94 protein-coding genes and 1 pseudogene (1 of these 95 running past the window's edge) are annotated in these 115,343 nt (G+C 70.3%); 45 read left to right on the top strand and 50 right to left on the bottom strand.

Annotated elements, in window-relative coordinates; all coding sequences use genetic code 11:
- The 5 genes in view from ACR3IO_RS08050 to ACR3IO_RS08030 are tightly spaced (at most 45 nt apart) and all read right to left on the bottom strand, a layout consistent with a single transcriptional unit that may run on beyond the window.
- On the bottom strand, positions 1–117 hold the start of the coding sequence (locus ACR3IO_RS08050) for a uracil-DNA glycosylase (protein ID WP_434070676.1). The gene continues 573 nt to the left of window position 1, outside the view; the window shows 117 of its 690 coding nt (coding positions 1–117); the start codon lies at positions 115–117; its stop codon lies beyond the left edge, outside the window.
- A 1-nt stretch (position 118) separates the two neighbouring features.
- Positions 119–835 (bottom strand): Type 1 glutamine amidotransferase-like domain-containing protein, encoded by a 717-nt coding sequence (locus tag ACR3IO_RS08045; protein ID WP_434070675.1) that lies wholly within the window; start codon positions 833–835, stop codon positions 119–121.
- A complete protein-coding gene (locus ACR3IO_RS08040) occupies positions 832–1,356 on the bottom strand; it encodes a phosphoribosyltransferase (RefSeq protein ID WP_434070674.1) in 525 nt (174 codons plus the stop codon). Before ACR3IO_RS08040 ends, ACR3IO_RS08045 begins: the two co-directional genes overlap by 4 nt.
- A 45-nt stretch (positions 1,357–1,401) precedes the next feature.
- Entirely contained in the window at positions 1,402–2,217 is an 816-nt protein-coding gene (locus ACR3IO_RS08035) for a potassium channel family protein (RefSeq protein WP_434070673.1), read from the bottom strand.
- A complete protein-coding gene (locus ACR3IO_RS08030) occupies positions 2,217–2,999 on the bottom strand; it encodes an SDR family NAD(P)-dependent oxidoreductase (protein ID WP_434070672.1) in 783 nt (260 codons plus the stop codon). Before ACR3IO_RS08030 ends, ACR3IO_RS08035 begins: the two co-directional genes overlap by 1 nt.
- A 95-nt stretch (positions 3,000–3,094) precedes the next feature.
- On the opposite strand from ACR3IO_RS08030, the gene ACR3IO_RS08025 reads away from it, so the two are divergent.
- From ACR3IO_RS08025 to ACR3IO_RS08000, 6 genes are all read left to right on the top strand, one after another.
- The gene (locus ACR3IO_RS08025) at positions 3,095–4,234 is read left to right on the top strand and encodes an acyltransferase family protein (protein ID WP_434070671.1); all 1,140 of its coding nucleotides are present in this window, start codon (positions 3,095–3,097) and stop codon (positions 4,232–4,234) included.
- Between the two features lie 150 nt (positions 4,235–4,384).
- The gene (locus ACR3IO_RS08020) at positions 4,385–5,710 is read left to right on the top strand and encodes a bifunctional o-acetylhomoserine/o-acetylserine sulfhydrylase (protein WP_434070670.1); all 1,326 of its coding nucleotides are present in this window, start codon (positions 4,385–4,387) and stop codon (positions 5,708–5,710) included.
- 112 nt (positions 5,711–5,822) lie between these two features.
- Positions 5,823–7,028, top strand: coding sequence for a homoserine O-acetyltransferase MetX (metX, locus tag ACR3IO_RS08015; RefSeq protein WP_434070669.1), 1,206 nt, complete (start codon positions 5,823–5,825; stop codon positions 7,026–7,028).
- Between the two features lie 115 nt (positions 7,029–7,143).
- On the top strand, positions 7,144–8,304 hold the full coding sequence (locus ACR3IO_RS08010) for a sensor histidine kinase (protein ID WP_434070668.1): 1,161 nt from the start codon (positions 7,144–7,146) through the stop codon (positions 8,302–8,304).
- Complete coding sequence (locus ACR3IO_RS08005) at positions 8,301–9,608, top strand: hypothetical protein (protein ID WP_434070667.1); 1,308 nt, start codon at positions 8,301–8,303, stop codon at positions 9,606–9,608. The genes ACR3IO_RS08010 and ACR3IO_RS08005 overlap by 4 nt, the downstream gene beginning before the upstream one ends.
- A complete protein-coding gene (locus tag ACR3IO_RS08000; RefSeq protein WP_434070666.1) occupies positions 9,601–10,251 on the top strand; it encodes a response regulator in 651 nt (216 codons plus the stop codon). The genes ACR3IO_RS08005 and ACR3IO_RS08000 overlap by 8 nt, the downstream gene beginning before the upstream one ends.
- Positions 10,252–10,290: 39 nt before the next feature.
- On the opposite strand, the gene ACR3IO_RS07995 is transcribed toward ACR3IO_RS08000, so the two are convergent.
- The 3 genes from ACR3IO_RS07995 to ACR3IO_RS07985 all read right to left on the bottom strand — a co-directional run bounded on the left by ACR3IO_RS07995 (position 10,291) and on the right by ACR3IO_RS07985 (position 13,276).
- Positions 10,291–11,565 carry an MFS transporter gene (locus ACR3IO_RS07995; protein WP_434070665.1) on the bottom strand — a complete coding sequence of 425 codons (1,275 nt, stop codon included), beginning with the start codon at positions 11,563–11,565 and terminating at the stop codon, positions 10,291–10,293.
- Positions 11,566–11,687: 122 nt separating this feature from the next.
- Entirely contained in the window at positions 11,688–11,993 is a 306-nt protein-coding gene (locus ACR3IO_RS07990; RefSeq protein WP_434070664.1) for a thiamine-binding protein, read from the bottom strand.
- Between the two features lie 23 nt (positions 11,994–12,016).
- Positions 12,017–13,276 (bottom strand): glycosyltransferase 87 family protein, encoded by a 1,260-nt coding sequence (locus ACR3IO_RS07985; protein ID WP_434070663.1) that lies wholly within the window; start codon positions 13,274–13,276, stop codon positions 12,017–12,019.
- A gap of 96 nt (positions 13,277–13,372) precedes the next feature.
- Here ACR3IO_RS07985 and ACR3IO_RS07980 point away from each other — a divergent pair, with 96 nt between their 5' ends.
- The 3 genes from ACR3IO_RS07980 to ACR3IO_RS07970 are packed head-to-tail and all read left to right on the top strand — an operon-like array spanning position 13,373 to position 15,924.
- Positions 13,373–14,212, top strand: coding sequence for an ABC transporter substrate-binding protein (locus ACR3IO_RS07980; RefSeq protein ID WP_434070662.1), 840 nt, complete (start codon positions 13,373–13,375; stop codon positions 14,210–14,212).
- A gap of 51 nt (positions 14,213–14,263) precedes the next feature.
- A complete protein-coding gene (locus ACR3IO_RS07975) occupies positions 14,264–15,172 on the top strand; it encodes an amino acid ABC transporter permease (protein ID WP_434070661.1) in 909 nt (302 codons plus the stop codon).
- Positions 15,169–15,924, top strand: coding sequence for an amino acid ABC transporter ATP-binding protein (locus ACR3IO_RS07970; protein WP_434070660.1), 756 nt, complete (start codon positions 15,169–15,171; stop codon positions 15,922–15,924). Before ACR3IO_RS07975 ends, ACR3IO_RS07970 begins: the two co-directional genes overlap by 4 nt.
- Before the next feature lie 43 nt (positions 15,925–15,967).
- On the opposite strand, the gene ACR3IO_RS07965 is transcribed toward ACR3IO_RS07970, so the two are convergent.
- Positions 15,968–16,816 (bottom strand): ADP-dependent NAD(P)H-hydrate dehydratase, encoded by an 849-nt coding sequence (locus ACR3IO_RS07965; protein ID WP_434070659.1) that lies wholly within the window; start codon positions 16,814–16,816, stop codon positions 15,968–15,970.
- 23 nt (positions 16,817–16,839) lie between these two features.
- Here ACR3IO_RS07965 and ACR3IO_RS07960 point away from each other — a divergent pair, with 23 nt between their 5' ends.
- Positions 16,840–17,487 (top strand): HAD-IA family hydrolase, encoded by a 648-nt coding sequence (locus ACR3IO_RS07960; RefSeq protein WP_434070658.1) that lies wholly within the window; start codon positions 16,840–16,842, stop codon positions 17,485–17,487.
- 29 nt (positions 17,488–17,516) lie between these two features.
- The gene (locus ACR3IO_RS07955; protein ID WP_434071162.1) at positions 17,517–18,611 is read left to right on the top strand and encodes an NADH:flavin oxidoreductase/NADH oxidase; all 1,095 of its coding nucleotides are present in this window, start codon (positions 17,517–17,519) and stop codon (positions 18,609–18,611) included.
- Between the two features lie 51 nt (positions 18,612–18,662).
- On the opposite strand, the gene ACR3IO_RS07950 is transcribed toward ACR3IO_RS07955, so the two are convergent.
- From ACR3IO_RS07950 to ACR3IO_RS07935, 4 genes are all read right to left on the bottom strand, one after another.
- Positions 18,663–19,097, bottom strand: a complete 435-nt coding sequence (locus tag ACR3IO_RS07950; RefSeq protein WP_434070657.1) for a VOC family protein — start codon at positions 19,095–19,097, stop codon at positions 18,663–18,665.
- A gap of 90 nt (positions 19,098–19,187) precedes the next feature.
- Complete coding sequence (locus tag ACR3IO_RS07945; protein ID WP_434070656.1) at positions 19,188–20,225, bottom strand: hemolysin family protein; 1,038 nt, start codon at positions 20,223–20,225, stop codon at positions 19,188–19,190.
- Positions 20,222–21,550 (bottom strand): hemolysin family protein, encoded by a 1,329-nt coding sequence (locus ACR3IO_RS07940; RefSeq protein ID WP_434070655.1) that lies wholly within the window; start codon positions 21,548–21,550, stop codon positions 20,222–20,224. The genes ACR3IO_RS07945 and ACR3IO_RS07940 overlap by 4 nt, the downstream gene beginning before the upstream one ends.
- A gap of 112 nt (positions 21,551–21,662) precedes the next feature.
- On the bottom strand, positions 21,663–23,102 hold the full coding sequence (locus tag ACR3IO_RS07935) for a GuaB1 family IMP dehydrogenase-related protein (RefSeq protein WP_434070654.1): 1,440 nt from the start codon (positions 23,100–23,102) through the stop codon (positions 21,663–21,665).
- Positions 23,103–23,246: 144 nt separating this feature from the next.
- Here ACR3IO_RS07935 and ACR3IO_RS07930 point away from each other — a divergent pair, with 144 nt between their 5' ends.
- Entirely contained in the window at positions 23,247–27,044 is a 3,798-nt protein-coding gene (locus ACR3IO_RS07930) for a multifunctional oxoglutarate decarboxylase/oxoglutarate dehydrogenase thiamine pyrophosphate-binding subunit/dihydrolipoyllysine-residue succinyltransferase subunit (RefSeq protein WP_434070653.1), read from the top strand.
- A gap of 72 nt (positions 27,045–27,116) precedes the next feature.
- Here the strand turns inward: ACR3IO_RS07930 and ACR3IO_RS07925 are convergent, their stop codons facing one another.
- The 3 genes from ACR3IO_RS07925 to ACR3IO_RS07915 all read right to left on the bottom strand — a co-directional run bounded on the left by ACR3IO_RS07925 (position 27,117) and on the right by ACR3IO_RS07915 (position 30,385).
- Positions 27,117–29,393 (bottom strand): MMPL family transporter, encoded by a 2,277-nt coding sequence (locus tag ACR3IO_RS07925; protein ID WP_434070652.1) that lies wholly within the window; start codon positions 29,391–29,393, stop codon positions 27,117–27,119.
- 93 nt (positions 29,394–29,486) lie between these two features.
- On the bottom strand, positions 29,487–29,744 hold the full coding sequence (locus tag ACR3IO_RS07920) for a zf-HC2 domain-containing protein (RefSeq protein WP_434070651.1): 258 nt from the start codon (positions 29,742–29,744) through the stop codon (positions 29,487–29,489).
- Positions 29,741–30,385 carry a sigma-70 family RNA polymerase sigma factor gene (locus ACR3IO_RS07915; protein ID WP_434070650.1) on the bottom strand — a complete coding sequence of 215 codons (645 nt, stop codon included), beginning with the start codon at positions 30,383–30,385 and terminating at the stop codon, positions 29,741–29,743. The genes ACR3IO_RS07920 and ACR3IO_RS07915 overlap by 4 nt, the downstream gene beginning before the upstream one ends.
- Positions 30,386–30,527: 142 nt before the next feature.
- Here ACR3IO_RS07915 and aroA point away from each other — a divergent pair, with 142 nt between their 5' ends.
- The 3 genes from aroA (at position 30,528) to bcp (ending at position 33,512) form a co-directional block, all read left to right on the top strand.
- Positions 30,528–31,898 (top strand): 3-phosphoshikimate 1-carboxyvinyltransferase, encoded by a 1,371-nt coding sequence (gene aroA, locus ACR3IO_RS07910; RefSeq protein ID WP_434070649.1) that lies wholly within the window; start codon positions 30,528–30,530, stop codon positions 31,896–31,898.
- On the top strand, positions 31,895–32,932 hold the full coding sequence (rsgA, locus tag ACR3IO_RS07905; RefSeq protein WP_434070648.1) for a ribosome small subunit-dependent GTPase A: 1,038 nt from the start codon (positions 31,895–31,897) through the stop codon (positions 32,930–32,932). Before aroA ends, rsgA begins: the two co-directional genes overlap by 4 nt.
- 103 nt (positions 32,933–33,035) lie before the next feature.
- Complete coding sequence (gene bcp / locus ACR3IO_RS07900) at positions 33,036–33,512, top strand: thioredoxin-dependent thiol peroxidase (protein WP_434070647.1); 477 nt, start codon at positions 33,036–33,038, stop codon at positions 33,510–33,512.
- An 81-nt stretch (positions 33,513–33,593) separates the two neighbouring features.
- Here bcp and ACR3IO_RS07895 read toward each other — a convergent pair whose 3' ends face one another.
- The gene (locus ACR3IO_RS07895) at positions 33,594–34,052 is read right to left on the bottom strand and encodes a hypothetical protein (protein ID WP_434070646.1); all 459 of its coding nucleotides are present in this window, start codon (positions 34,050–34,052) and stop codon (positions 33,594–33,596) included.
- Positions 34,053–34,253: 201 nt separating this feature from the next.
- Between ACR3IO_RS07895 and ACR3IO_RS07890 the strand changes: the two genes are divergently transcribed.
- Complete coding sequence (locus tag ACR3IO_RS07890; RefSeq protein WP_122937656.1) at positions 34,254–34,502, top strand: WhiB family transcriptional regulator; 249 nt, start codon at positions 34,254–34,256, stop codon at positions 34,500–34,502.
- Positions 34,503–34,734: 232 nt separating this feature from the next.
- On the opposite strand, the gene ACR3IO_RS07885 is transcribed toward ACR3IO_RS07890, so the two are convergent.
- The 3 genes from ACR3IO_RS07885 to ACR3IO_RS07875 form a co-directional block, all read right to left on the bottom strand.
- The gene (locus ACR3IO_RS07885) at positions 34,735–36,228 is read right to left on the bottom strand and encodes a sensor histidine kinase (RefSeq protein WP_434070645.1); all 1,494 of its coding nucleotides are present in this window, start codon (positions 36,226–36,228) and stop codon (positions 34,735–34,737) included.
- 72 nt (positions 36,229–36,300) lie between these two features.
- A complete protein-coding gene (locus ACR3IO_RS07880; RefSeq protein WP_434070644.1) occupies positions 36,301–37,557 on the bottom strand; it encodes an AAA family ATPase in 1,257 nt (418 codons plus the stop codon).
- Complete coding sequence (locus tag ACR3IO_RS07875) at positions 37,557–38,177, bottom strand: SAF domain-containing protein (RefSeq protein WP_434070643.1); 621 nt, start codon at positions 38,175–38,177, stop codon at positions 37,557–37,559. The genes ACR3IO_RS07880 and ACR3IO_RS07875 overlap by 1 nt, the downstream gene beginning before the upstream one ends.
- A gap of 120 nt (positions 38,178–38,297) precedes the next feature.
- On the opposite strand from ACR3IO_RS07875, the gene ACR3IO_RS07870 reads away from it, so the two are divergent.
- Positions 38,298–38,591, top strand: coding sequence for a helix-turn-helix domain-containing protein (locus tag ACR3IO_RS07870; protein ID WP_434070642.1), 294 nt, complete (start codon positions 38,298–38,300; stop codon positions 38,589–38,591).
- A gap of 49 nt (positions 38,592–38,640) precedes the next feature.
- On the opposite strand, the gene ACR3IO_RS07865 is transcribed toward ACR3IO_RS07870, so the two are convergent.
- Positions 38,641–39,246, bottom strand: coding sequence for a hypothetical protein (locus ACR3IO_RS07865; protein ID WP_434070641.1), 606 nt, complete (start codon positions 39,244–39,246; stop codon positions 38,641–38,643).
- 175 nt (positions 39,247–39,421) lie between these two features.
- On the opposite strand from ACR3IO_RS07865, the gene ACR3IO_RS07860 reads away from it, so the two are divergent.
- Positions 39,422–39,859, top strand: coding sequence for an Rv3235 family protein (locus ACR3IO_RS07860; protein WP_434070640.1), 438 nt, complete (start codon positions 39,422–39,424; stop codon positions 39,857–39,859).
- A gap of 322 nt (positions 39,860–40,181) precedes the next feature.
- On the opposite strand, the gene secA is transcribed toward ACR3IO_RS07860, so the two are convergent.
- From secA to mtrA, 6 genes are all read right to left on the bottom strand, one after another.
- The gene (gene secA, locus ACR3IO_RS07855; RefSeq protein WP_434070639.1) at positions 40,182–42,977 is read right to left on the bottom strand and encodes a preprotein translocase subunit SecA; all 2,796 of its coding nucleotides are present in this window, start codon (positions 42,975–42,977) and stop codon (positions 40,182–40,184) included.
- A 269-nt stretch (positions 42,978–43,246) separates the two neighbouring features.
- Entirely contained in the window at positions 43,247–43,945 is a 699-nt protein-coding gene (hpf, locus tag ACR3IO_RS07850) for a ribosome hibernation-promoting factor, HPF/YfiA family (RefSeq protein WP_434070638.1), read from the bottom strand.
- A 101-nt stretch (positions 43,946–44,046) separates the two neighbouring features.
- Entirely contained in the window at positions 44,047–44,808 is a 762-nt protein-coding gene (locus ACR3IO_RS07845) for a ComF family protein (RefSeq protein WP_434070637.1), read from the bottom strand.
- A 110-nt stretch (positions 44,809–44,918) separates the two neighbouring features.
- Positions 44,919–46,604: a GerMN domain-containing protein gene (locus ACR3IO_RS07840; protein WP_434070636.1), complete on the bottom strand. Its 1,686-nt coding sequence runs from the start codon at positions 46,602–46,604 to the stop codon at positions 44,919–44,921.
- A complete protein-coding gene (mtrB, locus tag ACR3IO_RS07835; RefSeq protein WP_434070635.1) occupies positions 46,597–48,267 on the bottom strand; it encodes an MtrAB system histidine kinase MtrB in 1,671 nt (556 codons plus the stop codon). The genes ACR3IO_RS07840 and mtrB overlap by 8 nt, the downstream gene beginning before the upstream one ends.
- 7 nt (positions 48,268–48,274) lie before the next feature.
- The gene (mtrA, locus tag ACR3IO_RS07830) at positions 48,275–48,955 is read right to left on the bottom strand and encodes an MtrAB system response regulator MtrA (protein ID WP_434070634.1); all 681 of its coding nucleotides are present in this window, start codon (positions 48,953–48,955) and stop codon (positions 48,275–48,277) included.
- A gap of 161 nt (positions 48,956–49,116) precedes the next feature.
- Between mtrA and ACR3IO_RS07825 the strand changes: the two genes are divergently transcribed.
- The 6 genes from ACR3IO_RS07825 to ACR3IO_RS07800 all read left to right on the top strand — a co-directional run bounded on the left by ACR3IO_RS07825 (position 49,117) and on the right by ACR3IO_RS07800 (position 55,703).
- The gene (locus tag ACR3IO_RS07825; RefSeq protein WP_434070633.1) at positions 49,117–50,310 is read left to right on the top strand and encodes a hypothetical protein; all 1,194 of its coding nucleotides are present in this window, start codon (positions 49,117–49,119) and stop codon (positions 50,308–50,310) included.
- Positions 50,311–50,318: 8 nt separating this feature from the next.
- Complete coding sequence (locus ACR3IO_RS07820) at positions 50,319–51,059, top strand: DUF4129 domain-containing protein (protein WP_434070632.1); 741 nt, start codon at positions 50,319–50,321, stop codon at positions 51,057–51,059.
- Complete coding sequence (locus ACR3IO_RS07815) at positions 51,056–52,408, top strand: DUF4350 domain-containing protein (protein ID WP_434070631.1); 1,353 nt, start codon at positions 51,056–51,058, stop codon at positions 52,406–52,408. Before ACR3IO_RS07820 ends, ACR3IO_RS07815 begins: the two co-directional genes overlap by 4 nt.
- Complete coding sequence (locus ACR3IO_RS07810; RefSeq protein WP_434070630.1) at positions 52,405–53,397, top strand: AAA family ATPase; 993 nt, start codon at positions 52,405–52,407, stop codon at positions 53,395–53,397. The genes ACR3IO_RS07815 and ACR3IO_RS07810 overlap by 4 nt, the downstream gene beginning before the upstream one ends.
- Position 53,398: 1 nt before the next feature.
- Positions 53,399–54,736, top strand: a complete 1,338-nt coding sequence (locus tag ACR3IO_RS07805; RefSeq protein WP_434070629.1) for a DUF58 domain-containing protein — start codon at positions 53,399–53,401, stop codon at positions 54,734–54,736.
- A 235-nt stretch (positions 54,737–54,971) separates the two neighbouring features.
- A complete protein-coding gene (locus ACR3IO_RS07800) occupies positions 54,972–55,703 on the top strand; it encodes an aquaporin (protein ID WP_434070628.1) in 732 nt (243 codons plus the stop codon).
- Between the two features lie 177 nt (positions 55,704–55,880).
- On the opposite strand, the gene ACR3IO_RS07795 is transcribed toward ACR3IO_RS07800, so the two are convergent.
- Positions 55,881–56,876, bottom strand: coding sequence for a stage II sporulation protein M (locus ACR3IO_RS07795; RefSeq protein ID WP_434070627.1), 996 nt, complete (start codon positions 56,874–56,876; stop codon positions 55,881–55,883).
- Positions 56,877–56,893: 17 nt separating this feature from the next.
- Between ACR3IO_RS07795 and ACR3IO_RS07790 the strand changes: the two genes are divergently transcribed.
- Positions 56,894–57,742, top strand: coding sequence for an RDD family protein (locus ACR3IO_RS07790; protein WP_434070626.1), 849 nt, complete (start codon positions 56,894–56,896; stop codon positions 57,740–57,742).
- Between the two features lie 56 nt (positions 57,743–57,798).
- On the opposite strand, the gene ahcY is transcribed toward ACR3IO_RS07790, so the two are convergent.
- Genes ahcY through ACR3IO_RS07775 form a run of 3 tightly spaced genes read right to left on the bottom strand, consistent with a single transcriptional unit; the run spans position 57,799 to position 60,972 of the window.
- Positions 57,799–59,277: an adenosylhomocysteinase gene (gene ahcY / locus ACR3IO_RS07785; RefSeq protein WP_434070625.1), complete on the bottom strand. Its 1,479-nt coding sequence runs from the start codon at positions 59,275–59,277 to the stop codon at positions 57,799–57,801.
- 49 nt (positions 59,278–59,326) lie between these two features.
- Positions 59,327–60,757 carry a phosphomannomutase/phosphoglucomutase gene (locus ACR3IO_RS07780; protein WP_434070624.1) on the bottom strand — a complete coding sequence of 477 codons (1,431 nt, stop codon included), beginning with the start codon at positions 60,755–60,757 and terminating at the stop codon, positions 59,327–59,329.
- Positions 60,754–60,972 carry a DUF3499 family protein gene (locus ACR3IO_RS07775; protein ID WP_434070623.1) on the bottom strand — a complete coding sequence of 73 codons (219 nt, stop codon included), beginning with the start codon at positions 60,970–60,972 and terminating at the stop codon, positions 60,754–60,756. The genes ACR3IO_RS07780 and ACR3IO_RS07775 overlap by 4 nt, the downstream gene beginning before the upstream one ends.
- Before the next feature lie 44 nt (positions 60,973–61,016).
- Between ACR3IO_RS07775 and ACR3IO_RS07770 the strand changes: the two genes are divergently transcribed.
- Positions 61,017–61,457 (top strand): hypothetical protein, encoded by a 441-nt coding sequence (locus ACR3IO_RS07770; RefSeq protein WP_434070622.1) that lies wholly within the window; start codon positions 61,017–61,019, stop codon positions 61,455–61,457.
- A gap of 12 nt (positions 61,458–61,469) precedes the next feature.
- Here the strand turns inward: ACR3IO_RS07770 and ACR3IO_RS07765 are convergent, their stop codons facing one another.
- The 5 genes from ACR3IO_RS07765 to ACR3IO_RS07745 form a co-directional block, all read right to left on the bottom strand.
- Positions 61,470–62,918 (bottom strand): DUF5719 family protein, encoded by a 1,449-nt coding sequence (locus tag ACR3IO_RS07765; RefSeq protein WP_434070621.1) that lies wholly within the window; start codon positions 62,916–62,918, stop codon positions 61,470–61,472.
- Entirely contained in the window at positions 62,908–66,147 is a 3,240-nt protein-coding gene (locus ACR3IO_RS07760; protein ID WP_434070620.1) for a glycosyltransferase, read from the bottom strand. Before ACR3IO_RS07760 ends, ACR3IO_RS07765 begins: the two co-directional genes overlap by 11 nt.
- A 141-nt stretch (positions 66,148–66,288) precedes the next feature.
- Positions 66,289–66,609 (bottom strand): WhiB family transcriptional regulator, encoded by a 321-nt coding sequence (locus tag ACR3IO_RS07755; protein WP_434070619.1) that lies wholly within the window; start codon positions 66,607–66,609, stop codon positions 66,289–66,291.
- 193 nt (positions 66,610–66,802) lie between these two features.
- Entirely contained in the window at positions 66,803–67,771 is a 969-nt protein-coding gene (gene galE / locus ACR3IO_RS07750) for a UDP-glucose 4-epimerase GalE (RefSeq protein ID WP_434070618.1), read from the bottom strand.
- Between the two features lie 35 nt (positions 67,772–67,806).
- Positions 67,807–67,947 (bottom strand): hypothetical protein, encoded by a 141-nt coding sequence (locus tag ACR3IO_RS07745; protein ID WP_434070617.1) that lies wholly within the window; start codon positions 67,945–67,947, stop codon positions 67,807–67,809.
- An 82-nt stretch (positions 67,948–68,029) separates the two neighbouring features.
- Here ACR3IO_RS07745 and ACR3IO_RS07740 point away from each other — a divergent pair, with 82 nt between their 5' ends.
- Positions 68,030–69,013: a GlxA family transcriptional regulator gene (locus ACR3IO_RS07740; RefSeq protein WP_434070616.1), complete on the top strand. Its 984-nt coding sequence runs from the start codon at positions 68,030–68,032 to the stop codon at positions 69,011–69,013.
- A gap of 681 nt (positions 69,014–69,694) precedes the next feature.
- Here the strand turns inward: ACR3IO_RS07740 and ACR3IO_RS07735 are convergent.
- Positions 69,695–70,258, bottom strand: a pseudogene (locus tag ACR3IO_RS07735) (glycosyltransferase family 2 protein); the annotation flags it as partial.
- 217 nt (positions 70,259–70,475) lie between these two features.
- Between ACR3IO_RS07735 and ACR3IO_RS07730 the strand changes: the two are divergent.
- On the top strand, positions 70,476–73,223 hold the full coding sequence (locus ACR3IO_RS07730) for a glycosyltransferase (RefSeq protein WP_434070615.1): 2,748 nt from the start codon (positions 70,476–70,478) through the stop codon (positions 73,221–73,223).
- On the opposite strand, the gene ACR3IO_RS07725 is transcribed toward ACR3IO_RS07730, so the two are convergent.
- Together ACR3IO_RS07725 and manA are read right to left on the bottom strand one after the other, a co-directional pair.
- Positions 73,125–74,276 (bottom strand): glycosyltransferase, encoded by a 1,152-nt coding sequence (locus ACR3IO_RS07725; RefSeq protein ID WP_434070614.1) that lies wholly within the window; start codon positions 74,274–74,276, stop codon positions 73,125–73,127. The two genes, ACR3IO_RS07730 and ACR3IO_RS07725, sit on opposite strands and share 99 nt — an antisense overlap.
- A 73-nt stretch (positions 74,277–74,349) precedes the next feature.
- The gene (gene manA, locus ACR3IO_RS07720) at positions 74,350–75,621 is read right to left on the bottom strand and encodes a mannose-6-phosphate isomerase, class I (RefSeq protein WP_434070613.1); all 1,272 of its coding nucleotides are present in this window, start codon (positions 75,619–75,621) and stop codon (positions 74,350–74,352) included.
- Between the two features lie 104 nt (positions 75,622–75,725).
- Between manA and ACR3IO_RS07715 the strand changes: the two genes are divergently transcribed.
- The 5 genes from ACR3IO_RS07715 to ACR3IO_RS07695 all read left to right on the top strand — a co-directional run bounded on the left by ACR3IO_RS07715 (position 75,726) and on the right by ACR3IO_RS07695 (position 84,425).
- A complete protein-coding gene (locus ACR3IO_RS07715; protein WP_434070612.1) occupies positions 75,726–76,904 on the top strand; it encodes an acyl-CoA dehydrogenase family protein in 1,179 nt (392 codons plus the stop codon).
- A 116-nt stretch (positions 76,905–77,020) separates the two neighbouring features.
- Complete coding sequence (locus ACR3IO_RS07710) at positions 77,021–79,156, top strand: acyltransferase family protein (protein ID WP_434070611.1); 2,136 nt, start codon at positions 77,021–77,023, stop codon at positions 79,154–79,156.
- Between the two features lie 299 nt (positions 79,157–79,455).
- A complete protein-coding gene (locus ACR3IO_RS07705) occupies positions 79,456–80,550 on the top strand; it encodes an acyltransferase family protein (protein WP_434070610.1) in 1,095 nt (364 codons plus the stop codon).
- Between the two features lie 153 nt (positions 80,551–80,703).
- A complete protein-coding gene (locus ACR3IO_RS07700) occupies positions 80,704–82,335 on the top strand; it encodes a polysaccharide pyruvyl transferase family protein (RefSeq protein WP_434070609.1) in 1,632 nt (543 codons plus the stop codon).
- A 20-nt stretch (positions 82,336–82,355) separates the two neighbouring features.
- A complete protein-coding gene (locus ACR3IO_RS07695) occupies positions 82,356–84,425 on the top strand; it encodes an acyltransferase family protein (RefSeq protein WP_434070608.1) in 2,070 nt (689 codons plus the stop codon).
- Between the two features lie 147 nt (positions 84,426–84,572).
- Here ACR3IO_RS07695 and ACR3IO_RS07690 read toward each other — a convergent pair whose 3' ends face one another.
- Positions 84,573–87,167: a bifunctional glycosyltransferase/CDP-glycerol:glycerophosphate glycerophosphotransferase gene (locus tag ACR3IO_RS07690; RefSeq protein ID WP_434070607.1), complete on the bottom strand. Its 2,595-nt coding sequence runs from the start codon at positions 87,165–87,167 to the stop codon at positions 84,573–84,575.
- A gap of 258 nt (positions 87,168–87,425) precedes the next feature.
- Between ACR3IO_RS07690 and ACR3IO_RS07685 the strand changes: the two genes are divergently transcribed.
- Positions 87,426–88,886: a glycosyltransferase family 2 protein gene (locus ACR3IO_RS07685; RefSeq protein WP_434070606.1), complete on the top strand. Its 1,461-nt coding sequence runs from the start codon at positions 87,426–87,428 to the stop codon at positions 88,884–88,886.
- A 32-nt stretch (positions 88,887–88,918) separates the two neighbouring features.
- On the top strand, positions 88,919–90,295 hold the full coding sequence (locus tag ACR3IO_RS07680; protein ID WP_434070605.1) for an SDR family NAD(P)-dependent oxidoreductase: 1,377 nt from the start codon (positions 88,919–88,921) through the stop codon (positions 90,293–90,295).
- 40 nt (positions 90,296–90,335) lie between these two features.
- On the opposite strand, the gene ACR3IO_RS07675 is transcribed toward ACR3IO_RS07680, so the two are convergent.
- Positions 90,336–92,138 carry a class I SAM-dependent methyltransferase gene (locus tag ACR3IO_RS07675; protein WP_434070604.1) on the bottom strand — a complete coding sequence of 601 codons (1,803 nt, stop codon included), beginning with the start codon at positions 92,136–92,138 and terminating at the stop codon, positions 90,336–90,338.
- Positions 92,139–92,328: 190 nt separating this feature from the next.
- Here ACR3IO_RS07675 and ACR3IO_RS07670 point away from each other — a divergent pair, with 190 nt between their 5' ends.
- Genes ACR3IO_RS07670 through ACR3IO_RS07640 form a run of 7 tightly spaced genes read left to right on the top strand, consistent with a single transcriptional unit; the run spans position 92,329 to position 102,059 of the window.
- Complete coding sequence (locus ACR3IO_RS07670) at positions 92,329–93,723, top strand: O-antigen ligase family protein (RefSeq protein ID WP_434070603.1); 1,395 nt, start codon at positions 92,329–92,331, stop codon at positions 93,721–93,723.
- On the top strand, positions 93,720–95,021 hold the full coding sequence (locus tag ACR3IO_RS07665) for an O-antigen ligase family protein (RefSeq protein WP_434070602.1): 1,302 nt from the start codon (positions 93,720–93,722) through the stop codon (positions 95,019–95,021). Before ACR3IO_RS07670 ends, ACR3IO_RS07665 begins: the two co-directional genes overlap by 4 nt.
- 45 nt (positions 95,022–95,066) lie before the next feature.
- Positions 95,067–96,992, top strand: a complete 1,926-nt coding sequence (locus tag ACR3IO_RS07660; protein ID WP_434070601.1) for a glycosyltransferase family 2 protein — start codon at positions 95,067–95,069, stop codon at positions 96,990–96,992.
- Between the two features lie 58 nt (positions 96,993–97,050).
- Positions 97,051–97,833, top strand: a complete 783-nt coding sequence (locus ACR3IO_RS07655; protein WP_434070600.1) for an NAD-dependent epimerase/dehydratase family protein — start codon at positions 97,051–97,053, stop codon at positions 97,831–97,833.
- Entirely contained in the window at positions 97,833–98,528 is a 696-nt protein-coding gene (locus ACR3IO_RS07650; RefSeq protein WP_434070599.1) for an IspD/TarI family cytidylyltransferase, read from the top strand. The genes ACR3IO_RS07655 and ACR3IO_RS07650 overlap by 1 nt, the downstream gene beginning before the upstream one ends.
- A 56-nt stretch (positions 98,529–98,584) precedes the next feature.
- The gene (locus ACR3IO_RS07645) at positions 98,585–100,528 is read left to right on the top strand and encodes a glycosyltransferase (RefSeq protein WP_434070598.1); all 1,944 of its coding nucleotides are present in this window, start codon (positions 98,585–98,587) and stop codon (positions 100,526–100,528) included.
- Positions 100,521–102,059, top strand: coding sequence for a glycosyltransferase family 2 protein (locus tag ACR3IO_RS07640; RefSeq protein ID WP_434070597.1), 1,539 nt, complete (start codon positions 100,521–100,523; stop codon positions 102,057–102,059). Before ACR3IO_RS07645 ends, ACR3IO_RS07640 begins: the two co-directional genes overlap by 8 nt.
- A gap of 44 nt (positions 102,060–102,103) precedes the next feature.
- Here the strand turns inward: ACR3IO_RS07640 and ACR3IO_RS07635 are convergent, their stop codons facing one another.
- The 5 genes from ACR3IO_RS07635 to ACR3IO_RS07615 all read right to left on the bottom strand — a co-directional run bounded on the left by ACR3IO_RS07635 (position 102,104) and on the right by ACR3IO_RS07615 (position 108,465).
- On the bottom strand, positions 102,104–102,403 hold the full coding sequence (locus tag ACR3IO_RS07635) for a hypothetical protein (protein ID WP_434070596.1): 300 nt from the start codon (positions 102,401–102,403) through the stop codon (positions 102,104–102,106).
- A complete protein-coding gene (locus ACR3IO_RS07630; protein ID WP_434070595.1) occupies positions 102,400–103,956 on the bottom strand; it encodes a methyltransferase domain-containing protein in 1,557 nt (518 codons plus the stop codon). The genes ACR3IO_RS07635 and ACR3IO_RS07630 overlap by 4 nt, the downstream gene beginning before the upstream one ends.
- Positions 103,953–104,699, bottom strand: a complete 747-nt coding sequence (locus ACR3IO_RS07625; RefSeq protein WP_434070594.1) for an ABC transporter ATP-binding protein — start codon at positions 104,697–104,699, stop codon at positions 103,953–103,955. Before ACR3IO_RS07625 ends, ACR3IO_RS07630 begins: the two co-directional genes overlap by 4 nt.
- Positions 104,696–105,559: an ABC transporter permease gene (locus ACR3IO_RS07620; protein ID WP_434070593.1), complete on the bottom strand. Its 864-nt coding sequence runs from the start codon at positions 105,557–105,559 to the stop codon at positions 104,696–104,698. The genes ACR3IO_RS07625 and ACR3IO_RS07620 overlap by 4 nt, the downstream gene beginning before the upstream one ends.
- 125 nt (positions 105,560–105,684) lie before the next feature.
- Positions 105,685–108,465 (bottom strand): hypothetical protein, encoded by a 2,781-nt coding sequence (locus tag ACR3IO_RS07615; protein WP_434070592.1) that lies wholly within the window; start codon positions 108,463–108,465, stop codon positions 105,685–105,687.
- Between the two features lie 217 nt (positions 108,466–108,682).
- Between ACR3IO_RS07615 and ACR3IO_RS07610 the strand changes: the two genes are divergently transcribed.
- Positions 108,683–109,822: an NAD-dependent epimerase/dehydratase family protein gene (locus ACR3IO_RS07610; protein WP_434070591.1), complete on the top strand. Its 1,140-nt coding sequence runs from the start codon at positions 108,683–108,685 to the stop codon at positions 109,820–109,822.
- The gene (locus ACR3IO_RS07605) at positions 109,819–110,910 is read left to right on the top strand and encodes an acyltransferase family protein (protein ID WP_434070590.1); all 1,092 of its coding nucleotides are present in this window, start codon (positions 109,819–109,821) and stop codon (positions 110,908–110,910) included. Before ACR3IO_RS07610 ends, ACR3IO_RS07605 begins: the two co-directional genes overlap by 4 nt.
- Position 110,911: 1 nt before the next feature.
- On the opposite strand, the gene ACR3IO_RS07600 is transcribed toward ACR3IO_RS07605, so the two are convergent.
- Positions 110,912–111,712 carry a glycosyltransferase gene (locus ACR3IO_RS07600; RefSeq protein WP_434070589.1) on the bottom strand — a complete coding sequence of 267 codons (801 nt, stop codon included), beginning with the start codon at positions 111,710–111,712 and terminating at the stop codon, positions 110,912–110,914.
- A 13-nt stretch (positions 111,713–111,725) separates the two neighbouring features.
- Between ACR3IO_RS07600 and ACR3IO_RS07595 the strand changes: the two genes are divergently transcribed.
- Complete coding sequence (locus tag ACR3IO_RS07595; protein WP_434070588.1) at positions 111,726–112,994, top strand: lipopolysaccharide biosynthesis protein; 1,269 nt, start codon at positions 111,726–111,728, stop codon at positions 112,992–112,994.
- Positions 112,995–113,033: 39 nt separating this feature from the next.
- On the opposite strand, the gene ACR3IO_RS07590 is transcribed toward ACR3IO_RS07595, so the two are convergent.
- From ACR3IO_RS07590 to ACR3IO_RS07580, 3 genes are read right to left on the bottom strand one after another with little or no spacing between them, the layout of a single operon-like run.
- Positions 113,034–114,014 (bottom strand): glycosyltransferase, encoded by a 981-nt coding sequence (locus ACR3IO_RS07590; RefSeq protein WP_434070587.1) that lies wholly within the window; start codon positions 114,012–114,014, stop codon positions 113,034–113,036.
- Positions 114,011–114,445: a DUF2304 domain-containing protein gene (locus tag ACR3IO_RS07585; protein WP_434070586.1), complete on the bottom strand. Its 435-nt coding sequence runs from the start codon at positions 114,443–114,445 to the stop codon at positions 114,011–114,013. The genes ACR3IO_RS07590 and ACR3IO_RS07585 overlap by 4 nt, the downstream gene beginning before the upstream one ends.
- Positions 114,442–115,173, bottom strand: a complete 732-nt coding sequence (locus ACR3IO_RS07580) for a glycosyltransferase family 2 protein (protein ID WP_434070585.1) — start codon at positions 115,171–115,173, stop codon at positions 114,442–114,444. The genes ACR3IO_RS07585 and ACR3IO_RS07580 overlap by 4 nt, the downstream gene beginning before the upstream one ends.
- Positions 115,174–115,343 lie beyond the last annotated feature (170 nt).

Here is a 115,343-nt window from a genome sequence, read left to right as displayed (position 1 = left end):
CTCGGCACGGAGGAATTCGCCGAGCTCCGCGATGACCGGGGCGACCGGCTGCAGGGCGCGCGCCCAGTCGGGATCGAGCTGCCCGGCAGCGGCGAGCTCGTCGACGCCCGCGGGCATCTCAGGCGCCGAGCGTCGAGACCAGCACGCCGCCGTCCGCGGGGAGCACGCGCCAGACGCTCCCCGAGCCCACGACGCGGAGTCCGCCCTCGCCGACGATCAGCGCCGTGCCCTCGTCGATGCCGAGCGCGCTCTCGATGAGCCTCGACTCGACGGCCGCGACGAGGCGCGAGAGGTTTCCGCGCTGGGCGACGTGCGCGTCGACGGCGACGTCGATGAGTCCGATGCCGGCCTCGGCCACGAACTCCTCGCCGGGCTCCGACGGATCCTCGGGCGAGACGACGACGCCGTCGATGCGCGTGCCGCCACCGAGCGAGGCCTCCGCGGCGATCATCGCCCCGGCGGAGATGCCCAGGTACGGGACACCCGACGCGACCTGCCGTCGGAGTTCGACGAAGATCGGCTCGACGCCGACCCTGACCTCCTCGACGATGCCGCCGCCCACGACGATGCCGTCGACGTCGGCGATCGCCGTCGGCGCGACGTGGCCGCCCCCCTGGACGGCGGTCACCTGCGGATCGAACGCGCCGGCGGCCGAGAGCACCTCGACCAACGTCTCGGCCGGTCCCGCCCCGGCCGGATGCACCGAGACCACGGCGATCCGGGGCCGGTCCCGGCCGACGGCCCGGCCGCGAGCGGCGGCCTCGGCGAGGAACGGCGCATACAGCGGCGCGTGCGCGGCGCTCAGCGCGCCGCCGCCGACGAGGTGCACGCTCATGCGGCCGACCCCGCGACCTCGACGGGCGGCAGCGCCGACCACGGGAAGACGATCCAGTCGTCGGTGCGGCGGTAGTCGAAGTCGGGCTCGAGCACCGTGTGCGACTTCGTGTACAGCGTCGCGCTGCGCACGTCGGCGCCCGCGTCGCCGAGGATGCCGACCACCTTCGCGAGCGTGCGCCCCGAATCCGACACGTCGTCCACGAGCAGCACGCGCTTGCCGTCGAGCGCCGGCGCGTCGAGCATCGGCGGGTGCAGGATCGGCTCGGGGAGGCGCTCGTCGATGCCCGAGTAGAACTCGACGTTGATCGAGCCGCAGGCCTTCGTGCCGAGCGCGTAGGCGATCGCCCCGGCGAACAGCAGGCCGCCGCGGGCGATCGCGATCACCACGTCGGGCCGGAACCCGGAGGCGAGCACGTCGGTCGCGACGCTCCGCGCGGCATCCGAGAAGTCGTCCCAGGTCAGGATCTCGCGACGGATCCCGTCGTCGGCGCTGCCGCCGTCATTCGCATCGAAGGTCATTCCCCAAGGGTAGTCGCCGCCGCCGGAGTGCACCCGACGCGGGCGTCACCGAACGGGGCCGCCCTCGCCCGGTTCGCCCCGTTCGCCCAGATCGCCCGGGTCGCCCTCGCCGTCGGCGAGTTCGAGGTCCGCGGCATCCGCAAGGAACCCGCCGGCGACGTCGGGCCTCGGCAGGCCGGTCGCGGGGTCGACCTGGCCCCGCTGCTGGCGCACCTGGCTCACGCGCTCGTTGATGTAGGAGATGATCGTCGCCGACGCCGTGCCGACGATGACGACGCCGCCGGCCATCAGGAACACCGCGTAGAAGCGGCCCGCGGTGGTGACCGGGTACATGTCGCCGTAGCCGACGGTCGCGATGGTCACGATCGCCCACCAGATCGCGTCACCGAAGGTCGTGATGGTCGCGCCCTCGGCGTACCGCTCGACCTGGAGGGTCGCGAGGGCGATGAAGTACACGAACACGATCGCGTAGCTGGCCGCGTAGATGACGATGTTCGCGCGCACCGCGGCGCCGCTCCGACGCTGCAGGTAGGGCACCGCGTGGAGCAGCGTGAGCACCCGGAACGCCCGGAAGACCGGGATGACGGCCGACAGCACGTCGATGGGGTGCGAGCGGGCGAACGCCCACCGCCCGCCCCGCGGCGTGAGCACGATGCGCACCGTCACGTCGACGACGAAGACGAGCCACGCCAGGATGAGGATCCAGAAGAGCACGGTGTCGGGGCCCCGCGGAATCGACGGCGTCAGCACGTACACCGAGTACGCGATGATGAACGCGACGCCGAGCACCACGAGCGGCATGGCCGTGCGACGCTCCCAGGCGATGCGCCTCGGAGCGTGCAGCGGCCGATCGACGGCCATCAGCCCTCGGCCCGCACGGCCAGCGGCCCCTTGGCGACCAGGTGCGGCGCCGACTGCGCGACCGGCTTCACCACGATCAGGTCGAGGTCGACGTGGCGGGGCTTGGTCACCGCGTCGACGACGACCTCGGCGATGTCCTCGGCCACGAGCGGCTCGGGCACGCTGGCGTAGACCGAGTCGGCCCGCTCCCGGTCGCCGCCGAAGCGCACGAGCGCGAACTCCTCGGTCTTCACCATGCCCGGCGCGACCTCGATGACGCGGAGGGGTTCGCCGTTCAGTTCGAGGCGCAGCACCGCGGTGAGCGCGTGGGCCGCGAACTTCGCGGCGTTGTACCCGCCGCCGCCGACGTAGGCGGTGTGGCCCGCGATCGAGGTGATGTTCACGATGTCGCCGACGCCGCGCTCGATCGCACCGCGTCGCAGCAACGGCAGGAGGGCGGAGGTGACCCGCTTCAGTGCGAGCACGTTGACCTCGAACATCCACGCCCAGTCCTCGACAGAGGACGCCTCGACGCTGTCGAGGCCCTTCGCGCCGCCGGCGTTGTTCACGAGGGCGTGCACGGCGCCGGTCGCCTCCACGTGGTCGCGGAGCGCGTCGACGTCGGCCTGCACCGTGAGGTCGGCGACGAAGACGGATGCCCCGGTCTCCTCGGCGAGCTCCCGCAACCGGTCCTCGCGGCGCGCCACACCCAGCACGTCCCAGCCGGCCGCGCGGAACGCGCGTACCGTGGCGGCGCCGATCCCCGAGCTCGCACCGGTCACGACCACGCGAAGTTCACTCATGCGGCCCATTCTGCCGTGCCACGGCCGGTTGGCGCTCACCGCCGCACGAGTGCGCCCGCGCTGCGGCATCCGCCCGACTGCGCTTGAATGGAGCGATGCACCAGAGCGGGACGACCAGGCACGCGACGCGGCGACGGGTGCCGCTCTGGGACAACGCGCGCTGGATCGCGATCACGCTCGTGGTGATCGGCCACGGCATCCTGCCGCTCATCGCGGAATCCGACGGCGCGTACAGCCTGTACCTGTTCATCTACTCGTTCCACGTCGCGGTGTTCGTGATCGTGAGCGGGTACTTCGCGAAGTCGGGGCCGCCGAGCGCGAAGGCGCTGCGCCAGATCCTCACCGACGTCGTCTTCCCGTTCTTCATCTTCGAGACGATCTGGGCGGTGCTGAAGTGGCTCCTCGGCGGCCCGTTCAGCCTCGACTACACCACCGCGTCGTGGACCCTCTGGTTCCTCATCGCCCTCGCCGCCTGGCGGATCGTGCTCCCCTACCTCGTGCTGCTGCGCTACCCGCTCGTCATCGCGATCCTCATCTCGCTGGGCGCCGGCTACACCGAGACCATCGACTCGACGCTCGCCCTCTCGCGCACGCTCGGCATGCTCCCGTTCTTCGTGTTCGGCTGGAAGCTCCGCCAGTGGCAGATCACCGACCGGTGGCTCGCACTGCGTCCCGCGGTCGCGTGGCGCTGGCGGGCGGGCGCCATCGCGCTGCTCGGCGCCGTGCTCGCGATCATGCCGATGACGATCGAGACCCTGCGCGACCTGAAGCTCCGGCGATTCATGCTCTACGACGAGTCCTACCAGGCCATCGGCTACGACGAGCCGTGGTCCGGCGGCATCCGGCTCGTGCTGCTCGGCTCGGCGATGGTGCTCGCCGTCGCGTTCCTGACGCTCATGCCCCGCGGCGCCCACTGGTTCACGCCGTTCGGCCAGGCGACGATGTACCTCTACCTGCTGCATCCGTTCGTGCTCTACCCCTTCCGCGAGAGCGGCGTGCTCGAAGGCGACCAGCCGTTCTGGGTGCTGCCGGCGATGATGGCGTTCTGCATCGGCATCTCGATCGTCCTCTCCACCAAGCCCGTGCGGCGCCTGTTCCGCCCGCTCGTCGAACCCCGGGCCAGATGGCTGTTCCGCCCCGAGCCGGCGACCGCGACCGGGACCATCGTGCTGCCGCCCCTGCCCGGCGAGCCGACGGCAGGGCCCGCCCCCGACGACGCACCGCGCAGACCGTGACCCGCCGACCGTGACTCCGCGCGTCGCGGTCTGACGCCGTGCGTCCCGGCCGTGACGCCGTGTGTCGGGTGCCGTTGCCGCACCCGCGCGGCGAACGTAGCGTGGCCTGATCGCGGCGAGCCCGCGCCACGATCCGACTGAGGAGACCACATGAGCGAGAACACCGCCGACTGGCGCTTCGAGACGAAGCAGGTGCACTCCGGGGCGGCACCCGACCCCGTCACCCACGCGCGTGCCACGCCGATCTACCAGACCACGTCGTACGTCTTCGACAACGCCCAGCACGCGCAGAACCTCTTCGCGCTCGCCGAGTTCGGCAACATCTACACGCGCATCCAGAACCCGACGCAGGCCGTCGTCGAGGAGCGCCTCGCCGCGCTCGAAGGGGGCACCGGCGCCCTCCTCGTCGCCTCGGGCCAGTCGGCGTCGACCTTCGCCGTGCTGAACATCGCGCAGGCGGGCGACCACATCGTCTCCTCCTCCTCGATCTACGGCGGCACGTACAACCTCTTCAAGTACACGCTCGCCAAGCTCGGCATCGAGACCACGTTCGTCGAGAACCAGGACGACGCCGAGGAGTGGCGCCGCGCCGTGCGCCCGAACACCAAGCTCTTCTTCGCCGAGACCATCGGCAACCCGAAGATCAACGTCCTCGACATCCGCCTGGTCGCCGACGTCGCGCACGAGGCCGGCATCCCGCTCATCGTCGACAACACGATCGCGACGCCGTACCTCATCCGCCCGTTCGAGCACGGCGCCGACGTCATCGTGCACTCGGCGACGAAGTTCCTCGGCGGCCACGGCACGGTCATCGGCGGCGTCATCGTCGACGGCGGCACGTTCGAGTGGTCGAAGAACATCGAGAAGTTCCCCGGCCTGACCGAGCCCGACCCCTCGTACCACGGCGCGAGCTACACGGCGGCGGTCGGCGACGGCCTGGCCTACATCATCAAGGCCCGCGTGCAGCTGCTGCGCGACCTCGGCTCCTCGATCGCCCCGGCGAGCGCATGGCAGCTCATCCAGGGCATCGAGACCCTCTCGCTCCGCGTCGAGCGCCACGTGTCGAACGCGCAGGAGATCGCCGAGTGGCTCGACCGCCACCCCGACGTCGCGAGCGTGAACTACTCGGGCCTCCCGTCCAGCCCGTGGTACGCCGCCGCCAACACGTACGCCCCGAAGGGCGTCGGCGCGGTGCTCTCCTTCGAGCTCAAGGGCGGCGTCGGCGCCGGCCGTGCGTTGGTCGACAACCTGTCGCTGTTCAGCCACCTCGCGAACATCGGCGACGTCCGCTCGCTCGTCATCCACCCCGCGTCGACGACGCACGCGCAGCTCACGCCCGAGCAGCAGCTCACGACGGGCGTCACGCCCGGCCTCGTGCGCCTCTCGGTGGGCATCGAGAACATCGACGACCTCAAGGCCGACCTCGAGGCCGGCTTCGCCGCGGCTCGCGCGGCGACCGAGGCGGCGCGGGTCTGACCCGACCCCCGAGTTCACGCACGGCGGATGCCGCGGGCCGGTCCGGTCCGCGGCATCCGCCGTCTCCGTAACAATCACTCGGGCGCATCCGAAGTTCGGGAGAATCGAAGGCATGGACTGGCAGACGACGACCGATGCGGTGCCTGCCGCGATCGTGCCCGAGGCGCGCGCCCTCGCCCTCGCCGCGCGCGCCCCGGTGACCGGGGCCTGGCGCGAGGGCGACCCCGTCGGCGATCGTCGGTTCGCCGCCATCGGCGACGTCCCGCTCGAGTCCGGGCGCACACTGCCCGGCGTGCGCATCGCCTACGAGTCGTGGGGCGAACTCTCCCCCGCACGCGACAACGCGGTGCTCGTGCTGCACGCGCTCACGGGCGACAGCCACGTCGTCGGCCCCGCGGGCCCCGCCCACGCGAGCGCCGGCTGGTGGCCGGGCGTCGTGGGGCCGGGCCTCGCGATCGACACCGACCGCTGGTTCGTCCTCGCCCCGAACGTGCTGGGCGGATGCCAGGGCTCGACCGGCCCATCCTCGTTCGCGCCCGACGGCTCGGAGTGGGGCGCCAGGTTCCCGTTCCTCACGATCCGCGACCAGGTGCGGGCGCAGATCGCCTTCGCGCGCGAACTCGGCATCGAGCGCTTCGCCGCCGTCGTCGGCGGATCGATGGGCGCCATGCACGTGCTCGAGTGGGCGATCATGGCGCCCGATGCGGTCGAGCGCATCGCCGTGCTCGCGGCCCCGCCCGCGACGACCGCTGACCAGATCGCGCTCAACTCGGTGCAGCTCGAGGCCGTGCGCTCCGACCCCGCGTTCCGCGACGGCGACTTCTACGATGCGCCCGACGGCGACGGCCCCACCCGCGGGCTCGCGCTCGCACGTCGCATGGCCATGCTGAACTACCGCACGGCCGCAGAGCTGAATGCGCGGTTCGAACGCGGCTGGCAGAGCGAGATCGATCCGCTCGGCGGCGGCGGGCGCTTCGCCGTCGAGTCCTACCTCGACTTCCACGGCAACAAGTTCACGCGCCGCTTCGACGCGAACAGCTACGTCGTGCTCACCGAGGCGATGAACTCGCACGACCTCGCACGCGGCCGCGGCGACGTGGCGGCGGCGCTCGCCCGGGTGGGTGCGAAGAGCCTCGTGCTCGGCATCGACAGCGACCGCTACTTCCCGCTCGCGGGCCAGGTCGAGCTGGCCGCGGGACTCCCGAACAGCATCCACGGCACCGACCCCGTCGTCGTGCACTCCGAGTCCGGGCACGACGCCTTCCTCATCGAGCACGAGGCCGTCGGAGGGGCGCTCGCGAACCTCCTCGCCTCGTGAGCCCCGCCCTCGGGTAGTGTTCGGACTGTACGGCGTCGTCGCCGCCCGCGACGGCGGCGTCCACGACGCCGCGGAACGACCCGCGGCCCGGCCCGCACGACGACGAGGGGGTGACGTGAAGCGCATCCACAAGGAGCGTGATCGCCTCCTGCGGCGCCTCGCGCGAACCACCGCGATCGTCGGCTCGGTCGGCGCCTTCGCGTGCCTGCTCGTACCGGGCACGGCCGCCGGTTCCGAGCTGGCGGTGGCGACGGCCCTCTCGATCGGCATCGCGGCCCTCGCGATCGTGCACACGCTGCGCGGGTCCCTCGCGGCCGCGCTCGCGCTCGTCGCGGCATCCGTGGTGCTCGTCTTCCTGCTCGGCGCGACGAGCGTGCTCGATCCCGGTGCGGCCACCGCGCTCGCGATCACCGGGGGCGTGACCTCCGCCTCGGTCGCGCCGACGCTCGTGGTCCGGCGGCGCGGAACCCTGCTCGTCGGCGCGCTCGCGGCCCTCGTCCTCATCGCGGAGTGGATCGCGGCCGTCCTCTTCGGTCACTCGCTGGTCGCGGTCGCCGTCGTGACGGCCGTCGGGTGGGCGGTGCTCGGCGTGCTCGGGGCATGGCTCGACAACGGCGTCGGCGTCGCCGCGGCCCGCATCGCCGAGGTCGGACGCGCCCACGAGGCCGAGCGGCTCGCGAGCGAGCTCGAGGCGCAGCAGCGGCAGGATGCGCGCGTGCTGCACGACACCGTGCTCGCCACGCTGTCGCTCCTCGCCCACTCGGGCGTGGGGGTCGGCGCGAGCGCGCTTCGCGACCAGGCCGGCGACGACGCCCGGCTGCTTCGACAGCTCCGCCTCGGCGTCCCCCTCGACGCGGGGTCGAACGCCATCTTCTCGCCCGGCTCCGACGACGACCTGCTGAGCACGACGTTCGAATCCGTCCGCCAGCGCTTCGCCCGCATGGGCCTCGACGTGAGCTGGCACGGCGCCGGACAGCTCTCCCTCCCGCGCGAGCGCCTCGACGCGCTCGTCGGCGCGCTGGGCGAATGCCTCGAGAACGTGCGCCGCCACTCCGGTGTGCTCGAGGCCGACGTGACCATCACCGACGACGACCTGACCGTGCGCGCGATGGTGACCGATGCCGGCGACGGGTTCGAGCCCGACACCGTCGGTCCTGCGCGCCTCGGCTTCGCGGAGTCGGTGGTCGGCCGGCTGAACGCGGTCGGCGGGCGCGCACGTGTCTTCTCCTCGCCGGGTTCCGGCACGACGGTGATGCTCGAGGTGCCGAAGGGATGACGAAGGGCACACGCGGCGGCGACACGACGACGCCCATCATCGAGCACTCCTTCCTGCGGCCGGTGCGCTCCGCGAGGGCCGCCAGCGACATCCGCTCGAGCCACGGCGGCCGTCGACCGGCCATCGGGGTGACCATCGCCGCGGGCCTGATCGTGCTCGCGCACCTGGTGCACGCGTTCACCATGGCGCCGTACTTCCCGCCCGGCCTCGGGCCCTGGCCCGCGTGGATCGCGCTCGTCGCGATCATCGCCGCGGGCGTCGCGGCACGCCTGTTCGTGGGCGGGCTGCCCGACTGGCTCTACCTGGCCCTGATGTTCGCCCTCATTGTGCCCGTCGCCCTCGACGTGCAGGCCACGATCGGCACGCTCGCCCTCGGGCTCACGCCGTCGGCGGCCCCCGCGATCGGCGCGGTCCTCATGCCCGTGGCCACGATCAGGCCCGTGCGCGTGTCGCTCGTCGTGGCGAGTGCGATCGGCGTCGTGCTGGCCGTCGAGGCACTGAGCCAGATCGCCTCCGCCGGCGCGCAGGTCGTCCCCGCGCTCGCGATCGCGGCGTCGGCCGTGCTGCCGATGGTGCTCGCCAAGGTGCTCCTCGACGGGTTCAGCCGGCTCGTGCGCCATGAACTCGACCTCTCGCTCGTGCAGAGCACGGTCGGCACGGCGCGGTCCGCGGTCGGGATGCGGGCGTCGGAAGAGCTCGCCCAGCTCGACTTCGACGCCGAGACGCTCCTCGAGCACGTGAGCTCCGGACGCATCGCCATCCCACTGCCCCCCGACGATGCCGAACGCGCCGGCGCGCTCGCGGCCCGGCTGCGCGTGCGACTCATCGAGGGGCGCAACGACACGTGGCTCCGGCACGCGGTGGCCGAGTCGAAGTACCTCAGCGGACGCGTGGTGGTCGACGACCCGACCGGGCTGGCAGGGCCCCTCTCCCCCGCGCAGCGCGAGGGCCTGCTGCTCGCGCTCTGGCTGCTCATCGCCGACCCCGCGAAGCCGTCGGCGGTTCCCGCGTCGGTCGGCATCGTGTGCCGGGAGCACGACGACGAGCACGATGAGCCCTCGGTCCACGACCTCGAAGCGGGTCCCGACGCGACGACGGTCGACATCACGATCGACGTCGATGGCGTCACACATCGACGCGTCGACCCGGCAACGTGGGAGGCAGTCGCTAATGTCGGAATGCATCAGCTGATCCCGAATGCGACCGGATTCCGAATCGAGATCATCTGCCGCGTCGAACCCGAGGCGCATGCACCAGGCCTGCGACACCATGGCCACCCGATGGAGGAGAAGTCGAATGGTTGACACCGAAGCGCCGATCAGGCTGGCCATCGTCGACGATCACCGGATGCTGCTCGGAGCACTGTCCGAGTGGCTGCGCGGCAGCGCGTCCGACATCGACCTCGTGGTCGCCGTCCCGTCGTGGTCCGAGCTGCTCGCACACCCCGAGTTCCCCGTCGACGTGGTGCTGCTCGACCTCGACCTGCGCGACAACATCCCGGTCTCGCTCAAGCTGTCGATGCTGAAGTCGGCCGGGGTGCAGACCATGCTCATGAGCACGTACTCCGAGCCGGCCGTGGTGCGCGAGGCGCTCGGGTCGGGCGCGCTCGGCTACCTCGTCAAGTCCGAGCCCGTCGAGAACATCGTCGAGGCCATCCGGGCTGCTCGCCTCGGCGAGACCTACCTCACGCCCGAGCTCGAGGTGGCGCTCGCGGCCGAGGGCGAGGTGCCCAAGCTCTCCGCCCAGGAGCGCCGGGTCATGGCCCTCTACGGCGCGGGCCAGCCCGTCAAGGCGGTCGCGTTCCAGCTCGGCATCTCCGAGGAGACCGCGAAGAGCTACCTCAAGCGCATCCGCGAGAAGTACCGTCTCTCGGGCTACGACGTGGGCACGAAGGTGGCCCTCCGCAAGCGCGCCATCCTCGACGGCATCCTGCTGCAGTCCGACTGAGCGGATGCCGCGACGCGGCCGGCATCAGGCCGCGGACGCTCAGGCGTCGACGACCTCGACGGCGCCGGTCGCGTAGGGAACGACCACGCCCTTCCGCCCCCTCGAGCGGTCGAGGGCGAACGAGGCCAGCGCGAGCGCGCTGCCCGCGAGGGTGAGCACGAACCCGATCCAGATCGGCGCGACGTAGCCGAGGCCCGCCGCGATGGCCATGCCGCCGAACAGGGCGCCGAGGCTGTTGCCGATGTTCAGGGCCGAGTGGTTCAGCGCCGCGGCGATCGACTGGCTGTCGCGCGCGACGTCCATGAGGCGGGCCTGGATGGTCGGCGAGAGCGCGGCCGAGGACCCGCCGATGAGGAAGACGCCGATGAAGAGCCCGACGGGGTTCGCGGCGGTGAACCCGAGCACGAGCAGCGACCCGGCGAGCACGGCGAAGAACAGGTACATGCTGCGACGCACGCTCCAGTCCGCGAGGCGGCCGCCGACGAGGTTGCCCAGGGTCATGCCGATGCCGAAGGCGATGAGCACCACGGGCACGAAGGAGGACGGCAGCCCGGTGACCTCGACCGCGAGCGGGGCCACGTAGGTGTATACGGCGAAGAGCCCGCCGAAGCCGATCGCCCCGATGCCGAGCGCGAACCAGACCTGGGAGCGGCGGAAGGCGCCGAGCTCGCGTCGGATGGTGGCTCCGGGGTCGCCCGGCTGGTGGGGCACGGCGAGCGCCACGGCGACGAAGGTGAGGGCGAAGATGCCCGCGACGGCGAGGTAGGCGACGCGCCATCCGGCGATCTGTCCGAGCCACGTGATGGCCGGCACGCCGATGACGTTCGCGATGGTGAGCCCCGAGAGCACGAGCGCGACGCCGCGCGCACGCTTGCCCGGCCCCATGAGGCTCGCGGCGACGAGCGATGCGATGCCGAAGTACGCGCCGTGCGGCAGTGCGGAGAGGAAGCGCGCGACGAGCACCAGGCCGAAGGTCGGCAGCAGCGCCGACGCGATCGTGCCGAGCGTGAAGGCGAGGACCAGGACCAGCAGCAGGCGCTTGCGCGGCCAGCGTGCCGCCGCCGCCGCGATCGTCGGCGCGCCGACCACGACGCCGAGCGCGTAGGCCGAGATGATCCATCCGGCTTGCGCGTTCGCGTCGTCGGGTGAGGCCGCGGCCACGCCCGGCAGCAGGTCGCGTGCGATCTCGGGCAGGAGGCCCATCGCGACGAACTCGGTCGACCCGATGCCGAACCCGCCCAGCGCGAGGGCGAGCAGTGCGAAGCGGATGCGGGCCGGCGAGAGCACGGGGCGGCCGCCGTCGAAGTCGGTCATCCGTCGATTGTCGCACGAAAATCGAATCGATTCGATTCGCGTCTCACGACGTGACGCCGTCGAGCACCGAGCGGCGTGACGCCCACCTGCGGGGTCTCGCCGCAGGCCGCGGCCTCCGCCGGTCAGGCCTCGTCGATCGCCGCTTCGAGCCGCTCGACCTTGCCGTCGATCTCGCCCGAGAACCCGGGCCGGATGTCGGCCTTCAACACGAGCGAGACGCGCGAGCCGTACTCGCCGACGGCCTCGGTCGCGCGGCGCACCACGTCGAAGACCTCGTCCCACTCGCCCTCGAGCTCCGTGAACATGGACGTGGTCCGGTTCGGAAGTCCCGACTCGCGCACGACGCGCACGGCGGCGGCGACGGCGTCGTGGACCGACCCGTCCGCGCGGCCGGTTCCGCTCGGTGCCACTGAGAATGCGACCAGCATGATTCCTCCTCGCGGCGGGCGCGTCACGTGGTCGGCGGCGCAGGATCCCGTCGTGATCCAGCCTGCCACAGCGCCCGCACGCCCCACACGAGCAGGACGACGAGCAGGCCGGCCTTCACCGTGAGCAGGAACACGAACGCGGGGTCGGCCACGAGCAGCCAGCCGTACCAGTACGGGTAGATGACCTGCGTGAACAGCGCGATCGCCGCGGTGATCAGCGCGGGCACGGCGAAGCGCCCCGGCCGGTAGACCAGTCCCAGCACCACCGGGGCGGCCAGCCAGGCGACGAACTGCGGCGACCCCACCTTGTTCGCCAACATGAGCACGACGAGGAAGGTGAGGGCGAGCGGCGGCAGCACGCGACCGAACACCGCGCCCCGGCGCACCGCGCGGACGCCGAGCAGCACGACCGCGAGCACGCCGACCGCCATCACGGGCGTCGTGAGCGCCGCCGCGGCATCCGCCCCCGGGCCCTGGATCTGGAAGGTGAGGATGTCGCGGGAGTAGTGGATGCGCACGTCCTCGGAACCCGCCACGATCTGCCAGAGCCAGGCGACCGCGAGCGGCGCCTCGATCTGCAGGCCGCGACCGGCCTGCTCCTCGACGAAGCCGAAGGCGTTCAGCCCGGCACCCGCGAACAGGCTCACGCCGAGGATCCCGATGCTGAGGGCGATCGCGATCGAGGCGACCTCCCGGCGCCGACGGGACGCGATCACGACGGCGGCCAGCAGGGCGGCGGGCCACACCTTCACCCACGCGCCGATCGTGAGCAGCACGGATGCCACGCGCGGGCGCCCCGCGGCCATCAGGAGTCCGACCATGGCGAACGGCACCGTGATCGCGTCGATGCGTCCGAGCGCGATGGGGCCGAGCAGCGCGAGGAATCCCAGCCACCACCATGCGGCGGTGCGCCGCGTGCGCGAGAGCCGGGCGGATCCGATCAGGATCGAGAAGGCGACGGCGTCGAGGAGCGCGACCATGGCCAGCCAGGCCTGCGCGTACCATTCGGCGCCGAACGCGAGCGCCGCAGTCATCGGCGCGAAGGCGAGGATCGGGTAGACCCAGGGCATGTCGATGCCGACGCGCACCCAGCCGTGCACCGCGTTCTCGGCCCAGCGCAGGTACACGCCCGTGACGTCGCCGAGCGGCAGCCCCTGCGCGGTGAGGTTCAGCCACGCCAGCCCGACGTGCACGAGCACGAACGCGATCCAGAGCGCGGCACGCCCGCCGAGGAAGCGCCTGAATCGAGGGGCGGATGCCGCAGCAGTGCCCCCGTCCGTCATGGATGCGAGCCTATCCGAGTGTCACATTGCGCCACGCGCGCCCCGCTCGGGCTCGGGATCGGCGAAGCTGGGAACACGACACCCGGAGGCCCCCACATGACTCGACGCACGCTCGCCGCACTGCTCCTGACCGCATCCGCGGCCCTCGCGCTCGCGGGGTGCTCCGCCGGCGGTTCCGACGACGCGGCGTCGACCGACTCGGGCGACGGCTACGTCACGGCCGGCAAGTTCACGGTCGGCACGGGCGAGCCCGCGTACTACCCGTGGGTCATCGACGACGCCCCCGAGTCGGGTGAGGGCTTCGAGTCGGCCGTGGCCTACGCCGTCGCCGAGCAGCTCGGCTTCGCGAAGGACGACGTCGTGTGGGTCCGCTCCACGTTCGACCAGGCCATCGCCCCGGGCCCGAAGGACTTCGACGTCAACCTGCAGCAGTTCTCGATCACCCCCGAGCGGGCCGAGAACGTCGACTTCTCCTCGCCGTACTACGAGACCACGCAGGTCGTCATCACCACCGAGGACTCCCCCGCGGCATCCGCGGAGTCGATCGCCGACCTCCAGAGCCTGCTGATCGGCGCCCAGGTCGGCACGACGAGCTTCGACGCCGTCGAGCAGGTCATCGCCCCGACCGCGGGCGCACAGGTGTTCAACACGAACGACGACGCCAAGCTCGCCCTCCAGAACGGCACCGTCGACGCGATCGTCGTCGACCTGCCGACGGCGTTCTACCTGACCGGCGTCGAACTCGACGGCGGCGTGATCGTCGGGCAGCTGCCCACCGACGCCGGGGGCGGCGACGAGTTCGGCTTCGTGCTCGCGAAGGACTCGCCGCTCACCGCCGAGGTCACGGCCGCGGTCGACGCCCTCCGCGAGGACGGCACGCTCGACGAGCTCGCCGCCGAGTGGCTGGGCGGCGACGCGGCACCGGTGCTCGACTGACCCCGACCCGCCTCGTCTCCGGGCCCGCCACCGCACGGCTAACGTTGCATCGTGCCTGATCCGACCTCGACGCACGCCGCCCGCGACCGTGACGACCGCGGTCCGTCCGGCGCACCCGCATGGCAGCCGAGCGAGCGCGAGCTCGCCCGCCGCACCTTCCGCCGACGGCAGACCCGTCGTTCGGTGCTCATCAGTGCGGGCTCGACCATCGTGTTCGCCGGCCTGCTGGTGTGGGGGCTCGTGGGGTCGCCCGGCTGGGCGAAGGTGCGGGCCTCCTTCTTCGACCTCGACGTGGCGATCGCGTCGCTGCCGCGCATCCTCGAGGGGCTGTGGCTGAACATCCAGGTGCTCGTCGTGGCGAGCATCGGCGTCGTGATCGTCGCGCTGCTGCTCGCGACCCTGCGCACGCTCCGCGGTCCGGTGTTCTTCCCGCTCCGGGCGCTCGCCGCCGGGTACACCGACCTCTTCCGCGGCATGCCGCTCATCATCGTGCTCTACCTCGTGGGGTTCGGCATTCCGGGGCTCGACTTCTTCCCCCGCGTCCCGGTCGCCGTGTGGGGCACGGTCGCGCTCATCCTCACCTATTCGGCGTACGTGTCCGAGGTGTTCCGCGCCGGCATCGAGGCGGTGCATCCGTCGCAGCGCCTGGCCGCGCGGTCGCTCGGGTTGGGCCACGGGCAGACCATGCGCCGGGTCGTCCTCCCCCAGGCCCTCCGCAAGGTGACGCCCGCGCTCATGAACGACTTCGTCGCCATGCAGAAGGACGTGGGCCTCATCTCGGTGCTCGGCGCCATCGACGCGGTCCGCGCAGCGCAGATCGAGTCCGCGCACTTCTACAACTTCACGCCGTACGTCGTCGCCGGGCTCCTGTTCGTACTGCTGGCCTGGCCCATGATCCGCCTCACTGACTGGGTCTCCGCGCGCATGCGCGGCCGCGAGCAGGCCGGGAGCATCGTATGAGCGAGATCACCGCCCCGCCCGGGCTGCTGCGGCTCCGCGGCATCCGTCGTTCGTTCGGCGAGAAGCTCGTGCTCGACGGCGTCGACCTCGACGTCGACACGCACGAGGTCGTCGCGCTCGTGGGCGCCTCGGGCTCGGGCAAGTCGACGCTGCTGCGCACGATCAACCTGCTCGAGACCATCGACGACGGCGAGATCCTGCTCGACGGCGAGGAGATCAGCGACCCGCGCGTCGACGCCGACGCCGTGCGCGCCCGCATCGGCGTCGTCTTCCAGCACTACAACCTGTTCCCGCACCTCAGCGTGCTCGACAACGTCACGCTCGCGGCCCGCCTCGTGCACCGGATGCCGCGGGCCGACGCCGAGCGGCGCGCGCTCGAGCTCCTCGACTCGGTGGGGCTCGCGGAGTTCGCGAAGGCGTTCCCCGACCGCCTGTCGGGCGGCCAGCAGCAACGCGCGGCGATCGTGCGCGCGATCGCGACCGAGCCCGAACTGCTGCTGCTCGACGAGGTGACGAGCGCGCTGGATCCCGAGCTCGTCGGCGAGGTGCTCGCCCTCGTGCGCTCGCTCGCCGAGGGCGGCACGACCATCGTCATGGCGACCCACGAGATGGCGTTCGCGCGCGAGGTTGCCGACCGCGTGGTGTTCCTCGACGCGGGTCGCATCATCGAGGACGCGCCGGCCGGCGAGTTCTTCACCGCGCCGCGGGAGGCCCGCACGCGGGAGTTCCTGACCCGCTTCCTCCGCGAGTAGTCAGCGCGCCGGGAACGGCGCGTCGGGATCAACGCGCCGAGGATCAGCGCGCGAGCAGCCCGCCGACGATCGAGGGAACGGCCTCGGCGATGTCCAGCGCGGTCACCGGCCCGCCGTCGTGCGCCGCGCTCGCCCGCGCGGCCGCTTCGCCGTGCACCCAGGCCGCGGTGGCGGCGAGGTCCGTGAGCGATTCGGCGTTGGCGGCCAGCTCGTGATGGTGGGTCGCCACGAGCGCGCCGAGGATGCCACCGAGCACGTCGCCGGTGCCCGCGGTCGCGAGCCAGTGCGTCGGCGCGACGACCGTGCGGAGGTCGCCGCTGGGGTCGCAGATGTACGTGGTCGCGCCCTTCAGCAGCACCGCGACGCCGAGCTCGTCGGCCGCGCGCCTGGCCCAGTCGCCGGGCGCGGCGCGCACCTCGTCGAGGCTCGCATCGATCTCGCGCGTGTTCAGCACCCGCACGAGCTCGCGCAGGTGGGGCGTGATCACGGTGGGAGCGGTGTGCGTCCCGGCGAGGTCGAGGGCGCCCGAGTCGAGCACGACCGGGACGCCGTCGGCGAGCGCGTGCTGGAGGTCGCCGAGCAGCATGAACGAGCGACGGGTCGGGTCGATGCCGGAGCCGAGCAGCCACGCCTGCACGCGCCCTCGGCCGGCGACGGTCTCGGGCCGGCGATCGAGCACGGCGCGACGCACGATGCGCGGACCGACGTAGCGCACGAGTCCGACGCCGGTGCGGTGCACGGCCTCCACGCCGAGCACGGCGGCGCCCGGGTACTCGAGCGAGCCCGTGACCACCCCCAGCACGCCCCGGGAGTACTTGTCGTCGTCGGCCTCCGGCGCCCGGATCCATCGGCGGGCATCGTCGACGGTCCATGTGCGCCATTCGGTGGCCATGTTCCAACGATAGGTTGGTGCGGATGCAAACGACAGCCCTCGCTCCCATCAGCCTGTCTCCGCACGTGGTCGTCTTCGACTACGGCGAGGTCATCTCGCGTGCGCCGAGCGCCGACGATCGTGCCGCGCTCGCAGCGCGCGCCGGCGTCGCGGGCGAGGCCGCCGAGTCCGCCTTCTGGGCGGCGTACTGGCGCCACCGCGAGGCGCTCGACCAGGGCACGAGCACGATCGCCGAGTACTGGGCGGATGTCGCGGCCGACCTCGACGCCGAGTGGAGCCCGATCGACGTGCACGAGCTCTGGGCGCTCGACCACCGCAGCTGGCTCAGCGTCGACCCGGGCACGCTGCGCGTGCTGCACGCGCTGCACGACGGCGGCACGCGCCTCGCGCTGCTCTCCAACGCCGCAGCCGACTACTCGGGCTGGCTCCGCTCCGGCTCGTTCGCGCCGCTCTTCGAGCAGGTGTTCGTCAGCGGCGAGCTGAACCTCGTCAAGCCCGACGCCGCGATCTACGAGCACGTCATCGCCGAGCTCGGCATCGACCCCGACCAGTTCGTCTTCGTCGACAACAAGGCCGAGAACGTCGCCGGCTCGCTGGCCGTCGGCGGCGCCGCGCACGTGTTCACCGACGCCGGCTCCCTCGAGTCGTGGCTGCGCGGGCTGGCCTCGTGAACGGCGCGACGCCCGGCGCGACGCCGCCGATGCCGGCCCTGTTCCGCCCGATCACGATCCGGGGTCTCACGATCCGCAACCGCGTGTGGGTCCCGCCGATGTGCCAGTACTCGGTCACCGAGCTCGACGGCGTGCCGCACGACTGGCACCTGGTGCACCTCGGCTCGATGGCGGCCGGCGGCGCCGGACTCGTCATCGCCGAGGCCACCGCGGTCAGCCCCGAGGGGCGCATCTCCGACCACGACACCGGCATCTGGGATGACGCGCAGGTCGCGGCGTGGTCGCGCATCACGCGGTTCATCAGGGCGCAGGGCGCCGCGGCCGGCATCCAGCTCGCCCACGCCGGCCGCAAGGCGTCGGTCTGGGCGGAGTTCCTTCGCCGGTCTGGTTCGCAGCCGCTCGACGAGGGCGGGTGGCCGACCGTCTCGGCCTCGGCGCAGGCGTTCGACGGGTTCCGCGAACCGATCGCGCTCGACGAGCGCGGCATCCGCCGGGTCGTCGAGGACTTCCGTGCCGGCGCGCGACGGGCGATCGACGCCGGCTTCGACCTCGTCGAGGTGCACGCGGCGCACGGATACCTCGTGCACCAGTTCCTGTCACCGCTGTCGAACCTGCGCACCGACGAGTGGGGCGGCGACCTCGAGGGTCGCGCGCGGCTGCTGCTCGAGATCGTGCGCGCGGTACGCGCCGAGGTGGGCGAGCACGTACCCGTGTTCGTGCGGTTCTCGGCGACCGACTGGGTCGAGGGCGGCTGGGACGAGGCGCAGACCTCGACCGTCGCCAGGTGGTGCCAGGAGGCGGGCGCGGACTTCTTCGACATCTCGACCGGCGGCCTGGTCGCGCACGCCGACATCCCCGTCGGGCCGGGCTACCAGGCCGGGCACGCCGAATACGTCGGCGAGCACGCCGACGTGCCCGTGTCGGCGGTCGGCCGCATCACGAACGCCCGCCATGCCGACGACCTCGTCGCCTCCGGAGGCGCCGATGCGATCATGTTCGGCAAGGCGATGCTGCGCGACCCGCACTTCGCCCTCCGGGCCGCGAACGAACTGGGTGCGGACACGTCGATGTGGCCGGTCCAGTACCTGCGTGCGAGGCCGCACGTCAACGACGGCGAGTGGTGACCTCGGGCGTCGCCGGCGGTCGAAGGCCCTGGGCGACGCCCGAACGGCCGGTCAGGCCGAGCCCGATGCGCTCGAGCGCATCTGCATCGCCCGCTCCATCATCTGCGGCGAGAGCTGGCCGAGCGCGAAGATGTTGCCCTCGCTGTCGCTGAACCACGCGCTGCGCTCATCGCCGAGGTCGGCGACGCCGTCGACCGTGGTGAGGCCCGGCATGTCGTAGTCGTGGAAGACCACGCCGTGGGTGCGCAGCGCGGTCATGTCGCGGTCCAGGTCGTCGGTCATCAGGTTGAACGCCGTGTTCTGCGCCGTACCGGCGAAGTCGGTGCGGTACACCATCACGATCGTGCCGCCGACGTCGTAGAAGAGGCCCATCCCCTCCATGTCCTCGTACACGGGGTCTCTCCCGAGCACGTCGTGCCACCAGGTGCGAGCACGATCCAGGTCGGACGCGGGCAGGACGGCCGTCGCCATGAGTTTCTCGAACATGATCTTTCCTCGGTTCTCGGGTCGGCGTCAGTGTACGCCCACCCGGGAACGTCGGACCCTCACGGGGGAACGAGTGGCACGCGGCTCGGATCAACCGCGACGCGTCGCGTCCTGCACCTCGCCGACGAGCTCCTCGATGATGTCCTCCAGGAACACGACGCCCGTCGTCGCGCCCTCCTCGTCGAACGCCCGGGCCACATGCGTGCCGAGGCGACGCATCGTCGCCAGGGCGTCCTCGAGGTCGGTTCGATCGAAGATCGACACGAGACGACGCACGCGCTTGGCCGGGATCGGATCGTCGAACTCGTCGACCCGCAGGTCGATGACGTCCTTGAGGTGCACGTAGCCGTCGGGTTCACCGTCGGGTCCGAGGATCACGTAGCGGGAGTACCCGTTGCGCGCGACCGCCCGCTCGACGTCGGCGGGCGTCGCCGTCTGCGGCAGGCTCACGAGGTCGGACATGGGCACCGCGACATCCGTGACCCGCTTGGTCGTGAACTCGAACGCGGCGCTGAGCGTTCCGCTCGTGTCGTCGAGCACGCCCTCGGCGCGTGACCGATCGACGATCGTCTGCACCTCCTCGAGCGTGTAGGTCGAGTTCGCCTCGCTCTTCGGCTCGACGCGGAACAGCCGCAGCACGCCGTTCGCGGTCGCGTTCAGCGCCACGATGACCGGGCGGAACACCCGTGCGATGAACACGAGCGGCGGTGCGAGCAGCAGCACGGCGCGATCGGGCAGCGAGAACGAGATGTTCTTCGGCACCATCTCGCCGAAGACCACGTGCAGGTACGACACGAGCACGAGCGTCACGACGAACGCGAGCGTGGAGATGACGCTCTCGGGCCACCCGGTCAGGTGCAGCGGCACCTCGAGCAGGTGGTGGATCGCCGGCTCGGACACGTTCAGGATCAGCAGCGAGCAGATCGTGATGCCGAGCTGGCTCATCGCCAGCATGAGCGTCGCGTGCTCCATGGCCCAGAGCGCGGTCTTCGCACTGCGACTGCCCTGTTCGGCGAGCGGCTCGATCTGCGAGCGCCGTGCCGAGATGACGGCGAACTCCGCACCGACGAAGAACGCGTTGCCCGCGAGCAGCACCACGAGCCAGACGAGTCCCATCCAGTCGTTCATCGGCTCGTCCCCTCGCCGTCGGCATCCACCGGCACGGGGTCGGGGATGAAGCGGAGTCGGTCGATGCGGCGCCCGTCGAGGCGCTGCACGACGAGCGTCCCGCCCTCGATCGCCACCTCGTCGCCGACGACCGGCAGGCGGCCCAGCTCGGAGATCACGTATCCGGCGACGGTCTCGTAGTCGCCGTTCTCGGGCACGTGGATGCCCGCGCGATCGGCGAGCTCGTCGGGTCGGAGGATGCCGGGGAAGCTCACCGAGTCCTCGCGGCGCACGATGCCCGCGCGGGTGCGATCGTGCTCGTCGGCGACCTCGCCCACGAGTTCCTCGACGAGGTCCTCGAGCGTCGCGACGCCGGCGGTGCCGCCGTACTCGTCGACGACGACGGCCATCTGGAAGCCACGCGCGCGCAGCTCGCCGAGCAGCACGTCGAGCGTCATGGTCTCTGGCACGCGCAGCGCCTCGGACTGCAGGGCGGATGCCGGGACATCCGCTCGTCGCTCCCGTGGAACGGCGACCGCCTGCTTGACGTGCACGAGCCCCACGACGTCATCGAGGTTCTCGTCGTAGACCGGGAACCGGGAGAAGCCGGTCTGGCGGGCGAGCTCGAGCACCGTCTCGGCGGAGTCCTGGCGGTGCACCGCGGAGACCGCCGGGCGCGGCGTCATGACGTCGGATGCGTCGTGGTCGGCGAACCGCAGGGTGCGGCCGAGCAGCGTCGCCGTGTCCTGCTCGAGCAGGCCGGCGCTCGCGGACCTGCGCACGAGCGAACTGAGCTCCTCGGCGGAACGGGCCCCCGAGAGCTCCTCCTTCGGCTCGATGCCGATCGCCCGGAGCAGGGCGTTCGCACTGCCGTTCAGCACCACGATCGCGGGCCGGAAGACCCACGTGAACGCGGTCTGGAACGGCATCACGAGCTTGGCGGTCGCGAGCGGGAGCGCGAGCGCGAAGTTCTTCGGCACGAGCTCGCCGATGACCATCGACAGCAGCGTGGCGAGCACGATCGCGGTGGTCGCGCCGATCGGCCGCACCATGGCCTCGGGGATGCCGAGGGCGGTGAGCGGGCCCGACAGGAGCGACGTGATCGCCGGCTCCATCGTGTAGCCGGTGAGCAGCGTCGTCAGCGTGATGCCGAGCTGCGCGCTCGAGAGGTGCGTCGAGGTGATCTTCAGCGCCTCGATGGTGAGCGAGAGCCTCGTCTCACCCCGTTCGCGGCGCGCTTCGACGTCAGCGCGATCGAGGTTGACGAGCGCGAACTCGCTCGCGACGAACAAGCCCGTGCCGACCGTGAGGAGCAGTCCGATGCCGAGGAGTATCCACTCAGACATCGCCGCCTCCCCGGTCGATCACGGGCGAGGGTCTGTGGCCGGGACTGGCAGAGGGAGGATCATCCATTGTGCGAGCAAGTATATCGGCGCGACGCCGCGAGATGACGTGGAATCACCAGCTGACGGGCAGCGCCTTGCCCTCCTCGTACCCCGCGGCCGACTGGATGCCCACCCTGGCGCGCTCGCGGAACTCCTCGAGGCTGCGGGCGCCGGCATACGTGAAGGAGCTGCGCACCCCGGAGGTGATCATGTCCAGCAGGTCCTCGAGCGACGGGCGCAGCGGGTCGAGGTAGATCTTCGACGACGAGATGCCCTCGGCGAAGAGCTCCTTGCGGGCGAGCTCGTACGGCGAGAGCCGGTCGAACCGCTCGCGCACGGCCTTGGTCGAGGCCATGCCCCAGCTCTCCTTGTACAGGCGCCCGCCCTCGTCGCGGGCGAGCCCCCCGGGCGCCTCGATGGTGCCGGCGAACCAGGAGCCGATCATGACGGATGCCGCGCCGGCCGCCAGCGCGAGCGCGACGTCGCGCGGGTACCGGACGCCGCCGTCGGCCCAGACGCTCGCGCCGAGCTCGCGCGCGGCCTCGGCCGTCTCGAGCACGGCCGAGAACTGCGGTCTGCCCACGGCGGTCATCATGCGCGTCGTGCACATCGCCCCCGGACCCACGCCGACCTTCAGCACGTCGGCACCCGCCTCGACGAGGTCGGCGACCGCGTCGGCCGTGACGATGTTGCCCGCGACGATCGGCACGCCGAGATCGAGGTCGCGCACGATGCCCACCGCTCGGAGCATGCCCTCCTGGTGCCCGTGCGCGGTGTCGATGACGAGCATGTCGACCCCGGCCTCGACGAGCGCCTTCGCCTTCGCCGCGACGTCGCCGTTGATGCCGACGGCCGCGGCGACCCTGAGCCGCCCCTCGGCATCGACGTTCGGACGGTAGATGGTGCCGCGCAGCGCACTGCGACGGCTCAACGTGCCGACCACGCGCCCGTGCTCGAGCACCGGGACGAATTCGAGCCCGGCGTCGACCATGAGGTCGAAGGCCCGGCGCGGGGTGTCCACGTCGTCGGCGTCGATCGATGCGAGGCCGCCGTGCACGAGGTCGCCGAGCCTGGCGTCGGGCAATGCGGTCGCCAGGCGCTCCGCGGCGATGCATCCGACGAACGCCTCGGCCGAGTCCTGCAGCACGATGCCGTGCCCCGCCACCGGAGGGAGCACCGCGAGCGCATCGGTCACGGTCGCGTCGGGGCTGAAGAGGTGCGGAGTGTCGAACCTGGGCGACTGCGCCTTCGTCCACCGGATGGACTCGGCGAGGTCCTGCAGGTGCAGGTCCTGCGGAAGCACCCCGAGACCGCCGCGCCTGGCGAGCGTCGACGCGAGCCTCGGGCCCGTGATCGAGTTCATGTTCGCCGACACGATGGGCACCGAGGCACCCGATCCGTCATCTGGTTCGAGCGACACGTCGAGCCGACTGGTGACCCCTGATCGGCTCGGCACGAGGAAGACGTCCGAGTAGGTGAGGTCGTGGCTGGGTTCGGTGCGATAGAACTCCATGACGCTCACGCTACCTGCTCACTGTGAGCCGACGCCCGGAGAAGGGGTTTAGGCTTGTACAGGCGACCGGGAACCACCGCGTGCGCGACGAGCGCGATCGCCGGAACATCACATCCAATCAACGGAGAGAGTGGGCGATCGGCTGTGTCGAGCCAATTGACCGGGCCAGGGTCTGAAGAGACCACGGCGGGCGAATACGGAGCCAACGAGTGGCTCGTCGATGAGATGTACGAGAAGTTCATCGTCGATCCCGACTCCGTCGACCGTTCCTGGTGGCCGGTGCTCGAGTCGTACCGCGACGCCCGCACCGCAGACGCACCGGCGGATGCGCAGTCCGACGCCCCGGCGGATGCCCAGCCCGAGGCTGCCGCCGATGCCGCACCTGCGACGCAGACCGACGCCGCGCAGGCCGCGACTGCGTCCGCACCTCCCGCGGCGGCATCCCCCGCGTCGGCCGCGACCTCCGCCGCACCGCCGACGACGCCGAACCCGGTCATCGGGCAGGCGCCCGCGGCCCGCACCACGTCCGTGGCGCCGCGCTCGACGCCGGTCCCCGCCGACGTGCCCGTGACCAGCCCGCAGCAGGTCATCGACGACGGCGAGCGCAGCGACGAGGTCGTGCCGCTGAAGGGCATGCCGAAGGCCCTCGCCGCGAACATGGACGCCTCGCTCACCGTGCCGACCGCCACGAGCGTGCGCACGGTGCCCGCGAAGCTCATGATCGACAACCGCATCGTGATCAACAACCACCTGCGCCGCACCCGCGGCGGCAAGGTCTCCTTCACGCACCTCATCGGGTGGGCGCTCATCCAGGCGCTCAAGGAGTTCCCGAGCCAGAACGTGTTCTACAAGGAGGTCGACGGCAAGCCGAGCCTCGTCAAGCCCGCGCACATCGGCCTCGGCATCGCGATCGACGTCCCGAAGCCCGACGGCACCCGCGCCCTCCTCGTGCCCGCCATCAAGCGCGCCGAGACCATGACGTTCAACGAGTTCCTGAACGCCTACGAAGACCTGGTCGGCCGCGCGCGCAACAACAAGCTCACCGCCGACGACTTCTCGGGTGCGACGATCTCGCTCACGAATCCGGGCGGCATCGGCACCGTGCACTCCGTGCCCCGGCTCATGAAGGGCCAGGGCTGCATCATCGGCGCCGGCGCCCTCGAGTACCCGGCCGAGTTCCAGGGGTCCGCCGAGAAGACGCTCGCGAACCTCGCCATCGGCAAGACGATCACGCTCACCTCGACCTACGACCACCGCGTCATCCAGGGCGCCGGCTCCGGCGAGTTCCTGAAGAAGGTCCACGAGCTGCTCATCGGCCAGCGCGGCTTCTACGAGGACCTCTTCGCGGCCCTCCGCCTCCCCTACGAGCCCATCCACTGGTCGCCCGACATCTCGGTCGACATCGCGAGCGCCATCGACAAGACGGCTCGCGTGCAGGAGCTCATCAACTCGTTCCGCGTCCGCGGCCACATGATGGCCGACACCGACCCGCTCGAGTACCAGCAGCGGTCGCACCCCGACCTGAACATCGAGAACCACGGCCTCACGTTCTGGGACCTCGACCGCGAGTTCGTCACCGGCGGCTTCGGCAACACCCGCACCGCGTTGCTCCGCGACATCCTCGGGGTCCTCCGCGACTCGTACTGCCGCACCATCGGCATCGAGTACATGCACATCCAGGAGCCCGAGCAGCGCCACTGGATCCAGGAGCAGGTCGAGCGCAAGTACGAGAAGCCGACCCACGACGAGCAGATGCGCATCCTCGGCAAGCTCAACGAGGCCGAGGCGTTCGAGACCTTCCTGCAGACCAAGTACGTCGGCCAGAAGCGCTTCAGCCTCGAGGGCGGCGAGTCCGTCATCGCGCTGCTCGACGAGATCCTGCAGGGCGCCGCCAAGGAGAACCTCGACGAGGTCGCCATCGGCATGGCGCACCGCGGCCGCCTCAACGTGCTCACGAACATCGCGGGCAAGACGTACGGCCAGGTCTTCCGCGAGTTCGAGGGCACCACTTCGGGCCAGGGCTCGGGCGACGTCAAGTACCACCTCGGCACCGAGGGCACCTTCACGGCCGACGACGGCGCGCAGATCCCCGTCTCGCTCGCCGCAAACCCCTCGCACCTCGAGGCCGTCGACGGCGTGCTCGAGGGCATCGTGCGCGCCAAGCAGGACCGCAAGCCCATCGGCACCTTCTCGACGCTGCCGATCCTCATCCACGGCGACGCCGCGATGGCCGGACAGGGCATCGTGATCGAGACCATGCAGATGTCGCAGCTGCGCGGCTACCGCACGGGCGGAACGATCCACGTCAACATCAACAACCAGGTCGGCTTCACCACCGTCCCGGGCGATGCGCGCTCCTCGATCTACTCGACGGATGTCGCGAAGGCGATCCAGGCGCCGATCTTCCACGTGAACGGCGACGACCCCGAGGCCGTCGTCCGCGTCGCGGAACTCGCCTTCCGGTACCGCCAGGAGTTCCAGCGCGACGTCGTGATCGACCTCGTCTGCTACCGCCGCCGCGGCCACAACGAGGGCGACGACCCCTCGATGACGCAGCCGCTCATGTACAACCTCATCGAGGCGAAGCGCTCGGTGCGCAAGCTCTACACCGAGGCGCTCGTCGGTCGCGGCGACATCACCGAGGCCGAGTACGAAGAGGCGCACCGCGACTTCCAGGACCGCCTCGAGCGCGCCTTCGCGGAGACGCACGCCGCCCAGACCGGCTCGATCCCGATCGTCGGCGCCACCGAGTCGCTCGAGCACGAGGGGCCGGCAACCGGCGAACTCGAGACGACGGGCGTCAGCACCGAGGTCGTGCAGGCCATCGGCGACGCCTTCGGCAACAAGCCGGCCGGCTTCACCGTGCACCCGAAGATCCAGCAGCTGCTGACCAAGCGGGTCGACATGAGCCGCAACGGCAAGATCGACTGGGGCTTCGGCGAACTGCTCGCCCTCGGCTCCCTGCTCGTCGAGGGCACCCCGGTGCGCTTCGCCGGCCAGGACGCCCGCCGCGGCACGTTCGTGCAGCGTCACGCGGTGCTCCACGACCGCGCGAACGGCCAGGAGTGGCTCCCGCTGCAGAACCTGTCCGACAACCAGGCCCGCTTCTGGATCTACGACTCGCTCCTGTCCGAGTACGCGGCGATGGGCTTCGAGTACGGCTACTCGGTCGAGCGGGCCGACGCGCTCGTGCTCTGGGAGGCGCAGTTCGGCGACTTCGCGAACGGCGCGCAGACCATCATCGACGAGTTCATCTCCTCGGCCGAGCAGAAGTGGGGCCAGCGCTCGAGCGTCGTGCTGCTGCTGCCGCACGGCTACGAGGGCCAGGGCCCCGACCACTCGAGCGCCCGCATCGAGCGGTACCTGCAGCTCTGCGCCGAGAACAACATGACCGTGGCCCGCCCGTCGACGCCCGCGTCGTACTTCCACCTCCTGCGCCGCCAGGCCTACGCCCGGCCCCGCCGGCCCCTGGTGGTCTTCACGCCCAAGGCGATGCTGCGCCTGCGCGGCGCGACGAGCGAGGTCGCCGACTTCGCGAACGGCCGGTTCGAGCCCGTCATCGACGACGCCCGCATCACCGACAAGGCGGCCGTCAAGCGCATCGTGTTCGTCTCGGGCAAGATCTACTACGACCTGCTCGCCGAGCTCGACAAGAACCCGAACCCCGAGGTGGCGCTCGTGCGTCTCGAGCAGCTCTACCCGCTGCCGTCCGACGAGCTCAAGAAGGTGGCGTACAGCTACCCGAACGCCGAGTTCGTGTGGGCGCAGGACGAGCCCGAGAACCAGGGCGTCTGGCCGTACTTCATCGTCGAGACGAACAAGCTCGGCGAGCGCCCGGTGCGCGTCGTCTCGCGCACCGCCTCGGCCTCGCCGGCGACCGGATCCGCGAAGCGGCACGCCGCCGAGCAGGCCGACCTCGTGAGCCGCGCACTGACGCTGTAGCAACGCTCGAAACGCTCGAAGAGGGCGGATGCCACGTGGCATCCGCCCTCTTCCGTGTTCGAGGCGGGCGACTCAGGCCCGATGCACCGGGAGATGCTGCGCGTCGTCGGCGGCATCCTCCTCGAGCTCGGCCGCGATGGCCTCCCGCGACGGACCGCCCCGCTCCGACCGCCAGAGCTTCGACGGCCACCAGATGACCCGCCCGAGATCGAAGGCGAGCGCCGGCACGAGGAGCGAGCGCACCAGGAACGTGTCCAGCAGCACGCCGAACGCCACGATGAAGGCGAGCTGGGCGAGGAACAGGATCGGCAGCACGCCGAGCGCCGCGAACGTCGCCGCGAGCACGAGCCCCGCCGAGGTGATGACCCCGCCGGTGACGACCAGGCCGCGCAGCACGCCCTCGCGCGTCCCGTGCTTCAGGCTCTCCTCCCGGACCCGGGTCATGAGGAAGATGTTGTAGTCGACGCCGAGGGCGACGAGGAACACGAACCCGAACAGCGGCACCACGGGATCGGCGCCCGCGAATCCGAACACGCCGTTGAAGACGAGCGCCGACACGCCGAGCGCAGCCGCGAACGAGAGCACGACGGTGCCGATGAGCAGCAGCGGCGCGACGATCGCCCGAAGCAGGAGCATCAGGATCAGCAGGATCACGCCGAGCACGAGCGGGATGATCAGGTTGCGGTCGTGGATCGACGCGACCTTCGTGTCGAGGTCGACCGCGGTCGCGCCGCCGACGAGCACGGGCTGATCGGTGGTCGAGACCCCCGCGAGTCCGTCGCGCAGCTCGAGGATCACCGCTTCGGCCTCGTCGGAGTCGCTTGCGGCGTCGAGCGTGGCGTCGAGCTCGACGAGGCCGTCGACGACCGTCGGCTCGCCCGCCGGGCTTCCGGGAGGCCCGAGCGGCTGGACGCCGTCCTCGGTGACCGGGAGCGAACCGCTCGGCGAGTCCGCGGAGACCACGGCGAGCGAGTCGACGCCGTCGGTCGCGAGCACGACCGAGGCGACCGCGTCGAGGTCCTCCTCGGACGCGATGATCACGGTGGGCGTGCCGGAGCCGCCCGGGAAGTGCTCGCTGAGCAGCGCCTGCCCGTCGCGCGCCTCCGACTGCCCGAGCACGAACTCGCTCGACGGCACGCCGTCGGCCTTCAGCTGGGTGACGCCCAGCGCCATGACCGCGAGCAGCAGGGTCGACACGATCCACGTGACGCGCGGTCGCCTGGCCACGAGACGCGCGACCTTCGGCCAGATGCCGCGCCGCGCGACGACGTCATCGGCCTCGACATGCGCGGAGACCTTCGGACGCACCGGCCAGAACGCGGTGCGGCCGGCCCAGAACATGAGCGCCGGCAGCAGGGTCAGCGAGGTGAGCAGCGCGAACGCGATGCCGATCGCCGAGACCGGGCCGAGGAGCTTGTTCGAGGTCAGGTCGCTCGCGAGGAGCATGAGCAGCCCGGCGATCACCGTGCCGCCCGACGCCAGGATCGGCTCCCACGAACCGCGGAGCGCGGCCCACGTGGCATCCCACTTGAGCTCGTGGGTGTGCAGCGCCTCCCGGTACCGCGCGATGTAGAGCAGCGAGTAGTCGGTCGCGGCGCCGATGACGAGGATGAACAGGATGCCCTGCGTCTGCCCGTTCAGCACGAGCACGTCCGCCTGGGCCAGCGCCACGACGACGAGCACCGACGCGCACAGCGCGGTCAGGCTGGTGCCGAGCACGATGAACGGCAGGAGCGGCGAGCGGTAGACGATCACGAGGATCAGGAACACGGCTCCGAATGCGACCAGCAGCAGCAGCCCGTCGATCCCGGCGAAGGCGTCGGAGAGATCGGTCGTGAATCCGGCCGGCCCGGTGACTGCTCCCTCGAGCCCGTCGACGGACGTCGAGGCGACCTGATCGCGGAGCTCCCCGACGACCTCCTTCGTCTCGGCGTCGGCGTCGATCTGGACGAACACCTCGACCGCCGCACCGTCCTCGGATTCCACCGCGGGCGACACGCCGTCCTCGACGACGCCGTCGACGGCCGCGAACGCCTCCGCGTCCGCGGCGATCGCCGTGGCATCCGCGTCGGTGAGTCCGCCGTCGCGGGCGTACACCACGATCGCCGGGATCGACTCGTCGCCGCGGAATCCGGCCTGGAGGTCCTGGACCTCGGCCGATTCGGATGACGCGGGCAGGAACTGCGCCTGGTCGTTCACGACGACGTCGCTCAACGTGCCGAACGAGGCACCGCCCGCGCCGAACGCGGCGAACCACGCGAGGATCAGGACGGAGGGAAGCAGGATCCGGAGCCAGGTCGGGACTCGACCGTGCCGGACGGGACTGGGAGTGGGGGCGTCGGAGTTCATCGATCTCGACGCTACGCGGGCGCCGCGCCGCCGGCGTCCGTCGAACGGTTGAAGCTCGGAGCGTCGGCCCCGTTCACCGGACCGGCCGGAGGCTCAGTCCGCGATCGCGCTGTGGCCGGCCTGCACGGTGCGGATCTGCGTCAGCACGAGGAGCCGCAACTGCTCGGGCGCGCTCTCCTTGCAGGCCCGCTGCATCACCTCGGTGATCGCGACGCCGACACGGAGCTCGTTCCGGCAGTCGGCGCAGTTCTCGACGTGCGCGCGGATGTCCGCGGCGTCCGCACTGGCCAGTTCGTGGTGGAGGTACTCTTCGAGTTCGGCACGGGCCTTCTCACAGCCGCAGTCGTTCATTTGGGGCTCCTCGGCAACTTCTGCCTCTTGGGGGTGGATGCCGGCCCGGCGGCGGCGATGCCCTGTTCGCGCGCGTAGTCGGCGAGGGACTCGCGGAGGAGACGCCTGCCACGGTGCAGTCGGCTCATCACGGTCCCGATGGGGGTGTTCATCATGTCGGCGATCTCCTGGTAGGAGAAGCCCTCGACGTCGGCGAAGTAGACCGCGAGGCGGAAGTCCTCGGGAAGCGCCTGGAGGGCGTCCTTGACCGCGCTGTCGGGCAGGTGGTCGATCGCCTCGGCCTCGGCCGACCGGCTGGCCCGCGCGGTGGTCGACTCGGCTCCGCCGAGCTGCCAGTCCTCGAGTTCGTCGATCGTGCCCTGGTAGGGCTCGCGCTGCTTCTTGCGGTACGTGTTGATGAAGGTGTTCGTCAGGATGCGGTACAGCCACGCCTTGAGGTTCGTGCCCTGCGTGAACTGGCCGAACGCGGCGTAGGCCTTCGCGAACGTCTCCTGCACGAGGTCCTGCGCATCGGCGGGGTTCTTCGTCATGCGCAGTGCGGCCGCGTACAGCTGGTCGATGAACGGCAGGGCCTGTTCCTCGAACAGCTCTCCCACCGTGCGCTCGGCGTCGGGTGCAGCGTCGATCTCGTCGGCAGTCATCAGTGGCCATCCTAGGCCGTCGGCCTCGGACCGAACCCGGCGACGGGGTACCACGATCCTGCTCGACGTCTCGGGACGCATCTCCGTGACCGGCACGCGCATCAACTCCTTCCGCGTTCGCGAACGCTACTGTTGGTAACCGATGCAGATCTCGAAGTATTCCGAGCCGGAGTTCGACCCGTACGGCGACAGCCGCCGCACCGAGCCCGACGCGGGCTGGCGCGCGCCCGTCTCGACCGCACCGCTCGATTCGGTGCTCGCCGTTCCGGGCTCCAAGTCGTTGACGAACCGCGAACTCGTGCTCGCCGCCCTCGCCGACGGGCCGTCCACCTTGCACGCGCCGCTCTGGTCGCGCGACAGCGAGCTCATGATCGACGCCCTGCGCGCGCTCGGCACCCGATTCGAGCGGATGCCGGGCACCGGCGGGTTCGGCGACGACCTCCGCGTCATCCCGTCCGACGAGCTCCTCGGGTCCACGACCATCGACTGCGGCCTCGCCGGCACGGTCATGCGCTTCGTGCCGCCCGTCGCGGCGCTCGCGCTCGGCCCCACCACGTTCGACGGCGACGAGGGCGCACGCCGTCGGCCCATGGGCGGCTCGATCGAGGGCCTGCGCGCCCTCGGCGTCGACCTCGACGACGACCGGCGCGGCGCGCTCCCCTTCACCGTGCACGGCACCGGCCGGGTCGAGGGCGGCGTCGTCGAACTCGACGCCTCCGCGTCGAGCCAGTTCGTCTCGGGGCTGCTGCTCTCCGCCGCTCGGTTCGAGCGGGGCATCGACCTGCGCCACACCGGCGAACGCCTGCCGAGCCTGCCGCACATCGAGATGACCATCGAGACGCTCCGTCAGCGCGGCATCGAGGTCGCCTCGCCCGAGCCCGGTCGCTGGGTCGTCGCGCCCGGCCCGATCCGCGCCATCGACGTGCATGTCGAACCCGACCTCTCGAACGCGGCGCCGTTCCTCGTCGCCGCCGTGGTCGCCGGCGGTCGGGTCGCCATCACGGGCTGGCCCGAGACCACGACCCAGGTCGGCGCGCAGCTCGAACAGCTGCTCCCCCGCTTCGGCGCGCACGTCGAACGCCACGGCGACCGGCTCACGGTGCACGCGCCCGAGCCGACGCCGGGCGGCGGTCGCGGCATCCGCGGCGCCGATCTCGACCTCTCCGAGGCCGGCGAGCTCGTGCCGAACCTCGTCGCCCTCGCGGCGTTCGCCGACACCCCGAGCACGTTCACGGGCATCGGCCACATCCGCCACCACGAGACCGACCGGCTCGCGGCGCTCGTCGCCGAGTTCACCGGGCTCGGCGGCGAGGTGCGCGAACTCGAGGACGGCCTGCAGATCGTGCCCGCCCCGCTGCACGGCGGCGCCTGGCGCGCCTACGCCGACCACCGCATGGCCACGACCGGGGCCATCGTCGGACTCGGCGTCGACGGCGTCGTGATCGACGACATCGGCTCGACGGGCAAGACCCTCCCCCAGTTCACCGCGCTCTGGGAGCAGATGCTCGCATGACCTGGTGGGACGCCGACGACGACGAGGACGAACCGGAGTTCGACGAATCCAGCGTGCGCGTGCGTCCCAATCGTCGAGGCAGTCGCCCGCGCACCAAGGTCCGCCCCGAGCACGCCGACGCGCGTGAGGGCGTCGTCCTCGGCGTCGATCGCGGCCGGTACACGGTGCTCGTCGATGAGAACGGCGACGACGAGCACACGATCACGGCCGCCCGCGCGAGCGAGCTCCGACGCAAGTCCGTGGTCACCGGCGACCACGTCGACCTGGTCGGCGACACCACGGGCGAGGCCGGCACGCTCGCGCGCATCGTGCGGGTTCGCGAGCGCAGCACGCTCCTGCGACGCAGCGCCGACGACACCGACGAAGTCGAGCGCGTCATCGTCGCCAACGCCGACCAGATGCTCATCGTGGTCGCCGCGGCGAACCCCGAGCCGCGCATCCGCCTCGTCGACCGCTACCTCGTCGCGGCCTACGACGCGCGGATCCAGCCGATCCTCTGCATCACGAAGACCGACCTGGCCGACCCCTCGACCTTCCTCGAGAACTTCGCGGGACTCGACCTGCCGATCGTGCGCTCCCGCTCCGACGAGATGCCGATCGAGCTCATCACCGCCGAGCTCGTCGGCCACCGCACCGTGTTCGTGGGCCACTCGGGCGTCGGCAAGTCCACGCTCGTGAACGCGCTCGTGCCGGGCGCCGACCGGGCCACGGGCGTCGTCAACACCGTCACGGGGCGCGGCCGCCACACCTCCTCGTCGACCGTGTCGCTGCGCCTCGAGTCGCCCGCGGGGCGCGGCTGGGTCATCGACACCCCCGGGGTGCGGTCGTTCGGCCTCGGGCACGTCGACCCGTCGAACATCCTGGGCGCGTTCAGCGACCTCGCCCGCGTCGCCGAGAACTGCCCCCGCGGCTGCACGCACCTCGCCGACGCGCCCGACTGCGCGATCATCGAGGCCGTCCAGGCCGGCGAACTGGGCGACACCGGCCGAGCGCGTCTCGACTCGCTGCAGCGCCTGCTCGAGACCTTCCACTGAGCGCGGCAGCCCCGGCCGGGCTCCGACCCGTCCCGGCCGCGTCGAGCGGGCCAGGAGCGCGCTGCGGGACATCCGGCGCTCGAAGCCTGCCTACCATTGAGGCATGACCGATGCACGACTCGCCCCCGGCGACCTCGCACCCGACTTCACGCTGAACGACCAGAACGGCCAGCCGATCACGCTCTCGCAGCTGCGCGGGACGCGCGTGGTGCTCTACTTCTACCCCGAGGCGATGACCCCCGGCTGCACCACCGAGGCCTGCGACTTCCGCGACAACCTCAACTCCTTCGCGTCGGCCGGCGTCAAGGTCGTCGGCGTCTCCAAGGACGCCGTCGAGAAGCTCGCCCGGTTCGCCGAGCGCGACGGCCTGAACTTCACGCTCCTCTCCGACGAGGACCACGCCGTGCAGGAGCGCTACGGCACCTGGGGCGAGAAGCAGAACTACGGCAAGACCGTCGTCGGCAGCATCCGCTCGACCTTCGTGATCGGCGTCGACGGCGTCATCGAGCGTGCCTGGTACAACATCAAGGCCACCGGCCACGTGGCGCGCGTGCGCCGCGACCTCGGCCTCGACGGCTGACCCGGGCGGCCCTCGGCCGGTTCGACGGGCTCAGGCTCCGCCCCCACCCTCGAACGCCCGCGAACGGGCGCCCACGACGCGTCAGGCGCCGTGCGGCGCCCGTTCGTCGTCTCCGGGGCCCGTGTAGGCGATGCGCACGGGGGCCCAGAGCAGGAGGCCGATCACGGTGATCGCGGGCACGAGCAGCACCCACCCGACGTCGGGCCGCGCGAACAGCCCCTGGAACGCGCCGACCGCGATCGAGACCTGGAGCACCTGCCAGACGATCGCCGACGCGCGCGCCCACGGCGCCCGGCGCAGTGAGCCGATCGCGATGGCCACCACCCAGATCGCGCCCAGCAGCACGAGGACGAGCAGGGCGATCGCGGTGGCATACGACGAGGGCTCCATGGTCAGCAGGTCCACCACCAGCCACACCACGACGGCGACGAGCGCGAGCGCCTCGAGCGCCAGCACGATCGAGACCGTCACCAGCGCTGCGCGCACTCCGCCGACGGATGCCGCGGGCCGCATATTCTGGCGTTCGTCGTCGGTATTCACAGCGTTATCCCATTCACGGCTATTGATTCGATCTCTCCGCTATGCGACCATTTATGAGGCCGAATTGATGCTCACAGGGACGTGAGCCGATCGATCCCGATCCTACTTCCCGAGATTCGGCTTTCCCCCCGCAGCACAGCCGGATTCGGCTCGCGCAATCGTGCGCGTCTGCAAACGAAACACACTGCAAGGAGCATCTTCATGGACTGGCGCGACAAGGCCGCCTGCCTCACGGCTGACCCGGAACTCTTCTTCCCCGTCGGCAACACCGGTCCCGCTGTCGATCAGATCGAGAAGGCGAAGGCCGTCTGCGGCCGCTGCACCGTCACCGAGATCTGCCTGCAGTACGCCCTCGAGACCGGTCAGGACTCGGGCGTCTGGGGCGGCCTCAGCGAAGACGAGCGCCGCGCCCTCAAGCGCCGCGCCGCACGCGCACGCCGCGCCGGCTGACTCCGACGCATCGCACGACCTCACGACGCCGTGGCCTCCGGGCCGCGGCGTCGTTTCGTGCTGCGCGCTGTCGACTGCACGCTGCGTGCTGCCCGCGATCGCCGGCTGACGCGGCCCGCCGCGACGGCGACCGCCGGCCGGCCGAGACGTGCATTCCACGGCGCGCCCACGAGCATTCGGCGACGAGAAGCCGCGCCCCGCTGACCCCGACACGCCTCGCCGGGTACGCCGGTCAGGCCGAGGTGATCCAGCGGAGCGGCACCTCGATGGTGACCTCGGTGCCACGGCCGACCACGGTGTGCCAGTCGATCGTTCCGCCCAGCTCGCCCTGGATGAGCGTGCGCACGATCTGCGTGCCGAGGCCCTCGCCGACCTTGCCCTCGGGCAGCCCCGACCCCGTGTCGCGGACCTGCACGGTGAGCATGGTCTGCGATCGGTCGGCCGTGATCTCGACGTCGCCCTCCTGACCGGCGAGGCCGTGCTCGACCGCGTTGGTGACGAGCTCGGTGAGCGCCAGCGCGAGCGGGGTGGCGTACTCGCTCGGCAGGACGCCGAACGAGCCCGAACGCTTCGGGTGGGCCGTCGTGTTGTGCGCCGAGGCCACCTCGGCGACGAGCAGGAGCGCGCGGTCGAACACCTGGTCGAAGTCGACGTTCTGCGTGAGCCCCTCGGACAGCGTGTCGTGCACGACCGCGATCGCGCCGACCCGGCGCATCGCCTGCGTGAGCGCCTCACGGGCCTCGTCGGAATGGGTGCGCCGCGCCTGGATGCGCAGCAGCGAGGCCACCGTCTGCAGGTTGTTCTTCACCCGGTGGTGGATCTCGCGGATCGTGGCGTCCTTGGTGATGAGCTCCTGCTCCTGGTGGCGCAGTTCGGTGACATCCCGGCACAGCACGATCGCGCCGGTGCGCTCGCCTCGGCGCCGGATGGGGATCGCCCGGAGGGACACCGTGACCCCTCGCGACTCGATGTCGGTGCGCCACGGGGCCCGGCCCGTCACGATGAGCGGCAGCGACTCGTCGACGACGAGCTTGCCGCCGAGCAGGCGGGTGGTGACCTCGGCGAGCGATTCGCCCTCGAGCTCGTCTTCGAAGCCCATGCGGTTGAACGCGGAGAGCGCGTTCGGGCTCGCGAACGTCGTGGTGCCGTCGACATCGAGCCGGATCAGGCCGTCGGAGGCGCGCGGTGCGCCGCGGCGCGGACCGGTGGGTGCACCGAGATCAGGGAAGTCGCCGGACGCGATCATCTCGAACAACTCGTCGGCGCACTCGTTGAAGGTCAGTTCCTGGCGGCTCGCGGTCCGCGTGGCGCTCAGGTTCGTGTGCCGCGTGATGACCGCGACCGGCACGGGCGCGATCTCAGTCCCGGCCGAGCTCAGCCGGCGCATGACCGGCACGGCGCGCACGCGCGTCGGCATCTCCTCGTACCAGTCGGGCGCGGAGGAGTCGACGATCCGCGCGCCGCCGAACGCGCCGCCGACGAGGTCGCGCCACTGCGACTTGATCGGCTGGCCCACGAAATCGCGGTAGAAGAGCGTGGCCGCGCTCGACGGTCGAGTGTGGGCGACCGCGACGAACTCCTCATCGGCCGACGGCACCCAGAGCACGATATCGGCGAAGGCGAGATCCGCGAGCAGTTGGAGGTCCCCGACGAGCATGTGCAGCCAGTCGACATCGGCCTGACTGCTGCGGCCCTGGGCGAGGACGAGATCACTGAGGGTCGACACCCTCCCAAGCGTACTGGTCGGATGCCGCCGAGCGATCCCTCCCGGTTCGCCGGTGCCTTCGCACGAGCCCGCTCACCCCGCGGCGGCGCGCACCGAGGCTCGCGAGAACCGGATGCCGCGGCGCTCGACGGGGGTGGGAACCGGGAGGAACGCCTCGTGTGCGAAGTCTCGCATCGCGGTCCGAAGCGGCGACTTCGGGGCCGCGTCGCGAAGCGTGCGCGCCGTGAGGATCGCGGCATCCGTCGCGCGCCCGTCGTGGGGCAGCATCGCGACATCGGACAGGCCCGAGAACCGGCGCATGGTCTGGCGCACCTGACCGTAGGCGTCGATGCCGAGTGCGCTCGTGCGCACCCGGTTGACGACCACGCGGACCCGGTCGGCATCGACGAGGTCCACGAGTTCGGAGTGCCCGCGGAGCAGCCTGGAGAGTCCGACGGGATCGGCCAGGCCGACGGCCACGACGTGGTCGGCCGCGGAGAGGCTCGCGAACGTCGCCGCGTTGCGCCGGGGCGCGAACTGGTCGCTCGTGAGCTCCTCGTCGTGCTCGAGGCTGAACCCCGTGTCGATCACGACGTACTCGACCCACTCCCGGATGCCGCCGATCGCGGTCGCGACGCGGTCGCGCGCGAGTTCGGGCCACCGGCTGGGTCCGACCAACCCGGTGAACACGTCGAACGACGCCCTCGGCGACGAGTACCGCTGGGCGATGCGCTCGAGCTCGGTGCGATCGAGCGCGTCCGCCCCGGCCAACCGGCAGGCCGATGCGAAGCCGGGCGCCTCATCGAGGAGGCCGAGGGCAGGAGCGATCGCACCGCCGTACGGATCGGCGTCGACGAGCGCCACGCGGTGACCGGCGGCCGCCAGTTCGGCGGCGAGGTTGACGGCGATCGTGGTGCGCCCCGGCGCTCCACCCGGCCCCCAGACGGCGATGACCGAGCCGGTGGCGCGCTCGGCTCGGCGCGCAGCATCGCTCGACACCCGTGAGGGCACCGGAACGCCGCCGCTGACGACCTCCTCGAGCACGTGCCAGCTCGAGCCGAGGTCGAACACCTCGTGCAGTCCGATCGCGCGTGCGTGGGCGCGTTCGGCGTCGGTCGCGGCGAGCGCGATGAGGCGCACCCCGCGCAGGTCGCATGCCTCGAGCAGTTCGGCGCTGAGGGTCTCGCGCCCAGCTCCGACCAGGACGACGTCGGGGGCGACGACGTCGAGTGCCTGCATGAGTTCGGCGACGCCCATCGCCCGCGCGACCACGACGTGCCCGGATTCGACGGCGTCGGCGAGCAACCGGTCCTCCGCCGCGGGCTCCACGGCGAATGCGAGGCGGCTCATCAGTCGCTCTCGGGGCGGGCCGGAACGAGGTCGATCACGTCTTCTGCGGCGAGCGCCTGGAGCACGGCCGCCACGCGCTCGCGCGGGACGAGGAGCTCGACGGTCGCCGATCCGCTCTCGACGATGCCGCCCGCCTCGCTGATCGCGGCGATCTGGGCCCCGGGCACGAGCACGGCGGGCGGCTCGTACGTGCCGCGTTCGAGGCGGTGCGCCGACCAGACGTCGACGAGGGAACCGACCTGCACGTCGCGCGGCAGCGCGGCACGGCTGGCGACGACGACGGTTGCAAGGCCGGCCCGATCGGCGTCGTCGACCGAGGCGAGCGGGACGAACTCGCCCTTGCGAACGGTCGAGGTGACGACGAGCCCCTCGTCGGGAAGCGAGTCGGGTTCGAGGTAGCGTGCGGCCGGCGAACCGAAGCGCACGCGCTCGACGACGAGATCGTCTGACGTGATGCGGTCTCCGGGGGTCAGCGTCTGCACCGCGGTGTAGACCTCGGTGGCGTCGTCGAGACCGCTGACGAGCGCGTACACGCCGGCCGTGGAACCCGCGACGAGCACGACGCCGATCACGAGTCGTGGGTCGAGCCGCATCGCGCCTCGCTCTGGACGACGTGGCATCATGCTCCCTTCGGCGGCACCGACCGCCGCACGTCGTCCATCGTCGCCCAACCCTGTCGGATCGCCGTGAAGTTATCCACACCCGAGCCGCCGTCGCGATCGCAGGTCGATAATCGGATGGTGAGCACATCAGAAGCGGGCGAGCTCGGGCGGTTCCTCTCCGTCGCCGATGCCGCCCAGATCCTCGAGGTCGACTCGACGACGATCATCGGGCTCATCAGCACGGGCGAGCTTCCCGCGATCAGGGTGGGCGACGCCGGACCGTGGCGCATCGAGCGCACCCAACTCGAATTCTGGATCGACTTCCGCCTCGAGGAGACGCGACGGTCGGCCTTGTGGCACCAGGGCGAGTTCGCCGACGTGACCGACTTCTCGAACGTCACCTCCCTCGGCCCGCGTCGGCTGCTCCCCTGAGGGCCGGCGTCACCCGCGATCGGAACACGCCGGCGCAGGTCGACGAAGATCAGCCGACCGAATCGAAGGACACCAGCAGCACGCGCTCGAACGGAACCATCCGATAGCCCTGCACGTCCCGTTCGCGGCGCGGGGTGCCGGCCGGATGCACCGCGAGGTCGAGGTGGTCGCGGGCGACCCGGTCGATGGTGCCGTGCACGCGTCCGGTGTCCGTCGCCAGGTGCACCGGGGCCCGCCTTCGGCTGAGGTCGCGAAGCACGAATGCGAGGCCCATGCGCTCCGTGAGCCGTGAGGGCGGATGGGGCTGGGGTTCGAGGCTTCGCTCCAAGAGCCTCGGGCCGGCGAGGACCGCGCCGATGGCCGAGAACGGCAGCACGCATTGGCCGCCGGGCCCGCCGCCCAGCAGATCGGCACTCAGCCAGTCGCGGCCGAATGCGGAGGGTCGCACGACGATCGGCTCGCCGGAGCGGAGTTCGATCCTCACGACCGCGCTCGGGTCGTGCTCGAGTGCACCGGCCATGACGGTCAGCCGGTCGCGAAGGCCGAGCCTGCCGAGTCGCAGGCGTTCCTCCTCGAGTGCGAGCGCACGCTCCTCGTCGCGCTGCTCCTGGTCGAGGCGTGCTTCGAGATCGTCGAACAGGAGGTCCCACCGCATGCAGGCACGCTAGTCCGAGAACGCGGTTCCACGGAAACGTTGTCCACAGGTCGAGGAAGACTCTTGACACGGGTTCCGGCTGACTTCTACATTCAGTCGCAGGGTCGCCCGAAACGTCCCCCGTTCGGGGGTGATCGTCCGTTGCCGTCGCCCGCCGTCCCCAGATGGAGCACAGATGCCCGCACGCCCTGCCGTCCGCCTCGATGCACGCGATTCCGCATCATTCATCGACGATGACGAATTCTTCGGCCGTCAGGTCGCGAGACGCAGCGAGCTCCCCGATCCGAGCGCGATGCTGCACAGCCTGGCGCACTGCGTCGTCGAGGTGATGGCTGGCGCTCGCGACCTCGAGCAGCTCGCGCGATGGGTCACCGACGACGTGTACCGCACGCTGTCCAAGCGCGTGGTGCTCGCGAACCGTGCCCGGCGCATCAAGGGCCTGTCACCCCAGAGACCCTCCTTCCGCATCGGCCGCGTCGTCGTGACCGAACCCGCCGACGGCATCGTGGAGGCCGTCGTGCTCGTGCACCAGCCGCACCGCGTGCGTTCGATCGCGATCCGACTCGAGGGACTCGACCAGCGCTGGCGCGCCAGCGCGATCGCCGTGCTCTGAAGCCGCTGACGGAGTCGGTTCTCCGAGCACACCGCCTGATGGTGCGACCATGGGACGACGTCGTCTGGCCGGTACAACGCCGTGCAGGGCCGGCACGGGCGCGCACGGCTCGACGCCGAGGAGATGCTGCGGTACAGCGGCCGGGAGACGGTCCTCGCCTGACCGCCGTCGAGCGGGTCGGCAGGTCGATCCCGTACGAGGCGGGCACTCGACCCCGCACCCCTGCTGGAGCACAGCCCTCGATCGGCCGTGCCCCTGACGTCGACGTCAGGTGCACACACGACGAAGGGGGCGGCCGATGGCCGCCCCCTTCGTCGTCCGGTCAACGACCGTTGCGCTCCTGTGCACGGCGCTCGGCACGGTTCTGCGGCGCCGCGGCGTCGCCCTCGGGCCGCTGGCCGAAGGCGCCGCGCGGCTGCTCGACCGCGGGTTCGGACGCCGGCGCCTGCGACTGCGCCACGGCCCGGCGTGCTCGCTGGGTCGCGGCCTGCTGCACCTGACCGCGCTGGTTGCGGACCTCGACCCCGCCCGAGTCGCTCGGCGCGGTGTAGCTCAGCTTGTCGGCCGGCGCATCGGGACGCGAGAGCCCCTTCGCCTCGATGGTCGCGCCCGCACCCTGCTGCGCGACCTCGACCTCGAGGTTGAAGAGGAATCCGACGGTCTCCTCGCGGATCGAGCCCATCATCTGCTGGAACATCGCGAAGCCCTCGCGCTGGTACTCGACCAGCGGGTCGCGCTGCGCCATCGCGCGCAGGCCGATGCCGTCCTTGAGGTAGTCCATCTCGTAGAGGTGGTCGCGCCAACGACGATCGATGACCGAGAGCACCACGCGGCGCTCGAGTTCGCGCATCGCCGGGCTGCCGAGCTGCTCCTCGCGGCGCTGGTAGGCGAGCTTCGCGTCGGAGAGGATCTCGCGACGGATGAACTCGCGGTTGACCCGGCCCTTCTCGCCGGCCTCCGCGACGACCTCGTCGATCGTGATTCCGATCGGGTAGAGCGTCTTGAGCTCGCTCCAGAGCGCGTCGAAGTCCCACTCGTCGGGGTTGCCCTCGGCGGTGTGCACGTCGAGCACCTCGTCGATGACGTCTTCGAGGAAGCGCTGCGTGCGCTCGTGCAGGTCGTCGCCCTCGAGCACGTGGCGGCGGTCGCCGTAGATGGCCTCGCGCTGGCGGTTCAGGACGTCGTCGTACTTGAGGACGTTCTTGCGGATCTCGGAGTTGCGCGCCTCGACCTGCGACTGCGCCGAGCGGATGGCGCGCGAGACGACCTTGGACTCGATGGCCACATCGTCGGGCACGCCCTTCGCCATGAGGCTCTCTGCGGCGCCGGCGTTGAAGAGGCGCATCAGGTCATCGGTCAGCGACAGGTAGAACCGGCTCTCGCCGGGGTCGCCCTGACGGCCCGAACGGCCGCGGAGCTGGTTGTCGATGCGGCGCGACTCGTGGCGCTCGGTGCCGAGCACGTAGAGCCCGCCTGCCGAGAGCACGCGCTCGGCCTCGACGCCGACCTCCTTCTTGACGGCCTCGAAGACGGCGTCCCACTCGGCCTCGTACTCGTCGGGGGTCTCGACGGGGCTGAGGCCGCGCTCGTGCATCTGCTGCACGGCCAGGAACTCGGCGTTGCCGCCGAGCATGACGTCGGTTCCACGACCGGCCATGTTCGTCGCGACGGTGACGGCGCCGTGGCGACCCGCCTGTGCGACGATGGCGGCCTCGCGCGCGTGGTTCTTCGCGTTCAGCACCTCGTGCCGCACGCCCTTCTTCGCGAGCAGTCGCGAGAGGTACTCGCTCTTCTCGACGCTGGTCGTGCCGACCAGCACGGGCTGGCCCTTCTGGTGCCGCTCGACGATGTCCTCGACGACCTGGGCGAACTTGACCTCTTCGTTCTTGTAGACGAGGTCGGGCTGGTCGAGACGCAGCATGGGCTTGTTGGTGGGGATGGGGACGACGCCGAGCTTGTAGGTCGACATGAACTCGGCGGCCTCGGTCTCGGCCGTGCCCGTCATGCCCGAGAGCTTGTCGTAGAGGCGGAAGTAGTTCTGGAGCGTGACGGTCGCGAGGGTCTGGTTCTCAGCCTTGACCTGCACGCCCTCCTTCGCCTCGATCGCCTGGTGGATGCCCTCGTTGTAGCGACGCCCCATGAGGATGCGGCCCGTGTGCTCGTCGACGATGAGCACCTCGCCGTTCATGACGACGTAGTCCTTGTCGCGCTTGAACAGCGCCTTCGCCTTGATCGAGTTGTTGAGGAAGGAGATCAGCGGGGTGTTCGCCGACTCGTAGAGATTGTCGATGCCGAGGTAGTCCTCGACCTTCTCGATGCCCGTCTCGAGCACGCCGACGGTGCGCTTCTTCTCGTCGACCTCGTAGTCCTCGCCGGGGGTGAGCCGACGCGCGAGGTTCGCGAACTCGGTGAACCAGCGGTTGGCCTCGCCGGATGCGGGACCCGAGATGATGAGCGGCGTGCGCGCCTCGTCGATGAGGATCGAGTCGACCTCGTCGACGACGGCGAAGAAGTGACCGCGCTGCACCATGTCGGAGGCCTGCCACGCCATGTTGTCGCGCAGGTAGTCGAAGCCGAACTCGTTGTTCGTGCCGTAGGTGATGTCGGCCGCGTACTGCTCACGGCGGACCGCCGGCGTCTGGCCGGCCACGATGCATCCGGTGGTCATGCCGAGGGCGCGGAACACGCGGCCCATGAGCTCGGACTGGTAGCTCGCGAGGAAGTCGTTGACGGTGATGATGTGCACCCCGCGGCTCGCGAGGGCGTTCAGGTACGCCGCCGTGGTCGCGACGAGGGTCTTGCCCTCACCGGTCTTCATCTCGGCGATGTTGCCGAGATGCAGGGCCGCGCCGCCCATGAGCTGCACGTCGAAGTGACGCAGGCCCAGCGTGCGGCGGCTCGCCTCGCGAACGGCGGCGAAGGCCTCGGGCAGCAGGTCGTCGAGCGACTCGCCGCTCGCGTAGCGCTCGCGGAACTCGACGGTCTCGTGCTTCAGCTCCTCGTCGCTGAGTGCCTTGAAGTCGTCCTCGAGCGCGTTGATGGCCGCCGCGTAGTTCTGCAGTCGCTTGAGGGTTCGTCCCTCGCCGACGCGGAGGACTCTCTCCAGAATCGAAGCCACGAATGATCTCCTGTCATTGCGGCGCGCCTTGTTCCTCGGTGGAACGTCCCTCGGGTGGAACGTCGGTGGCACGCCGGTTGCGCCGTATCGACGGCATCATAGCCATGCTAGCGGCCACCGGGCTGAGCGCCTGCGGTGAACGGGGTGAACGGGCCGGCCCGACTTCGCCAGCCGCGAACGCGGCGGATCGGGCGCGATCCGAGGCCGCACGCGACGGCGCCGCCGCATCCCGGATCGCGGATGCGGCGGCGCCGGAGCGGATGCCTCGGTCAGGCGGTGGCGCGCTGCAGGCCTCCTTCGACGGCCTCGGGGAACGCGTCGGCATCGTCATCGAGTCCGATGAGGCCGTAGTCCCAGCCCTTGCGCCGGTAGACGACGCTGGGCCGTCCCGACTCCGAGTCGATGAAGAGATAGAAGTCGTGGCCGACGAGCTCCATGTAGGAGAGGGCGTCGTCGACGCTCATCGGCACGGAGGCGAAGACCTTTCGCCGGATCACCACCGGCGAGTACACCTCGTCCTCGTCGGGTGTCGCCGCCTCCTCGACGACGGGGATGCTGCCGGTGCGCACCTGCTCGAGCACCTCGGGCCGTGCCGCCTGCACGCCGACCTCGGCGAATCCGAGATCGGTGGCCTCGCGTATCGAGGTCGGCCGATGTTGGCCTCGATGGACCTTCCGGCGGTCCTTGGCTCGGCGGATCCGTTCGAGGAGTCGGCCGAGCGCGACGTCGAACGCCGCGTACTTGTCGGATCCGTCGGCTTCGGCCCGAACCACGGGGCCCTTTCCGACGAGGGTGAGCTCGATGCGGTCGGGCCCTGATCCGCCGTTCTTCTCGTGGTGCCGTGAGAGCTTCACGTCGAGCCGGATGGCTCGGTCGGCGAGGTGGGCGATCTTCTCCGACTTCTCAGTCGCATATGAGCGGAATCGATCGGTGATTCCCAGGTTTCGTCCGACGATGTTCAGTTCCATGACGACCTCCATCCACCGACGTGTCACCCGGTTCTGAAGGGTGGTTGGACCACGCCTGTCCTGCCACCGTAGCCTCCGCGACCTCGGATGTCACGAACTGTTCACCGTGAGGATCCTGAACGCGCGTCGATCCGCAGCGGGGTCTGCGCCAGCACGGCGATGGCCGCGACGCTCCCCCCGGCGGTCCTGATGGCGCGCCTCGCCTCGAGGAGGGTGGAACCCGTGGTGAGCACGTCGTCGACGAGCAGGAAGCGTCGTCCGTCGAGCCGCTCGCGCGCCTGCAGGGCGCCGTGGGCGTTGACCCGACGGGCCTCGGCATCGAGGCCGGCCTGGTCGACTCGGTCACGGGTGAGCACGAGGATCGGGTCGGCCCGGATGCCGCATGCGTCGAGCAGCAGCGGAACCGGACGGTAGCCGCGGGACCGGTGCGCGGCGGGCGTCGAGGGCACCGTGACGACGCGGAGACCGTCGCCCGGCGCGCGCGGCGCGGCGCCGAGCGCTGCCCTGAGGCTGCCGGCGAGCGCCCGCGCGAGCACGGGCGCGGCATCCGTTCGCCCGCCGTCCTTGAAGGCGCCGATGAGGGAGGCCACGCCGCCGCCGTAGTCGAGCGCGGCCCAGACGGCGAGGCCCGCCCGGTCGAGCCGGGTGGGCCGACCTGTCGCGAGTGCACGGCACGCGGCGCAGACCGAACGGTCCGGTGCCCCGCAGCCGGCGCAGGAGACCGGCAGCACGGTCGCCACGGCATCGCGGAGGGCCCGGCGCAGGGTTCCGGGGCCGAGGCGCGTCACGAGGCCGGCAGACGCCGCGCAGGCGACGCCCTGGGGCGATGCCGCGGTGGGGGTGAAGACGGGCGCACCGGGCAATCGTGACCCGGCGGGGCGACCGCCGATCACCGTCGACCCCCGGCGCGGCGCGGAGGTCGCCGCGCCGGGCCGGGGAGGACGAGTGGTTCGGCCGCGCAGGAGGCGCGGGCTCAGCCGGGCAGTTGGGCCGCCGCGAACCGGATGCCCTCGGCCCTGACCTGCCAGCCGACGCCGCTCTGCACGAGCAGGGCGTCGCCGGCGTCGAGCGCCCGCACGTCGCGCACGCTGTTGCCCGCGTCGATCTCGGTGCCCTCGGCCGGACCGGCCCGCGTGCTCGCGAACCCGCCGAGGTCCTGCGTGACGAGGCGGGTCGCCCCGTCGTCCAGCCCGGTGAGGGAGGCGACCGTGCGGCCGTCGATCCAGGCGACGTCGATCGGCACGCCGTCGACCTCGGCGAGGCGCAGGACGACGCTGCCGAGCTCGACGGGCGTGCCGTCCTCGGCGCGCGCGATCGCGGCGGCCACGAAGTAGGTCTTGGAGCCCTCGCCGAGCAGCGCGAGGATGCGCGTACCGTCGCGGGACACCTGGATGGCGGCGATCCTCGAGCCCGACCACGGCACGGCGACCTGGCCCGACGTGCCGTCGGGTCCGAACCAGACGAGCTCCGTCGGCGCGTCGGCCGGGACCGACCAGACGATGCCGGCCCGGTCGAGGGCCGGGGTGATGAGCCCGTCGCGGGGATCGAGGAGCACCGGGTCCTCCCCGGTCGTGACGAGCGAGACGCCGTCCGACGCGAGGATCGCGGCGGACTCGGCGTCGGGGCCGAGCGCGGCGCCCGAGGGTTCCGCGGCCACGACCTGCTCGCTGAGGCCCTCGATCGCCGTGATGCCGTCGCCCGAGGTCGAGAGGTAGCCGAACGTCACGCCGTCGAAGACGACCGGCCGAGGGTCGACCCGCGGATCGCGCGCCGGCTGCGACGCGGGTTCGCCGACGTCTGAGACCACGCCGTTCAGCACCATGGAGACGGACTCGACGTTGCGCACGCTCCCGATCAGGCTCTCGTCGAGCTGCAGCTGCATGCGCTGCGCGCTCTGCGTGTCGTCGAACGCGGCGCCGGTCAGCGAGACCTCGGCGACGCGGTTCGAGACCGGCACCGCCGCCGGGGACAGCTCGGTGCCCTCGGGGAACGCCGTGGCCACACCGGGTTGGAGCCATTCGGCCGACCCCGCGAGCAGGGCCTGCACGACGCTCGTCTGCGCCGTCTCGCGACCCGCGAACCAGCGCGAATCGGGCACGAGGTAGCGGTACGCGGGGTCGAAGAAGTAGAGCGTGTACTCCCGGAAGACCTGGGTGAAGTTCGCCTCGTCGATCACGATGCCCTGCGGGGCGAGCGAGATGCGCCACTGCCCGTCGACCTGCTCGAACGAGTAGTCGAGCTGGATCGGGGTCGCCGAGGTCGCGATCTCGTACTGCCCGTTGTTGCGCAGCGACGCGGCGGGCGTCGACACGAGGCGTCGCTGGGTGTCGGACACCTCCTCGAACTCGCGATCGGCGAGCACGTCGATGGTCGCCACCTCGTCGGGATTCCACTCCTCGGCGAAGTCGGGGGTGAGGAACTTGTACGCCGCCTGGAAGTTGTTGCGCGAGCTCAGCGCGGCGGTGATGAACCCGTCGAGGATCTCCTGCTGGGTGCCGTCGACCTTCGGCGGGTCGACCAGGATGTCGAGGTCCGCGGCCGCGTCCACCGGGGCCGGGTCGCCCTGCTGCACCTTGCCCGAACTCGGGATCGAGACGCACCCGGTCAGCATGGCCGCCACGAGCAGCAGGGCGGATGCCGCGAGCAGTCGCCTACGCATCACGGCCCTCCTCTCGGGGGTCGTCGAAGACGACCGCGCTCATCGAGGCGGTCGGCGGCGGCGCCGAGGCCTCGGGGTCGACGGGCTCCAGCGGCAGCGGCGAGACGACCGCTGCGACATCCGGAGTTCGCGGGATCGTCAGGCGGAAGACGCTTCCGTGGCCGGGCCTCGACCAGACGTCGAGTTCGCCGCCGTGCGCGACCGCGTCTTCGAGCGAGATCGCGAGGCCGAGGCCCGTGCCGCCGATGGTGCGCATGCGGCTCGGGTCGGCCCGCCAGAACCGGTCGAAGACGCGCTCGGCGTCGTCGGGCGACATGCCGAGGCCGTAGTCGCGGACCGAGAGCGCGATCGCGGTCTCGTTGCTGTCGACCGCCACCACTATCGGCCGCCCCTCGCCGTGCTCGATCGCGTTGCCGAGCAGGTTGCGCACGATGCGGCGGATGCGGCGGGGGTCGACGTCGGCGTCGAGGTGCCCGCCGGGCGCTTCGAGGCGCAGCTCGGACCCGCGCTCCCGGGCGAGCTCGTACATCGATTCGATCGCATCGCCCGCGAGGTGCACGAGATTGGTCGGCTCGGTGACGAGCGTGACCGAGCCCGCGTCGTAGCGGCTGATCTCGAGCAGGTCGGCGAGGAGCCGCTCGAAGCGCTCGGTCTGGGTGTGCAGGAGCTCGACCGTGCGCGACGTCGGCCCCTCGAACGACTCGCGCTGGCCGTAGAGCACGTCGCCGGCGAGGCGGATCGTCGTGAGCGGCGTCCGCAGCTCGTGCGAGACGTCGGAGACGAAGCGCTGCTGCATGACCGAGAGCTCGGCGAGTTCGCGGATGCGGGCCTGCAGGCTGTCGGCCATGCCGTTGAAGGACTCCGCGAGCGAGGCGAGCTCGTCTTCACCGCGCACCGGGATGCGCACCCCGAGGTCGCCCGCGGCGAGCCGGCGGCTGGTCGACGCGGTCGTGCGGATCGGCTCGATCACCCCGCGCACCACGACGAGCGTGATCGCGCTCAGCAAGGCGAGCAGCGCGATGGCGCCGACGGTGCCGGTGACCTGCATGAACGCGAGCGTCTGCTGCGCCTCGGCGAGATTGTAGCCGATGTAGAGCTCGTACGCCCCGACGTTGGCGGGCACCTGCAGCATGCTGCCGACGACGATGCCGGGGTCGGTGCCGCCCGTCGAGTTCTCGAGCGCGACCGACTGCCAGTACTGGCCGTCGGGGTGCTCCTGCACCTGCGCCCGCAGTTCGGGCGTGATGACGCCGGCGAGATCGGGGCTCAGGCGGTCGGGCGGGGCGAGGCTGTTCGTCGGCGCGTCGGGCGCTCGGAAGAGCGCGATGACGTTCGTGCCCGCGATGCTCGTCACGGTGTCGAGCGTGCCCTTCATGAGCAGCTGGAGCGACCCGCGGTCGGCCGCGTCGGAGGAGTCGAGGATCAGCTGCGCCGCGGTGGTCGCGTTGTTCGAGTCCTCGAGCACCCGCGCACGCTGGTCCTGGAAGAGGTTCGAGGCGACGCTGAACGAGATGTAGAGCCCGATCACGAGGATCGCGAGGCTGGAGAGCCCGAGCGTGATGAAGACCGTGCGCACCTGCAGCGAGCGCTGCCACGCGGCGGCGACGCGACGCGCGAATTCGCGCCACGAGTCGGGGCGCGAGTCGTCGGCGACGGGGGTCATCCGTCGCTCAGGTGGTCGCGCCGGCCCGGTAGCCGACACCGCGGACCGTCATGACGATGCGCGGGTTGTCGGGGTCGTGCTCGACCTTCGCCCGCAGGCGCTGCACGTGCACGTTCACGAGCCGCGTGTCGGCCTTGTAGTGGTACCCCCACACCTGCTCGAGCAGCATCTCGCGCGTGAAGACCTGCTGCGGCTTCGACGCGAGCGTCAGCAGGAGGTCGAACTCGAGCGGCGTGAGGGAGATGCGCTCACCGCCGCGGCGCACCTCGTGGCCGGCGGCGTCGATGGTGAGGTCGCCGACCGCGAAGGTCTCGACGGCAGACTCTGGCGTCGGGCGCAGGCGCGTGCGGATGCGGGCGACGAGCTCCTTCGGGTTGAAGGGCTTGACCATGTAGTCGTCGGCGCCGGACTCGAGGCCCTTGACGACGTCGGCCGTGTCGCTCTTCGCCGTCAGCATGATGATCGGGGTGCCGGACTCGGCCCGGATGCGGGCGCACACCTCGATGCCGTCGATGCCGGGGAGCATGAGGTCGAGGAGCACCAGGTCGGGCTTGGCCTCGCGGAACGCGGCGAGCGCGCCCGACCCGTCTCCGCAGAAGACGGGGTCGAAGCCCTCGGTGCGCAGCACGATGCCGATCATCTCGGCGAGGGCCGTGTCGTCGTCGACGACGAGTACGCGTGAAGTCATCCGTTCATTCCTCTGCAGCCGACCGGGGACGGCGGAACCAAGTGGGTCAAGCGTAGTCGCACCCCACCGGGATTCGGTCGGATGCCGCGACAAGGGGCGGATCGCGCGCGGGGTCACCCGATGTGCGAGCATGGGAAACCCGCCGGAAGGAGCGCATCGAGGTGTCCGAACACGACTGGCAGGCGCCCGGCTCGCCGACGCCCCGGCCTCCGATGCCCGCTTCCGCGCCCGCGTACGGACCGCAGTGGGGCGCCGCTGCTCCCGGCGGACCGGCGGCGTGGACGCCGCCGCCGAGGCCCGGACTGCTGCCGCTGCGCCCGATGGGCTTCGGCACGCTGCTCTGGGCCCCGTTCCGGACGCTGCGGCGCAATCCGGCGGCGACCTTCGGCAGCGGCCTGCTCGTGCAGCTCGTCGTGCTCGTGATCACCACGGCCGTCATGGTGCCCGCCTTCGTGTTCGTGCTCGGCCGGCTCGACTCCGCCCAGCCCGACGACCTCGACGCGCTGCTGCCCGGCTCGATCGGCGTCATGGTGCTCGTCATGCTCGTCGCGGTCGCGGTGTCCGTGGTCGCCGGCGCCTTCCTGCAGGGCGTGATGGTCGAGGAGGTCGCGTCGGGCACGCTGGGCGAGAAGCTCGGCCTCGGGGCGCTCTGGCGGCGCACGCTGCCGCGCATCGGACCCCTCATCGGATGGACCGTGCTCGTCGCCGCGGCCCTGCTGATCGTGAGCGCCGCGCTGGTCGGCATCATCGTGCTCGGCGCGGTGACCTCCCCCATCGGCCTCGCGGTCGGCATCGTGGTCGTGGTCCTGCTCGTGCTCGGGCTCGTCGTCCTGGGGTTCTGGCTCGGCATCCGCGTGTCGCTCGTGCCGAGCATCATCGTCCTCGAACGGGCCGGCATCGCGGCCGCGGTCCGTCGCTCGTGGCGCCTGACGACCGGCTTCTTCTGGCGCACGCTCGGCATCATCGTGCTCGTCGGGGTGATGCTCTACGTTGCCTCCCAGATCGTGGTGCAGCCCATCTCGCTCATCGGCGGACTGCTCTCGGCGATCGTCGACCCCACCGGCGCGGGCGCGGCGACCGTCATCCTGATCGTGGTCACCGTCATCGCCATGCTGCTCTCGCTCGTGATCGGCGCGATCACGACGGTCGTGCAGGCCGCGGTCATCGGCGTCGTCTACATCGACCTGCGCATGCGCACCGAGGGACTCGACCTCGAACTGCAGCGGCACGTCGAGCTCCGTGACGCGGGCTACGCGGTCGGCGACCCGTGGGCGGCTCCCCCGGCCGTGGCCGAGACGACCGGGCACCCCGGAGCCGCTGCGCCCGGCGCCTCGCCCGGCGACGCCCCGGCATGATCGAAGTCGTGGCCGCGACCCTGGCCCTCATGGGCGAGCCGTTGGATCCCGATGGGCCGACGGCCCGGCGCTGGCTCCGTGACGAGCTCTCCGAACCCCGTTACCGCGCGAACGAGCCGAACGCCTTCGACCGCGCGATGCAGGCGGTGCGCGACTGGTTCCTCAGCCTCCTCGACGGGGCCGGCGCGGTCCCCGGCGAGGTCGTCGCGCTCCTGGTCGTGGTCGGCGTCGTGGTGCTCGTCGTGGTCGGCATCCTCGTCTTCGGCGTGCCCCGGCTCCGACGGCGCGCTCGGAGCGCGCCCGCCTCGTTCGAGGACGACCGCCGCGACGCCTCGGCGATCCGACGCTCGGCCGAGGCGGCTGCCGCCGACGGCGACTGGCCGCTCGCGATCGAGGAGCGATTCCGCGCACTCGTGCGCGACCTCGTGGTGCGCGAGCTCGTGCAGGTGCATCCCGGCACGACGGCGCGTTCGCTCGCGGATGCCGCGTCGCGGCCGTTCCCCGATCTCGCCCCGAGGCTGGCGGCCGCGGCCGCCGACTTCGACGGGGTGCGCTACCTGGGTCGGAGCGGCGACGCCGAGGCGTACGCGCGCGTCGCCGATCTCGACCGCGACCTGCAGGCGACACGTCCCGCGCTCATCGGCGCCGGCGCCGGCGCCGGCCCCGGCACCACGACCGGCACCGAGACCGGCCGTGCCGCCGACCACGGCGCGGCGGGCGACGACGACCCGACCGGGGCGACGCGGTGACGACCACGACGAGGCCACCCGTTCCGAGGACCCCGGCAGCCCCCGCCGCGGCATCCGGGACCGAGGCGCTCACCCCGACAGCCCGAGCGTTCCTCCGCCGCGGCCGCACCTGGATCGGGCTCGCCGCCGTCCTGCTCATCGGCGCGGTCGCCGTGCTCGCGATCCAAGGCGGCATCCGGGCGCAGGGCGAGGTGCTCGGGCCCGATGACGCCGGCGCGATGGGCTCCGGGGCACTCGTCGAGGTGCTGCGCGACCACGGCGTGACCGTCACGCCCACGCGGTCGCTCGACGCGACCCTCGACGCCGTCGACGCCGCGGGCGGCGACGCGACCGTGTTGCTCTACGACGAGTTCGGCACGCTCGACGACACCCGGCTGGGCGAGCTGGCCGGGCTCGTCGACGCGGGAACCCGCCTGGTCGTCGCCGAACCCGGATTCCGCGCGCTCGAGGCGCTCGCACCGGGCGTCAGGCTGGCGGGCGAGGCATCCGGCGGCATCGAGGACGTCGCCTGCGACGTGCGCGCGGCGATGCAGGCCGGTGCGCTCTCCGACGGCCAGCGCCTGCTCACGATCGATGACGCGGCGACGACGGCGGGCTGGCGCGGCTGCTTCCGCGACGGCGACCTCGGCTTCGCGCTGGCGGTCGGGCCGGGGCCGGAGGCAGCCGATCTGACCGGCGACGGCGCCGCGGCATCCGCCCGGGTGTCGCTCGTGGGTGCGGCGACGGTGTTCACGAACGACCGCATCGACGAACTCGGCAACGCCGCACTCGCCATCGGCCTGCTCGGCGCGACCGAGGACGTCGTCTGGTACCTGCCGGGGCCGACCGACGCGGATGCCGCGACCGCCCCCACCCTCGGCGAGCTGACGCCGGGCTGGGTGAGCCCGGTGATGGTGCTGGCCCTCGTCGTCGCGCTCGCGGCCGGCGTGTGGCGCGGCCGGCGGCTCGGCCCGCTGGTGGTCGAGCGACTGCCCGTGACCGTGCCGGCCGGCGAGACGAGGCAGGGACGGGCGCGCCTCTACGCGCGATCCTCGCAGCGCGGGCACGCCCTCGACCAGCTGCGCATGGCCGCCGTGTGGCGCCTCGCCGCGACGCTCCGCCTCCCGCGCGCGACCGACGTCTCGGTGGTCGCCGAGGCCGCGGCGCTCGCCACCGGACGCGACGCGGCATCCGTCATGCGGCTGCTCGTCGAGGAGGTCCCGACCGGCGACGCGGCGTTCGCGGCGCTCGGCGCCGAGCTCGCCGACCTCGAACGCGACGTCGTCCGCGCAGTCCGCCCCGACGAGGCGCGGCCCGCGACGCCCGATCCCGAACGCACGCCCGACGACCAGCCAGGAAGGCAGCCATGACCGACACGACGCCCGCCGACGCGCCATCCGTGCGCACCGACGACGAACTCCGCGCCGCCCTGAATCGGGTCCGCACCGAGGTCGGCAAGGCCGTGGTGGCCCAGGACGGGGCCGTCACGGGCCTGATCATCGCCCTGCTCGCCGGCGGCCACGTGCTGCTCGAGGGCGTGCCCGGCGTCGCGAAGACCCTGCTCGTGCGCACGCTCAGCCGCACCCTGCACCTCGAGACCCGGCGCCTGCAGTTCACGCCCGACCTGATGCCGGGCGACGTGACCGGCTCGCTGTCGTTCGACCCGCGCACGGGCGAGTTCGCCTTCCGCGAGGGACCGGTGTTCACGAACATCCTGCTCGCGGACGAGATCAACCGCACACCTCCGAAGACGCAGTCGGCGCTGCTCGAGGCGATGGAGGAACGACAGGTCTCGGCCGACGGCACCACGCGTCCGTTGCCCGAGCCCTTCCTCGTCGCCGCGACCCAGAACCCGATCGAGTACGAGGGCACGTACTCACTCCCCGAGGCGCAGCTCGACCGCTTCCTGCTCAAGCTCGTCCTCGACGTGCCCGAGCGCGACGACGAGTTCGCGATCCTCCGCCGCCACGCCGACGGCTTCAACCCGCACGACCTCGCGGGCGCAGGCGTCGCGCCCGTGCTCGGCGCGGCCGAGCTGGCGGCGGCGCGCCGGGCCGCGGCATCCGTGCGGGTCTCCGACGACGTGCTCGCGTACCTCGTCGACCTCGCCAGGGCGAGCCGACGGTCCCCGTCGCTGCGGCTGGGGGTGAGCCCGCGTGCGACGACGGGTCTCCTGGCCGCGTCGAAGGCGTGGGCCTGGCTCACGGCGTACGACTCGGTGACGCCCGACCACGTGCAGGCCATGCTGCTGCCGGTCTGGCGGCATCGCGTGCAGCTCCGGCCCGAGGCCGAGCTCGAGGGCGTCTCGGTCGACTCCGTGCTGCGCTCGATCATGCAGCAGGTCCAGGTCCCCCTCTGACATGGCGGTCACCGGTCGGTTCGTGCTGCTCCTGGCGCTCGGCGTCGTGCCCGTCGTCATCGCGGGCCTGTCCGGGGCGGATGCCGCGTGGCTCGCGCTCCTCGGCTGGCTCGCGCTGTCGATCGGGCTCGGCGCGATCGACCTCTCGCTCGCGGCATCCCCGCGGCGCGTGGTGCTCGCCCGCGACCTTCCGCCGCGCGTGCGGCTCGGCGAGGCGGTCGTCTCCGTCCTGAGCCTCACGAACACGGGCGAGCGGATGCTCCGTGCGAGCGTCCGCGACGGCTGGGAGCCCTCGGCGGGCGTCGTCGGGACGAACCGCGCCCGGGTCGCCGTGCCCGCCGGCGAGCGTCGCGGCATCCGGCAGGAACTGCGCCCGTGGCGGCGCGGCGATCGCCGCAGCGAGCACGTCAGCATCCGCGCGGCCGGTCCCCTCGGGCTCTGGTCGCGGCAGGCGAGCCTCGTGGCGCCGGGCGTGCTCCGCGTGCTGCCGCCGTTCCACTCGCGCGTGCACCTGCCGTCCCGGCTCACGCGGCTGCGCGAGCTCGACGGTCGGACCCCGCTGCTCGTGCGCGGGCAGGGCACGGAATTCGACTCGATCCGCGAGTACGTGCGCGGCGACGACGTGCGCTCGATCGACTGGCGCGCGACGGCTCGGCACGTGGACCCGGTCTCCCATGGCGGCGCGAAGCTCATGGTGCGCACCTGGCGGCCCGAACGCGACCGCCGCATCGTCATCGTCGCCGACACGTCGCGCACGGCGGCTGCGCGCATCGCCGACGAGCCGCGGCTCGACACGGCCTGGGAGTCGACGCTCCTGCTGTCGGCACTGGCCACGCACGCGGGCGACCGGGTCGACTTCCTCGCGTGGGACCGCAGGGCCCGGGCTCGCGTCACCGGAACGACGGGGCCGCACCTGCTCGCCCGGCTCGTGGATGCGATGGCCGACGTGCAGGCGGAGCTCATCGAGGCGGACTGGACCGGACTCCCGGCGCAGATCCGGCGCATCACGAGCCGGCGCGCACTCGTCGTGCTGCTCACGACGGCCGACGCCCCGGGCTCCGCACGGGGGCTGCTGTCGGTACTGCCCCAGCTCACCTCCCGGCACACCGTGATCGTGGCCTCCGTGCTCGACCCCGACACCGTCGCGGACGCCGCACGTCGCGACGGCGTCGACGAGCTCTACCTCGCCGCCGCATCGGAGCGCGCGAGCCTCGACGTCGAGCGGGTCGGCGCCGCGATCCGACGCTCGGGCGCGCACACGGTGTCCGCCGCCCCGCACGACCTGCCGCCGGCGCTCGCCGACCGCTACCTCGACCTCAAGGCATCCGGGCGGCTCTGAGCGCAGGGTCGCGTTCGAGGCATCCGCCGCCCACCGCGGCATCCTGCGCGCTTCGCAGGCCGGTTCGGGGCTGCAGTCATCCGGCGTCGATCCAATACCGATTTCGTCATACGCGGCGAAGTTCCCCCGTTCGGGGTACGCCGATCGCTATGTTCGCAAACGATCGGCATGGGGGCACGCCGATCCTCCGCACGCCCACCGTGATCGCCCCGCTCTCCCAACGAAAGGACCGGTCATGTCCGACCCGACTCCCGTCGCCACCCCGTCGACGGCGCAGAAACTCACCGCCGAACTCATCGGCACGTTCATCCTCGTCTTCGCCGTCGTCGGCGCCGTCTTCTTCTCCTCTGCGGGCACGGGCCTGCTGGGCGTCGCCTTCGCGCTCGGCCTCTCCGTCGTGGTCGGCGCCTACGCGTTCGGCCCGATCTCGGGCGGCCACTTCAACCCGGCCGTCACGCTCGGGCTCGCGATCGCCGGTCGCTTCGCTTGGCGCGAGACGCTCGGCTACATCGCCGCGCAGATCGTCGGCGGCATCCTCGGCTCGGTCGTGCTGCTCGGCATCCTGTCGAGCGGCCCGGGGTTCGACATGGTGGCATTCACGAAGGCGTCGACCGGCTACGACGAACTGTCGCCCGGCGGATTCGGCATCGGTTCGTTCTTCATCGTCGAGATCGTCTCGACGGCGGTGTTCCTGTTCGTGATCCTCGGCGTGACCTCGGCCGGCCGTTCCGCCTCGAACCTCGCCCCGCTCGCGATCGGCCTCACGCTCACCGTCGTGCTGCTCATCGCCGGCAACGTGTCGAACGGTTCGTTCAACCCCGCCCGCTCGATCGCAACCGCGATCTTCGGCGGCCAGATCGCCCTGAGCCAGCTCTGGGCGTCGATCGTCGCGCCGATCGTCGGCGCGCTGCTCGCCGGCGTGATCTACAAGGCCGTCTTCGACCGGCCGGCGAAGATCGCCGCGTAACCTGCATCACCACGGATGGCGGATGTCCCGACGGGGCATCCGCCATTCGCGTCCCTCCTCGAGGTTCGCTCCCGCGGCCCGATATGGTTCGGCATCGTCGTGGCGGATGGCCGGACGCACGTCGCGCCGCCGGAAGGACGACGCCCGGCGGCTCGCGGCGCAGGCTCGGGCGGCCCGTCAGCCGGCGACGATGCGCGTGGCCCCCGCGTCGAACTCGGCGACGTCGCCCGTCGCCCCGGCGCGGTACGCGCGGCGCCCGAGCACGAGCATGTAGGCGAGGAATCCGGCGAACGCGGCCACGCCGATGCCGATCTTCACGGGCCAGGGCCACGGCGCCGGGGTCACGAAGGCCTCGATGAGCCCGGAGACGAACAGGAAGAAGACGAGCCCGATCGCGACGGTGAACAGCGCCCTCGCGTCCTGGGCGAGCGCGACACCCCTGGGCCTCGGGCCCGGAGCGACCCACGCCCAGAAGATGCGGAGGCCGGCCGCCGCCGCGACGAAGACGCACGTGAGCTCGAGCAGTCCGTGGGGCGTGATGTAGAGGAAGAACGTGTCGGCCTCGTCGTAGGCGAACATGATCGCCGCCGTGATGCCGAGGTTCTGCGCGTTCTGCAGGATCACGACCGGCACCCACAGCCCCGTGATGCCGAAGGCGACGCACTGGGCGGCGATCCACGCATTGTTCGTCCAGACCGAGCCGGCGAACGAGGCGGCGGGGTTCTCCGAGTAGTAGGCCACGAAGCCCTCGTCGGCCAATAGCTGCATCTCGGCCTCGTCGCCGAGGGTCGCGAGCACCCGGGGATCGGAGCCGATCCACCAGGCGTACAGGCCCGCGACCACGACGGTGACCACCGCGACGGCCAGGGTCAGCCAACGCACCCGGTAGAGCGCGGCCGGGAGGTCGACGACCGCGAAGCGGGTGAAGATCCGGAGCGGGTTCTCGGGCGTTCCCGTGAACCGCAGGCGAGCCCGGGCCAGACCCACCGAGAGGCGGTCGCCGAGCGCGGTCGAGCCCACCGTGGCCTGCACGAGCGAGAGGTCGGATGCCACGCCCTGATACCGCTCGATGAGCTCATCGGCCTCGCGCCCGTCGAGCCGGCGGGTCTTGGAGAGCACGTCGAGGCGCTGCCAGTCGTCGTGGCGGGCGGAGGCGAGCGCGTCGAGGTCCATCTGCTTGAATACTAGCCATGGCCGACGCCTCCCCCGCCCCGACGCGACCCGCGCAGCACGACGACGAGGGCATCGTCATCGGCGAGGCCGTGACGCTCGAACTGCGACCGGCGAGCGCGCTCATCCGGGGCGCGGGCACCATCATCGACGTGCTCCTCTCGGTCGTCCTGCTCCTCGGCGTGCTCTTCATCGCCTCGGGGGCCGGCCTCACCCTCGACGGCGCCGCGTTCCGCGCGATCGCCATCGGCGGCGTCGTGGTCATCATCGTCGTCGTGCCCACCGCGATCGAGACGGCCACGCGCGGCCGTTCGCTCGGCAAGCTCGCGCTCGGACTGCGCGTCGTGCGCGACGACGGCGGCTCGATCGGCTTCCGGCACGCGTTCACCCGCGCGCTCACCGGCGTGCTCGAGATCTACCTGACGTTCGGCGGCCTCGCGGTGCTGGTGGGGTTCCTGAACCCGTCGTCGAAGCGGCTCGGCGATCTCCTGGCGGGCACGCACGGGCAGGTCGAGCGCGTGCCGAGGGTCGCCTCCAACCCGTTCGACGTCCCGGTCGAGCTGACGTCGTGGGCGGGCATCGCCGACGTCGCGCGACTGCCCGACCCGCTCGCCCGCCGGGTCGCCGCCTACTTCGAGCACGTCGCGCAGCTCTCCCCGTCGAGCCGGCACCGCATGGCGGCGTCGCTCGCGGCCGAGGTCGCCCCGTTCGTCTCGCCGGTGCCGGATGCCGCGCCCGAGCGCTTCCTGGCGGGGGTGGTCGCCCTGCGGCGCGCACGCGACGCACGCGCGCTCGAGCTCGAACGACTGCGGCTCGCGGCGCTCGAACCCGAACTCACGCAGACGCCGGTCGGGTTCCCGCAGCGATAGCCGCGGAGACGGCGGATGCCGCGCACGTCATGCGTGCGCGGCATCCGGGGTCGTCGTCAGTACCGGTAGTGGTCGACCTTGTACGGGCCCTCGACCGGAACGCCGATGTACGCCGCCTGCTCGGGCGAGAGCACCGTGAGCTCGACGCCGAGCGCATCGAGGTGGAGTCGCGCGACCTTCTCGTCGAGGTGCTTCGGCAGCACGTAGACGCCGACGGGGTACTCCTCGGGCTTGGTCCAGAGCTCGATCTGGGCGAGCACCTGGTTCGTGAACGAGTTCGACATGACGAACGACGGATGCCCCGTGGCGTTGCCGAGGTTCATCAGCCGGCCCTCGCTGAGCACGAGCACGCTGCGGCCGGTGGGCAGGCGCCACTCGTGGACCTGCGGCTTGATCTCGACCTTCTCGGCGCCCTCGAGCGTCTCGAGCGCGGCCATGTCGATCTCGTTGTCGAAGTGGCCGACGTTGGCGATGACGGCGAGGTGCTTGAGGCCGAGGATGTGCTCGAGGCGCACGACGTCCTTGTTGCCGGTGCCCGTGACGAGGATGTCGATGTCGCCGATCACGCTCTCGAGGCGCGAGACCTGGTAGCCGTCCATCGCGGCCTGCAGCGCGTTGATCGGGTCGACCTCGGAGACGATGACGCGAGCACCCTGGCCTCGGAGGGCCTCGGCCGCGCCCTTGCCGACGTCGCCGTAACCGGCGACGAACGCGACCTTGCCGCCCATGAGCACGTCGGTGGCGCGGTTCAGGCCGTCGGGCAGCGAGTGGCGGATGCCGTACTTGTTGTCGAACTTGGACTTCGTGACGGAGTCGTTGACGTTGATCGCCGGGAAGCGCAGCTCGCCCTTCGCGTGCAGCTCGTAGAGGCGGTGCACGCCCGTCGTGGTCTCCTCGGTGACGCCCTGGAGCTCGTCGGCGATGCGGGTCCACCGGTCGGAGCTCGTCTCGAGCGAGCGGCGGAGCGTGTCGAGCACCACGCGGTACTCGTGGCTCGCGTCGGCCGCCGTCGCGGGCACCGCGCCCGCGAGCTCGAACGTGCGACCGTCGTGCACGAGCAGGGTCGCGTCGCCGCCGTCGTCGAGGATCATGTTCGGGCCGATCCAGTCGGCTCCGGCCGCTGCGGCCTCCGCGCTCCAGTCGAAGATGCGGTCGGTGCACCACCAGTACTCCTCGAGCGTCTCGCCCTTCCACGCGAACACCGGGACGCCGTGGGGGGCGTCGGGCGTGCCGTCGGGGCCGACCGCGACGGCCGCGGCCGCCTCGTCCTGCGTGGAGAAGATGTTGCAGCTCGCCCAGCGCACCTGCGCGCCCAGCGCGACGAGGGTCTCGATGAGCACGGCCGTCTGCACGGTCATGTGCAGGCTGCCGGCGATGCGCGCGCCCGCGAGCGGCTTCGAGGCGCCGAACTCCTCGCGGAGCGCCATGAGGCCGGGCATCTCGTTCTCGGCGAGCCGGAGCTGATGGCGGCCGGCTTCGGCGAGGGCGAGGTCGGCGACCTTGAACGGGAGGGCGGATGTCTCGGCGAGCGTCATGCCCCCATTCTCGCAGGCTCGGGCGCGGGGCGCCGCAGCGTCGGCCGCCTCAGCCGAGGATGAGCCCGAGCACCTCGTCGCGGATGAGCGACATCGTCGCGACATCCGCCCCCTCGACGTTGAGGCGCAGGAGCGGCTCGGTGTTCGACGGTCGCACGTTGAACCACCAGAACGCATCATCGGGAGTGAGTCCGATGACGGTCAGGCCGTCGAGCTCGTCGAACTCGCCGCGACCCGTGAACGCCTCGACGATGCGCGTGTACGCGGACGGCACGTCGTCGACGACCGAGTTGATCTCACCCGAGAGCGCGTAGGGCGTGTAGCGCGCGGCGAGCTCGGAGAGCACGCCCTGCCCGCCGCCGAACTCGGCCAGCACGTGCATCGCGGCGAGCATGCCGTTGTCGGCGCCCCAGAAGTCGCGGAAGTAGTAGTGCGCGGAGTGCTCGCCGCCGAAGACGGCGCCGGTCTCCTTCATGCGGTCCTTGATGAGCGAGTGCCCGACGCGCGTGCGCACCGGGTTCGCGCCGGACGCCTCGATGGTCTCGGGCACGTACCGCGAGGTGATGAGGTTGTGGATCACGTTGACGTCGGTCTCGCCGAGGGCCGTGACCCGGGCGATCTCGCGCACCGCGACGATGGCGGCGACCGCCGACGGGGTGACCGCCCCGCCCAGCTCGTCGACGACGAAGCAGCGGTCGGCGTCGCCGTCGAAGGCGAGACCGAGATCGGCGCCGTGCTCGACGACCGCGCGCTGCAGGTCGACGAGGTTCGCGGGCTCGAGCGGGTTGGCCTCGTGGTTCGGGAACGTGCCGTCGAGTTCGAAGTACAGGGGCACGATCTCGAGCGGCAGCTCGGGCAGCCCGGCTGCGGTGCCGAGGACCGCGGGCACGGTGAGCCCGCCCATGCCGTTGCCGGCGTCGACGACGACCTTCAGGGGTCGGATGCCGCTGAGGTCGACGAGTCCGCGCAGGTACGCCGCGTACTCGGCGAGGACGTCGACGTGCTGCACGGTGCCCGGCTCGGCGACCGCGTCGACGCCCTGCTCGAGGTAGTCGCCCGCACGGTCGCGGATGGCGGCGAGGCCGGTGTCGAGCGAGATGCCCTGCGCCCCCGCGCGGGAGAACTTGATGCCGTTGTACGCCGCGGGGTTGTGGCTCGCCGTGAACATCGCCGCGGGCGCCTGCAGCATGCCCGACGCATAGTAGCTCTCGTCGGTCGAGCAGAGGCCGATGGCCACGACGTCGGCGCCCCGGCTCGTGGCGCCGCGGGCGAACGCCTCGGCGAAGCCGGGCGAGGAGTCGCGCATGTCGTGGCCGACGACGACCCGATCGCCGGCCGCGCCGACCTCGTCGACGAAGGCCGCGGCGAGCGCCTCGACCGACTGCTCGGTCAGGGCCTCGCCGACGATGCCGCGCACGTCGTAGGCCTTGACGATGGAGTTGAGGCGTTCACGATCGACAGGAGTACCGGCGGCAGTCATGCCGTGAAATCTACCCGACCGGGCGTCACGTACCGAACGATCTGCCAGCCGACGGGCGCCGACGTGCGCCGCGCGTGGACCGCGCAGAGGTCGTAGCCGTGCGGTTCCGACGCCGCCGACAGGGGGCCGAGCACCGCCATCGAATCCGCATAGTCGAACGTGAGCGTCGCGACCGCCTCGGCGGGGCACGCGGTTCGCGAACAACGTCTCTTCATGGCTCGACCAGCGTAGCGACGTCGGCGGACATTACGATGGAGGCATGCCTCGATCACGTCGTGTCGCAAGCCCGCGTTCGCCGAGGCGACTGGCCCGCGACCGCCACGGGCGCGGCATGCGCTCGGCCGTCACCGGCCCCCACCTCGAACCGCTCAGCACCCGCCTGGAGGAGTTCGACACGATCGTCGCCAGCACCGCCGCCTACCTCCGCGGGCTCTGGCCCGAGCTCGAGGGGGTCGTGTTCGAGGTCGTGCAGGCACCCGCCGAGGCGATCCACGTCGATCACATCGACCGGTGGAAGGTCGCGCACGACGAGCGCCGCATCACGCTCTACCGCCTGCCGATCGTGCGGTTCCTCCGCCTCCAGGAGGGCGAGGACCGCGATGAGAAGCTCCTCATCGAGAGCTGCGTCTTCCGCGCGATCGCCGAGTTCCTCGACAAGGATCCGTGGGAGCTCGCCCCCGGGCGCTACCGGCACCTCTGATCGCGACGCGCGTCAGCGCGGGAAGACGCGGATGGGCGAGTCGAGCGGTCCGGGCGGCATGACGGCGAATGCCGCGAGCGACGAACCACTGCTGTAGGTGACCGCGGCCGAGACGCCCTCGACGCCCTCGAGCAGCACCTCGCGGCCCCGGAGCGGCACCGAGACCGCGCCGAGCGCCGGCACCGAGACGTTCGTGCTGCGGCCGTCGACCGTGACGGTCGCCTCGGTCGCGCCGTCCTCGCCGCCGGCCAGCTGCAGCGTGGCCGACGGGCCGCTCGGCACGGCCACGACCGCCGAGTCGAGCAGCGGGCGGGAGGCGACGAACCAGGCGAGGTCCGCCGGCGCACCGGCATCCGTCTCCGATTCGGCCGTGCCGATGCTCGACCTGGCCGCGGCGACGACCGGGCCGTCGGCCTCGATGCGCACGGTGTAGGTGCCCGCGGCGAGGTCGCCGAGCGGGATGTCGCTCACGGTGCCGGGCTGCAGCTCGACGTCGAACGAGTCGCCGTCTCCCCCGCCGACCTTCGCGACGCCGACCGTGGCCTGCACCGGGTCGTCGCCGGGCACGTGGAGGCGGACCGCGGGGAACGCATCGCCCTCGGCGTGGTCCTCGTCGGCGGCGACGCCGCCGGATCCGCCGATCACGAGCCCGGGGATGACGAGCGAGGATGCCGGCGGAGCCGTCGGGCCCGTCAGCTCGATGCCGGCGGGGGCGAGCCCCTCGATGACGGACTGCTCGAGCGAGGCCGCGATCGCGCCGCCCGTGCTCGTGACGTGCACCACCGGGGAGGCGAGGTTCGGCGCCAGTCCGGCGAGCGAGAGCACGCGCTGCGTGCGCGGCGCCACCGTGATGCCGACGGCGGAGCGCGCCTCGACCGGTCCGGATTCGCCGCTCACGCGAACGTCGACCGTGGCCGCGACGTCGGTGGGATTGGCCAGGAGCACGAGGCTGCTCCGGCCGAGCGTGGTCGCCCCGGCCACGAGCCAGGACTCCGAGGCCGCCTCGGTGCAGGACGCCGCGGCGAAGCCGGCGAGCACGTCGGACTGCGCGGTCTGGGACTGGGCGCCGGCCAGCATGCCGGCCTCGACCGCACCGGGCTGCGCGTCGAGCACGACCGGCGTGCCGTCCTGGTCGGCGCCGGAGTTCTCGGGAGCCGCGAGGGAGGTCTTGCCGATCTCGGCGTCCTCGGGCACCGAAGCCGACACGACCGATGTCGAGCCGAACGACTCGACCGCGGTGGCGGCCGCCGCGTCGTCGCCGATCGAGAGGAGCGGCCCAGGGCACACCCGTTGCTGGATCGCCTCGTCGGGCGCCACGACGACCGATCCGGGCTCCGCGCGGTGCTCGGGCCAGCTTCCGATCGCGGCGGCGCCGACGACGCCCACCGCCACGGCGCCCACGACCAGCGCGACGGCGACGCGCACGCCCGTGCGGATGATGCGACTGCGGTCAACGGGCATCGGGGGCCTCCCCGTTCTCGGGACGGTCGGCGGGTTCGTCCGGCGCTGCCGGATCCGCGGGCGGCTCGGCGGCAGCGGAGCCGTCGGGCTCGGCTGCCGCGTCGGGCTCGGCCGAGTCGGCGGTCACGGCCGGCTCGACGGGCTCGGAGGAGTCGGCCGGCTCGACGGCCTCGCCGGGTTGGGTGGCACCGTCAGGCGCTTGCTCAGGGGAATCCTCGGGGCCGGCGACGTTCGCCGGGTCGTCGGCGACCGCGGATTCGTCGGGGCCGTCCCCGGCTGCGGTCGCATCGGCCGCCTCGCCATCCGGTGACGGTTCGGCCTCCGGCGACGGTTCGACCTCCGGGGGCACGTCGCCGTCCTCGACCTCGACCTCGGACGGCAGGGCCGCGATCGGCTTCTCGGCGCGCGCCCGCTTCGGGCGGACGCGACGACGATCCTCCTCGCGCCCCGCACCGGTCGGGATGGACAGGAGGAGCGTCGCGAGCAGCACGATCAGCTGCACCGCGGTGATGACACCGCCGGGCCAGCCCGCCGTCAGTGGGATCTGCGTGGCCGCGGCATCCGCTTCGGCATCGACGAACCGCCAGAGCGTGCCGAAGTCGGTCTCCCCGACCGAGATCAGGGCGGGGTTGCCGTCGAGCGCGACGCGAGCCCGCTCCGCCGTCGCGACGGCGGCGGCGTCCGTGTCGGCGCCCGGCTCGAGCAGCACGAACGAGACGCCGAACTCGCGCACCGCGGCATCCGCATCGAACCCGCTTCGACTCGCGAGGTTGCCGGCGACGCTCGCGAGTTCGCGCTCGTCGTCGGTCAACTCGGTCCGCGTCTGGGCGATGGTGGACTGGTCGTCGAGCGTCTCGCCCGTACCGTGCTCGAGCGTGGCGCGGAGCCCGCCGCCCGCGAGCGGCTCCATGCGGAGCGTCGCGACGCGAGGATCCGCCTCCGCCTCCGCCTCGACGAAGGCGGGCACGGATCGGACGGGCGCGGCGCCCACGGTCGCGGACCCGGTCGCCAGCGCGCCGAGCGTCGGCATCACCGCGAGCACCACGCACACCGTGAGCACGGCGCCGAGTGCCGCACGGAACCTGGGCAGGGCGTCGACGGCGACCACGACCGCCACGAGCATGCCCAGCCAGGCGAAGCTCAGGCCGGCGCCGGCCCAGACGCCGATCGCCTCGTCGCCCGCGATCGCGACCGCGATGAGCGTCGCGGCGAACGCCGTGGCGAACCCGCCGATCACGACGGCCGCGGCGAGCAGGACGACGCGGATGCCGCGGGCGAGGAACGCGGCGAGCGCCACGAGTGCGAGCGGCACCATCAGTCCCGTGAGCACGAGCATGATCGTGAACGCGTCGAGGCCCGCGAGGGCGGGGATCGCGGCGACCGCATCGGGCCATCCGCCCCATCCCGCCTCGGGCAGTCCGAGCGCGAGTTCCCAGGCCGTCGGCGCGGCACTGGCGAACGGGAGTCCGGGGTCGGCGACCGTGGAGATCGGCGACCCTCCCGTGAACTGCTCCACGATGAGGGGCAGGGCCAGGGCCAGGGCGGGCACGGGCAGCCAGGCGAGGCGCACCGCCGCCCGACCGCTGACCGCGAGCGCGACGAGCCATCCGATCACGAGCACGGGGGCCAGGCTCGGCGCCGCCGCGATGACCGCGGCGAAGAGCAGCGCCGCAGTCGCGGACGAGGACCACGATCGGGCCGCACCGAGCGCGGCGTAGGCCAGCCAGCCGAGCAGCACGTGGGCCAGCACGGCGCCGGGGCGGCCCTCGGCGAGGGCGGCGAGGAACATCGGCGCGAACATCCAGAGCAGCGCGGCGAGGGCGCGCACCGATCCGCGTTCGCTCAGCCGGGACGCGGTGAACCACGCGCCGAGCGCCGCGGCGGGGAGCGCGAGCAGCCACAGCGCCACCATCGCGAACGACGGCGCCCAGAACGCGAGGGAGCCGAGCAGCGCCAGCACGGCCGCGAACGGGTCGGCCGCGCCCGTGAATCCGGCGCCGATGTCGCGCCAGCCGTACGCGGCATTGCGCCAGAGCTCGTCGAGCCCGTTCGAGAGCGGCAGGAGTCCGCCCCCGCCGATGCCGCCGGCACCGAGCATCCAGGAGAACAGCACGACGGATGCCACGACCGAGAAGAGCAGCACCCAACCGCCGCCCGATCCGATGAATGCGACGTCGTCGGCTCGGCCCCGTGCCCGGATGCGCCTCGCCTCGGCGGCCGCCTCACGGCGCCGACGGGCCTCGTCGGGTTGCAGTCGGAGCGGGGCGACGGCCGACCAGCCGGTGGTGCGCGCCGCGGCGAGCGCGCGCCGCGACCGGGCGACGCGGCCGAACCCGAACATCACTCCGAGGGCGGCGCCGAACTCGCCGATGATGGCACCGGGCTTCTTGCCGAGCAGCATGACGATCGAGCGCACGACGGCGAGCGGGAGGAAGGTGAGCCAGTGCAGCGGCACGGCCGCTGCGGGAGCGTAGACGAGCCTGCGGTGCAGGGCCGCGGCTCGTGCGAGCCGATCGCGTCGGCGACGCACCGAGCCGCGAGCGCCCGCCTGCGGCCCGGCGACGCCGTCTCCGGCGAACAGCACCCGGGCCGAGGGCTCGACGATCACGCGGTGGCCGGCGAGCCTGGCGCGCACGCCGAGGTCGAGTCCGTCGTCGACGCTCGGCAGTGCCGGGTCGAACCCGCCGAGCGCCTGCCAGACCGTGTGACGCACGAGGACGCCGGCCGGGTCGACGCCGAGCACGTCGCTCTGGTGGTCGTGCTGCCCCTGATCGAGTTCCGCGGGCACCACGGGCACCGAACGACCGAACCTGGTCATCGTGCGTCCGAGGCCGACGAGCTGGTCGGGTTCGTCCCACCGCACGAGCTTCGGTCCGGCGACCGCGACGGTGCGCCCGTTCACCAGCGTCGCGAGCAGGCGATCGAGCGCATCCGGATCGGGTGCCGAGTCCTCGGCGAGCAGCCAGAGCGCATCCGACTCGTCGGCGGGTGCGTCCAGCACCCGCTCGCCCGCCGTGACGGCGTCCCCGAAGGAGAGCAGCTCACCGCTCTCGACGATGTGGGTCGCCCCCGCGTCGGCCGCGAGTTCTCGGGCACCGCCCTCGGGGTGGGTCAGGACGATGACGAACACGTCGGGCCGACGCCGCTGTGCGCCGATGGCCTCCAACGTGTGCCGGAGGCGGTCGCCGCCGTGACGAGCGACGAGGACGGCGGTGACTCTGGGGAACATCGGGGCAAGCCTAGGCGGCGCTCGGCGCGGCATCCGGAACCGACCGGGCGTGCCACGAATCCGACCCGGCGGTGATCGTGCCCGCAGACGCGAATGGGCGCCGACCCCGGAGGGTGGCGCCCATTCGATCAGACCTGCCGGTCAGACCGCACGTTTGCGGAGCTTGCGACGTTCGCGTTCGGACAGTCCGCCCCAGATGCCGAATCGCTCGTCGTTGCCGAGCGCGTACTCGAGGCATTGCGCCCGCACCTCGCAACCGGTGCAGATCTTCTTCGCATCTCGTGTGGAGCCGCCCTTCTCAGGGAAGAACGCCTCCGGATCGGTCTGCGCGCACAGTGCGTCGCTCTGCCATGCCAACGGATTGTCGTCGCCGGCCCCCGGACGAACCCCAGGAACGCCGAGCCGAATCGGATCGACGAACCAATCGTCAGGTACTCCAGAACGATATTCAGGATTGCTCATATCGTCTCCCACCCAGTTGTACCGACCACCCGAAGGGTGTGTCTTGAACAATTACACCGGTGTAATTCGTGAGAGTCAAGTCGCAGATCGTAAACCCTCGATCCGCCGTCGAGGCTTCACCGCGCGCTCGACACGCCGAGGGCGTTCCTGAGTTGTGATCTGAGCGGATGCCACGGGCACGCGATGCCCGCGGTCAGTCCTTCGCGGCGGCCTGCCGCGCACTCCAGGCGCTCGCGACCATGTCGGCCAGCGTGTGCCGCATGCGCCAGTCGAGGTCGCGGGCGGCCAGCTCGCCCGACGCGACGATGCGGGCGGGGTCGCCCGCGCGCCGCTCGCCGATCTCGGGCTCGAAGGCGATGCCCGTGCCGGCCGCGACGGCCGTCATGATCTCGCCGACCGAGACGCCGTCGCCCGAGCCGAGGTTGTAGACGGGCTCGAGCGGCTCACCGGCGTCGAGGCGCTTCGCCGCCACCACGTGGGCCGCGGCGAGGTCGGCGACGTGGATGTAGTCGCGCACGCACGTGCCGTCGGGGGTCGGGTAGTCGGTGCCGTTGATGCGCGGCGTGCGGCCGTCGAGCAGCGCGTCGAAGACGAGCGGGAACAGGTTGTGCGGGCTCGCGTCGTAGATCTCGGGGGTGCCGGATCCGACGACGTTGAAGTACCGCAGGCTCGTGTGGCGCAGGCCCGTCGCCGTCGCCTGGTCGGCGAGCAGCCACTCGCCGATGAGCTTGGACTCGCCGTACGGCGACTCGGGGTGCTTCGGCGTCGTCTCCGTCACGAGGTCGACGTCGGGGGTTCCGTAGACGGCTGCGCTCGAGGAGAAGACGATGCGCTCGACATCCGACCGCTCCATGGCCGAGAGCAGGGTGGCGGTGCCGGTGACGTTCTGCTCGTAGGTGTGCAGCGGGCGGGAGACCGAGACGCCGGCGTACTTGAACCCGGCCAGGTGCACGACGCCCTGCACGTCGTGCTCCGCCATCGCCCGGTCGAGCATCGCGCCGTCGAGGATCGAGCCCTGCACGAACGGGACGCCGTCGGCGACGAAGCCGCGTCGGCCCGACGAGAGGTCGTCGATGACGACGGCGTCGATGCCCTGCTCGGCGAACGCGCGAACGACGTGGGCGCCGATGTAACCGGCACCTCCGGTGACGAGCCAGCTCATGTCCTGCCTTTCCGGGCCGCACCCGGTCGGCAGCCTCAGTCGATGCTAACGGGGGTACGGAAGTTCGCGTCGCGCGCGTCGAGTCGGTGGTACCCGTCGTGCGCGGCGGTGAGGGCGGCGCCGACGATGGCCCAGACGGCCAGCGCGGCGATGATGAGGATCAGGAGAATGGTCATGGCAGAAAGTCTCGTTCTTGCCATATCCTGCCGCGAGTGGCAGAGTTGACAGCAATCGTTCTTTTCCTGCCAAGGAGGGCCAGTGCTCAACTCCATCGCCTGCATCGCACTCCCCCAGATGGCCCCGTTCGAATTCGGCGTCATCTGCGAGGTTTTCGGCATCGACCGCTCCGCGCAGGGCGGTCCCACGTTCGACTACCACGTCGTCGCCGCCGACCCCGGGCCAATCTCCACGAAGATGGGCTTCGAGGTCGTCGTGCACGAGAACCTCGACTTCGCCTACGAGGCCGACCTCGTCGCCGTCCCCGCCTCGCTCGTCGGCTCCGAGCCCGACGAGCGGGTGCTCGACGTCATCCGCCATGCCGTCGACCGCGGCGCCTGGGTGCTCTCCGTCTGCTCGGGCGCGTTCACGCTCGGCCACGCCGGCGTCCTCGACGGCCGCAAGGCGACCACGCACTGGATGTACACCGACCTCATGTCGGAGATGTTCCCCGGCACCGAGGTCGACCCCGACGTCCTGTTCGTGCAGGACGGCAAGATCGTCACCGGCGCCGGCACGGCTGCGGGCATCGACGCCGCCCTGCACATCGTACGAACCGAGCTCGGCGCGGGTGCGGCCAACATCGTCGCCAGGCGCATGGTCGTGCCGCCGCAGCGCGACGGCGGCCAGTCCCAGTTCATCCTGTCGCCGGTGCCCGAGTGCCACAGCGACTCCTTCGCCACCATCACCGCGTGGATGCTCGAGCACCTCGACGAGGACCTCACCGTCGACCTGCTCGCGCGCAAGGCCCTCATGTCGCCGCGCACGTTCGCCCGTCGCTTCCGCGCCGAGACCGGCACGACGCCGAACGCCTGGCTCAACCGGCAACGACTGCTGCGAGCGCAGCAGCTGCTCGAGGAGACCTCGCTCTCACTCGAGGAGATCGCCCGCGAGACGGGCTTCGGAGCGGCCGCGGTGATGCGCCATCACTTCGTCAAGGTGCTGCAGACCACGCCGACCGCCTACCGCCGACTGTTCGGCGTGCGCGTCGAACCGATCCGCGAACTGGCCGTCGTCGGCGACTGACGTCACCGCGGCCGCCGCGTCGAGCACCCCCTCATCGAACGCGGCGCCGTCGATCAGCGTGTCGGCGAACACCATCTCGTCGAGCACCTCGACCTGTGCGACCTGGGTCCCTTGCTGTGCAGACTTCGCCGCGAAGAACGATCGACCGCGCTCGGCGAGCACCTGCAGATCGCGCGGCGCGGCGCGGAACCACCCGAGTCCGACGTGCGGGTCCGATTCGCCCCAGAACGGCAGGCACACGTACGCGGCCCCGCCGAGCACGACGACACGGTGGCGGAGCAGATCCAGCCCGCCCCGCTGCACGAACGACCTGGCCCGAGCCTCCTCGTCGGCGAGGATCAAGGCGTACAGCACCTTCGGCGCCGCCGGGACCTCGTTCCAGACATCCCACCGATCGGCGGGGGGCGCAAGCCTCGCAAGCCCCGACGCGAAGGCGTCGTACGCGTCGGCGTCCATGTCGGGCAGCCTCGCCCCGGCAATGGCGATGTCGTTCGAGAGGTACTGGATGAGGCGTCGGCGTGCGAGGTCGGCGCCGGCCTCCCAGTCGAGCACCTCGAGCGCCGAGACGGCCGTCGAGAAGCGGTCCGCGATCTGCCGTGAGGACGCGGACTGCTGCGTCATTGAGGTGCCCGCCTCCCGGATCCTCCACGACACGGTCTGGCGATCGAGCACGTCGAACCCACGCGCCCGCGCATATGCCGTCGCGCTCAGCACCTGGTCCTGAAAGTGCCCGCCCTCGGGGAACGACAGGCCGGCGCCGTTCCAGAACGACCGGCGGTACACCTTGCTCCATTGCACGGCATTCACCATGATGTCCGGATGCTCCGCGACGGTCGTGCTTTCACGCCGCGTCGCGTGCGCCTCGTCGATCCAGAACGCCGCCGGATGCCGCCGCCGACCGGAGCGGCGATCGTATGCGGCGACGACGAAATCGGACCCCGTGCGTTCGAGACTGCCGACGAGATCTCGGTACGCGCCGGCGAGCAGCACGTCATCACCGTCGAGGAAGGTGAGGAATTCACCTGCTGTTCTCCGAATGCCGTGATTTCGGGACGCGTTCGGGTCCGAGAAGTCGACGTCGAACACCCGCACGCGGGGGTCGCGACGCTCCCATTCCGCGAGCCGCTCGCGTGTTCCGTCGATGGAGTGGTCGTCGACGACGATGACCTCGAGCCGCCGATAGTCCTGCCCGAGCACGGATTCGAGGCTCGCGTCGATGTAGCCGACGACGTCCTTCGTCGGCATGATCACTGAGATCCAGCCCTCCTGGCGATGGGTGGGCGGGACGTGGACCGCGGAGGCTGCGCCCCGCGACATCCGCCGACGGAGCACCAGCTTTCGAAAGAAATGCAGACCCGGGCCCGCGATGCGCCGCAGGAGCCCTCGTACCCGACCGGTCATGGTTTTCACGGGCGCAACGTACAACACCAACGTGTCGTGTTGGAGACCTATGATGACCCGCGTGAACACCGAATTCGACCAGATCGTCCACGGCGTGCGCTGCCTGAGCTGGCGTCCTGGTCGGGCCTCAGCGCACGCGTCCGCCACCGGCAACTTCGGCGACCTGCTCGGTCCCCTGATCGTGGCGCGCGTACTCGAGACCCGTCACGCCGGCGCCCGAATCGCTCCCTCCCACGCTCGCCGGGTGCTGAGCGTCGGGTCGGTGCTGCAGTTCGCCGAGCCCGGCGACGTCGTCTGGGGCGCAGGGGTCAACGGCAAGGTCATGCAGCAGCCGCTGACTCCATCGCTGGACGTCAGGGCGGTGCGCGGTCCGCTGAGCCGCGCACTCCTGGCCGCCCGCGGCATCCTCGCGCCGGAGGTCTACGGCGACCCCGCCCTGCTGATCGGTGATCTCTGGCCCGACCTCGCAGCCGAATCCGAACAGCGCCGCTCCGTCATCGCCGTGCCGAACATGAACGAACTCGACCGATTCGCCCCAGAGCACACGCGGAGCCCGCTCGCCGAACCATGGGAGGTCGTTCGCGACCTGGCCGCAAGCGGATTCGTGACCGGCACGTCGCTCCACGCGTTGATCGTGGCCGACGCGCTCGGCATCCCGTCGCGGCCCATCTCGCCGCGCGCCGAAGACCCGCTCAAGTACCTCGACTTCTACGCCGGCACGGGCCGGCCCGACATCCGTTTCGCGCGCTCGGTCGAGGAGGCGCTCGACCTCGGGCCGGTGCCGGCCGCTGAGTGGGACGCGGCCGCCCTGCTCGGATCATTCCCGATCGACGTCTGGACGGGCGAGGCATCTCCTCGCCACGAGGGCGCGACGACGTACCTCGACCTTCGCGCATCGTCGCTCGTGCAGCGGCGCGCGCTCGGCTCATCGCTCGGCGCGAACCTCTGGCCGGAGGGCGTTGCCGCGCTCCGGCGACTCGACGCGCTCGGAGAACTCGACCCTCCGACCGACGGCCTGACCGACGGCGAGCTGTCGGCAGCCGGTCTCCTCGAGGCGGCCGGCCGAGCCCGGACCGCGGACGCAGCGTCTGCTGACGAACCGCCCGCCCCGCTGCTCTCCGTGGTGATCCCGACGCACGACGTCCGTCCGTGGGTCGGCGAGACCATCGCGTCGGTACTCGCCCAGGAGGTCGACCTCGAGGTGATCGTGGTCGACGACCACTCGACCGACGGCACCCGTGCACTCCTGACCGAGCTCGCGGCATCCGACCCCCGTATCCGGCTGGTCGACGCGGTGACTCGCGGCGGCGGCACCGCGCGCAACATCGGCATCGATCGCGCCCGCGGCCGGTATCTCGTCTTCTGCGACGGCGACGACCTCGTGCCGCGCGGCGCGTACCGGGCCATGGTCGACAGCCTCGAGGCATCAGGCTCCGACCTCGTCTTCGGCGACTACCTGAAGTTCTCGCCGATCGACACGTGGCGTCCGACCGCGAACTGGCCGGGATACGCGAAGCCCAGTCGCGGCATCAGCCTGGCCGAAGAGCCTTCACTGATCTTCGGTCGACCGTGCTGGAACAAGGTGTTCCGTCGCGAGTTCTGGGACCGCACCGGCATTCGCTTCCCCGATGTTCCCCGCTCGAACGACATCGTGCCGATGGTGACGGCATACCTGGCCGCGAAGCGCATCGACGTCATCGAGGAGGTCGTCTACCTCTACCGGGAGCGTCCCGGCGCCTCGTCGATGACCGCGAAGGCCGCCTCCGCCGATGCGGTGATCAGCTACCTGACGCAGGAGCTGCACTGCGCGCACCTGGTGACCGAGCACGGCAGCGATCGGGTGCGCAGCCAGTACGCCGCCCTCATCCTCGATCGCGACGGCTGGGTGCACCTGTCGAAGTACCTGCGTTCCGACAACCGGGACGCCTCCCGCGACGCGGAGGTCGTCGCGCTGGTGCGCGAGCTCATCGAGGTGATCGGCCGCGACCCGCGCACGCAGCGCACCGGCCCGAAGCGCACGGTCTTCTCGCTCGTGCTCGACGGCTCGTGCGACCTCGCGGCGGCGGTCGCGGTGCTCTTCAGCGGGCCCGAGCCCTCGACGTCACGGCGACTCACGGCATGGCTGCGCCTCATCGAGGGGGTCGAGCGCGATGGAGTCGACCTGCTCTTCGAGCGCGACGTCCGCGATCGCCTCGTCGACTGCTTCGCCGACGTGGTACTCGAGGGCGCACCGGCAGACCACGCGACGCTCGTGCGCATCGTCGATGCGCTTCCGCGCGAGCATGCCGACCTGCTGCGGTCGGTTCCGGAGCTCGCGACCGATGGAGGCTCCGCCGATCTCACCGCGCGGCTCGAAGCGTCACGACGGGCCTCGGCGACCCTGACCGAGGTCCGCACCGGCGCGTCCGTCAGGTTCCGCATCCGCGTGGAGCAGGGCGCCGCGGAGTTCGACCCGGTGCTCTACGACGAGAGGTCTGGCGTCGCGCACGCCATGCACGTTCGACGAACGCAGGTCGATGACGTCACGGTCGTCAGCGGGGTCATCTCCGCGCACGCGGTTCCGAAGCATGTGCTGCTCCGACCCGCGGCACAGCTGGTCGGCACCGGCGAGGTCGTGTCCCTCCGCATCGACGCGGTCACACCCGAGTACGACGCGTTCGACCGCTTCCTGTTGCGATTCGATCGTCGGGGCATCCGCGTCGCTCGCCGATCACACTGGGTGAAGCGGGCTGCCGGGCGCGCCAGCCGTGGCGCGGTGCACCGACTGCGGCGATTCGTGCCGGTTCGCCGTCGTGAGCTCGACGAGTAGGTCGGCGTAGTCAGAGGAGATTCGCCACGGCGAGCGTTCGGCGTTGAAGCGGTCGAATCGCCGGGTCAGGTCGACCTCTGCGGATGTCGCGAGCGCATCCGTGATCGCCGTGGCCATCGACTCGACGGGATCGGCGAGGTCGAAGAACCCGACCCACGGCTCGTCGCCGAACTGCTCCACGAGGTGCGGCTCGCCGGGCAAGAGGACCGGCACGTCGAAGGCTGCCGAGAGGTGCAGGCTGCCCGAATTCAGGATCGACGTGTACGGGAAGACAGCGAGGTCGGCTGCGGCGAACCAGGTGCCGACCTCGGCGTCGGGAACGAATTCGAACCGCGTGACCGCCTTGACCTCGGTCGGGAGCGCGGCCGTGATCTCGGCCTGCGCCTCGGCGGTCGCTGAACCGGCCAGCAGCAGGGTGGGCACGGGATCACCACGCTCGGCGAGCACGCGCATCGCGGAGAGCAGGGTCCCGAGCCCCTTGTACGGGCGCATCTGCCCGAGGAAGAGCACGGTGCGCTCATCGGCCCCGAGCCCGAGTCCGGCGCGCGCCGCGCCGCGTGCCGGTGGCGCACCGTAGACGCCGAGGTAGCTCGGGTGCGCGATCGTGCGAACGCGATCGGCGGGAAGCTCGCAGACCTCGGCGAGCACCTGCGGCGTGGCGGGGGCCATCACGTGGATCACGTCCGAACGCTCGGCCAGCAGCCGGTGCAACGCGATCTCGGGCTCGCGATGGGCGAGCTCGTGCGGGAGGCGATTGTGCACCGTCCAGATGATCCGGACGCCGCGACCACGCAGATCGTCGAGGATCGAGGTGAACTCGGCCAAGCCGGCCCAGGCGTCGGCATCGGTGCGCCGGCGCTGCAGGATCGGCGTCGTCCAGTGCACGTGCAGGACGTCGCCGGACTCGAGGCGACCGACGGACTGCACGAGTGACTCGTACACCGTGACGCCAGAGAACTCGAAGCCTGCGGCGCGGGGCGCCAGGCTGAGGAGGTTGAGGTAGGGGTTGTCCCTCCAGGCGGGGAACACGAGGACCTTGTGAAGTGCGCGCACGGCCCGCATGATACCCGGCGTGCGTGTACGGCAGACCACGGCCATTCAGGCCCGTGCGGATGACACTCGCGGCTCAGTTCCCGGTGGTCGCGATCCAGGCGATGCCCTCGCCGGTGACGACGAGTCGCCGCTCGTCGGGCGTGACGTAGAGCGCGGCACCACGGGCGACGGATGCCTCGCCGGAGGCCCCGCGCACCAGGACGTCGCCGCCCTCGGCGACGAGGATCGCCGGTCCGTCGAGGTCGATGCCGGTCGCGGCGACGTCGGACGCGGCGTCCGTCGATGGCGCATCGACGCGGTACAGCACGAAGTCGGGGACGTCGGGACGGAAGACCTCGACCCCGGCACCGACGTGCTCGGGCTCGAGCCGCGGCGGCGCGATGGGCGTGAAGTCGAGCACCTCGAGCAGTTCGTCGACGTCGATGTGCTTGGGCGTGAGCCCGCCGCGCAGCACGTTGTCGCTCGCGGCCATGAGCTCGATGCCGAGGCCCTCGAGGTAGGCGTGGATGTTGCCGGCGGCGAGGTAGAGCGATTCGCCGCGTCGCAGGCGCACCCGGTTCAGCAGCAGTGAGATCACGATGCCCGGGTCGCCCGGGTAGGCCTCGGCGAGCGCGCCGACGGTCTCGAACGAGAGCGCGTACTCCGGGTCGAGCGCCGCAGCGGAGGCCGCGAGCGCCGTCACGCGTTCGACGACCCAGGCGACCTCGCCGGTGTCGCCGCCCCGGCCGTCGCGGAGCAGCCACTCCACGGTGTCGCGAAGGGGATGCCGCGACGAGAGTCGGGCCTCGAGGAGGTCGAGCGCGACCGGCTGCGGGTCGTCGGTCGCGGCATCCGCTGCCCGAAGGGTGCGCAGCACGCCCGTCACCTCGTCGAGCGGGCGGAAGCCCGAGAGCGCGTCGAAGGTCTCGCTCACGGCGACGATGAGTTCGGGCTTGTGGAACTCGTCCTTGTAGTTGCGGTCGTAGGCCGTGATCTCGGGGCCGTCGGCCTCCTCGCGCGCGAAGCCGGCGCGCGCCTGCTCGGGCGTCGGGTGCGCCTGCAGCGACAACGGCTCGGCGGCGGCCAGCACCTTCAGGAGGAACGGCAGCCGGGCGCCCCGCGCCGCCAGACCGGCACCGAGCGCCGTCTCGGGGTCGGCCGCGATCCACTCGGCCAGGTCGCCGAACGGGACGGATGCCGTGCCGGCGGATGCCGTGCCGACGATGCGCGCCGGCGACCCCGCGTGCGCACCCAGCCAGAGCTCGGCCTCGGGCGCCCCCGACTCCGGCACACCGCGGAATCCGGCGATGGCCGAGGTGGACCCCCATGCGTAGTCGCGCGGGGTGTTGCCGATCGACACAAACATTCCAGAGGGCCCCTTCCGAGATTTCCCTCAAAGCTACCAATGCCCGGAGGCCGTCCGGATGCCGGACGTAGGCTCGTGGCATCCGACGACGTATTGGAGCTGTCATGACCTTCGAGCCGCTCGCGAGCGACTTCTATTCGTACGAATCCCTCCTCACCGACCGCGAGAAGCAGGCGATCGCCGAGCTCCGTGCGTGGCTCGAGGCCGACGTCAAGCCGATCGTGGGCGACTACTGGGAGCGTGCCGAGTTCCCGATGCAGATCGTGAAGCCCCTCGCCGAGCGCGGGGTGCTCTCCTTCGGCTGGGACGAGACGAAGCCGTTCGAGAACTCGGCCGTGTTCCGCGGCTTCATCGCGATGGAGCTCGCCCGCGTCGACGCCTCCGTCGCCACCTTCGTCGGCGTGCAGAACGGCCTCGCGACCGGCAGCATCAGCGTGTGCGGTTCGAAGGAGCAGCGCGAGGAGTGGATCCCGAAGCTCGCGAGCGGCGAGGTCCTCGGCGCCTTCGGGCTGACCGAGCCGCTGTCGGGATCGGACTCCGCACAGGGCCTCCGCACCACGGCGAAGCGCGAGGGCGACTCGTGGGTGCTGAACGGCGCGAAGCGCTGGATCGGCAACGCGACCTTCAGCGACATCACGATCATCTGGGCCAAGGACGTCGACGACAACCAGGTCAAGGGCTTCATCGTGCCCACCACGACCCCTGGCTACTCCGCCACGAAGATCCAGGGCAAGATCAGCCTGCGTGCCGTGCAGAACGCCGACATCACGCTCGAGAACGTGGTCGTTCCCGAGTCGCTGCGACTGCAGAACGCCAACTCGTTCCGCGACACCGCGAGCGTGCTGCGCCTGACCCGCGCCGAGGTCGCCTGGGCGGCCGTCGGAACCTCGATCGGCGCCTACGAGGCGGCCGTGAAGTACGCCGGCGAGCGCGTGCAGTTCGGCAAGACCATCGGGTCGCACCAGCTCATCCAGGACCTGCTCGTGAAGAGCCTCGGCAACATCACCGCCTCGCTCGGCATGGTCGTGCGCGTGTCCGAGATGCTCGACCGCGGCGAGCAGCGCGACGAGCACTCCGCCCTGGCGAAGGCCTACACGACCGCCCGGATGCGCGAGACCGTGGCGTGGGCGCGCGAGGCGTGCGGCGGCAACGGCATCACCCTCGAGTACGACGTCGCGCGCTTCTTCGCCGACGCCGAGGCGCTCTACTCCTACGAGGGCACCCGCGAGATGAACACGCTCATCGTCGGCCGCAAGATCACGGGCAGCGCCGCGTTCGTGTGACGCTCATGAAGCGCGTGGACTGAACCACGAGAACCGGCGGATGCCGCGGGCGAACCTTCGCCCGCGGCATCCGACGTTCACCTGCCGTTCGCCGACCGTCGCTACGCTCGCGCTCCGTGACCGCACCGACCTCCTCGATGGCTTCGACGGCGGATGCCGCGGCCCGGCGGCTCTCGCCGTCTGCCGTGTCCCCCGCGGCTGTGTCGGCCAAGCGGCTCGAGATCGAGGGCCTGCGCACCGTGGCGGCGCTGCTCGTCGCGACCTACCACATCTGGTTCGACAAGGTCTCGGGCGGGGTCGACGTCTTCTTCGTGATCACGGGGTTCCTGATCACGCTCACCCTCGTCGGGCATGTGCGCCGCGAGGGACGCATCCGCCCGCTGCAGTACCTCGGGCGCCTGGCACGGCGCGTGTGGCCGATGGCCGCGGTCGTGCTCGTCGCGGCACTGGCGATCACGGTCACGCTCGCACCCGAGGTGCTGCGAGCCCGGAACTTCACCGAGATCCTCGCCTCGGCCCTGTACGTCGAGAACGAGTTCCTCGCCGTCAACGCGGTCGACTACCTCAACGCCGAGGATCCGCACACGATCGTGCAGCACTTCTGGGCGATGACGCTGCAGGGCCAGTTCTATGTGATCTGGCTGCTGGTCGCGCTCGGCTCCCTCTGGTTCGCGCTGCGCCCGCGCCAAGGCAGCGCCGGCAGTGCAGACGCCACCCCGCGATTCCGGGGCATGTTCGCCGGCACCATCGCGCTCGTCGCCGCGGCGTCGTTCGCGTGGTCGCTCTGGCAGACCTCGGTGGCCCAGCCCACGGCGTACTTCAGCACGACGACCCGACTCTGGGAGTTCGGCGTCGGCGGCCTCATCGCGCTCGCGGGCACGCGCCTGACGCTCCGCGGCGCGGCGTCGGCGATCGCCTCATGGGTCGGACTCGTCGGCCTCATCATCTGCGGCATGGTGCTGCCGGTCTCGAGCAGCTTCCCCGGCGTCGCGGCGCTCTGGCCGGTGAGCTGCGCGGCCCTGCTCCTCGTCGCCACCCGGCACGAGGAGCGCCCGTGGGCGGCGACCCGGGTGCTCGCGAGCCGACCACTCGTCTGGCTGGGCGGCGTCGCGTTCGGCATCTACCTCTGGCATTGGCCGCTCCTCGTGTCGTACCGCTACGTGTTCGGGCAGCACGCGACGCCGAACCTCTGGCAGGGCTCGCTGATCATCGCTCTCGCGATCGGGCTCGCGGTGCTCGGCAACCGCCTCGTCGAACGCCGGGTGTCGGCCTCCTGGCTCGTGCCCGCGCGACGCCCGCTCGTCGCGGTGCTCCTCATCGGCGCGTGGATCGCCGTCATGGCCGGCGCCGGGCTCGGCATCGCCGCGGGCACGGCCGCAGCATCGCAGCTCGATCGAGACGCGGCATCCGCTCAGGAGACCGTCGGAACCTGCTTCGGTGCCGGCGCCCTCGGCCGCGACGCGGAATGCGCCGAGGTGCTCGCCGACCAGCCGCTCGTGCCCGACCGCGCGGCCCTGCTCGACGACACCGGCGGCGCATACGCCTGTTACACCCAGGCGGATGCCGCCGACCTCACGACCTGTACGGCGGGCGATGGCCCTACCCGCATCGCGCTCATCGGCAACTCCCACGCGGCGATGTACCGGTCGCTCTTCGAGGCCGCGGCCGACGGGTCGGGATGGTCGATCACGACGATCACGAGCAACGGGTGCGTCTGGGGCCTGCAGACCGCGGGCGATCCGGATGTATCCGACCGATGCCGTGGCCGACTCGAGCAGACCGAACAGCTGCTGTTCGGCGACGAGCCGTTCGACCTCGTCGTGTACGCAGGTGGACGCGGCGAGGCGGAGGCGACCCCAGCCGAGGTCTCGCGCATCGCCGAGAACTGGTCGCGGCTGGCCGAGGTCGGCACCGAGGTCGTCGTCATCGAGGACAACCCGCGCATCGGTGACGCCGGGGCGACCTGCGTGATCGAGGCGCCCGAGGCCGACCTGCGGGCAGGCGCCTGCGACGTGCCAGAAGCGGATGCCACGGCCATCGCCGACCGCTACGTCGGTGCCGCGCGGCTGACCGGCGCCCCCATCGTGCCCACGCTCGACCTCTACTGCGTCGATGGCCGGTGCCCGGCCGTCGTCGGGTCGGCGATCGTCTACCGCGACCAGCACCACGCGACTGCGACCTACCTGCGCTCGACGGCGCCCCAGTTCTTCGATCGCTTCGACGCGGCCGCCTTCGATTCGACAGCGAGGTGACGGAGCGCGAGCTCACGGTTCGGCTCGGCCGCAGCACCTGACTCCCGCAACGCAGGCTCAACCGGCGTGGATGCGATGACGTCGAATTCTTGACGAGGCGCTTACCCCAATCCGAGGGGTAGCGCCGTCGCCGTGGCTGGCACCAGCGAACTCGAAAAAGCTGATGAGATCGATTTCCGGCCATACGACTGGGCGCCGGCATCGCCCTCCGCGAGGACGGAGGACACAGCTGTCCGGATACCCTGCGAAGGACGCTCGCGTCATCGGTCCCCCAGCCACACCCGCAGAAGCGAGCCGCCATGACCTCTCTCTCCCAGCCGGAACACGTCCACGTGAGCCCGCCGGCCCGTTCGAAGGGCCACCCCGGGCCCACGCCTGCCCGCTCCGAACCGGCCGACGCACCCGCGTCCAGCGTCCCGGAAGTTCGCGTCGTCAAGGAACGAGCATCCGCCACGACCCGAAGCGTGGCTCTCAATGCGCTTCGCGTCCTGACCATCGGGACCATCGTGCTCACGCACAACTGGGCGGCCCGCGAATGGGCGGGACCGTGGTTCTACACTTGGCACACCGTTCTCTTCTTCGTCCTCACCGGATATTTCTGGAAGCCGCAGCGAACCGCTCGGGACGAGGTGAGACGTCGAACGCGAACACTCCTCGTCCCGTACCTCGGATGGCTCCTGCTCGTCACCGCCGTGTTCCAGACCATCCTGTTCGTGGAACGGGGGAGGCTCGACGTCGGATGGCTGATCAGGGCCGCAGCAGGAGGGACGCATGCCTGGGCACCCTACTCGTCGTTCTGGTTCATCACCGCGTTGTTCTTCGCCGCGATCTTCATCCGAATCCTGGGGAACCTGTCGCCGTTCCTGGTCTGGTTCATCGCCGGCGTTGGCGTGCTCTGGGCAGCCGCCGACCCGCGTTCGATCGCGGCCGTGCCCGAGAGCATCACGCTCGCGTTGCCCGTCATGGCATTCATCTCCTTCGGGATCCTCCTGAGGACGTACCGCCCGATGATCACCAAGCCCTTCGTCTTCGGCATCATCCTTGCCGTGCCGCCGCTCCTCCTCGGGGGGTTCGGTCTGTTCGCTCCGATCAACCTCAAGTTCGGCAACATCGGAGACCCCATCGTGAGTCTGGCGATGGGAGTGGCGATCGCCTGCGGGCTGATCCTGGTCGCGGAATCCTGCGAGCGACTGATCCCCCGGTGGGCGGCCAGGCCGGTCGCCGCGATCGCGGCGGTGGCCATACCGATCATCCTCGGCCATTCCCTCGTTCTCTGGACCTGCTTCCACTACGGGCTGGAACCATCCAAGGCGACGTTCGCATTGGCGTACCTGATTCCCCTGGCGATCGGCCTGCTCATCGCGCGCACGCCCCTCAAGCGAGTCCTGCTCTGAGACGAAGCGAGCGCCCGAGTACCGTCTGTTGTCAACACGACGACACTGCCCGTGTTACTAATGGATGCGGACGTCTTCCCGACGCCCGCGGACAGACATGCGCACGCGCGTCGCCCGAGTACTCGCCGCCTGAGTTGAGAGAAGAGCCTAGACATGCGCGCTGTCGTCATCGGAGATGTCGGCTGGCGAGATCGCTACCATCTTGGTGACGAGGCCATGACTGAGGTCGCGATCAGGCAGCTTCGTCTCCGGGGCACGTCCGACATCACGCTCATTGCGGCCGAGCCGGACGTATCCGCGCAAATGTACGATGTTTCCGCCGTGCCGCGAATCGGTTTTTCGTCCCGCTGGGATCGACCACGAGCCCTACGCAAACTCGACCGAGTCACGAACAAGCCGTCGCCCACGGACTCGGCAACCACTGCCGCAATCGCCGAGTCCGACTTCGTCGTGATTGCTGGCGGCGGAAACCTCAACTCGCAGTACTTCCATCACGTGCTCGATCGAGTCGCCGTCGCCCGTCTGGCTGAGGAGTTCGGAAAGCCGCTCTTCGTCTCAAGCCAGACGGTCGGACCCATGGTTCGCGACGAGGACCTACGATTCATCGGCGAGATCGTGAGTCGTTCGAGGGCCTTCGGGGCACGCGAAGTCACTACGTACGCTGATCTGTCGGCATACGGACCGACAGTCGTGCACACCATGGACGATGGCGCAGCGCTTGCGGCAGAGGCCGCCCTGAAGACGCCAGCTCGCTACATCGTCGGGAGCTTCACACCGTATCCGGCGACACCGGACCTCACCGAGGACGAGTACTACGCGGAACTTGCCGCGACGCTTGATCGCCTCAGCGAATCGCTGGATGCCGACGTGCTCCTCATCCCGAATGATGGATCCTTCCAAGGAGCCTACGCGGAAGATCAGCGGGTGAATCAGCGCATCATCGAAGAGAGCATCGGCGGCCGTATCAGGGACTGCGGACTGATGATGGCGCGGAAGGCGATCGCGATCACGGAGGGTGCGCTGCTCTCCATCTCCTCGAGGTATCACCCCACCGTGTTCGCTCCGATGGTCGGTGTTCCCGCCATCGGAATCGCGCTCTCGTATTACACCTCTGCTCGGATGCGCGGCGCAATGCAGAACGTTGGTCTCCAGTCGTTCGTCGCGCCGGCCGAGACCTGGCTCCATGGCGGCGTCGAGCAGATGGCCCATGACATGGTCGAACACAGAGCGAGCTTCGATCAGCACATGACACCGATCCGGCATACTCGGCGACAGTCGATCGACCGATGGTGGGACTTCATCGTCGAATCCGCCGCCGGGGGTTCACCGGATTTTCCGTCCAATCTGGAGGAGGTCGAGCGTTGGGTGCCCGGTTCCGCCTGGGACGCCACGAACGAGGCGGTCACCCGAGTATCCGACCAACTCGGACGGGAGCGAGTCACCGCGGCCCGTATGGAATCGAAGCTGGCCGACGCCGACGTCGCGGGCGCTGAGATCAGGTCAGAACTCGAGATTCGGACCGCTGAACTGGGGCAGGCGAGAGCGGCGCTCGAGAATCGGAATGCCGAAGTGGCAGAGGCCGAACGCGAACTCGATCGCCTGCGCAATGCTCTTTCGGCGTCGCAATCGCAACTCGAAAAGAGCGAGCAGACGGCCGCGAAGACCGTCGTCGAGCGAGACATTGCTCGTGATGCACTCGTTCAACAGTCATCGCGACGATCGGTTCGCTTCGCCGACGCGATGGGTCGAGCCTTCCATCGCACGCGTACACTCTTCCGACGGTAACCCGACCCACCACAGAGACAATGTTGATCGCAACTGCCACCCCATCGCCCGACGTGACAACTCAGCCTCGCAACGATCTCCGACCGGAGATCCAGTCGCTGCGTGCACTCGCGGTGCTGGCGGTGGTGCTCTATCACCTCTGGCCCGCGCAACTCCCCGGCGGATTCGTCGGAGTGGACGTGTTCTTCGTGGTGAGTGGGTTCCTGATCACGTCGCACCTTCTTCGCGAAGTGAACAAGGACGGGACGATCCGGCTCGGCACCTTCTGGGCGCGACGCGCGAAGCGCCTGCTCCCAGCCGCTCTCACGGTCCTCTTCGCGTGCGTCATAGCCACGATCGTGTTCGTTCCCCAGTATCTCTGGACCCAGTTCCTCAACGAAGCCACTGCGGCAACGCTCTACGTCGAGAACTGGCTGCTCTACGCCAACAGTGTCGACTACTTGGCAGCTGAGAATGTCGCGTCTCCCGTTCAGCATTTCTGGTCGCTGTCCGTCGAGGAGCAGTTCTACATCGCGCTTCCGTTGATCATCGTGGTGACGCTGGCACTCCTCAGGCGATCCGCTGTCGGGACGCGTGTGGCGGCACTCGGCGCAGTACTCGGGACGATCACGGTGCTGAGTTTCGCCTATTCGACCTGGCTCACCTTCAACGCGCCGAGCGAAAGCTACTTCTCCACGATCAGCCGGGCGTGGGAGTTCGGCGCAGGCGCGCTCCTCGCGTTCGCTGTCGTGAACCCCCCGAGGCGACTGAGCCGAGTTGTGTCGGTGATCGGAATCGCAGCGATCGGCGCTGCCGCACTGCTCTATTCCGACACCACGCCGTTTCCGGGAGCCGCCGCTGCACTCCCGGTGCTCGGCACGCTGGCGGTCATCTGGTCGGGCGGCTCGACCGTCGCCGGCCACGCAGGATCGGTGCGACCGATCGCGTGGCTTGCGGGGATCTCCTACTCGCTCTACCTCTGGCATTGGCCGCTCATCATCCTCGCGCCGTACGTCCTCCCTGACGGAAACATCGGCACACTCGATCGGCTGGCCATCCTGCTGGCTTCCTGCGTGCTCGCGACGCTGACCGTCCGCCTGATCGAGGACCCGGTGCGCTTCAGTCCTCGTCTTCTCGGACGAGCGCGACCGTTGGCCATCGCACGCTGGTCCGCCCTCGGCATGGCCGTCGTCGTCGCGACCGGCGCTCTTGCGCTCGGAGCTGCTTCCATCTCGAGATCGGCCGAAGCCCCGACGATCAAGGCCGGCCTCGACGGCACGGTCGAATGCCTCGCGGAATCGGCACCGTTCAGTCGTGACTGCGGTGCGACCATGGGTGCATCGATCGCGCCCGCGCTCGACGCGCTGGACGACGATGACGACAATCGTCAGTCCTGTTGGTCGGGCCCGGGAGTAGCCGAGGTGAAATGGTGTCACCTCGGGCCGCCCCGGGAGGACGCGTCTGCCCACCTGCTCGTCGTCGGTGATTCACACAGCAGCGGATTGATGGGCGCGTATGCCGCGATGGCTGACCAGCACGGATGGTCGATCGATGTCAGCGGTCACTCGGCCTGTTACTGGACGAGAGCCCGTCAACCGCAGTCGACCGCGGAGGCGACCACCGCGTGCGAGGAATGGCGCGATGGTATCGAGGAACGCATCGATGCCGCTCCAGATCTGGACGGAATCCTGGTCACGCACTCGAGCAAGCGTCCGTACGGCGTCGGCGCCGACGAGACGATCGCCGGGATGGTCGAAGCATGGGCTGCCCGTCCCAACACCGATGTGCCCGTCATCGCGATCCGGGACAATCCACGCTTCCCACGCGAGGTGCTCGACTGCATCGCGGAACATCAGTCGAAGGCTGAACAGGGCTGTGCCCGTCCGAAGAGCGAGGTGCTCTTGGACGATGGTCAGGGCAGTGCCGTGCAGCAGAGCACCAACACCCACCTGATCGATCTGACGGATCGATACTGCAATGGCGACCTCTGCCCGCCGCTCGTCGACAACATCGTCGTCTATCGCGACGGTCATCACCTCACGGCAACGTTCGTGCGCACCATCACGCCGGAACTCTCCCGTCAAGTGGCGCAGTTGGTCAACTCGAAATAGGAGATCCGCGCCATCAGCCGTTCCGGCTCCGAGTCCGAACGGCGGAACGACGCCCGCTCGGTCTCCATGCTCAGATCCGCATCGTGTGTTTCACGAGCGCCTCGTTCCCCAGCACGACGACGTCATGCCGGGGAACGAGGCCAGGCGTCAGGAGATGGCCTCGATCGCTGCGACCGTCCTCGCAGACGCTCCCGTGTCACGGAACTCGAACGCCCCCTCGATTGCCGCCCGGTAAGGGGCCAACGACTCTCCGTTCGTCTCAAGCGCGCCTTCGACGGCCTCGAGCAACTCCTCACCGGTGAAGGCCACGGGCCCGAACCCATCGGTGTCGTAGTTGAAATAGCCCTTCCGGTACGCGTGGGCACCCGCGAAGAACTGCTCGCGATCGAACTGGAAGTAGAAGACCGGCGCATTCGTGTACGCAGAATCGAACGCAAGCGACGAATAGTCCGTGACCGTGTATCGCGCTCGGGCCAGCATGTCCTTGATGTCGACTTCGCTGTAGGAGATCATCTTCACCCAGGCGGGCACGTCTTCGGCGGTCAGGTGATCCTGCAGGTTCGGGTGGGGTGCGAACGCGATCGTCAGCCCGGCGGCTTCCGCAGCCGTGCGCAGCCGGTCACTGCCCAGGAATCCCATCCACGAGGTGAAGTACTCCGATTCGCGGAACCCCTCGAGGGCACGCCGCTCGTTGGTACGTCCATGCACGAGCTCCAGCAGATACTGCCGCCACGTCGGAACGACGAGGAGCAGGTCCTTCGGCGCTCGTTCGGATTTCGCCTGCAGCTCGTCATGTCGCGGAAAACCCGTCAACGCCACTTCACGTGTCGTCAACTTGTACGGCGTGCCGTCGGCACTGAATGACGCCGCTTCGCGCGCATTCGCCGCGAGGATGAGGTCGATGGCCTTGTTGTTCAACCAGTGCGACAGGTCGTCCTTGGTGACGCCATGCTGGAGGAACGTGTAGGACCAGGGTCCTCGCCCGTACCGCTTGAGGTCGTACGGATGGACGATGTAGTGATCGATCTGCGACGAGATGAGCTGTCGGGCGTGCTTCATCAAGAGCACGTGCTGCCGAGTTCCCGCGGGCACGAGCTTGAATCCATCCGCCTTCAGGCGCGCGAAATCCGGGGCATCCTTTCGGATCACGAACCACGCGTTGATATCCGGTCGATTCGCTTGGAGGTACCGGTACAGCGACTCGGCATTGTCGCGGGCCATCGTGTCACGATCGATCAGAGCCCATGCGTTCGCGTAGCGCCGCTTGACCCATGGCATCCGTGCGACCCGTGCGAACACTCGCGGCTCGTACTTGCCGTAGACCCATTTCGCGCGGCCCACAAGAGTGGGTCGCTGCTTGCCCGCAGCGCCGACCGGCATCGGTCTCCGCACGAACGGCGCGCCCCGATTCTTGTGGCGCCACCAGACGTGGTTCGGCGTCACGGCCGATACCGGCTGTACATAGCCTCCGAACGTGACCGGCTCAGGGGCCGACGAGTTCGATCGTGTCACCTGCAGTTCTCGCATCGCGTCGACCCAGACGATCCGCTCGTAGATCGATGCTTGACCGAAGAACTCGATCGAACGGGTCTTGGCAGCGAAGGGGGCTTCAGGACGGCCGTCGAGCTCGATGAGCTCGTGCGCATCGGGATCGTCGGTCAAGTAGCGCACGCGCCCAAGTCGTCGTCGTCCGTCGACGACATCGTAGGAGATCGGTTGCGCCGGAATGCTCCCGGTCGCCCGCGCGAGCCAAGTGAGGCGGATCTCCATCGGAATACTGGTGATGTTGTAGGCGAGGAGCATCGCCGACTCGAGGCGGGCCAACAGCTCGTCGACAAGAGCATTGAAGCTTCGTCGCTGCTCGTCATTGAGGCTCGCGGTCGGGGATCCGCTGCGCAGATCGTTCTTGTAGTACCACTGCAGGTCGTAGATGGCCATGTTCTGCAGCCATCGCGGTGCGGTCCGACCGGCGAAGTAGGTGTCGATGACGTGCCGGAAACCCCATCGAGGAATGGCGAGGTACCGGTCGATATCCATCCACGAGCGGTCCACGAGCGACGACCCGTCCTCTCGCTTCCGATAGAGGTACATCGACTCCGCGATGAACCCGACATGTCGGCGCTCGAGCGTGCTGAGATACGAAGCGGTGTAGACGCCGTCCTCGGCAACCGGTCGGACCCGACCGTCGAACTCCAACGCGATCTCGCGAAGGTGGTCGACCTTGGCGAAGGAGTTGTTGACGGAGAAGGGAATCTGCCGATGCTCCTGATCGATGTCGACGGTGCGCGTGCCACGTGCGAATCGGAACGAGAGCGGGTGATCGTCCCGCGCAGTGGTCGGGTCTCCCAGGAACGGCATGAAACGCGCAACGATGTAGTCGGGATCCGCCGTCGCGAGGTAATCGCGAAGGCCCTGCAGGTATCCGGGGTCGAGCACGTCGTCGGGGTCGGGGTACGAGACCCACGTGCCGGTCGCGATGCCGAGACCGGCATTGCGCGCCGAGGAGAGCCCTCCGTTCTCCTTGACGAACACCGTCGCATCGATCTGCTCCGCGTGCATCCACCGTCGGATGACGCCTTCCGAATCGTCTGGCGAACCATCGATCACGAAGATCAACTCGGTGTCGGAGAGACCCCCGGTCTGAGCCGCGAGGCTGTCCAGGAAACTGGGAATCCAGCGCTCGACTCCATAAACTGGCACGACCAGAGTAAACAGCGGCCGTTCATTCATTCGTGCGCCCATCCTCTGACTATTTTTGGGTACTAGTGCGCCACTCGGGACGAGATTCGCCCGAGTGGCCGTCGGCCAGTTTATCCGGGCTCGCAACTCTGCCCGTACACGCATGAAAGGGCTGCTGTGGTGAACGCATCGGCGTCGAGCCGCAACCCTCTTCGCCATAGCAGCCTGCTGCCTCTCCGCGATGCCGTTCGACAGCTGAGTCGCATCGCGTTCTCGGCCATCTACCGGCTCCAGCATCGAGGACGGTCGTCCGTTTCGGGGATGCTCTCCGTCGTCGTGCCCGCTCACAACGTCGATCGCTATCTCGTCGAGTGCCTCGCGTCCCTTGCGAGGCAGAACTACCGCGAGATCGAGGTCCTCGTCCTCGATGACGGATCAACCGACTCCACCCTCAAGATCGCGCGCAGGGCCGCTCGATGGGACCGCCGCTTCCGGGTCCATTCGTGGCCGAACATCGGCCTCGGAGCCTCCCGGAACCGCGGCGAAGGCCTCGCACGCGGGGAATTCCTCGCGTTTCTCGACGGCGACGATGTCGTCGACCGCCACGTCTACGTGGATGCCATCGCCTCGTTGCGAGCATCCGGATCTGACTTCGCTGTCTTCCCGTACCGCAGGCTGACCGAGGATGACGCACCCCCAGCCGCACCCTGGGTGCTCGAAGCCCACGCCGTTCCTCGCACAGGCGTCCGACTCACCGACCGACCGGACATCTTGGTGAATGCCGTCGCTTGGAGCAAGGTCTACCGGCGCGAATTCTGGTCAGCGTCCGAGATCTCGTTCCCGACCGATGTTCGATATGAGGACCAGGTTCCATCGACACGGGCGTTCATCCATGCGAGGTCCTTCGACATCCTCGATCGTGTCAGCGTGAACTGGCGCATCAGGAGTGATCGGAGTTCGATTTCCCAGGCGATTGCCACACCGGCGAATATCCGGGATCAACGAGCGGCCGCACTGGAGTCCTTGGCCCTTCTTCGTTCCGAAACGCCGTCGGACGTCTACCACGCCAGAATCGCGCAGTTGCTCTCGAACAACCTCGGAGATTTCTTCACGGCGGTGCCGGACATGACGCCTCGGGCATGGCAGGAGTTCCGGCTCCTCGCCGGCGACCTCCTTGCCCTCGCCATCCAAGAGGACTGCCTGTGGATGGTCGACGCTCGAGCGAAGATCCTCTCTTGGTCCGCTCGTGACGGCGCCCGCGACGCAGTGGAGAACGCGATGATGCGCTCCGGCTGGAGCGGCGCGTTTCGCGAAGGCCGCACCACCGCATCCGGTCTCATCACGGTGATCGAGACCGAACTCGCCTCGTCGGGTCTCGACACCCCTGGACCGATGGGTCTGCTCTCCCCGAGGGAGACTCGCACGATCATCGCGATCGATCGCGATGCCGAGACACACGAGCGTGGTCGAGTGGAGCCGAACCTCGTTCCTGTCCGAATCGGAATCGGCGGACTCGTCGATGAAGCGGAATCGTTGAGCGTCGAGCTCTGCGCGCTGCCGAATGCGCACACGCATCTGGCGCAACCAGTCGAGCTCCAGCTGTTGGAACTGCCCTACAGCCGAACGGCGGTACGAACCGCCACGATGAGTCGCGCCATGCTGGATTCGGAGTCGCCCGTCGAGGTGCGGATCTCCGTCGGCGGCCTCCGGCGAGCACACTTGCTCTCGACCACCGCCCTGCTTTCCGGGGTGTACGGCACCGGCCTCGCCGATCTTGCCTAGAATCAGTTCGTATTTGCGTCAGGAGTTGCGACTTGCCCGGAACCATCGCCGTCATACTCGCGGGCGGAGTCGGCACTCGTGTCGGGCTCGGCATGCCGAAGCAGCTCATCCGCATCGCGGGCAAAGCCATCGTCGAGCACACACTCGAGGTGCTCGAGGCGAGCCCGCTGATCGACCACGTGCTGGTCATGATGAACGCCGGCGCCATTCGCGAGCTCGATCACCTCAAGGCGGATCCCCGGTTCTCGAAGCTTCGCGGCATCCTGCCCGGCGGTGAGACCCGCAACGACACCACGCAGCTCGCGCTTGCCGCGCTCGGCGACGACGACGACGTCAAGGTGCTGTTCCACGACGCCGTGCGGCCCTTCGTCGACGACCGCATCATCGAGGACTGCGTGGCCGCGCTCGACGAGTACGACGCCGTCGACACCGCGATCCCGTCGGCCGACACGATCATCGAGGTCGATGCGGACTCGGTCATCACCGGCATCCCGTCGCGCGCGAAGCTGCGCCGCGGCCAGACGCCGCAGGGATTCCGTCTCGGCACCATCCGCCGCGCGTACGAGCTCGCGGCGGAGGACTCCGGATTCGCCGCCACCGACGACTGCGGCGTCGTCTTCCAGTACCTTCCCGATGTGCCGATCAAGGTGGTGCTCGGCACGGCCGAGAACATGAAGGTCACTGAACCGCTCGACATCCACATCGCGGACAAGATCTTCCAGCTGCAGTCGGCGGCGCTCAGCACCGGCGACCTCGAGCAGCTCGACTTGCGCGGGCGCTCCATCGTCGTCTTCGGCGGATCGTACGGCATCGGCGCGAGCATCGCCGAGCAGGCCCGCGCCGCAGGTGCCACGGTGCACAGCTACAGCCGCAGCGCCACGGGCACGGATGTCACGTCGCGCAAGCAGATCCGCAAGGCGTTGGCGGATGCCGCGAGCCATGGCCCGATCGACTACGTGGTCCTCACGGCCGGTGTGCTGTCGATCTCGCATCTCGTGAGCACCTCGAAGCGCGGACTCCGCCGCACGATCGACGTGAACCTCATCGCGCCTGCCAAGGTCGCGCAGGAGTCGCACCGATACCTCGCCGAGACGAACGGCCAGCTGCTCTTCTTCACGTCGAGTTCCTACACCCGCGGCCGCGCCGGGTACAGCCTCTACTCAGCGACCAAGGCGGGCGTGGTCAATCTCACGCAGGCCCTGGCCGACGAGTGGGCCGACAGCGGCATCCGCGTCAACTGCCTGAACCCGCAACGCACGAAGACCCCCATGCGCACCGCGGCGTTCGGAGACGAGCCCGACGGAACCCTGCTCGACCCCGATGCGGTCGCGCTCACATCGCTCCGGGTGCTCGAAGCCGACATCACGGGTCAGGTCGTCGATGTCCGGGTGACGGGCCTGAAGCCCTGATCAGGAGCCCCGGGCGTCGAGGAATGGACGTGCGCGCCGATCAGTCGCCCGAGCGCTCGCGGCCGAGGTGCTCCACGACGAGGTCGTAGAGCTCGGCGATTCGGCGGGAATCCTGGCGAAGCTCATCGATCTCCATGCGCAGTGAAGCCATGCTCGTCTCGAGCGTCGCGAGCCGTTCGTCCGCGACTGTGGAATCGCCGCCGGATGGGGTCTCGAGCACGGGCGGGGCTTCAGTCTTCACGTCGTCCGTCTTCACCATCTTGCGCAAGCGCGCCATGAACGTCTCCTCGTCTCGTCGAAGCGGTGCCACCGCACGGATGGAAACCTGCGCGAACCGCCGAACACCGATTGGCGTGCGCCTGAGTGATCGCCTGATCAGCGTGAACTCCAGGCCGAACGGCTCGAGTTCCTCCCGCAGCCACGGCAGAGGCAGGTGCCAAGTATCCGGCCGCAGGTGCTCGTACCGCCGGGACTCGCGGTCGGGGAACGATGCGACGACGACGCCGCGGTCGCCGAGGAGCGCCCTGATCATCCGGAACACGATGGCTCGCGACGCCTTCGGCAGGTAGGCGATCACATCGCTGAGCAGCACGCTCACATCGCCTCGGCCGCCGTGTCGTTCGATCAGGTCCATCACCTCGCGGCCCTGTGCGAAGTTCGCCCGCTCCACGCGGAACCGGCCGTTGGAGAGCACCCGCGCCGCATCGACGGCGGCAAGTGCGAAGTCGACGGCCGTCACGACCCGTCCCGCGTCGGCGAGCGCAGCGGACTGGGCGCCGACGCCTGCACCAAGGTCGAGGATCGCATCGCCGGCGTTCGTCCGACGCAGCAGCACCCGCACATCGGAGTCGCCCTGCGTCGACCTGCGGGAATCCCGCGTGCGGGCATCGGCCTCCCAGTGGTGCCGCGTGAAGTCGTACGTGCCGTACCAGTTCTCGTATCGACGCCTGGTGTCCATCGGTGTCTCGAACACGAACGCCGGATCGGGCGTCCGCCACTCCGGGCCGTAACAGGCCGCGAGCCAGGCATCGGCGTCCGCGACCGACGGGAAGCTCCGCCCCTCGAGCTCGATGCGCCGGAGCGGGACGATCGATTCGACCGCGACCGGCGCGCGTACGTGGATCGGTTGACAGTAGACCCCGTGGTCGTGGTAGCCGAGGAAGACGTCGACGTGGGCGGTGATGCCGTGATCGGTGCGCGGGAAGAGCACCTGCAGGTGCGCGTCGCTGTGACGGACGACCTCGTGTCCGGTCTCCTCCAGCAGGCGTTCGATGCGATAGGACTCGACCGAGACATCCGCCGGCGTCGACTCGCCGAGATAGAGCACCAGGTCCGCGTCGTCGTCGCGATCGAGGATCGCGCCGACCCGCACCGCCCCGAGGAGCGTGCCACCGGTGATCGCGACCGTGTATCCGCCGGACTCGAGTTCGGCGATGACCCGCTCAGCGCCGTCGAGCAGCGCCTCGTGCAGTTCGCGGCTCGCTGCCGTGGCGAGCTTGCCCCATTTGTCGACGATGGTGCCGGCCGTGACGAGGCCCTGGAGCGTTCTCCCCACGGATGCCGCCGCGAATCGGTACGGGCCCGATGCGATGCGCTCCCCATCGGTCGAGGAACGCACCACGATCGAACCGCTGCCCCGGAGGAACGGGCGGAGCGCTCTGGGCCAATCGAGCTGATGCGCTCCCGCGTGCAAGTCGGGCACATGTCCGGACCAGAGCCGTGCGCCGTCGACCTCGACGTCGATTGCATCGCCGGGCGCCGCGGTGTCAGCCGACCACCAGAGTCCCGCCTTGCTGACGTGGAGTCCCGAGGAGCCCTGCGATGCGGCAGCGGCTCGATTCACGACGACATCCAGATTCTCGAAAAGGGTGGGACCAGATCATTGTAGGCGCGAGGCTTCCGGCAGGTGCTGCGAAGCTGCCCCCCGAAGAGGTGTCAGCGCGAGAAGACCTCGCTCGACGCCGCGAAACGGGGCGCTCGCAGACCGTCGATCGACATCGGCCCGCAACACACGAGGCGATAGCCTTGACGGCATGAGCCCCGATCGCCGTCACGCCCTCACGGGCGCGTACGCGACGTTCGTGCTGTTCACGGCGTTCGCCGGGCAGTTCTGGCGCAACCTGCTCGGCTGGTGGGGCTTCGGCGCGGCCGTCGCGCTCGTCGTCATCGGCGGCATCCTGCTCATCGTCGACACCAAGCCGAGATGGTCGTGGCGACGGGTCCCGAAGTCGACCTTCGCGTTCCTCCTCATCGCGACCCTGTCGCTGGCCTGGTCGTTCTACCCGGGGGCCACGGCGCTCGGCCTGGCGATCAGCTTCGTCACGACCTTCGCGGCCGTCGCGCTCGTACTGTGCCTGCCGTGGTCGCGCATCGTGGCGTCGCTCGCGGCGTCGATCAAGTGGATCCTCGCCCTCTCGATCGTCTTCGAACTCTGGGTCGCGACCTTCGTGCAGGCGCCCGTGCTGCCCAACTTCCCCGACTTCGAGGTCACGGGCGAGAAGCTCCCGATGGCCTTCTACTGGTCACGCGGACTCCTCTTCGACGGCGGGCCGATCGAGGGCATCGTCGCCAGCCGCAACCTGCTCGGCATGATCGCCCTGATCGGCCTCATCGTCTTCGGATGCCTCCTCGCGGCCGGCAGCATGCGCCGGGCGCCCGGCATCTCCTGGCTCGTCACGAGCGGCATCGTCTTCGTCCTGACCCGCTCGTCCACCGTCATCCTCGTCGCGGTCGGCGTCGCGGTCGCCCTCGGGTTCGCCCTCTGGACGCGCCGAGTCGGCGCCGAACGCCGCCGGCACGTCTACTGGACCGCCGCGGCCGTGCTCGCGGCATCCGTCGCCCTCCTCGTGCTCGCCTGGGGGTGGCTGCTCTCCCTCTTCGGCAAGAGCGAGGACCTCACGGGTCGCACCGACATCTGGAACTCCGTGATCGAGCTGGCGCAGCAGCGACCGGTCGCCGGATGGGGCTGGGTCGGGTACTGGGTCCCGTGGGTCGAGCCGTTCGACGACCTGGCGGTGCGCAAGGGCGTCGTCTACCTGCAGGCCCACAACGCCTGGCTCGACGTGTGGATGCAGCTCGGCGTCATCGGTCTCCTCGCCTTCGCCGCCATCGTGATCGGCGCGCTCTGGCGCTCGTGGTTCCTCGCCGTCGATCAGCCGAGGGATGTCACGGGCCGGCCCATCCCGTATTCGGCGGCGTCGCTGCTTCCCCTGCTCGTGCTCGTCGCGCTGCTCGGCCAGAGCCTCGCCGAGAGCCGCCTGCTCATCGAGATCGGGTGGCTGATGCTCATCGCGATCGCGTGGGCGACCAAGCGCCGCCAGTGGTCGAACGACCCGTTGCCCGCCCTGCCCCGGCCGGCGCGATCGCGTGCCGTCGCACTCGCCGAGCCTCCGCCGACCGCGCCGCACGGGCCGCGACCCCCCGCATGACCGGCGCCGATTCGCTGAAGCCGTTGCGCGCGTTCGCGGGGTCCGCCCGCTTCGCCCAGGCGCTCTCGCTCGCGGCCATCGGCGTCGGGCTCTCGACCCACCTGATCCGCAGCCTCATCGGCTGGCCGGGCCTGCTCGCGATGATCGCCGGCCTCCTCGTGCTCTGCGGCGTCTCGCTCGTCGCCAGGTGGCGCGCGGTGGAGTGGTACGGCATCCTGCCGCTGACCATCCTGGTGTTCGTCGGGTGGTGCGCGGCATCCGTCCTCTGGAGCACGACGCCCGCCCTCAGCGCCGTGCGCGTGGCCTACCTCATCGGGTTCGCCGTCATCGGCGTGTACATCGCGCTCATGCGGGACACGATCCAGATCGTGCGGGCGTTCGGCGACGTGACGAGGGTGCTGCTCAGCGTCTCGCTCGCGCTCGAGGTGCTCTCCGGCATCCTCCTCGACCTGCCGATCGCCTTCCTCGGCATCCGCGGCGACATCACGGCGCTCGGCCCGATCCAGGGGATCTTCGGGTCGAGGAACCTGCTCGGCTTCATCGCCGTCGTCGCCCTGCTGACGTTCATCGTCGAGTGGCGGACGCACATCGTCCCCCGCGCCATGGCGATCGCGTCGATCGCGCTCGCGTTCGTGTGCGTGGTGCTCTCCGGGTCCCCCACAGCATGGATCGCGCTGGCGGCGGCGCTCGTGGCCCTCGCCGCCATCTACGGGCTCCGGCGCGTTCCGCCGGCCACGAGGTGGCGGTGGCAGATCGCCCTGCTCGTCGCGGTGATCGCGGCGCTCGTCACCGGGTGGCTCCTGCGGATCCGCATCATCGAGCTCCTCGACGCGCGAGCCGAGTTCGACGTGCGCCTCGACGTCTGGCGCGAGGCATCCCGCTACCTCGCCCTCAACCCGCTGCAGGGTTGGGGCTGGGTCGGCTCCTGGCCGGACTCCCCGCCGTACCTCTGGATCGAGGCGGCGACCGGACGGCAGCAGTCGTCCGCGCTCAGCGCGTACGTCGACGTCTACTTCCAGGTGGGCGTGATCGGCGTGCTGCTCTTCGCGGGGCTGATCGGCGTCGCCCTCGTACGCGCCTGGCTGCTCGCGACCGACCGTCGGAGCGTCGTGTACCTGTGGCCCGCGCTGATGCTGGTCGCCGTGACGGTGACCTCCTTCGCGGAGAGCTTCGCGCTCCTCGAGGGCGGCTGGATGCTGGTCGTGGTGTGCGCCGTCAAGTCGGCGAGGGACATGAGCTGGCGGGATGCCATGACCGCGGCCCGGGATGCCGGCGCGGGTCCCCTGCCGTCGCGCTGACGGCGGCGACGACGGCCCGGCGGACCCTCGGCTAGTCTGTCGTGGATGAAGGTCAGTGTCGTCATTCCGACGTATTGCTCGGGAGACGAGCTCGATCGCACGATCGGCAGCCTCGACGCGCAGACGCTGCCGCAGGCAGAGTTCGAAGTCATCATGATCGACGACGGCTCCCCCGACGGCACGTACGATCGGCTGCGCGGATTCGCATCGACACGACCCAACTATCGCGTGAGCCGGATCGAGAACTCGGGGTGGCCCAGCCGGCCGCGCAACATCGGAATCGGGCTCGCCGATGGCGAGTACGTGCTCTTCATGGATCACGACGACGAGATCGCGCCGGAGACCCTCGCGGTCGCGTGGGAGCTCGGCTCCCGCAACGACGCGGATGCGGTGAACCTGAAGGAATCGCGCACGCACCTCGCCGGATGGGCGCTCCCGATCTTCGATCGCAATCACGATGACGCCATGACCCGGACCGACCAGAACCCCCTCGGTCCGCTCACGCCGCACAAGATGTACCGCCGCGAGTTCCTGAGGCGGCACGGCATCGCCTTCCCCGAAGGTGGGCGAGTGGTCAACGAGGACCTCTACTTCAACATCGAGGTCCTGGAGCATGCCCGGACCATCTCCGTCCTGGCCGACCGTGCCGCCTACCACTGGGTCACGACGGGCTCGAACAACTCGATCGCGTACCTCTCGAATCCGGCTGAGCAGATCTCGTCGGTCGCACAGGTGCTCGAGTTCAGCGCCGAGCGCCTCGCCGCCCCGTCGCGCAGCGCGATCCGGGAGATGATCGCCATGACGCTGTTGAGCGGCCAGGTGCTGCCGATCTACACCTTGGTGTGGCGTTCGTCGGATGCCGATCGCGACGAGGTGCTCGCGCGTTGCCTCGACCTCATCGAGCGCTTCCTGACTCCCGGCGTCTACGCCCGGCTCGATTTCGGCCGGCGCGCCATCGTCGAACTGCTCCGGGCCGGTCGTCAGGACCTCTTCGAGGCGCTGGACGCCTTCGACAACGGCCTCCACAGCGTGAACTCCACCTCGGAGGTCGAGTGGGTCGGCGGAAGGCTCCACGTGGCGACGCAGACCCGCTGGCGCGGCGAAGACGGCGCTCCCCCGCGTCTGCGCCGGTCAGGCGATCGTGTCTTCGCCGATCTCGGGCACGAACTCGAGGCAGTCCTCCCCGCGGGCCTGCTCGAGATGACCGACATGGCGACAGCGACCGACGCGGTCCTCGCCGTGCGGAGTCGGAGCGCTGCCGCATCCTGGTTGCAGCCCACGGAGACGGCTCGCGCGTTCGACTCTTCGAAGTGGAGCGAGCCGGGGCTCCGCCTCGACGCGCGGGCATCGATCGATCCCGCATCGGCCGTCCTCGGCAAGCCGCTCGACGAGGACGTCTGGGACCTCTTCGTCCGAGCCACGCTGGTCACCGGTCACCAGCAGCGCCGATGCGACACCGACGAACTCCGTTCGTTCGCGCTGCTCGACGGCAGGATCGCGCTCGCCTGCCGGACCGGACCTGGCAAACTCGCACTGGACCTCACGCAGCGGGCGGCGTACCGCGCGGAGATCGTGCGTCGCGTCCAACCGGGCGATGCGTCTTGGGAGCAGGCGGGTCAGACGCATCGGCTTCGTGCACGGCTGCCGGGCGTCCACTCGCACGGGCGTACGACGATCCCGGTCGTTGCCGTGGTTGCCGCACGCGGCACGATCGCTCGATTCCTCCGCACGAACCGCCTGCCGGCCCGACGCATCCGCTCGGCGCTCCTGAACCGGTTGGCGCCCGTCCCGCAGGCATCGATCCGCGGAGAAGACGGTGCCGCGTTCCTCGAGTTCATCGGACGGCCGAGCCTGGTGCCGGCCGACCTGTGCATCCGATCCGGTGATGCGATCATCGCAACCGGAATCGACGCGACCCGTCGCCGCTCGAGGAAGTCCACGGGGCGCGGCGGTCCTCTCCCCACCTCATGAACCTCCCGGACGCGGCCGTTACACTCGCCATGTCCTGCACCACCGACGAAAGGCAGATGTGAGAACCGCACTCATCGGATACACCGGATTCGTCGGCTCCAACCTGGCGAGCCGACACGACTTCGATGAGGTGTACAACTCCCGCAACATCCACGAGATCGAGGGAGAATCGTTCGACCTCCTCGTGACCGCCGGCAACCGTGCGGACTCGCACCGGATCAATCGGGAGGGTGACGCCGACCGCGCCGAGGTCGACGCGCTCGCCGACCGCCTCGCCACGGTGAAGACCGGCAAGGTCGTGCTCATCTCGACCGTTTGCGTGTACCCGGGTCAGACCAGCCCGGTCGAGTCGACGCCCACCGACGAAGACGGGCTCACTCCCTACGGTGCGAATCGCCTGCATCAGGAGCGGCGGCTCACCGCAGAACACGACGCCCTCGTGGTGCGCCTGCCCCAGCTCTACGGCGACGGCCTGAAGAAGGGCATCGTCTACGACCTCGCCAACGACTACCGGGTGGAGTTCATCCGGCCCGAGGCCGAGTTCCAGTACTACGACGTGCGCCGGTTGTGGAACGACATCGGCATCGCGCTCGACGCGGGGCTGTCCTCGCTCAACCTCGCCACGCCCGCGCTGCGCAACGACGTCGTCGCGGCGACGTTCGGCATCGACATCTCCGGCAACGACCCGGGCCCCGCCGACCCGTTCGCGAGCATGTACACCCGCGACATGCGCACCGAGCACGCCGGCCTGTTCGGCGGCGACGGCCCCTACCTCCTCGACGCCGACGCCGAGCTCGCCGGCATCCGCTCGTTCGCCGACTCCATCCGCGAGGTGCGCTGATGCGCGCGGGCCGCACGGTCTCGGCGATCGTCACCTGCGCCGGCAAGGGCACCCGATTCGGGTCGAACAAGCTCCTCGTCACGATCGACGGCATGACCGTGATCGAGCGCACGGTGCGGGCCATCATGACCCCGATCGTCGACGAGGTCGTCGTCACGGTGAGCCGCGAGAACGAGGCCGAGTACCGGCGGATCCTCGTCGACGAGGCCGGGCTCGACGTGATCCTCGTCGAGGGAGGCGCCGAGCGGCACCTCTCGGCGATGCAGGGTCTCGCCGCGACCACGGGCGACATCGTGATCACGCACGACGGGGTGCGTCCGTTCGCCACCCCCGACCTCGTCGAACGCGTGGTCGATGCGGCGCTCGAACACGGTGCCGCCATGCTGGGCATGCCGAGCACGGTGCAGGTCAAGCTCGTGAGCGACGACGGCTTCATCGAGGGGTCGCTCGACCGCTCCCACTCGTGGCTCGGCCAGACGCCCCAGGGCTTCCGGCGCGACCTGCTCGAGACCGCCTACCGCGCGGCGGTCGAGTCCGAGTACGCCCGCGTGAGCGACGACGCCGACCTCGTGGCCGAGTTCTGCGGCATCCCGGTCCGCATCGTCGAGGGGCACGTGAACAACATCAAGATCACCACCCCGCAAGACCTCGGGACCGCACGGCTGATCGCCGAGCACCAGCTCGACTCGGACTGATCGAACATGGTCGGCCTCGCCCAGAACGCGCCCCGCCCTTTCGATAGGATCGCCTGATGCCCCTCGTCAGTGTCGTCGTGGCGACATACTCCCCCGGCGCCGGTCTCGACCGCCTCGTCGCCTCCCTCGATGCCCAGACCCTGCCCGCTGAGCAGTTCGAGGTCGTCTTCGTCGACGACGGTTCGCCCGACGACACCGTCGAACGCCTCCGGGCCATCGCGGCGACGCGGCCGAACATCCGCGTCGAGCGCATCGAGAACTCCGGCTGGGCGTCACGGCCGCGCAACGTCGGCACCGACCTCGCGACCGGCGAGTACGTGCTCTACATGGACCATGACGACGAGCTCTACCCCGACGCGCTGCGCTCCGCCGTCGAATACGCGAAGCGCACCGGCGCCGACGTGCTCAACGGCAAGGAGGCGCGCACGCAGGACGCCGGGTGGGCCCTCGACACGTACCGCCGGGACTCGCCGCAGGATGTCGGACGCGAGGACGCCCACCCGCTCGTGCCGATGAACCCGCACAAGCTCTACCGCACCGCGTTCCTGCGCGAGCACGGCATCCGCTTCCCCGAGGGCCGTCGCGTGCTCTGGGAGGACATCTTCTTCAATGTCGACGTCGCGGCGAAGGCCGAGACCATCGCCACGCTCGCGTCGGTGCCGTTCTACCACTGGGTGCAGACCGGCGGCAGCGGCTCGACCACGTTCCGTCGGTCCGACCCCGCCTGGTGGGACCACCTCGAACGCGTCCTCGAGGCGATCGTCGAACGACTCGGCCGCGACTCGCTGCAGGGCACGCAGCTGCGCCGTCACCAGTACGGCACCCGCGTCCTCGGATCGTTCTCCCCCGCATTCGTCGCCAGGCCCGACGAGGAACGCCGGCTCATCATCGAGCGGGCCGGCCGGCTCCAGACGAGGTTCACGGATGCCGCCGACGACGACGCACTCGACCGGGGAGCCCGTGCCGTGGCCGACGCGCTGCGTACCGGCGACCCCGAGCTCATCATGCTCGCCGCCGCGGCCGCGGGCACGGATCGATTCGGCACGCCCGTGCTCGACCGGGCCGAGTGGCACGAGGGTCGGCTGGTCGTCGCGGCGACCGTCGCCACGACCGGCCGGCTCGCAGGCGGCGGCACCTTCCGCGTCGACGGCGAGCACGTGCTCGCCGCATCCGCGGAGCTGGTCGATGCCCTCGCCGCGCATCTCGACGAGGAGCCCGCCGAACTCGCCACGCGCTACGACGTGGCGCACGAACTCGAGGCGACCGAAGCGGCATTCGCCGTGCGCGGACGGACCTCGCGCATCGGCCGTCTCGTCCCGAGCGAGGTCACCGGGCGCACCCGCCTCCCCTCCCCCGACGGCTCCGAGATCCGGGCGCAGGTCGCGGCCGATGGCGCCGTCGACGTCCGCAGGTCGCCCACGGGTCCGCTGCTCGACGACCAGGTCTGGGACGTCTTCCTCCGCGTGAACCGCGTCGGCCGCCTTCAGCAGCCTCGCGTCAGGTCGTCGATCGGCGCGATCGGCTCGCTCGTCGATGGCCGGCCTGTCGTCGCCTACACCAATCGAGACGGCTTCCTCAGCCTCGACCTCGGCGGGCAGGTGGCCTCGCTCTTCGACGGCGCGACACCGTCCGACGTGGTCGGACGTGTCGTCGCACCGACGGGGAGACCTGCCGGCGCGACCACCGTGGAGGTCCGGCTGCCGGGCGTCGCGGCGTCCGGCGAAGGCGTCGGCGATGGCTGGGTCCTGCTCGCATTCCGGCGTGCAGGACTGCGCTCCGGGGTCGCCGGGCTCGTCCGACGGGTGGCGCGGCGCGAACACCCGCCGACGAGGTTCCCCGCGCAGTTCCGCGCGCCCGGCGGCGAGGGTGTCGTCGCCACGCTCCAGCTGCCCGGCCCGGGTCGCTACCGCTGGGCCGCCTCGGCGCGCGGTGCGGATATGCCCGGCTGGACCCTCCGGGTCCGGACGGATGCCGCGACGCTGGAGGTCGCTCGTGGCTGATGCACCCCGGGCTGTGCCGCCCGGAACGCCATCGACCGTCTTCGTCAGCGTCGTGATCCCGACCTACCGGCCGGGCGAGGCGTTCGTCCGGCTCCTCGCGTCGCTCCGCGGCCAGACGCTGCCGGCCGAACGGTTCGAGGTCCTCGTCATCGACGACGGTTCGCCGGCATCGGAGTCCGCCGCGATCGCCGGCCTCGTCCGCGAGCAGCCCAACGCGCGGTTCCTCCGCATCGAGCACACGGGGTGGCCCAGCGCGCCGCGGAACGCCGGCATCGAGCTCGCGCGGGGCGAGTACGTGCTCTTCGTCGACCACGATGACGAGCTCTACCCGCTGTCGCTCGCAACCGCGATGGAGACGCTCGAGCGCACCAGGGCCGACGTCTTCGCCGGCAAGGAGGCACGTACCGATCAGGCGAAGTGGGCGCTCGACGCATTCGACGGCGATTACGACGACGCCACCGTCCGGGGTGGCATCCATCCGCTCGTGCCGACGAACCCGCACAAGCTGTACCGTACCGCCCTGCTTCGGGATCACGGCATCCGGTTCCCCGAAGGCGGACGCCAACTGTGGGAGGACGTCGTCTTCAACGTCGATGTCGCCCGCTCCATGAACAGCGTGAGCATCCGCGCGGATGAGCCGTTCTACCACTGGGTCCGCGAGCAGAACACGACGTCGACGACGTTCGGCGACGATCTCGAGGAGTGGTGGGTCGCACTCGAGCGCATCGTGCGACACATCGCCACGGCATTGGACGCACCGGAGCTGCACGCGCAGCGCGACCTGCTCCTCCTGCACCAGTTCCGCGAGCGCGTGCTGCCCGCCGTCGGCCCCGGCCTCCTGCGCCGCTCCCCCGGCGATCGAGCGCTCGTGCTTGCCCATGCCCGAACACTGGTCGACGGGTTCCTCGATCCGCAGTTGCAGGCCCGTCTACCGCGGCATCTCTCCGGCCGAGCGCACCTCCTTCGGGCCGGACGGCTCGATCTGGTCGAGGCCCTCGCGGCGTACGACGACGGCATCCTGGGCGTCTCGTTCGCCACCGCGGCTCAGGTCGGCGCAGATATCCGCCTCGAGACGAAGACGCTCTGGACGGCGCATCACGGCGGCTTCCTCGACCTCGTCGTCGATGGCGATCATGTGCGTCGGGCACTGCCCCGCCCGCTCACCGATGCGCTGGGCGACCTCGTCGAGCTCGACGACGACCTCGCGGCCGCATCGACCCGCATCGGCCTCCGCTCTCAGGACACCAAGATGACGTGGCTGGTGCCGACCGAGACGAAGGTCAAGGTCGACGCCCAGCCCGGATACCCCGACGTCACGGCGACCTCGGTCGCGCTCATCGCACCCGAGGCGCTCCGATTCGGGCAGCCGATGTCACCGGGCCGGTGGGACTTCAATGCGAGGAACGAGCTGTTCGGCGTCGTCAACCAACGGGCGATCCGCGCCGTCGGTCGGTTCGACCGGAACCCGAACGGGCGGGACCTGCACGTTTACGAGAACATCCACGGAAACCTGAGCCTCCACGTGCGGTGACGCAACCGGCGATGGAGCACAGTTCAGGGGTGCAGATCGGCGCCTCAGTGGTCCGATGCGGCGATCCCGTGGGATGCGGCCGAATCGTCGGCCGGCAGCGGCTTGGCCCGCAGCGGCATGTCCTCCTGCAACCGTGCAAAGACCAGGTCGTAGAGTTCGACGACGCGGCGGTTGTCGCGACGCACCTCATTGAGCTCCGAACGGAGCTCGCGGACCTCGGTCTCGTACGAGATCATGCGCTCGAGCATCGAGTCGTTCTGCAGGTCCACCGTCGAGAGCACCTTGAGGTTGTGGTAGGTGCGGGGCATCACTCTTGCGGCGATGCTGCCGAGCATTCGCTTCATGCTGAATCGTCTTCTCTCATGGGCTGTGCGGACTGATGAGCGTTGATCGGTCGGATCACGAAGGCGACCTCGTCGCGCGTGCCGTGCGCCGTGTGCCTTCGGCTGGTCTCCATGAACTCGACCTGAAGACGGTGGTTCGAGAGTTCGTTCTGGAACCACTCCTCGGGGTAATGCCAACTCGTCGGGTCGCCACGGCGGTAGCCGGACGGCAGGGTCGTGGGCACCGTACCCGTGGCCACGCCCCCGCCCCGGAGCACGAGCTCGAGCAGTCGGAAGAGCGTATGCCGGTTCGCCATGGTCAGGCCGTGGAGCACGTCGGCGATGCGCACGTACCAGACATCGCCTGTCGCGAGCATCCGGGCACCGAGCGCGAGCAGGTCGCGACGGTCGTTCACGTTGACATACGCGAACCGAGCGCCCGGAACCGCTCGCTCGACGGCGATCGAGAGCGCCTCATGGCTGAAGTCGATGCCCAGCACCTCGTGACCCGATGACGCGATGAGGTTCGTCGCCGCGCCCGTGCCGCACCCGACGTCGAGCACCCGTGCTCCGGTCGGCAGCGCGGCCGCCCACCGGAGCACTGCGTCGCGATCGTCATGATCCGGTTCGGCTGCACCGCCGAGCGAGAGGAAGTGCTTCTCCCAGTACACCCTCGCGCGGTTGAAGACGCCGAAGCTGTTCTCGAAGCGACGCCTGGTCCACCTCGACGTCTCGAACACGAACGAGGGATCGGGAACGAGCCAGCTCGGCCCGTACGCGTATTCGAGCCATGCCTCGGGGCGAGCGGGCGCGGGTAGCTCGACACCGTCGACCTCGACCCGTCGCACGGGGACGAGGTCTTCTCGAACGACCTCCGGGCCGCGCAGCGCGAACGGCTGGCAGTAGAGGCCGTCGCGGAAGTACCCCGTGAAGATGTCGACGTAGTGCTCCACATGGCCCTGGGCGTCGAAGAAGTCGACCTCGAGGTGCGCGAGACTGTGGCGGACGACCGTGTACCCGGCTGCCTCGAGCGCTCGCTGCATGCGGAAGCTGTCGAGACCGATGTCGGACGGATCCGAATGCTCGCTGAGGAATGCGAGGTCGATGTCGTCGTCGTGCGCCATGAGCCCGCCGGTGCGCATGTAGCCGAGCAGGCTCCCGCCGACGATGTAGACGGCGAAGGCCTCGGCCTCGAGCACCTCGACGATGCGCTGTGCGTTCTCCAGCAGTCGGGAGCGCAGCTCGACGTTACCGCCGTCGAACACCGGTCCGAGTCGGTTCCACTTGTTCATCGCGAGCGGACGTCCGGCCGCGTCGCGCAGCGCGATGCGGTCCTGTGAACGACCGAAGCGGAGTTCCTCGGTGCCGATGACGGTTCCGGTCGCGGCGTCGTGAAGCGTCATCGTCGTACGGCCGTCGAGGTACGGCTTCAGGGCCGCAGGCCAGCTCAGTCGCCCGGCGGGGATCGCCTCCGACGCGACCGACCACACGCGACGACCGTCGAAGTGGACGTCGACGATGCGGACGCCCTCGAGCCACTCGGGCTCGAGCTGAACCGCGACGCGTGAGGTCATTTCGCGTTCATCGCCTCGACAGCCTCGGAGATCGGGCCGTCGAACACCTTCTTGCCCTTGCGGATGACCACGCCGCGCTCGCACAGCTCCTGCACCATGGCCATGTTGTGACTCACGATGAGCATCGTCTTGCCCGCCAGCGCGAGCTCGTGGATCTTCTCGGTGCACTTCTTGCGGAACGGCGCGTCGCCGACCGAGAGGATCTCGTCGACGAGGAGCACATCGAGTTCGACGTGGATCGCGACCGAGAACGCCAGGCGCAGGAACATGCCCGACGAGTAATGCTTGACCTCTTGGTCGATGAACTCGCCGATCTCGGAGAACTCGACGATGCGGTCGAACCGCTCGTCGATCTCGGCCTTGTTCATGCCCAGGATCGCGGCGTTGAGGTAGACGTTCTCACGGCCGGAGAGCTCGGGGTGGAATCCGGCGCCGACCTCGATGAGGCCGGCGACGCGCCCCCGGGTCAGCACACGACCGGCGTCAGGCTCGAGCACGCCCGACACGAGCTTCAGCAGCGTGGACTTGCCCGACCCGTTGAAGCCGAGCACGGCGACCGACTCGCCCTCGGCGACCGTGAAGCTCACGTCGTCGAGCGCGTTGTAGGGGCTGGATCCGACCTTCTTGCGCTGGATGCGCGAGATGAACGCCTCCTTCATGGAGTGCGTGTGGCGGATCTGGAAGGTCTTGCGAACGCCCTCGACGATGATGCTGGGGCGCTTCTGCGTGAGTGTTTCGCTCATAGGTCTTGTGCAAAGCTCCGTTCGAACCGGCGGAACACGAGCTGGCCGATGACGATCAGGACCGCGCAGATGCCGAGTGAGAGGAAGATGTCGCCGACGATGCTCGGGGCGAGCGTCTCGGTCGGTGTGCTCGTCGTCGGCGCCCAGAACGCGTAGTGGAAGAGCTCGACCGCGGTCGTGAGCGGGTTCAGCATGTAGATGCGGAACGCCCACTCCGGCAGTGCGGTCTGCACCATGACGATCGTGTAGAGCACCGGCGAGGCCCAGGTGGAGAGCATGCGGATGATCTCGACGAAGTTCTGCGCGTCGCGGTAGCGCACGTTCAGCGCGCCGAACAGCAGGCCGAGTCCGAGGCTCATCATGAGCACGATGACCAGGCCGACGACGAATGCGCCGATCGAGAGCACCGTCGGCGTCCAGCCGACGAGGATGCATGCGAGAAGCAGGATGGCCACCTGCGGCAGGAAGTGGATCAGGGCGATGATGATCGTCGAGATCGGGAAGAGCTCGCGCGGGAGGTAGATCTTGCGCACGAGCGCGCGGTTGTCGACGATGGAGTGCGTCGCGTTGCCGAAGGCCTCGTTGAACAGGTTGATCGCCACGACGCCGGCGAAGAGGTAGATCGCGAAGTTCTCCACGTCGCGGTGGAACTGCAGCACGACGCCCATGACGAAGTAGTAGATGAAGAACTGCGCGGCGGGCTTCACGTACGACCAGGTCCACCCGAGCACCGAGTTGCGGTACCGGGTCGCGGTTCCCTTGCGAATGAGCAGGCGCAGGAGGTACCCGTGGTTGAAGACGTCGAGCACGCCGCGGCCGCGGCCGGGAGTCTGGAACCCCGTCAAGTCGACAGATGTCATGTGATGGTGATCTCCGAATGTGAAAAAGGCCTCGATTGCTCCGAAGCCCCACGGCATACTAGCCGAGAAACCTTGCTGTCAGCCCACAGCCCACGGGGCGCGCCCGCACTCTCGCTGGCCCGCGCTCACCGGGTGATCATGCCCGCGATCGTGCGGCCGTCGACCTTCAGCACCGTCGCCCCCGCGGGGATCGAACCACTCGCGGTCACGACGAGTCGACCGCCGGACGGCTTGTAGACGACGCCGCTCGAGGCGTCCTTCAGGTACAGGTCCCGGCGGATGTCCAACCCGGTGAGCACGAGGGTCTTGCACGCAGCATCCGAGAGCACCGTCACCGCCAACCCGCCCGTCAGCTCCTTGGTCACCCGGTTGAGCACGCCGGCGGATGCCACGTACGTCTGGGTGCCGCACTGCACGAAGATGCCGAGCGACGGTGTCTCCGTCTTCAACAGCGCCGGCTCGGCCGGATGGACGATCGAGTATCGGCTCGAGATGCCGAGGTCTGCTGCGACGCCCCAGTTCGGGAGGGCGTGCCTCGCAGTCCCGTCGACGAAGACGACCGCCTTGGCGTTCGACCCGCGGATCAACGTGCCCGCTGCCGGCGGCGCGCCGCGCTTCGGCAGCACGGCGAGGGACCCGGCGCCCACCGCCAACGGAGCGGGTACGACGCCTCCGTTCGCTTCCTTCATCGCGCCCGCCGAGATGGGGGCGAATCCGCCCGCGACCGCGACCCTCAGGTTCGAGCCCGACGAGAGGAACAGCGGGCCCGTGATCGCCGGCGTGCGCACGGGGATCTTCGCGCAGATCGACGTGTGCAACGTGGTGAAGGGATTGCCGGCGAGCGCGACCACGCCGACGTTCTGGCGTTGGCCGCCGGTGACCGCGAACACGTCCGTCGGCCCGCACTTGGCGAACGTTCCCAGTGGCCGCGCGGCGACGCCGTACCCATCGCGACGCGCCGCCGGAAGGGCGACCGCCGTGCGTGTGAGCCCGTACTGGTCGGCGACCGACCAGTCGGGCAGGTTCACGAGTTGCCACCCGTTCACGAGGTAGACGGTCGAATCGCCGGAGAACTTCGCGAATGTCCCGATGTCGAGCGCCGCGCCACCCATCGGCGTCTTGGCGAGCGTTGTCGGCGCGACTCTCACCATCGTGGGCCACGATCCGCCGTTCTGCGCGGTGAGCTGGGTCGGCGAGGTGATGTGGCGGAGCTTGCCCGACCGCACGAGGTAGACCTCTGGCTGTCCGTTCGCCTGCAGAAAAAGCGGTCCGCCGACGACCGAGGTCGACTTCGGCAGCAGCCTGCACGTCTCGCCCGAGAGCGGTGCGACAGAGAGCCCCCCGACACCGCCCTTCAGTTGGACGAACCTGCCGTTCGACGCGGCGTAGACCGCCGAGCCGCACGAGATGACGAGGCCGACATCGCCCGCCCGCGCGTACCCGGCGATGACGCTGTCGTCGACCGCAACCGTCGTCCTCGCGAGCCCGTACTCGGGTGCATACGTCCAGTCGCGGAGTTGCTGCAGCCGAACACGGCCGTCGACGTAGAAGATCTGGCCGGTCGTCTTGGACTTGATGTACGAGTGGGGCGCGGCGAGCGTCCGCCCGGTCGTGTAGGTGCCGAGCAGCGTCTTCGAGATGCGCGCGAGGAAGGGCGCCTTGCCGCCGTTGAACGCCGCGGGCGCGCCGCCGATGAGCTTCATCGCGAGCGGCCGCTCGAGCATGCGCGCGATGCCGTCGGGGCCGGCTCCGAACTTGGTCATCGCACTGCCGACCTTGAAGCGCGTGAAGATGGCGTCGGTGACGGTCAGGTACCCGTCGCCGCACCTCGAGCCCCAAACCGCCACGAGCGTGCAACTCGAGAAGTGATGCGTCGTGCCGTCCTGGATCAGCGCGATGTCCCCGGTGCGCCCGTTCTTCACGAAGAGGGTCGCCACGCGACCGGTCGGGATGGCGTTGAGGTACGCCTGGCTGACGACGACCCGGGCGCCGAGCCCGCGCTGGAACTCGACGTAGTCGCTGTACGTCGTGATGTGGTGCTTGGTGCCCGCCGAGACGAGGTAGACCTCCGGCGTACTCTCCCCCTTGATGAGCACCGGTTCGGTGCCGTGCGTGCTCCCGAACCAGTCCGTGAAGATCCGCCAGAAGTTGCGGTTGCCGTACGACGAGCACCCGTCACCCGTGCCGTACAGGTTCGCGAGCGCGGCGGCGTTCGGGCGGTACGGCGTGTAGATGTAGAGGCCGGCCGTCGCCTGGTTCCGGATGTAGACGCTCGAGGTGCCGCAGGCGGCGTTCGGATGCCACAGGATCGTGTTGTACCGGCCGGCGACGTAGGCGCGGTCGGGGCGCGCGCGGTACTTCTTGAACTGCCACGAGGCGTTGTACACCTGGTTGAAGAAGCCGTAGTAGTTGACGTCGCAGTCGGCCGTGTCGGGGCATCCGTAGCCCATGGCCGAACGATACTGGCGCGCCGTGGGCCACGTGTCGCTGACGAGGCCCTGCTCCTTCTCGAGCAGCACGATGAGCGCGCGCGGGTTGATGCCGCACGCCCTGGCGACGCGGACGATGATGGACGCCGCGGTCTCGTTGCTGGTGGCGCCCATCGCGGCGCAGCCCTCGGAGCGAGCGGGCTGGGCGGACGTGCTCTGCCGGTAGTCCTTGAGGCAGGTGTAGCCCGAACGGCACGTCGGCACGCGCGCACTCAGGAAGGACTGCACCTGCGCGGTCGTCATGGTGCTGCTGTCGTAGAAGACGCCGTCGCTGATGATGTCGCCGGGGTCGAAGTCGGCCCCGGATGCCGCAGCGGCGGGCTGCGAGCCGACGTCCGAGACGGCCGGAAGGGCGACGAGCAGACCGACCAGCAGGCTCAGCGAAGCCAGGATTCCCGTCAGACGGTTCCACCCCATTGCACAACCCCCGTTGCAACTGCCGCACCCCCCGTACGGGCGGCAGTACCCCACATGCTATGTGCACGGGCGCCTCGAAAGCGAGGATGGGGGCCGCGACAGGCCACGGATAGACTGTCCGGGGCCCCATCCGGTCCGACGGAGAACACGGAGTCACCGCCACGGATGCCGGCACGAGTTCCCCCTCCTCACCAGACCGATCCGGAGCACCGACATCATGCAAGGCAACGTTCTGATCACCGGCGGCGCCGGCTTCATCGGGAGCCGCCTCGCGCGGCGCTTCGTCGACGAGGGCTACCGCGTCACGGTGCTCGACAGCCTCATCCCCCAGGTCCACGGCGACGCCCCCGACGCGACCTCCCCCCTCCTGGCCTCGATCCGCGACATCGCGACGGTCATCCGCGGAACGGTCACCTCGCGCGACGACGTCGCCAGGGCGCTCGTCGACCAGGACATCGTCGTGCACCTCGCCGCCGAGACGGGCACCGGGCAGTCGATGTACGAGATCGACCGGTACGTCGAGGCGAACGTCGGCGGCACGGCCAAGATCCTCGACGCGCTGGCGAACGGCTCGCACCACGTGCGGCGCATCGTGATCGCCTCGTCGCGGTCCATCTACGGTGAAGGCGCCTATCGCACTCCGACGGGCGACCTCGTGTACCCGCCGCACCGCGACGACGCCGCGATGGCCGCAGGCGACTTCGACGTTCACCAGCCCGGTGTCGACGGGCCCCTCGAACTCGTCGCGACGACCGAGGCCGCGACGATCCACCCGTCGTCCGTGTACGGCATCACCAAGCACGTGCAGGAATCGCTCATCATGACGGTGGCGCCCACGATCGGCATCGAGCCGGTCGCCCTGCGCTACCAGAACGTCTACGGCCCCGGCCAGTCGCTGAAGAACCCGTACACGGGCATCCTGTCGATCTTCTCGACCCTCATCCGCCAGGGCAAGTCGATCAACATCTTCGAAGACGGCGAGGAGAGCCGCGACTTCGTCTACATCGACGACGTCGTCAACGCCACGTTCCTCGCGTCGACCGTGCCCGACGCCGCCGCACGCATCATCAATGTCGGCAGCGGCGTCGCGACGACCGTCTCCGAGGTCGTCGCCGCCCTCTTCGACGCCTTCGGCACCGAGGTGCCGACCACCGTCTCGGGCAACTACCGCCTCGGCGACATCCGTCACAACTACGCCGACACCACCCTGCTCGCCGACGTGCTCGGCCTCGAGGCCACGGTCGAGTTCCGCGAGGGCGTGCGCCGCTTCGTCGAGTGGGTGCTCACCGAGCCGGTCGAGGGTGACAACTACCAGCGTTCGCTCGACGAGATGGCCGCCAGGAACCTCCTGAAGTGAGTGCTCCCCGTCTGCTCACCGGCGCCCCGTTCCCTGCGAGGAACAACAGCCTGAACATGTTCCGGCTGATCCTCGCCGCGCTCGTGCTGTTCGCCCACTCCTGGTACACCGCCGGCGAGGGCGGCGGTCCCAGCGTGCAGGGCGAGAACCTCGGCGGCTGGGCCGTCGCCGGATTCTTCGTGATCAGCGGCTTCCTCATCACCACGAGTCGGTTCACGAACTCGGCCGGCGACTTCCTGCTGCATCGCATCGCCCGCATCTTCCCGGCGTTCATCGTCTGCCTCGTGATCACGGCGCTCGTGTTCGCGCCCATCGCGGCGCTGTGGGAGCGCGGAACGCTGGCCGGGTTCTTCAGCACGCCCACGACGCCGCTGAACTTCATCTGGGCCAACTCGGGCCTGAAGATGCAGCACTACGACATCGCGGGCACCCTGTCGACCGTCCCGTATCCGGGCGCGTGGAACGGCTCGCTGTGGACGCTCTATTACGAGTTCCTCTGCTACCTCACGATCTGGCTGCTCGGCTCCCTCGCCGTGGTTCGCCGCTCCCCCGTGATCGTCACCGTGGTGTTCGTGCTGAGCGTCGTCGCCTATGCGAACATCGACATCGCCCGGCGCCTCGGCCTCAACGAGGACTTCGCACTCCTCATGCGGCTCCTGCCGTTCTTCATGGGCGGGGCTGTCGTCTACTACGTCATCTCCAGGTTCGGCCTGAGCCCGGCGATCGGCATCGGGTCGCTCGTGATGACCGTCGCGCTGATCGCGCTGATCCCTCGCTGGGGCGGGCAGCTCTCGGCACCGTTCATGGCCTACGGCCTCCTGTACCTCTCGACGATCGTGCCGCAGCCGCGTTTCATCGCGAAGAACGACGTCTCGTACGGCTTCTACATCTACGCGTGGCCGATGCAGCAGCTGCTCATGCTGCCGGCCCTCGCCCAGTACGGCATGGCCGTGTACATCGGTGCGACCGTCGTGCTCACGACCGTCTTCGCGGCGGCCAGCTGGTTCCTCGTCGAACGGCCGGTCATGCGGCTCGCGAAGGGCCGAAGGCCGGGCCGGCCCGCACCGGTGGGGGCCGCCGCCGCCTGAGTCAGGCGCGGCGCAGTCGGCGTCGCGCCTCGGCTCTGGCTCGCACGAGCATCCAGCGGGACCCGAGAGCCGCGCGGATGCCGCGGGGCCGTGGCGTCGACGCGTTCGACTCGTGCACCCGGCGACGGAGCGTCGGCTGCTCGACGTGCACGATCGAGCGCGCCTCGTTCGCGGCGATCGCGATCCAGAGGTCGTGCGACTCGGTCAGGAAGTCGGGGAACGGCGTCAGGAGCGGGAGCGCCTCGCGGCGCACGCCCATGGTGCACCCGAAGTAGGGCGCGTCGCCGAGCATGATCCGCAGCACGTTGCGACGATGCTGCCGGGACTGCGACCGCTCGAGCCGCCACGGCCGCCCGGTGATCGGGGAGGGCAGCGGCTCGTCGGTGCCGAGCACCACGAGGTTGGACGCCACGACGAGCGCCCCGGACTCACGGAGTGCGGCGAGCATCGCGTCGACCCTGCCCGGCATCCACACGTCGTCCTGGTCGGCGAGGAGCACCACGTCGGCCGTCGATCGTGCGAGTGCCGCCTCGAATGTGCGCACGTAGCCCGCGTTGACGGCGGACCTCGTGAGGCGGATGCGCGGGTCGCTGAGGCTCTCGAGGACGGTGACGGTGTCGTCGGGGCTCGCATCGTCGACGATCACGAGCTCGTCGCCATCGGCCAGCTGGTCGAGGATCGAGTCGATCTGCTCGCGCACGTACTCGGCACCGTTGTACGTCGCCATGCACACGCTCACACGTGGTCTCGAATGCTCCACGCCGAACCTGCTCCCGGTGAATCGCGGTGGATCGAGCGACATAGACTGTCGGTCGATGAGATCTGTCCTCTTGAGGTTAGCCGGATTCACGGGAGCACCGATCCTGTCGGCCCTCGCCCCGTTCCTGCTCCTGCCGATCATCTCCCGCGTCACCGGCCCCGGCGGCTGGGCCGACTTCTCCGCGGGGCAGTCCATCGGCATCCTCGGCATGGTGGTCGTCTTCTTCGGCTGGGGCGTCGTCGGACCGGTCCGCGTCGCGCGCACGACCGATGCCCCGGGGCGCGCGCAGATCCTCCGCGAGAGCCTCGTGTCGCGGGCCATCACGACGGTCGTGGCGATCCCGCTCGTGATCGTCGCGACCGCACTCGTGACCGGCGGGGAGTTCAAGCTCGAGTCGATCGCGATGGCCGTCGCGATGACGCTCGCCGGGCTCTCGCCGTCGTGGTTCTGCATCGGCGCCGCTCGTCCGATCGATCTCATGCTCTACGACGCCGGCCCCAAGCTCCTGGCCGCCCTCGCCGCGATGCCGGTGCTGCTCCTCGGCGGTCCGGTGCTCTTCTACCCGATCGTGCTCGCGGTGGTCACGGTCGCCGCCGCGGCCGTGCACGCGGTCCGCAACCTCAGGGGCGCGTCCGGACCGCGTGTGGGGCTCGGGCGCGGTTTCCGCGTGCTCCGCGAGCTCCTGCCGACCGCGGCCATCGACGCCGCCGGCAACGCCTACGGTGCCACGCCGGTGCCGATCGCGACGGCGGGCCTGCCTCCTGCGCAGGCGAGCTCGTTCGCGTCGGCCGACCGGCTCTACCGGGTCGGCGTGCTGGCCGTGATCGCGCTCGGCAACGCGTTCCAGGCCTGGGTGCTCGAACCCGATGCGACGAGCCCCGTGCGGCGACACCGCGCCGCGATCCTCGCCCACCTCGGGCTCGGCGTGTTCGGTGCGGTCGGCCTCGCCGTGCTCGGCCCCTGGGCGTCTGGCTTCATCTTCGGCGCCGACGTGGCGGCCGACCCGCTCACCTGCGTGCTGTTCGGCGTGGCGTTCTTCGCCATCTCGAGCGCGACCCCGTTCATCCGCAACATCCTGATCCCGCACGGCCGCTACCGGTTCGTGCTCGCCACGACCCTCACCGCCTCGGTCATCGGCGTGACGATCATGACGATCGGCTCGTTCAACGGCCACGAGGCCGTGGTCGCTGCGGGCGTGGCCGCCGCCGAGCTGACGTCGCTGCTGATCCTGCTCGTACCCGGTCTCCGACTGATCGGCACGCCGGCGCCGCATCCCGTGACCGTGCAGACGGCCGAGGTCGAGGGCTCCCCCAGCAGCTGGTGAACCGGCCGGTGCACCGGCGACGGTGGGACGGACCGGCCGTCAGCCCTCGGCGACGGCCGCGTCGTCGAGGCGCCGCACCCTCGGTGTCGCCCACCTGATCGTCGAGGCGCCCTCGAGCACCGGGTCGGCGGCGCGGCCCATGCGTCGCGCACGGGCGTCGGCGATGGCCGCACGGTAGAGCCGCCAGAGGGCCCGTCGCGGGCGTGCGAGCGTCGCGGCGACGATGAAGTGCAGCACCTCGACGAGCGTGTCCCTCGCGATCCAGGCCCGCTGCGTGCGCCGGAACTCGCGGTTGACGACGATGCGATTGCGCACCCGGTAGTAGTAGCGGAACGGCGTGCTGAGGGTCACGTCCTTCGGCCCGAGCCCGAAGGTGACGATCCGAAGCCACGCGGGTCGCTCGTATGCGGCGCCGAGTGAGTGCGGCAGTCGCACCCCCCGGGCGGCGACGCCGACGAGCCCGGCCGTCGTGCAGCGCAGCTCGAACTCCGTGTCGACGAGGTCGATGAACAGGTCGGCGCGAAGGGTGCCGACCCTGTCGAACGTCGACATCGGCACAAGCATGCCCGACTGGATCGAGTGGCGCGTGAACAAGGTGCCGTCCTCGTGGCGAGAGGCGACCTGGCTCACCGAGGCGAACATCTCCGGTACGGCGAAGGCCGGGGCGTGACCGCGCGCGGTCGCCCGTTCGAGGGCCGCAAGCAGCTCGGCGACGGATGCCGCGGGCAGCCGCGAGTCCTGGTCGAGCGTCAGCACGTGGCCGGCGCCCAGCGAGCGGGCGTGCTCGATGCCGGCGTTCAGGGCGGCGCCGATGCCGGCATTCTCGGGCAGGCGCACCACGGTGGCCCCGGCTGCCTCGATCGCGCCGAGCACCGCATCGGCCGAGCTGCCGCTTCCGTCATCGACGACGATCACCGACGCGACGTGGCCCTCGAGCTCTCGGATGCCCGCGAGCAGTTCGGGTTCGGGCCGGAACGCCGAGATCACCACGTGGATGCCGGCATGCGGCGAGCCGATCACCGGGATCGGTCCTCGTCACGCTCGCGGGAGCCGTCGGGCTCCTCATCGGAGGACGCGCGTTCGGCGCGCGCCGCGCGCTCGAGCACGTCGAGGCGTGCCGAGAGGCGCTCGACCTCGGTGTTGAGGAGCGCCGTCTCCTCGGCGACGCGCCGGATCTCGTCCTCGGCCTGCGAGATCTCCCACGACAGGTGCAGGCTCACGCCGAGCAGTAGCACGATGGCGAGCGAGAAGAGCAGGTTCGAGGGCACCTGGACGCCGAGCGCGAGCGTGAGCCCCTCGAGGAGTTGCGGGAAGATGCCGAGCACGAGCACCACGAGGCCGATCACGATCCAGAAGAACGCGTACTTCTCGCGGAGTTTGCGGGTGAGCAGCATGTACACGACGATGCTGACGAGGACGAGCGCGAGGGCGATGCCCAAGAAGACGATCACGCGGTCTGACCTCCCGTGGTCTTGCCGGGTCGCATCAGGGCCAGGCCCAGCGCGAAGATCGACCGGAACAGGTAGATGCTCGCTCCGATGGGGTTCTGGCTCGGGTTGCCGTGCACGCGCTGGCGCATCGCGACCGGGACCTGGGTGACGGAGAGCCCCGAGTGCACGGCGGCGACGAGCGAGTCGAGCGTGTCGCCGAGGTACTCGGCCGGGTAGTACCGCACGTACTGCGCGATGGCCCGGCGGTTGGCGGCGCGGAACCCCGAGGTCACGTCGGTCAGGCGGGTGCCGGCGACCTTCGACATGACGCCGGCGAGGAACAGCATCGCCCAGCGTCGTGGCCCCTTGACCGCGTAGTCGCCCTTGTCGGCGAACCTGGCGCCGATCGAGATGTCGGCGGTCTGCAGGCCTTCGAGCACCCGGCCGATCTCGGCTGGGTCGTGCTGCCCGTCGGCGTCGACCTGGATCGCCGCGTCGTAGCCGCGACGCTGGGCGTACGTGAATCCGGCGCGCATGGCACCGCCCACGCCGAGGTTGAACGGCAGCGCGATGACCGTCGCGCCGGCCTCGCGTGCGACACCGGCGGTGTCGTCGGTCGAGCCGTCGTCGACGACCACGACGTCGAGCCCGGACGTGCGCCCGAGGATCTCGCGCACGGTGTTGCCGACGTTGGCCTGCTCGTTCCACGCCGGGACGATGACCAGTACACGCCCGAGCGAGTCATTCATGATGGGGTCGAGCATACCAACGGCACCCGCCTCGTCTTGCGCATCGAGGCTCATTCGAGGCCCCCGCACGCCGTGATCTCGTACAGGCGGGCATCGCCGATCTCGCGCACGAGCTCCACGGAGTCGGACGCCGCGGGGGGGTCGAATCCGGGGAAGACGGGCGCGCCGCC

The sequence above is a fragment of the Agromyces sp. Marseille-Q5079 genome, from assembly GCF_051016555.1.
Lineage (GTDB): Bacteria > Actinomycetota > Actinomycetes > Actinomycetales > Microbacteriaceae > Agromyces.
Note: the sequence above shows the minus strand (reverse complement) of the source record. Positions and strands in the feature narration are given on the sequence as shown.

Bases quoted from the DNA above. Each gene is read 5' to 3' on its own strand.
- ACR3IO_RS08045 (WP_434070675.1), bottom strand. From the start codon at position 835: ATGAGCGTGCACCTCGTCGGCGGCGGCGCGCTGAGCGCCGCGCACGCG.
- ACR3IO_RS08040 (WP_434070674.1), bottom strand. From the start codon at position 1,356: ATGACCTTCGATGCGAATGACGGCGGCAGCGCCGACGACGGGATCCGT.
- ACR3IO_RS08035 (WP_434070673.1), bottom strand. From the start codon at position 2,217: ATGGCCGTCGATCGGCCGCTGCACGCTCCGAGGCGCATCGCCTGGGAG.
- ACR3IO_RS08030 (WP_434070672.1), bottom strand. From the start codon at position 2,999: ATGAGTGAACTTCGCGTGGTCGTGACCGGTGCGAGCTCGGGGATCGGC.
- ACR3IO_RS08025 (WP_434070671.1), top strand. From the start codon at position 3,095: ATGCACCAGAGCGGGACGACCAGGCACGCGACGCGGCGACGGGTGCCG.
- ACR3IO_RS08020 (WP_434070670.1), top strand. From the start codon at position 4,385: ATGAGCGAGAACACCGCCGACTGGCGCTTCGAGACGAAGCAGGTGCAC.
- metX (WP_434070669.1), top strand. From the start codon at position 5,823: ATGGACTGGCAGACGACGACCGATGCGGTGCCTGCCGCGATCGTGCCC.
- ACR3IO_RS08005 (WP_434070667.1), top strand. From the start codon at position 8,301: ATGACGAAGGGCACACGCGGCGGCGACACGACGACGCCCATCATCGAG.
- ACR3IO_RS08000 (WP_434070666.1), top strand. From the start codon at position 9,601: ATGGTTGACACCGAAGCGCCGATCAGGCTGGCCATCGTCGACGATCAC.
- ACR3IO_RS07995 (WP_434070665.1), bottom strand. From the start codon at position 11,565: ATGACCGACTTCGACGGCGGCCGCCCCGTGCTCTCGCCGGCCCGCATC.
- ACR3IO_RS07990 (WP_434070664.1), bottom strand. From the start codon at position 11,993: ATGCTGGTCGCATTCTCAGTGGCACCGAGCGGAACCGGCCGCGCGGAC.
- ACR3IO_RS07985 (WP_434070663.1), bottom strand. From the start codon at position 13,276: ATGACGGACGGGGGCACTGCTGCGGCATCCGCCCCTCGATTCAGGCGC.
- ACR3IO_RS07980 (WP_434070662.1), top strand. From the start codon at position 13,373: ATGACTCGACGCACGCTCGCCGCACTGCTCCTGACCGCATCCGCGGCC.
- ACR3IO_RS07970 (WP_434070660.1), top strand. From the start codon at position 15,169: ATGAGCGAGATCACCGCCCCGCCCGGGCTGCTGCGGCTCCGCGGCATC.
- ACR3IO_RS07965 (WP_434070659.1), bottom strand. From the start codon at position 16,816: ATGGCCACCGAATGGCGCACATGGACCGTCGACGATGCCCGCCGATGG.
- ACR3IO_RS07960 (WP_434070658.1), top strand. From the start codon at position 16,840: ATGCAAACGACAGCCCTCGCTCCCATCAGCCTGTCTCCGCACGTGGTC.
- ACR3IO_RS07955 (WP_434071162.1), top strand. From the start codon at position 17,517: ATGCCGGCCCTGTTCCGCCCGATCACGATCCGGGGTCTCACGATCCGC.
- ACR3IO_RS07950 (WP_434070657.1), bottom strand. From the start codon at position 19,097: ATGTTCGAGAAACTCATGGCGACGGCCGTCCTGCCCGCGTCCGACCTG.
- ACR3IO_RS07945 (WP_434070656.1), bottom strand. From the start codon at position 20,225: ATGAACGACTGGATGGGACTCGTCTGGCTCGTGGTGCTGCTCGCGGGC.
- ACR3IO_RS07940 (WP_434070655.1), bottom strand. From the start codon at position 21,550: ATGTCTGAGTGGATACTCCTCGGCATCGGACTGCTCCTCACGGTCGGC.
- ACR3IO_RS07935 (WP_434070654.1), bottom strand. From the start codon at position 23,102: ATGGAGTTCTATCGCACCGAACCCAGCCACGACCTCACCTACTCGGAC.
- ACR3IO_RS07925 (WP_434070652.1), bottom strand. From the start codon at position 29,393: ATGAACTCCGACGCCCCCACTCCCAGTCCCGTCCGGCACGGTCGAGTC.
- ACR3IO_RS07920 (WP_434070651.1), bottom strand. From the start codon at position 29,744: ATGAACGACTGCGGCTGTGAGAAGGCCCGTGCCGAACTCGAAGAGTAC.
- ACR3IO_RS07915 (WP_434070650.1), bottom strand. From the start codon at position 30,385: ATGACTGCCGACGAGATCGACGCTGCACCCGACGCCGAGCGCACGGTG.
- aroA (WP_434070649.1), top strand. From the start codon at position 30,528: ATGCAGATCTCGAAGTATTCCGAGCCGGAGTTCGACCCGTACGGCGAC.
- rsgA (WP_434070648.1), top strand. From the start codon at position 31,895: ATGACCTGGTGGGACGCCGACGACGACGAGGACGAACCGGAGTTCGAC.
- bcp (WP_434070647.1), top strand. From the start codon at position 33,036: ATGACCGATGCACGACTCGCCCCCGGCGACCTCGCACCCGACTTCACG.
- ACR3IO_RS07890 (WP_122937656.1), top strand. From the start codon at position 34,254: ATGGACTGGCGCGACAAGGCCGCCTGCCTCACGGCTGACCCGGAACTC.
- ACR3IO_RS07880 (WP_434070644.1), bottom strand. From the start codon at position 37,557: ATGAGCCGCCTCGCATTCGCCGTGGAGCCCGCGGCGGAGGACCGGTTG.
- ACR3IO_RS07875 (WP_434070643.1), bottom strand. From the start codon at position 38,177: ATGCCACGTCGTCCAGAGCGAGGCGCGATGCGGCTCGACCCACGACTC.
- ACR3IO_RS07865 (WP_434070641.1), bottom strand. From the start codon at position 39,246: ATGCGGTGGGACCTCCTGTTCGACGATCTCGAAGCACGCCTCGACCAG.
- ACR3IO_RS07860 (WP_434070640.1), top strand. From the start codon at position 39,422: ATGCCCGCACGCCCTGCCGTCCGCCTCGATGCACGCGATTCCGCATCA.
- hpf (WP_434070638.1), bottom strand. From the start codon at position 43,945: ATGGAACTGAACATCGTCGGACGAAACCTGGGAATCACCGATCGATTC.
- ACR3IO_RS07840 (WP_434070636.1), bottom strand. From the start codon at position 46,604: ATGCGTAGGCGACTGCTCGCGGCATCCGCCCTGCTGCTCGTGGCGGCC.
- mtrB (WP_434070635.1), bottom strand. From the start codon at position 48,267: ATGACCCCCGTCGCCGACGACTCGCGCCCCGACTCGTGGCGCGAATTC.
- mtrA (WP_434070634.1), bottom strand. From the start codon at position 48,955: ATGACTTCACGCGTACTCGTCGTCGACGACGACACGGCCCTCGCCGAG.
- ACR3IO_RS07810 (WP_434070630.1), top strand. From the start codon at position 52,405: ATGACCGACACGACGCCCGCCGACGCGCCATCCGTGCGCACCGACGAC.
- ACR3IO_RS07805 (WP_434070629.1), top strand. From the start codon at position 53,399: ATGGCGGTCACCGGTCGGTTCGTGCTGCTCCTGGCGCTCGGCGTCGTG.
- ACR3IO_RS07800 (WP_434070628.1), top strand. From the start codon at position 54,972: ATGTCCGACCCGACTCCCGTCGCCACCCCGTCGACGGCGCAGAAACTC.
- ACR3IO_RS07795 (WP_434070627.1), bottom strand. From the start codon at position 56,876: ATGGACCTCGACGCGCTCGCCTCCGCCCGCCACGACGACTGGCAGCGC.
- ACR3IO_RS07790 (WP_434070626.1), top strand. From the start codon at position 56,894: ATGGCCGACGCCTCCCCCGCCCCGACGCGACCCGCGCAGCACGACGAC.
- ahcY (WP_434070625.1), bottom strand. From the start codon at position 59,277: ATGACGCTCGCCGAGACATCCGCCCTCCCGTTCAAGGTCGCCGACCTC.
- ACR3IO_RS07780 (WP_434070624.1), bottom strand. From the start codon at position 60,757: ATGACTGCCGCCGGTACTCCTGTCGATCGTGAACGCCTCAACTCCATC.
- ACR3IO_RS07775 (WP_434070623.1), bottom strand. From the start codon at position 60,972: ATGAAGAGACGTTGTTCGCGAACCGCGTGCCCCGCCGAGGCGGTCGCG.
- ACR3IO_RS07770 (WP_434070622.1), top strand. From the start codon at position 61,017: ATGCCTCGATCACGTCGTGTCGCAAGCCCGCGTTCGCCGAGGCGACTG.
- ACR3IO_RS07765 (WP_434070621.1), bottom strand. From the start codon at position 62,918: ATGCCCGTTGACCGCAGTCGCATCATCCGCACGGGCGTGCGCGTCGCC.
- ACR3IO_RS07760 (WP_434070620.1), bottom strand. From the start codon at position 66,147: ATGTTCCCCAGAGTCACCGCCGTCCTCGTCGCTCGTCACGGCGGCGAC.
- ACR3IO_RS07755 (WP_434070619.1), bottom strand. From the start codon at position 66,609: ATGAGCAATCCTGAATATCGTTCTGGAGTACCTGACGATTGGTTCGTC.
- galE (WP_434070618.1), bottom strand. From the start codon at position 67,771: ATGAGCTGGCTCGTCACCGGAGGTGCCGGTTACATCGGCGCCCACGTC.
- ACR3IO_RS07745 (WP_434070617.1), bottom strand. From the start codon at position 67,947: ATGACCATTCTCCTGATCCTCATCATCGCCGCGCTGGCCGTCTGGGCC.
- manA (WP_434070613.1), bottom strand. From the start codon at position 75,621: ATGTTTGTGTCGATCGGCAACACCCCGCGCGACTACGCATGGGGGTCC.
- ACR3IO_RS07715 (WP_434070612.1), top strand. From the start codon at position 75,726: ATGACCTTCGAGCCGCTCGCGAGCGACTTCTATTCGTACGAATCCCTC.
- ACR3IO_RS07705 (WP_434070610.1), top strand. From the start codon at position 79,456: ATGACCTCTCTCTCCCAGCCGGAACACGTCCACGTGAGCCCGCCGGCC.
- ACR3IO_RS07700 (WP_434070609.1), top strand. From the start codon at position 80,704: ATGCGCGCTGTCGTCATCGGAGATGTCGGCTGGCGAGATCGCTACCAT.
- ACR3IO_RS07695 (WP_434070608.1), top strand. From the start codon at position 82,356: ATGTTGATCGCAACTGCCACCCCATCGCCCGACGTGACAACTCAGCCT.
- ACR3IO_RS07690 (WP_434070607.1), bottom strand. From the start codon at position 87,167: ATGGGCGCACGAATGAATGAACGGCCGCTGTTTACTCTGGTCGTGCCA.
- ACR3IO_RS07685 (WP_434070606.1), top strand. From the start codon at position 87,426: ATGCTCTCCGTCGTCGTGCCCGCTCACAACGTCGATCGCTATCTCGTC.
- ACR3IO_RS07670 (WP_434070603.1), top strand. From the start codon at position 92,329: ATGAGCCCCGATCGCCGTCACGCCCTCACGGGCGCGTACGCGACGTTC.
- ACR3IO_RS07665 (WP_434070602.1), top strand. From the start codon at position 93,720: ATGACCGGCGCCGATTCGCTGAAGCCGTTGCGCGCGTTCGCGGGGTCC.
- ACR3IO_RS07660 (WP_434070601.1), top strand. From the start codon at position 95,067: ATGAAGGTCAGTGTCGTCATTCCGACGTATTGCTCGGGAGACGAGCTC.
- ACR3IO_RS07650 (WP_434070599.1), top strand. From the start codon at position 97,833: ATGCGCGCGGGCCGCACGGTCTCGGCGATCGTCACCTGCGCCGGCAAG.
- ACR3IO_RS07645 (WP_434070598.1), top strand. From the start codon at position 98,585: ATGCCCCTCGTCAGTGTCGTCGTGGCGACATACTCCCCCGGCGCCGGT.
- ACR3IO_RS07635 (WP_434070596.1), bottom strand. From the start codon at position 102,403: ATGAAGCGAATGCTCGGCAGCATCGCCGCAAGAGTGATGCCCCGCACC.
- ACR3IO_RS07630 (WP_434070595.1), bottom strand. From the start codon at position 103,956: ATGACCTCACGCGTCGCGGTTCAGCTCGAGCCCGAGTGGCTCGAGGGC.
- ACR3IO_RS07625 (WP_434070594.1), bottom strand. From the start codon at position 104,699: ATGAGCGAAACACTCACGCAGAAGCGCCCCAGCATCATCGTCGAGGGC.
- ACR3IO_RS07620 (WP_434070593.1), bottom strand. From the start codon at position 105,559: ATGACATCTGTCGACTTGACGGGGTTCCAGACTCCCGGCCGCGGCCGC.
- ACR3IO_RS07615 (WP_434070592.1), bottom strand. From the start codon at position 108,465: ATGGGGTGGAACCGTCTGACGGGAATCCTGGCTTCGCTGAGCCTGCTG.
- ACR3IO_RS07610 (WP_434070591.1), top strand. From the start codon at position 108,683: ATGCAAGGCAACGTTCTGATCACCGGCGGCGCCGGCTTCATCGGGAGC.
- ACR3IO_RS07600 (WP_434070589.1), bottom strand. From the start codon at position 111,712: ATGTCGCTCGATCCACCGCGATTCACCGGGAGCAGGTTCGGCGTGGAG.
- ACR3IO_RS07595 (WP_434070588.1), top strand. From the start codon at position 111,726: ATGAGATCTGTCCTCTTGAGGTTAGCCGGATTCACGGGAGCACCGATC.
- ACR3IO_RS07580 (WP_434070585.1), bottom strand. From the start codon at position 115,173: ATGAATGACTCGCTCGGGCGTGTACTGGTCATCGTCCCGGCGTGGAAC.